Origin of the sequence: Hansschlegelia plantiphila (assembly GCF_027922265.1) — a bacterium.
Classification (GTDB): domain Bacteria; phylum Pseudomonadota; class Alphaproteobacteria; order Rhizobiales; family Methylopilaceae; genus Methylopila; species Methylopila plantiphila.
The window spans coordinates 474670-587367 of sequence record NZ_BSFI01000008.1 but is presented as its reverse complement, the minus strand read 5'-3'; the positions used below and the strand labels follow the sequence as shown (position 1 = coordinate 587367).

107 protein-coding genes, 1 tRNA gene, 1 other RNA gene and 1 riboswitch (2 of these 110 cut by a window edge) are annotated in these 112698 nt (G+C 69.0%); of the genes, 45 read left to right on the top strand and 64 right to left on the bottom strand.

The window, feature by feature from the left end:
* The 4 genes from yihA to rpmH form a co-directional block, all read right to left on the bottom strand.
* Positions 1 to 603: the 5' portion of a ribosome biogenesis GTP-binding protein YihA/YsxC gene (yihA, locus tag PKE75_RS12570; protein ID WP_271169066.1), read on the bottom strand. It extends 42 nt beyond the left edge of the window; 603 of the gene's 645 nt are visible here — the first part of the coding sequence; the start codon lies at positions 601 to 603; its stop codon lies beyond the left edge, outside the window.
* A gap of 156 nt (positions 604 to 759) precedes the next feature.
* Entirely contained in the window at positions 760 to 2568 is a 1809-nt protein-coding gene (yidC, locus tag PKE75_RS12565) for a membrane protein insertase YidC (protein WP_271169065.1), read from the bottom strand.
* Positions 2565 to 2987, bottom strand: coding sequence for a ribonuclease P protein component (rnpA, locus tag PKE75_RS12560; RefSeq protein ID WP_271169064.1), 423 nt, complete (start codon positions 2985 to 2987; stop codon positions 2565 to 2567). The genes yidC and rnpA overlap by 4 nt, the downstream gene beginning before the upstream one ends.
* Positions 2988 to 3014: 27 nt before the next feature.
* A complete protein-coding gene (gene rpmH, locus PKE75_RS12555; RefSeq protein WP_271169063.1) occupies positions 3015 to 3149 on the bottom strand; it encodes a 50S ribosomal protein L34 in 135 nt (44 codons plus the stop codon).
* A gap of 244 nt (positions 3150 to 3393) precedes the next feature.
* Between rpmH and PKE75_RS12550 the strand changes: the two genes are divergently transcribed.
* Positions 3394 to 4854, top strand: a complete 1461-nt coding sequence (locus tag PKE75_RS12550) for a sensor histidine kinase (protein WP_271169062.1) — start codon at positions 3394 to 3396, stop codon at positions 4852 to 4854.
* Between the two features lie 90 nt (positions 4855 to 4944).
* Positions 4945 to 5021 (top strand) — tRNA-Arg (locus PKE75_RS12545).
* Positions 5022 to 5273: 252 nt separating this feature from the next.
* Here PKE75_RS12545 and PKE75_RS12540 read toward each other — a convergent pair.
* Positions 5274 to 6662 (bottom strand): NAD-dependent succinate-semialdehyde dehydrogenase, encoded by a 1389-nt coding sequence (locus PKE75_RS12540; RefSeq protein ID WP_428979137.1) that lies wholly within the window; start codon positions 6660 to 6662, stop codon positions 5274 to 5276.
* A gap of 192 nt (positions 6663 to 6854) precedes the next feature.
* On the opposite strand from PKE75_RS12540, the gene PKE75_RS12535 reads away from it, so the two are divergent.
* Both PKE75_RS12535 and PKE75_RS12530 read left to right on the top strand, forming a co-directional pair.
* Entirely contained in the window at positions 6855 to 7742 is an 888-nt protein-coding gene (locus PKE75_RS12535) for a LysR family transcriptional regulator (RefSeq protein ID WP_271169060.1), read from the top strand.
* A 104-nt stretch (positions 7743 to 7846) separates the two neighbouring features.
* A complete protein-coding gene (locus PKE75_RS12530) occupies positions 7847 to 9106 on the top strand; it encodes an MFS transporter (RefSeq protein WP_271169059.1) in 1260 nt (419 codons plus the stop codon).
* Here PKE75_RS12530 and PKE75_RS12525 read toward each other — a convergent pair.
* Entirely contained in the window at positions 9103 to 10062 is a 960-nt protein-coding gene (locus PKE75_RS12525; RefSeq protein WP_271169058.1) for a DMT family transporter, read from the bottom strand. The two genes, PKE75_RS12530 and PKE75_RS12525, sit on opposite strands and share 4 nt — an antisense overlap.
* Before the next feature lie 112 nt (positions 10063 to 10174).
* Positions 10175 to 11350 carry a DNA recombination protein RmuC gene (locus PKE75_RS12520; protein ID WP_271169057.1) on the bottom strand — a complete coding sequence of 392 codons (1176 nt, stop codon included), beginning with the start codon at positions 11348 to 11350 and terminating at the stop codon, positions 10175 to 10177.
* Between the two features lie 104 nt (positions 11351 to 11454).
* Between PKE75_RS12520 and def the strand changes: the two genes are divergently transcribed.
* From def to truA, 3 genes are read left to right on the top strand one after another with little or no spacing between them, the layout of a single operon-like run.
* Positions 11455 to 12027 carry a peptide deformylase gene (gene def / locus PKE75_RS12515; protein WP_271169056.1) on the top strand — a complete coding sequence of 191 codons (573 nt, stop codon included), beginning with the start codon at positions 11455 to 11457 and terminating at the stop codon, positions 12025 to 12027.
* Positions 12028 to 12063: 36 nt separating this feature from the next.
* Positions 12064 to 12999 (top strand): methionyl-tRNA formyltransferase, encoded by a 936-nt coding sequence (fmt, locus tag PKE75_RS12510; RefSeq protein WP_271169055.1) that lies wholly within the window; start codon positions 12064 to 12066, stop codon positions 12997 to 12999.
* A gap of 1 nt (position 13000) precedes the next feature.
* Complete coding sequence (gene truA, locus PKE75_RS12505; protein ID WP_271169054.1) at positions 13001 to 13741, top strand: tRNA pseudouridine(38-40) synthase TruA; 741 nt, start codon at positions 13001 to 13003, stop codon at positions 13739 to 13741.
* Between the two features lie 10 nt (positions 13742 to 13751).
* On the opposite strand, the gene PKE75_RS12500 is transcribed toward truA, so the two are convergent.
* Genes PKE75_RS12500 through PKE75_RS12490 form a run of 3 tightly spaced genes read right to left on the bottom strand, consistent with a single transcriptional unit; the run spans position 13752 to position 16955 of the window.
* On the bottom strand, positions 13752 to 14717 hold the full coding sequence (locus PKE75_RS12500) for a glycosyltransferase family 2 protein (RefSeq protein ID WP_271169053.1): 966 nt from the start codon (positions 14715 to 14717) through the stop codon (positions 13752 to 13754).
* Positions 14718 to 14727: 10 nt separating this feature from the next.
* On the bottom strand, positions 14728 to 15570 hold the full coding sequence (locus tag PKE75_RS12495) for a WecB/TagA/CpsF family glycosyltransferase (RefSeq protein ID WP_271169052.1): 843 nt from the start codon (positions 15568 to 15570) through the stop codon (positions 14728 to 14730).
* The gene (locus PKE75_RS12490; RefSeq protein ID WP_271169051.1) at positions 15567 to 16955 is read right to left on the bottom strand and encodes an O-antigen ligase family protein; all 1389 of its coding nucleotides are present in this window, start codon (positions 16953 to 16955) and stop codon (positions 15567 to 15569) included. The genes PKE75_RS12495 and PKE75_RS12490 overlap by 4 nt, the downstream gene beginning before the upstream one ends.
* A 193-nt stretch (positions 16956 to 17148) precedes the next feature.
* Here PKE75_RS12490 and PKE75_RS12485 point away from each other — a divergent pair, with 193 nt between their 5' ends.
* On the top strand, positions 17149 to 18081 hold the full coding sequence (locus tag PKE75_RS12485; RefSeq protein ID WP_271169050.1) for a glycosyltransferase family 2 protein: 933 nt from the start codon (positions 17149 to 17151) through the stop codon (positions 18079 to 18081).
* 7 nt (positions 18082 to 18088) lie between these two features.
* On the opposite strand, the gene PKE75_RS12480 is transcribed toward PKE75_RS12485, so the two are convergent.
* The 4 genes from PKE75_RS12480 to PKE75_RS12465 all read right to left on the bottom strand — a co-directional run bounded on the left by PKE75_RS12480 (position 18089) and on the right by PKE75_RS12465 (position 22689).
* Positions 18089 to 19069 carry an NAD-dependent epimerase/dehydratase family protein gene (locus PKE75_RS12480; protein WP_271169049.1) on the bottom strand — a complete coding sequence of 327 codons (981 nt, stop codon included), beginning with the start codon at positions 19067 to 19069 and terminating at the stop codon, positions 18089 to 18091.
* Positions 19066 to 20529, bottom strand: a complete 1464-nt coding sequence (locus PKE75_RS12475; RefSeq protein WP_271169048.1) for an oligosaccharide flippase family protein — start codon at positions 20527 to 20529, stop codon at positions 19066 to 19068. Before PKE75_RS12475 ends, PKE75_RS12480 begins: the two co-directional genes overlap by 4 nt.
* Before the next feature lie 9 nt (positions 20530 to 20538).
* On the bottom strand, positions 20539 to 21999 hold the full coding sequence (locus PKE75_RS12470) for a GumC family protein (protein WP_271169047.1): 1461 nt from the start codon (positions 21997 to 21999) through the stop codon (positions 20539 to 20541).
* Positions 22000 to 22224: 225 nt separating this feature from the next.
* Positions 22225 to 22689, bottom strand: a complete 465-nt coding sequence (locus tag PKE75_RS12465; RefSeq protein ID WP_271169046.1) for a nuclear transport factor 2 family protein — start codon at positions 22687 to 22689, stop codon at positions 22225 to 22227.
* 160 nt (positions 22690 to 22849) lie between these two features.
* Here PKE75_RS12465 and PKE75_RS12460 point away from each other — a divergent pair, with 160 nt between their 5' ends.
* A complete protein-coding gene (locus PKE75_RS12460) occupies positions 22850 to 22981 on the top strand; it encodes a hypothetical protein (protein ID WP_271169045.1) in 132 nt (43 codons plus the stop codon).
* 244 nt (positions 22982 to 23225) lie between these two features.
* A complete protein-coding gene (locus PKE75_RS12455; protein WP_271169044.1) occupies positions 23226 to 23621 on the top strand; it encodes a DUF983 domain-containing protein in 396 nt (131 codons plus the stop codon).
* A 43-nt stretch (positions 23622 to 23664) separates the two neighbouring features.
* On the opposite strand, the gene PKE75_RS12450 is transcribed toward PKE75_RS12455, so the two are convergent.
* Complete coding sequence (locus tag PKE75_RS12450) at positions 23665 to 24999, bottom strand: MFS transporter (RefSeq protein WP_271169191.1); 1335 nt, start codon at positions 24997 to 24999, stop codon at positions 23665 to 23667.
* Positions 25000 to 25225: 226 nt separating this feature from the next.
* Between PKE75_RS12450 and PKE75_RS12445 the strand changes: the two genes are divergently transcribed.
* A complete protein-coding gene (locus PKE75_RS12445) occupies positions 25226 to 25951 on the top strand; it encodes a GntR family transcriptional regulator (protein WP_271169043.1) in 726 nt (241 codons plus the stop codon).
* 7 nt (positions 25952 to 25958) lie between these two features.
* On the opposite strand, the gene panB is transcribed toward PKE75_RS12445, so the two are convergent.
* The 6 genes from panB to PKE75_RS12415 all read right to left on the bottom strand — a co-directional run bounded on the left by panB (position 25959) and on the right by PKE75_RS12415 (position 30052).
* Positions 25959 to 26843: a 3-methyl-2-oxobutanoate hydroxymethyltransferase gene (panB, locus tag PKE75_RS12440; RefSeq protein WP_271169042.1), complete on the bottom strand. Its 885-nt coding sequence runs from the start codon at positions 26841 to 26843 to the stop codon at positions 25959 to 25961.
* A 110-nt stretch (positions 26844 to 26953) separates the two neighbouring features.
* Positions 26954 to 27256: a DUF6166 domain-containing protein gene (locus tag PKE75_RS12435; protein WP_271169041.1), complete on the bottom strand. Its 303-nt coding sequence runs from the start codon at positions 27254 to 27256 to the stop codon at positions 26954 to 26956.
* Complete coding sequence (locus PKE75_RS12430; RefSeq protein WP_271169040.1) at positions 27253 to 27456, bottom strand: hypothetical protein; 204 nt, start codon at positions 27454 to 27456, stop codon at positions 27253 to 27255. The genes PKE75_RS12435 and PKE75_RS12430 overlap by 4 nt, the downstream gene beginning before the upstream one ends.
* A gap of 35 nt (positions 27457 to 27491) precedes the next feature.
* A complete protein-coding gene (locus PKE75_RS12425) occupies positions 27492 to 27881 on the bottom strand; it encodes a hypothetical protein (protein ID WP_271169039.1) in 390 nt (129 codons plus the stop codon).
* 7 nt (positions 27882 to 27888) lie between these two features.
* On the bottom strand, positions 27889 to 28683 hold the full coding sequence (locus PKE75_RS12420; RefSeq protein WP_271169038.1) for a sterol desaturase family protein: 795 nt from the start codon (positions 28681 to 28683) through the stop codon (positions 27889 to 27891).
* 265 nt (positions 28684 to 28948) lie between these two features.
* Positions 28949 to 30052 carry a 2'-deoxycytidine 5'-triphosphate deaminase gene (locus PKE75_RS12415; RefSeq protein WP_271169037.1) on the bottom strand — a complete coding sequence of 368 codons (1104 nt, stop codon included), beginning with the start codon at positions 30050 to 30052 and terminating at the stop codon, positions 28949 to 28951.
* Between the two features lie 79 nt (positions 30053 to 30131).
* Positions 30132 to 30211: riboswitch (SAM riboswitch) on the top strand.
* A gap of 55 nt (positions 30212 to 30266) precedes the next feature.
* Here PKE75_RS12415 and PKE75_RS12410 point away from each other — a divergent pair.
* Positions 30267 to 31466 carry an O-succinylhomoserine sulfhydrylase gene (locus tag PKE75_RS12410; protein ID WP_271169036.1) on the top strand — a complete coding sequence of 400 codons (1200 nt, stop codon included), beginning with the start codon at positions 30267 to 30269 and terminating at the stop codon, positions 31464 to 31466.
* 33 nt (positions 31467 to 31499) lie between these two features.
* Here PKE75_RS12410 and PKE75_RS12405 read toward each other — a convergent pair whose 3' ends face one another.
* From PKE75_RS12405 to PKE75_RS12395, 3 genes are all read right to left on the bottom strand, one after another.
* Positions 31500 to 32420, bottom strand: a complete 921-nt coding sequence (locus PKE75_RS12405; RefSeq protein ID WP_271169035.1) for a DUF6492 family protein — start codon at positions 32418 to 32420, stop codon at positions 31500 to 31502.
* Entirely contained in the window at positions 32417 to 33568 is a 1152-nt protein-coding gene (locus PKE75_RS12400) for a Gfo/Idh/MocA family oxidoreductase (RefSeq protein ID WP_271169034.1), read from the bottom strand. The genes PKE75_RS12405 and PKE75_RS12400 overlap by 4 nt, the downstream gene beginning before the upstream one ends.
* Positions 33569 to 33749: 181 nt before the next feature.
* Positions 33750 to 34814 carry a zinc-binding metallopeptidase family protein gene (locus tag PKE75_RS12395; protein ID WP_271169033.1) on the bottom strand — a complete coding sequence of 355 codons (1065 nt, stop codon included), beginning with the start codon at positions 34812 to 34814 and terminating at the stop codon, positions 33750 to 33752.
* Positions 34815 to 34994: 180 nt separating this feature from the next.
* On the opposite strand from PKE75_RS12395, the gene PKE75_RS12390 reads away from it, so the two are divergent.
* The 3 genes from PKE75_RS12390 to PKE75_RS12380 all read left to right on the top strand — a co-directional run bounded on the left by PKE75_RS12390 (position 34995) and on the right by PKE75_RS12380 (position 41775).
* On the top strand, positions 34995 to 38318 hold the full coding sequence (locus tag PKE75_RS12390) for a transglutaminase family protein (RefSeq protein WP_271169032.1): 3324 nt from the start codon (positions 34995 to 34997) through the stop codon (positions 38316 to 38318).
* 125 nt (positions 38319 to 38443) lie between these two features.
* Complete coding sequence (locus PKE75_RS12385; RefSeq protein ID WP_428979136.1) at positions 38444 to 40900, top strand: circularly permuted type 2 ATP-grasp protein; 2457 nt, start codon at positions 38444 to 38446, stop codon at positions 40898 to 40900.
* Positions 40897 to 41775 carry a transglutaminase family protein gene (locus tag PKE75_RS12380; protein ID WP_271169031.1) on the top strand — a complete coding sequence of 293 codons (879 nt, stop codon included), beginning with the start codon at positions 40897 to 40899 and terminating at the stop codon, positions 41773 to 41775. Before PKE75_RS12385 ends, PKE75_RS12380 begins: the two co-directional genes overlap by 4 nt.
* Before the next feature lie 30 nt (positions 41776 to 41805).
* Here PKE75_RS12380 and PKE75_RS12375 read toward each other — a convergent pair whose 3' ends face one another.
* On the bottom strand, positions 41806 to 42591 hold the full coding sequence (locus PKE75_RS12375; protein ID WP_271169030.1) for a DeoR/GlpR family DNA-binding transcription regulator: 786 nt from the start codon (positions 42589 to 42591) through the stop codon (positions 41806 to 41808).
* A gap of 145 nt (positions 42592 to 42736) precedes the next feature.
* Between PKE75_RS12375 and PKE75_RS12370 the strand changes: the two genes are divergently transcribed.
* The 5 genes from PKE75_RS12370 (at position 42737) to PKE75_RS12350 (ending at position 50239) form a co-directional block, all read left to right on the top strand.
* Positions 42737 to 43690, top strand: coding sequence for an ABC transporter substrate-binding protein (locus PKE75_RS12370; RefSeq protein ID WP_271169029.1), 954 nt, complete (start codon positions 42737 to 42739; stop codon positions 43688 to 43690).
* Between the two features lie 186 nt (positions 43691 to 43876).
* Entirely contained in the window at positions 43877 to 44911 is a 1035-nt protein-coding gene (locus PKE75_RS12365) for a quaternary amine ABC transporter ATP-binding protein (protein ID WP_271169028.1), read from the top strand.
* Positions 44908 to 46923 carry an ABC transporter permease gene (locus PKE75_RS12360; protein ID WP_271169027.1) on the top strand — a complete coding sequence of 672 codons (2016 nt, stop codon included), beginning with the start codon at positions 44908 to 44910 and terminating at the stop codon, positions 46921 to 46923. Before PKE75_RS12365 ends, PKE75_RS12360 begins: the two co-directional genes overlap by 4 nt.
* A complete protein-coding gene (locus PKE75_RS12355; RefSeq protein WP_271169026.1) occupies positions 46920 to 47798 on the top strand; it encodes a phosphotransferase in 879 nt (292 codons plus the stop codon). Before PKE75_RS12360 ends, PKE75_RS12355 begins: the two co-directional genes overlap by 4 nt.
* A complete protein-coding gene (locus PKE75_RS12350) occupies positions 47795 to 50239 on the top strand; it encodes a GcvT family protein (protein WP_271169025.1) in 2445 nt (814 codons plus the stop codon). Before PKE75_RS12355 ends, PKE75_RS12350 begins: the two co-directional genes overlap by 4 nt.
* A 3-nt stretch (positions 50240 to 50242) precedes the next feature.
* On the opposite strand, the gene PKE75_RS12345 is transcribed toward PKE75_RS12350, so the two are convergent.
* The 13 genes from PKE75_RS12345 to PKE75_RS12285 form a co-directional block, all read right to left on the bottom strand.
* Positions 50243 to 51010 (bottom strand): SDR family NAD(P)-dependent oxidoreductase, encoded by a 768-nt coding sequence (locus tag PKE75_RS12345; RefSeq protein ID WP_271169024.1) that lies wholly within the window; start codon positions 51008 to 51010, stop codon positions 50243 to 50245.
* A gap of 103 nt (positions 51011 to 51113) precedes the next feature.
* Positions 51114 to 52943: a translational GTPase TypA gene (typA, locus tag PKE75_RS12340; RefSeq protein ID WP_271169023.1), complete on the bottom strand. Its 1830-nt coding sequence runs from the start codon at positions 52941 to 52943 to the stop codon at positions 51114 to 51116.
* A 158-nt stretch (positions 52944 to 53101) separates the two neighbouring features.
* Positions 53102 to 54163 carry a hypothetical protein gene (locus PKE75_RS12335; RefSeq protein ID WP_271169022.1) on the bottom strand — a complete coding sequence of 354 codons (1062 nt, stop codon included), beginning with the start codon at positions 54161 to 54163 and terminating at the stop codon, positions 53102 to 53104.
* Positions 54164 to 54276: 113 nt separating this feature from the next.
* Positions 54277 to 55509: an argininosuccinate synthase gene (locus tag PKE75_RS12330; protein ID WP_271169021.1), complete on the bottom strand. Its 1233-nt coding sequence runs from the start codon at positions 55507 to 55509 to the stop codon at positions 54277 to 54279.
* A 153-nt stretch (positions 55510 to 55662) separates the two neighbouring features.
* Positions 55663 to 57948 carry a transglycosylase domain-containing protein gene (locus tag PKE75_RS12325; RefSeq protein ID WP_271169020.1) on the bottom strand — a complete coding sequence of 762 codons (2286 nt, stop codon included), beginning with the start codon at positions 57946 to 57948 and terminating at the stop codon, positions 55663 to 55665.
* A 103-nt stretch (positions 57949 to 58051) separates the two neighbouring features.
* Positions 58052 to 58759, bottom strand: a complete 708-nt coding sequence (locus PKE75_RS12320; RefSeq protein WP_271169019.1) for a sulfate transporter family protein — start codon at positions 58757 to 58759, stop codon at positions 58052 to 58054.
* A 4-nt stretch (positions 58760 to 58763) separates the two neighbouring features.
* Positions 58764 to 59636, bottom strand: a complete 873-nt coding sequence (gene olsA / locus PKE75_RS12315; protein WP_271169018.1) for a lyso-ornithine lipid O-acyltransferase — start codon at positions 59634 to 59636, stop codon at positions 58764 to 58766.
* 5 nt (positions 59637 to 59641) lie between these two features.
* On the bottom strand, positions 59642 to 60022 hold the full coding sequence (locus tag PKE75_RS12310) for a Fur family transcriptional regulator (RefSeq protein WP_271169189.1): 381 nt from the start codon (positions 60020 to 60022) through the stop codon (positions 59642 to 59644).
* Positions 60023 to 60165: 143 nt separating this feature from the next.
* On the bottom strand, positions 60166 to 60663 hold the full coding sequence (locus PKE75_RS12305; RefSeq protein ID WP_271169017.1) for a GNAT family N-acetyltransferase: 498 nt from the start codon (positions 60661 to 60663) through the stop codon (positions 60166 to 60168).
* Positions 60664 to 60676: 13 nt separating this feature from the next.
* Positions 60677 to 61360, bottom strand: a complete 684-nt coding sequence (tsaB, locus tag PKE75_RS12300; RefSeq protein ID WP_271169016.1) for a tRNA (adenosine(37)-N6)-threonylcarbamoyltransferase complex dimerization subunit type 1 TsaB — start codon at positions 61358 to 61360, stop codon at positions 60677 to 60679.
* 147 nt (positions 61361 to 61507) lie between these two features.
* A complete protein-coding gene (locus PKE75_RS12295) occupies positions 61508 to 62113 on the bottom strand; it encodes a malonic semialdehyde reductase (protein ID WP_271169015.1) in 606 nt (201 codons plus the stop codon).
* Between the two features lie 83 nt (positions 62114 to 62196).
* Positions 62197 to 62991 (bottom strand): SDR family NAD(P)-dependent oxidoreductase, encoded by a 795-nt coding sequence (locus PKE75_RS12290; RefSeq protein ID WP_271169014.1) that lies wholly within the window; start codon positions 62989 to 62991, stop codon positions 62197 to 62199.
* Between the two features lie 114 nt (positions 62992 to 63105).
* Positions 63106 to 63483, bottom strand: a complete 378-nt coding sequence (locus PKE75_RS12285) for a DUF779 domain-containing protein (RefSeq protein ID WP_271169013.1) — start codon at positions 63481 to 63483, stop codon at positions 63106 to 63108.
* Between the two features lie 250 nt (positions 63484 to 63733).
* Here PKE75_RS12285 and PKE75_RS12280 point away from each other — a divergent pair, with 250 nt between their 5' ends.
* The 3 genes from PKE75_RS12280 (at position 63734) to PKE75_RS12270 (ending at position 67845) form a co-directional block, all read left to right on the top strand.
* Entirely contained in the window at positions 63734 to 65239 is a 1506-nt protein-coding gene (locus tag PKE75_RS12280) for an amino acid permease (RefSeq protein ID WP_271169012.1), read from the top strand.
* 203 nt (positions 65240 to 65442) lie between these two features.
* Entirely contained in the window at positions 65443 to 66828 is a 1386-nt protein-coding gene (locus PKE75_RS12275) for an aldehyde dehydrogenase family protein (RefSeq protein ID WP_271169011.1), read from the top strand.
* A 135-nt stretch (positions 66829 to 66963) separates the two neighbouring features.
* Entirely contained in the window at positions 66964 to 67845 is an 882-nt protein-coding gene (locus tag PKE75_RS12270) for a type 1 glutamine amidotransferase (protein ID WP_271169010.1), read from the top strand.
* Here the strand turns inward: PKE75_RS12270 and recR are convergent.
* The 4 genes from recR to ffs all read right to left on the bottom strand — a co-directional run bounded on the left by recR (position 67842) and on the right by ffs (position 70961).
* Entirely contained in the window at positions 67842 to 68447 is a 606-nt protein-coding gene (gene recR, locus PKE75_RS12265; RefSeq protein WP_271169009.1) for a recombination mediator RecR, read from the bottom strand. The genes PKE75_RS12270 and recR overlap by 4 nt on opposite strands.
* Before the next feature lie 157 nt (positions 68448 to 68604).
* On the bottom strand, positions 68605 to 68925 hold the full coding sequence (locus PKE75_RS12260) for a YbaB/EbfC family nucleoid-associated protein (RefSeq protein WP_271169008.1): 321 nt from the start codon (positions 68923 to 68925) through the stop codon (positions 68605 to 68607).
* Positions 68926 to 68941: 16 nt separating this feature from the next.
* Complete coding sequence (locus tag PKE75_RS12255; protein WP_271169007.1) at positions 68942 to 70699, bottom strand: DNA polymerase III subunit gamma/tau; 1758 nt, start codon at positions 70697 to 70699, stop codon at positions 68942 to 68944.
* A 164-nt stretch (positions 70700 to 70863) separates the two neighbouring features.
* Positions 70864 to 70961, bottom strand: an RNA gene (ffs, locus tag PKE75_RS12250) — signal recognition particle sRNA small type.
* Positions 70962 to 71028: 67 nt separating this feature from the next.
* Here ffs and nudC point away from each other — a divergent pair.
* The 3 genes from nudC (at position 71029) to PKE75_RS12235 (ending at position 75074) form a co-directional block, all read left to right on the top strand.
* Entirely contained in the window at positions 71029 to 71952 is a 924-nt protein-coding gene (nudC, locus tag PKE75_RS12245) for an NAD(+) diphosphatase (RefSeq protein ID WP_271169006.1), read from the top strand.
* A 194-nt stretch (positions 71953 to 72146) separates the two neighbouring features.
* Positions 72147 to 73388: an HlyD family secretion protein gene (locus PKE75_RS12240; protein WP_271169005.1), complete on the top strand. Its 1242-nt coding sequence runs from the start codon at positions 72147 to 72149 to the stop codon at positions 73386 to 73388.
* A gap of 27 nt (positions 73389 to 73415) precedes the next feature.
* Positions 73416 to 75074 carry a DHA2 family efflux MFS transporter permease subunit gene (locus PKE75_RS12235; protein WP_271169004.1) on the top strand — a complete coding sequence of 553 codons (1659 nt, stop codon included), beginning with the start codon at positions 73416 to 73418 and terminating at the stop codon, positions 75072 to 75074.
* A gap of 49 nt (positions 75075 to 75123) precedes the next feature.
* On the opposite strand, the gene PKE75_RS12230 is transcribed toward PKE75_RS12235, so the two are convergent.
* The 6 genes from PKE75_RS12230 to PKE75_RS12205 form a co-directional block, all read right to left on the bottom strand.
* Positions 75124 to 76398, bottom strand: a complete 1275-nt coding sequence (locus tag PKE75_RS12230; protein ID WP_271169003.1) for an NAD(P)/FAD-dependent oxidoreductase — start codon at positions 76396 to 76398, stop codon at positions 75124 to 75126.
* Positions 76399 to 76453: 55 nt separating this feature from the next.
* Positions 76454 to 77161 carry a DNA polymerase III subunit epsilon gene (gene dnaQ, locus PKE75_RS12225; protein WP_271169002.1) on the bottom strand — a complete coding sequence of 236 codons (708 nt, stop codon included), beginning with the start codon at positions 77159 to 77161 and terminating at the stop codon, positions 76454 to 76456.
* Positions 77162 to 77746, bottom strand: a complete 585-nt coding sequence (gene coaE, locus PKE75_RS12220) for a dephospho-CoA kinase (RefSeq protein WP_271169001.1) — start codon at positions 77744 to 77746, stop codon at positions 77162 to 77164.
* Between the two features lie 124 nt (positions 77747 to 77870).
* Positions 77871 to 78707 (bottom strand): shikimate dehydrogenase, encoded by an 837-nt coding sequence (locus PKE75_RS12215; protein WP_271169000.1) that lies wholly within the window; start codon positions 78705 to 78707, stop codon positions 77871 to 77873.
* Positions 78704 to 79321, bottom strand: coding sequence for a Maf family protein (locus PKE75_RS12210; RefSeq protein ID WP_271168999.1), 618 nt, complete (start codon positions 79319 to 79321; stop codon positions 78704 to 78706). Before PKE75_RS12210 ends, PKE75_RS12215 begins: the two co-directional genes overlap by 4 nt.
* Positions 79318 to 80172 carry a pyruvate, water dikinase regulatory protein gene (locus tag PKE75_RS12205; protein WP_271168998.1) on the bottom strand — a complete coding sequence of 285 codons (855 nt, stop codon included), beginning with the start codon at positions 80170 to 80172 and terminating at the stop codon, positions 79318 to 79320. The genes PKE75_RS12210 and PKE75_RS12205 overlap by 4 nt, the downstream gene beginning before the upstream one ends.
* A gap of 335 nt (positions 80173 to 80507) precedes the next feature.
* Between PKE75_RS12205 and hemE the strand changes: the two genes are divergently transcribed.
* The 3 genes from hemE to PKE75_RS12190 are packed head-to-tail and all read left to right on the top strand — an operon-like array spanning position 80508 to position 83239.
* Positions 80508 to 81560, top strand: coding sequence for a uroporphyrinogen decarboxylase (gene hemE / locus PKE75_RS12200; protein WP_271168997.1), 1053 nt, complete (start codon positions 80508 to 80510; stop codon positions 81558 to 81560).
* A gap of 13 nt (positions 81561 to 81573) precedes the next feature.
* Entirely contained in the window at positions 81574 to 82437 is an 864-nt protein-coding gene (gene mutM, locus PKE75_RS12195) for a bifunctional DNA-formamidopyrimidine glycosylase/DNA-(apurinic or apyrimidinic site) lyase (protein ID WP_271168996.1), read from the top strand.
* 22 nt (positions 82438 to 82459) lie between these two features.
* A complete protein-coding gene (locus PKE75_RS12190) occupies positions 82460 to 83239 on the top strand; it encodes an enoyl-CoA hydratase (RefSeq protein ID WP_271168995.1) in 780 nt (259 codons plus the stop codon).
* 70 nt (positions 83240 to 83309) lie between these two features.
* On the opposite strand, the gene PKE75_RS12185 is transcribed toward PKE75_RS12190, so the two are convergent.
* The 4 genes from PKE75_RS12185 to hemJ form a co-directional block, all read right to left on the bottom strand.
* Entirely contained in the window at positions 83310 to 83948 is a 639-nt protein-coding gene (locus PKE75_RS12185) for a TPM domain-containing protein (protein ID WP_271168994.1), read from the bottom strand.
* Positions 83945 to 84736 carry a TPM domain-containing protein gene (locus tag PKE75_RS12180; RefSeq protein ID WP_271168993.1) on the bottom strand — a complete coding sequence of 264 codons (792 nt, stop codon included), beginning with the start codon at positions 84734 to 84736 and terminating at the stop codon, positions 83945 to 83947. Before PKE75_RS12180 ends, PKE75_RS12185 begins: the two co-directional genes overlap by 4 nt.
* A gap of 112 nt (positions 84737 to 84848) precedes the next feature.
* Positions 84849 to 86114 carry a transcription termination factor Rho gene (gene rho / locus PKE75_RS12175; RefSeq protein ID WP_271168992.1) on the bottom strand — a complete coding sequence of 422 codons (1266 nt, stop codon included), beginning with the start codon at positions 86112 to 86114 and terminating at the stop codon, positions 84849 to 84851.
* 273 nt (positions 86115 to 86387) lie between these two features.
* Positions 86388 to 86816, bottom strand: a complete 429-nt coding sequence (hemJ, locus tag PKE75_RS12170) for a protoporphyrinogen oxidase HemJ (RefSeq protein ID WP_271168991.1) — start codon at positions 86814 to 86816, stop codon at positions 86388 to 86390.
* A gap of 107 nt (positions 86817 to 86923) precedes the next feature.
* Here hemJ and ubiE point away from each other — a divergent pair, with 107 nt between their 5' ends.
* The 7 genes from ubiE to cysK all read left to right on the top strand — a co-directional run bounded on the left by ubiE (position 86924) and on the right by cysK (position 92810).
* Positions 86924 to 87691 (top strand): bifunctional demethylmenaquinone methyltransferase/2-methoxy-6-polyprenyl-1,4-benzoquinol methylase UbiE, encoded by a 768-nt coding sequence (ubiE, locus tag PKE75_RS12165; RefSeq protein ID WP_271168990.1) that lies wholly within the window; start codon positions 86924 to 86926, stop codon positions 87689 to 87691.
* A gap of 160 nt (positions 87692 to 87851) precedes the next feature.
* Complete coding sequence (ubiB, locus tag PKE75_RS12160) at positions 87852 to 89423, top strand: 2-polyprenylphenol 6-hydroxylase (protein WP_271168989.1); 1572 nt, start codon at positions 87852 to 87854, stop codon at positions 89421 to 89423.
* Positions 89378 to 89575, top strand: a complete 198-nt coding sequence (locus tag PKE75_RS12155; protein WP_271169196.1) for a hypothetical protein — start codon at positions 89378 to 89380, stop codon at positions 89573 to 89575. Before ubiB ends, PKE75_RS12155 begins: the two co-directional genes overlap by 46 nt.
* Positions 89572 to 90777: a bifunctional phosphopantothenoylcysteine decarboxylase/phosphopantothenate--cysteine ligase CoaBC gene (gene coaBC / locus PKE75_RS12150; protein WP_271168988.1), complete on the top strand. Its 1206-nt coding sequence runs from the start codon at positions 89572 to 89574 to the stop codon at positions 90775 to 90777. The genes PKE75_RS12155 and coaBC overlap by 4 nt, the downstream gene beginning before the upstream one ends.
* Positions 90774 to 91223 (top strand): dUTP diphosphatase, encoded by a 450-nt coding sequence (gene dut, locus PKE75_RS12145; protein WP_271168987.1) that lies wholly within the window; start codon positions 90774 to 90776, stop codon positions 91221 to 91223. The genes coaBC and dut overlap by 4 nt, the downstream gene beginning before the upstream one ends.
* Before the next feature lie 17 nt (positions 91224 to 91240).
* Positions 91241 to 91714: an RrF2 family transcriptional regulator gene (locus tag PKE75_RS12140; RefSeq protein ID WP_271168986.1), complete on the top strand. Its 474-nt coding sequence runs from the start codon at positions 91241 to 91243 to the stop codon at positions 91712 to 91714.
* Positions 91715 to 91823: 109 nt separating this feature from the next.
* A complete protein-coding gene (gene cysK, locus PKE75_RS12135) occupies positions 91824 to 92810 on the top strand; it encodes a cysteine synthase A (RefSeq protein WP_271168985.1) in 987 nt (328 codons plus the stop codon).
* A 110-nt stretch (positions 92811 to 92920) separates the two neighbouring features.
* Here cysK and PKE75_RS12130 read toward each other — a convergent pair whose 3' ends face one another.
* Both PKE75_RS12130 and PKE75_RS12125 read right to left on the bottom strand, forming a co-directional pair.
* Complete coding sequence (locus PKE75_RS12130; protein ID WP_271168984.1) at positions 92921 to 93988, bottom strand: MBL fold metallo-hydrolase; 1068 nt, start codon at positions 93986 to 93988, stop codon at positions 92921 to 92923.
* Complete coding sequence (locus PKE75_RS12125; RefSeq protein ID WP_271168983.1) at positions 93985 to 94479, bottom strand: YaiI/YqxD family protein; 495 nt, start codon at positions 94477 to 94479, stop codon at positions 93985 to 93987. Before PKE75_RS12125 ends, PKE75_RS12130 begins: the two co-directional genes overlap by 4 nt.
* Before the next feature lie 250 nt (positions 94480 to 94729).
* Here PKE75_RS12125 and infC point away from each other — a divergent pair, with 250 nt between their 5' ends.
* Positions 94730 to 95269, top strand: a complete 540-nt coding sequence (infC, locus tag PKE75_RS12120; RefSeq protein WP_271169188.1) for a translation initiation factor IF-3 — start codon at positions 94730 to 94732, stop codon at positions 95267 to 95269.
* 167 nt (positions 95270 to 95436) lie between these two features.
* Positions 95437 to 96009, top strand: a complete 573-nt coding sequence (locus PKE75_RS12115) for an ActR/PrrA/RegA family redox response regulator transcription factor (protein ID WP_271168982.1) — start codon at positions 95437 to 95439, stop codon at positions 96007 to 96009.
* A 269-nt stretch (positions 96010 to 96278) separates the two neighbouring features.
* On the opposite strand, the gene PKE75_RS12110 is transcribed toward PKE75_RS12115, so the two are convergent.
* From PKE75_RS12110 to PKE75_RS12070, 9 genes are all read right to left on the bottom strand, one after another.
* Positions 96279 to 96545 carry a hypothetical protein gene (locus PKE75_RS12110; protein WP_271168981.1) on the bottom strand — a complete coding sequence of 89 codons (267 nt, stop codon included), beginning with the start codon at positions 96543 to 96545 and terminating at the stop codon, positions 96279 to 96281.
* 168 nt (positions 96546 to 96713) lie between these two features.
* Entirely contained in the window at positions 96714 to 97214 is a 501-nt protein-coding gene (locus tag PKE75_RS12105; RefSeq protein ID WP_271168980.1) for an MmcB family DNA repair protein, read from the bottom strand.
* 54 nt (positions 97215 to 97268) lie between these two features.
* The gene (locus PKE75_RS12100; protein WP_271168979.1) at positions 97269 to 97898 is read right to left on the bottom strand and encodes an NUDIX domain-containing protein; all 630 of its coding nucleotides are present in this window, start codon (positions 97896 to 97898) and stop codon (positions 97269 to 97271) included.
* On the bottom strand, positions 97895 to 99523 hold the full coding sequence (locus PKE75_RS12095; RefSeq protein WP_271168978.1) for an ABC transporter ATP-binding protein: 1629 nt from the start codon (positions 99521 to 99523) through the stop codon (positions 97895 to 97897). The genes PKE75_RS12100 and PKE75_RS12095 overlap by 4 nt, the downstream gene beginning before the upstream one ends.
* Entirely contained in the window at positions 99520 to 100749 is a 1230-nt protein-coding gene (locus tag PKE75_RS12090; RefSeq protein ID WP_271168977.1) for an ABC transporter permease, read from the bottom strand. The genes PKE75_RS12095 and PKE75_RS12090 overlap by 4 nt, the downstream gene beginning before the upstream one ends.
* 4 nt (positions 100750 to 100753) lie before the next feature.
* A complete protein-coding gene (locus tag PKE75_RS12085; RefSeq protein ID WP_271168976.1) occupies positions 100754 to 101869 on the bottom strand; it encodes a microcin C ABC transporter permease YejB in 1116 nt (371 codons plus the stop codon).
* Between the two features lie 40 nt (positions 101870 to 101909).
* Positions 101910 to 103844, bottom strand: a complete 1935-nt coding sequence (locus PKE75_RS12080) for an extracellular solute-binding protein (RefSeq protein ID WP_271168975.1) — start codon at positions 103842 to 103844, stop codon at positions 101910 to 101912.
* Positions 103841 to 105691: an extracellular solute-binding protein gene (locus PKE75_RS12075; RefSeq protein WP_271168974.1), complete on the bottom strand. Its 1851-nt coding sequence runs from the start codon at positions 105689 to 105691 to the stop codon at positions 103841 to 103843. The genes PKE75_RS12080 and PKE75_RS12075 overlap by 4 nt, the downstream gene beginning before the upstream one ends.
* A 172-nt stretch (positions 105692 to 105863) precedes the next feature.
* A complete protein-coding gene (locus PKE75_RS12070; RefSeq protein ID WP_271168973.1) occupies positions 105864 to 107096 on the bottom strand; it encodes a c-type cytochrome in 1233 nt (410 codons plus the stop codon).
* Between the two features lie 238 nt (positions 107097 to 107334).
* Here PKE75_RS12070 and PKE75_RS12065 point away from each other — a divergent pair, with 238 nt between their 5' ends.
* From PKE75_RS12065 to PKE75_RS12040, 6 genes are all read left to right on the top strand, one after another.
* Positions 107335 to 108105, top strand: a complete 771-nt coding sequence (locus PKE75_RS12065) for a 3-deoxy-manno-octulosonate cytidylyltransferase (protein WP_271168972.1) — start codon at positions 107335 to 107337, stop codon at positions 108103 to 108105.
* On the top strand, positions 108102 to 108989 hold the full coding sequence (locus PKE75_RS12060; RefSeq protein ID WP_271168971.1) for a prephenate dehydratase: 888 nt from the start codon (positions 108102 to 108104) through the stop codon (positions 108987 to 108989). The genes PKE75_RS12065 and PKE75_RS12060 overlap by 4 nt, the downstream gene beginning before the upstream one ends.
* Before the next feature lie 285 nt (positions 108990 to 109274).
* A complete protein-coding gene (locus tag PKE75_RS12055) occupies positions 109275 to 109709 on the top strand; it encodes a hypothetical protein (protein ID WP_271168970.1) in 435 nt (144 codons plus the stop codon).
* A gap of 2 nt (positions 109710 to 109711) precedes the next feature.
* Positions 109712 to 110599, top strand: coding sequence for a tonB-system energizer ExbB (gene exbB / locus PKE75_RS12050; RefSeq protein WP_271169187.1), 888 nt, complete (start codon positions 109712 to 109714; stop codon positions 110597 to 110599).
* Between the two features lie 4 nt (positions 110600 to 110603).
* Positions 110604 to 111041, top strand: a complete 438-nt coding sequence (exbD, locus tag PKE75_RS12045; RefSeq protein WP_271168969.1) for a TonB system transport protein ExbD — start codon at positions 110604 to 110606, stop codon at positions 111039 to 111041.
* The gene (locus PKE75_RS12040; RefSeq protein ID WP_271168968.1) at positions 111028 to 111954 is read left to right on the top strand and encodes a TonB family protein; all 927 of its coding nucleotides are present in this window, start codon (positions 111028 to 111030) and stop codon (positions 111952 to 111954) included. The genes exbD and PKE75_RS12040 overlap by 14 nt, the downstream gene beginning before the upstream one ends.
* 19 nt (positions 111955 to 111973) lie before the next feature.
* Here the strand turns inward: PKE75_RS12040 and hisE are convergent, their stop codons facing one another.
* Complete coding sequence (gene hisE / locus PKE75_RS12035) at positions 111974 to 112342, bottom strand: phosphoribosyl-ATP diphosphatase (protein ID WP_271168967.1); 369 nt, start codon at positions 112340 to 112342, stop codon at positions 111974 to 111976.
* A 219-nt stretch (positions 112343 to 112561) separates the two neighbouring features.
* On the opposite strand from hisE, the gene PKE75_RS12030 reads away from it, so the two are divergent.
* Positions 112562 to 112698, top strand: the start of a protein-coding gene (locus PKE75_RS12030) for a hemolysin family protein (RefSeq protein ID WP_271168966.1). 1195 nt of this gene lie beyond the right edge of the window; 137 of the gene's 1332 nt are visible here — the first part of the coding sequence; the start codon lies at positions 112562 to 112564; its stop codon lies beyond the right edge, outside the window.

Genomic DNA, 112698 nt, shown 5'->3' with positions numbered 1-112698 from the left:
CTCAGCCAGACCGAGGCCCTCACGGCTCGACGTCTGGAGAATGACCGGGAACGCCGCGGGCCTGCGCGACAGGGCCGCGGCCGTTTCGGCGAGCCGCGCAGGCTGATCGGCCAGCTTCACCTGGTCGATCTTGGTCAGCACGACCTGATAGGACGTCGCCGCGCTGTCCAGCAGGTCCAAGGCGTCGTTGTCGACGGCTTTGATCCCGTGGCGCGCATCGATGAGCAGAAAGACGCGGGCGAGGCTCGCGCGGCCGCGCAGGTAGGCCCGCACAAGCGAGGTCCAGGTCCGCACGGATTCGACCGGCGCCTGCGCGTAGCCATAGCCCGGCATGTCGACCATGTAGGCCTCCGACCCCAGCGTGAAATAATTGAGCTGCTGGGTGCGGCCGGGCGTGTTCGAGGTCTTGGCGAGCGTCTTGCGGCCGGTGAGCGCGTTGACGAGGCTCGACTTGCCGACGTTGGAGCGGCCCGCGAAGGCGATCTCCAGCCGGTCCATCGCCGGGAGCTGCTCCAGCCTCGCCGCGCCCATCACGAAGTCGCACGGCCCCGCAAACAGCTTGCGGCCGATCTCGGGGAAGGGATCGTCTTCAGGGGCGTCCATCACGCTGCTCTCCATGGCTCAGTGCAGCGTCGTCCCGGACGAAGCGGCGCGCCGCTTGGATCCGGGATCGTCGTCAGGATAGGGCGCCGCTCGCGGCGCGCGATCCCGGCCGTCCGCGTCGCAGCCGCCGGGCTGACGGGCGTTAAGCCCGCCCCGTCAGGTCTTCGCGGGGTCGCTCGGCTTTCGCCGGAACGTCTCGCGGATGTTGCCGAGCAGATCCACCTTCACGCCTTGGCGCTTCATGATGATGGATTGCTGGATGATCGACAGCGTGTTGTTCCACGACCAGTAAATCACGAGACCGGCCGGGAACGAGGCCAGCAGGAAGGTGAAGAACAGCGGCATCCAGGTGAACACCACCTGCTGGGCGGGATCGGCGGGCGCCGGGTTCAGGCGCATCTGCAGGAACATCGTCACGCCCATGATCAGCGGCCAGACGCCGATCAGCAGGAAATGGCCGATCACCGGCACGGCGCCCGGATCATAGGGCAGCAGGCCGAACAGGTTGAACAGGGTCGTCGGATCGGGCGCGGCAAGGTCATGGATCCAGCCGAAGAACGGCGCGTGCCGCATTTCGATGGTGATGAACAGCACCTTGTAGAGCGAGAAGAACACCGGGATCTGCACCACCACCGGCAGGCAGCCGGCCAGCGGGTTGATCTTCTCCCGCTTGTAGAGCTCCATGAGCTCCTGCTGCTGCTTGGCCTTGTCGTCCTTGTAGCGCTCGCGCAGGCGCGCCATCTCGGGCTGCACCAGCTTCATCTTCGACATCGAGACGTAGGATTTGTTGGCGAGCGGGAAGAACAGCAGCTTCACCAGCACCGTCACGATCAGGATCGAGACGCCGAAATTGCCCACGAGCTTGTAGAAGAAGTCGAGCGCGTAGAACATCGGCCGCGTGATGAAGTGGAACCAGCCCCAGTCGATCAGCAGCTCGAACTTCTTCACGCCGCCCTGGGTCTCGTAGCGGTCGACCACCGCGACCTGCTTGGCGCCGGCGAACAGGCGGCCCGACGTCTCAACGGTCGCGCCGGGCGCGACGGTGAGCGGATCGAGCAGGTAGTCGGTCTGGTAGGCCTTGCCGCCGTCAGTGGTCGAGGCGAAGCGCGCCGCGTAGGGCTTGTCCTGCGGGGGCACGAGCGCCGCCGCCCAATACTTGTCGGTGATCCCGAGCCAGCCGCCGGTCGCCTTGAAGGTGCGCGGACCCTCGGTGATCTTCTTGTAGGTGAGCTCCTCCAGGCCCTCGTCGCCGATGACCCCGATCAGGCCCTCATGCAGGATGTAGTAGCCGGAGACGTGCGGCTCGCCGTGCCGCGAGATCAGCGCATAGGGGAAGAGCGTGGCCGCCGCCGCGCCGCCGTTCGCGACGCTGTCCTTGATCGTGAACATGTAGTCGCCGTCGATCGCGATCGTGCGGCGGAAGGTCAGGCCCTGGCCGTTGTCCCAGGTCAGCGTGACCGGACTGGCGCTGGTCAGGGCGCCCTGGCTCTCGGCCTTCCACTCGGTCGTGGCGTCCGGAAGCTTCACCGCGCCGCCCGGCGCGTTCACGAAGCCGAACTCGGCGTAATAGGGCTGCGGGCTGTCGAGCGGCGCGAACAGCACGATCTCGGGGCTCTTCGGGTCGACGGTCTCGCGATAATCCTTCAGCGACACGTCGTCGATGCGGCCGCCGACAAGCGCGATGGAGCCGTGCAGCCGCTCGCTGTCGATCACGAGGCGGGGGGTCGCCTTCAGCGCGTCGTCGCGCGACTTGGCGGCGTCCGAGGGAGCGCCGACGGGGGCGCCGGGCTGCGGGGCGGCGGCGCCCGATGCGGGAGCGCCGGCCTTGTTTTCAGTGAGAGCCTGCTGGGTCGCCTGGCTCTGGCGCTGCGCCTCGATCTGCGGGCGGGCGAAGAAATATTGCCAGCCGAAGAGGATGACGACGGACAGAACGACAGCGAGAATGGTGTTGCGGTTGTCCATCATCGTCCGCTTTCGCGCCCGTCGATCGGCGCCGAGGGGGAACCGGCGGGAGCCGGGCTTGTGCGTTTCTCGCGGCCGTGGGCGCGCTTCGCAGCCTCCCTCAGATCACGCAGGATACGGTCGAAAGCGGCGTCGAGCACCGCGCGGCGCGCGATCACGACATAGTCGCAGCCTGGCCTCGCAACCTCGGCGAGCGCGGACCGGGCGGCCGCGCGCAGCCTCCGCTTCATGCGGTTCCGCTCGACTGCGCCGCCGACCCGCTTGGTGGCGGTGAACCCGACCCGGGCCGGCGTCTCCGGCGCGCCGCGGTCGCGCATCTGCAGTCCGATGATCGGCCCGCCGATCTTCACCCCGTCGCGCGAGGCGGCGAGAAAGTCGCGTCTCAGGCGAAGCGTGTCGAGCCGGAAAGGTTCAGCCGGCATCGGCCCGAAGCCTTGAAGACCGCTGCGTCAGGCGCTCAGCTTCTTGCGGCCCTTGGCGCGGCGGTTCGCGATGACCTTGCGGCCGCCGACGGTCGCCATGCGGGCGCGGAAGCCGTGGCGGCGCTTGCGGACAAGCTTGCTGGGCTGGTAGGTCCGTTTCACGGGAGCAGTCTCCGGTCACCGAACCGCCAAGCGCGCGCCTCTCGGGCGAGCGGCCTGTGGCGCGGCCAAAACGAAAAAGCCCGCGTTGGACGCGGGCGCGATCACGCCGCGGCTTATACGGGAGGCCGCCGCTTCAAGTCAACGACGCGTTCCCGTGAGCGCGAGTCACTGCGTTTGACGAAGCGGCCCCGCCGCCGCATCATCACCGTCCGCGCGAACGCGTCGATCGCGCGCCGACCAGACCATGACAGACCCGACAACCCCCGCCGCCCCTCCCGGACGCCTTGGGCTTTCCGGCAAGCTGCTCGCGCTGACCGTGCTGTTCGTCATGGTCTCGGAAATCATGATCTTCGTGCCGTCGGTCGCGAACTTCCGGCTGAATTTCATCGACGACCAGATGAACCGCGCGCGCACGGCCGCGCTCGCGCTCGACGCGGCCCCCGACGGCACGGTCGCCGAGCCGCTCGCCCGCAAGCTGCTGCGCAGCATCGGCGCCCGGGCGCTCGTCATCAAGTCCGGCGAGGCGCGCCGCCTGCTCGCTGTCAGCGACATGCCGCCTGAGGTCGCCGTCACCATCGACAGGCGCGAGCCGGCCGGCGCGATGGCGGCGCTCGACGCCTTCGACACGCTGCTGCGCGGCGACAAGCGGCTGGCGCGCGTCATCGCCGAGGCCGACGACCCTGGAGACTCGATCGAGATCGTGGTCGAGGAGACCGCCCTGAGGAAGGCGATGCTCGCCTTCTCCGTCAACGTGCTGCTGGTCGCGCTCGCGATCTCGCTCGCCACCGCCACGCTGGTCTATCTCGCGCTCGACCTCATCATCGTGCGCCCCGTCCGCCGGCTGACGGCGACCATGGTGGGCTTCGCGGAGGCGCCGGAGGATTCGAGCCGCATCGTCGTCGCCTCCGGCCGCACCGATGAGATCGGCGTCGCCGAGGCGGAGCTCGAGCGCCTGCAGAGCGAGCTCCACGGCCAGTTGCAGCAGAAGTCGCGACTCGCGGCGCTCGGGCTCGCGGTCAGCAAGATCAACCACGATCTCCGCAACCTGCTCGCCGCCGCCCAGCTGATGTCCGACCGGCTCGGGACCGTCGCCGACCCGACCGTGCAGAAGCTCGCGCCGAAGCTGATCGCGACGCTCGACCGGGCGATAAGCTTCTGCCAGTCGACGCTGTCCTACGGCGCGGCGCAGGAGACGCCGCCGACGCGGCGCATGGCGCCGCTCGCCGACATCGTCGAGGACGTCCGCACCGCGCTGGGTCTCGCCGACGGAGCGGGGGAGATCGGCTTCCAGCCGGCGGTCGAGCGTGGACTGGTCGTCGACGCTGACCCCGACCAGCTGTTCCGCGTGCTGCTCAACCTCGGCCGCAACGCAGCCCAGGCCTTCGAGACCCGCGGGCGTCCGGACCCGACGCGCGACCAGATCCGGATCTCCGGTCGGCGGGAGGGCGCGGTCGTCGTGATCGAGGTCTCCGACACCGGCCCAGGTCTGCCGGCGAAGGCCCGCGAGCACATGTTCGAGCCGTTCCAGGGCTCGACCAGGGCCGGCGGCTCCGGCCTCGGCCTCGCCATCGCCGCCGAACTGGTGCGCGCCCACGGCGGCTCGATCGGCCTGGTCGAGGGCACGATGGGCGCGACCTTCCGGATCACCATCCCCGACCGCCCGATTGACCTGCGCGCCCGCGCCCGGGAGCGCGCCCGCGCCTGACCGGGGCCGCGCCGGCGAGACTTGCAAAGCGTTCCCCGAGCGGCTAACACGTCGCCTCCGCCGCGGGCCCCAAGCTCGCGGACGCTCTGCGCGCCCGTAGCTCAGCTGGATAGAGCACCAGACTACGAATCTGGGGGTCAGAGGTTCGAATCCTTTCGGGCGCGCCAGTTTTCCAACAATTCCGTCGACGCCGCAGAGATCGTCATGCGCATCGCAGCCGTCGGCTGCGCGGCCGGCGGCGGACCCGCGAGTTTTGCGGGCGCCGAGACCGGCGCACCCCAGGGGACTCCACGGCTATCTTCGCGGGCTCGCGGGCTCGATGCGGCCGGTGGCGAAACCGCCGACGGCGCGGCGCCGTCGGGTCGCGGGCTCGCCCAATGGCGTGAACCGGGGGGCCGGGCGCGAGCCCGGCCGAGCGCTCAGAACGGCGCGTCGATGTCGACGACGTCGATGAGCTTGTGGTTGACGAACTCCTTGATCCCGAGGCCCAGCAGCTCCCGGCCGTAGCCTGACCGCTTCACGCCGCCAAACGGCAGGTCCGCCTTCACCATCGTGGGATGGTTCACGAACACCATACCGGTCGTGATGCGCCGCGCGACCTCGGCGCCGTGCTTCGGATCGCTCGTGAACACCGAGCCGCCGAGGCCGAAGGGCGAATCGTTGGCGAGCCTCACCGCGTCGTCCTCGTCCTTGGCGCGGAACAGCATTGAGACCGGGCCGAAGAACTCCCAGTGCCGCGCGGGATTGTTCTCATCGACGTCGGTGAGGATGGTGGGCTGCACGAAGGCCCCGCGGTTGGGCGCCGCGGGCCCGACGGGCGTCGCGGTCGCGCCATGCTCCACCGCCTTGGCGATCATGTTCTTGATGTCGTCGGCGGCCTTCTGCGAGGCGAGCGGCGCGAGCGTGGTCGCGGAATCGAGCGGATCGCCCATCCGCAGGGCGGCTACGCCCTCGCCGTATTTCTCCGCGAAGGCGTCGTAGATCTCATCCGCCACGATCATCCGCTTGGACGACACGCAGACCTGACCGCCGTTCCAGTGCCGGCCGAACACCGCCCATTTGACGGTCTTCTCGAGGTCGGCGTCCTTGAGGACGACGAAGGCGTCGGCGCCGCCCAGCTCCATCGTGGACTTCTTGAGCGCCTTGCCCGCCGCGGACGCGACCGCGGCGCCCGCCGCCTCGGATCCGGTCAGCGCGACGCCGTGGACCTTGGGATCGCTCAGGATCAGATCGACGTGCTCATGCTTGGCGTAGAGGCTGATGAAGGCGTGTCGCGGAAGCCCCGCCTCCAGCATCAGCGCCTCGAACGCTGCCGCGCACTGCGGGACATTGGCGGCGTGCTTCAGCAGCACCGTATTTCCGGCCGACAGCTGCGGCGCGATGATCCGCGCGATCTGGTAGTAGGGAAAGTTCCAAGGCTCGATGGCGAGCAGAACGCCGAGCGGCTCGTGGACCAGAATCGCCCGACCCTCGACGGGATCGGCGACCGGCAGGTTCTCGCTCTCGAGCAGCTTCTCGGCGTTCGCGGCGTAATAGTCGAATATCGCCGCCGAAAGCTCCACCTCGGCGCGGGCCTCTCCGATCAGCTTGCCCATCTCCAAGGTGAGGATCGGCGCGTATTTGTCGGCGTCCCTCCGGAGGATGTCGGCCGCCTTCCGCATCACCGCGGCCCGTTCCGCGAAGGATGTCCTCCGCCAGCCCTGGAAGGCCCTGTCGGCGTCATCGATCGCCTGCTTGATCTCTTCCACCGTCGAGAACTCGAACGTCTTCAGAACTTCGCCCGTATAGGGATTCGTCGTCGCGAACATCGTCATGCCTTCCGTGCGCGCCTTCGGCGCCGTGACCGAGGCCGATCCCGTTCGATCGACCTGAACCCGAGGCGGACGGACATCATCTCTCTGCAGAATGCGAGCCGCCCAGAGCATCGAGGCTATCTGCGAGCCGGCAGCCGCGCGCGCAATACGGTGGCGCAGCACATCAGATGTGCGTACCCTGCACAAATGAGCGAGCTCAGAGTTTCGCTGCGGACCTTCATCCGCGTAGCCGAATGTCGTAGCTTTTCAAGCGTGGCGACAGAATTCGGCGCGACCCACACCACTATCGCGCGCCGGATCGACGCTCTTGAGAAGTATTTCGGGTCCCGCTTGCTACAAAGATCGACCCGGATGATCACGCTTACAGAAGAGGGCGAGCGACTTCTCGGCCACGCCAGGCTGATCCTGGAGGATATCGCGCTGGCGGAAGCCGACCTCGCGAAACGCAGGGACGCGCCGGAGGGCCTCGTGCGCGTCGGCGTGACCACTGCGCTCGGCCTGTTCATCTCGCGCACCTTGCTGGGGGAGCTCTACGAGAGATATCCCCTGCTTCAGGTCGAACTCCTGATGTCCGACTGGCATGGGAGCATGATCGAGGAAGGGCTCGACGCCGCCTTCCGGATCGGTCATGTCGCGGAGGATCATCTCATCCAGCGCCGGATCTGCGACATCACCCGCGTGCTGGTCGCCGCGCCTTCATATCTAGCCGAGCGCGGGCCGGCGGCACGGGCGGAGGATCTCTCCGGCCATGAGCTGATCGGATACGGCTACGACAGGGATCCGGTGACCTGGAGCGTCGACGGGCTGACGGTCCGCGTCGAAGGGCGTTTCAAAAGCAACAGCAGCGCTCTGGCGCATCAGGCTGCGCTGGCTGGACTTGGGATCGGCCTCCTTCCGGCGTTCCAGGTCCATGACGACCTCTCGCACGGCCGACTGTCGCCCGTCCTGCCGGCATCGACCATCGCGCCGCTGCATCTGTCGATCGTCTATCGGCCCGGCCGTCGATTGCCGCCCCGAACGCGCATGTTCATCGAATTCTCCAAGGAAAAGCTCGAGCTTCTCGTCGGCGCGTGAGCGCGCGTTGTTAGGGCTCCCGCCCGCATTCCGCAGCCTAACGCTCGACAGTGCGCGGCGGAAACGGCTAAGCGGGCCGCTCAGAGGTTAAGGCTCAGCAGTTCATGACCATCATCGGGCCGGACGCGCCGGCGCAGGCGAGCGGGGTTCCCGTCTCGCCGATCGCGTTCCGCCACCGCAACTTCGTGCTGTTCTGGGCGGCGCGGCTCTCATCGACCTTCGCGGTGCAGATCGTCTCCGTCGCCGTGGGATGGCAGGTCTACGACCTCACGCGCGACCCGTTCGACCTCGGGCTGGTCGGCCTCGTGCAGTTCCTGCCGGCCTTCGCGCTGGTGCTCGTGACCGGCCCCGCCGCAGACCGCTTTCCGCGCCGGGCGATCATGGCCGCGTGCTGCGCCGTCGAGGGGGTCGGCGCGCTGATTCTGGTGGCGCTGGCCTGGACGGGGCCGCTCTCGACGCTGCCGATCTTCTGCGTGCTGTTCGTCTTCGGCGTGGCGCGGGCGTTCTTCGGGCCGGCGAGTTCGGCGATCGTGCCGAGCCTGGTCCCGCCGCAGGCCCTCGCGAACGCCGTGACGTGGGCCTCGTCCGCCTGGCAGTTCGCGTCGATCGTCGGCCCGGTGGCGGGCGGCCTGCTCTACGGCCTCGGCGCGCCCGTCGCCTATGCCGCGGCCGCGGCGCTGCTCGCCCTCGCCACCACGCTCTCGCTGCTGATCCGCGTGACGCAGGTCAGGCGCGCGCTCGATTCAAGCTGGCGCACGCTCGCGGCCGGCTTCGCCTACGTGTTACGCGAAAAGGTGGTGATGGGCGCGATCACGCTCGACCTGTTCGCGGTGCTGCTCGGCGGCGCGATGGGGCTGATGCCAGCGGTCGCCCGCGACGTGCTCGACGTCGGCCCCTGGGGCCTCGGCCTGTTGCGGGCGGCGCCGGGAATCGGCGCGATCGCGATGGCGCTCGCGCTGTCCGTCGTTCCGATCCGCGACCATGCCGGGCGCATCATGTTCGCCTGCGTCGGGCTGTTCGGGCTCGCGACCGCCGTCTTCGGCCTGTCGACAACGTTGTGGCTGTCGATCGGGGCGCTCGCGGTCATGGGCGCCGCAGACATGGTCAGCGTCACGATCCGGGAGACCTTGCTGCAGCTCTGGACGCCGGACGAGGTGCGCGGCCGGGTGAACGCGGTGAACATGATGTTCGTCGGCGCGTCCAACGAGCTCGGCGAGTTCCGGGCGGGATCGATGGCCGCCGTCATCGGCGTGATGCCGGCGATCGTCGCCGGCGGCGTCGGCGCGATGGCGGTGTCGGGTCTCTGGGCCTGGTGGTTCCCGCAGCTCCGCACAGCCCGTTCGCTGGAGCGGCGCGAGGGCTAGCGCCGCTGCTCGCTCAGCGTGAACCAGCCGACTCCGGCCAGCACCAGAGCCGTGCCAGCCATGTCGACCGGCGTCACGCGTTCGCCGAGGAAGGTCGCGGCCAGGATCAGCGTCGCGACCGGGCTCACGGTGCCGATCGCGGCGTTCGCCTGCGCCGAGATGCGGTGGAGCGCCGCGCTCAGGAGGAAGCTCGGCAGGATGGTGCCGACCACAGCGATCATCGCGGCGAACATCCACACCTTGCCCGACAGGCCGAACAGCACGTCGACGTCCCGCACCAGCGCGAACTGCACGAGCGCGCCGACGGCGGCCGCCGACATCGCGATGCAGGTGAAGAGCTTTGGCCCGAGCCGGGCGATATGGCTCTTGGCGAGCAGCTGATAGAGCGCGAAGGCGACGGCCGAGGCCAACACCAGGGCCGCGCCCATGCGCGTCGCGTCGAGGCCCGCCGCCTCCATGTCCTTGGAGAACACCAGCGCGAGGCCCGCATAGCTCAGCCCGAAGGCGGCGAGCGCCCTCAGTCGGAACGGCTGCCCGAAGAACGCCGCGCCAAGCAACACCGTGAACAGGGGGTAGGTGAACAGGATCAGGCGCTCGAACGGCGCGGAGATGTAGGCGAGGCCGAGGAAGTCGGCGTAGCTTGCGAACCAGTATCCGAGCAGGCCGATCGCGAACACCGCCGCGAAACTCCTGAGGTCGAGGTTCGCCGGCCGGCCGGTCCGCGCGACGGCCGCGAGCCCGATCGCGACATAGACCGGGACCGAAAGACCCATTCTGAGCGCCAGCAGCGTCTCGGCGTCGACATGCTCGGCATAGGCGAACTTGATCAGGATTCCCTTGCTCGAAAAGAAGATCGCGCCGAGCGCCGCAAGCGCATAGCCCGCCCAGGGCGCCGCGGCGGGCGCAGGGCGGACTTCCTCGACGATGACTTCGGGATCTGCGGCGGGCGTGGACATGGGCGGCGGGGTATCACGCGGCGCGCCGCGCCGCCATTTCGCACGGCCCGTGGCCGATGCGCGCGGGGAGCAGAGCTCGCGGTCGCCGTAACGGCCGTCGAGCGCCCCGACCCTACTCCGCCGCCTCGCGTCCGAGCGGATTGGGGAGGGTCTCGACCGCCGGTCCCGCGCCGAGCTCAAGCTGCTCGAGCCTCAGTCCCCGGCGGGCGAGCTTCTCGGCCGAGACGCCGATCTGATCGAGGTCGCCGACCGCCTGGCCGAAATGGGTCTTGAGCTTGTCGACGCGCTCGCCGATGCGGCGGACATCATCCAGCAGGCGGCCGACCTCGGCCTGCAGCAGATGCGCCTGGTCGCGCATCGCGGCGTCGCGGGTGAGCCCTTGCACCACCTGGACCGCGAGCATCAGCAGGGAGGGCGAGACGATCAGCACGCGCAGCCGATGCGCGCGCGCAACCACGTCGTCGAAGCGCTCCGCGAGTTCGGCGTGGATCTGCTCGGAGGGCACGAACAGCAGCGCGACGTCCTGCGTCTCGCCGGCGATCAGGTACTTCGCGGCGACGTCCGAGACGTGCTTGCCGACGTCGGCGCGCACCCGCGTTTCGGCGGCCTTCAGGGCGTCCGGCGTCTCCGCGACCCGAAGGCGCTCGAAGCCTTCGAGCGGAAACTTGGCGTCGACCGCGAGCGCTCTGGAATCGCTGGGCAGGCGGATCAGCGCGTCCGGCCTCACCCCTGTCGAGAGCTGCCCCTGGAACGTGTAGCCCGTGGGCGGCAACGCGTCCCTGAGGATCGCCTCCATCCGCCCCTGGCCGAAGGCGCCGCGCGCGGGCTTGTTGCCGAGGATCGCCTTGAGATCGGTGACGTGGCCTGCGAGCGCGCCGATCTGCGCGCCGGCGGCGTCTATCACCGCAAGCCGCGCCTCAAGCCTCGAGAGCTGCTCGGCGGTCGCCTGACCGCTGGCGGCGAGCCCGTCGCCGACCCGCGCCCCGACGGCGTCGAGACGCTCGGCGACGCCGCGCGCGAGATCCGACTGCCGGGCCCCGAGCGCCGAGGAAAAGGCCTGAAGCCGCCCCATAGCCTCCGACTGCAGCCGTTCGAGCCCCGCAAGCCGCCGCTCCGCCTCCTCCGCGCGCAGCGCGGCGTCGTAGGCCTCGGCGCGACGCGCGCCGCCGGAGCGCATGAGAACGAGGAGCACGAGGAGAAGCGTGGCGAGCGCAGCCGCCCCGATCGCAGCCAGCGCTTCGCCGGCCGTCACGACATGGCCCGAGAAGATGAAAAGCGTCTGGTCCATCACGCCGCCGAGCTTACAAGGAACAAATAAAGAACATGTTGACGCGGGCGGCGCAAGGTCCTATCCGCGGGTTTCCAGCCCTTTCAGCGCTTTTCCAAGACGCCATGGCCGCCTCACCGCTCGTCTATCTGCCCGACCCGAAGCTTCGGCTCGTCAGCGCTCCCGTCGAGCGCGTCGACCCGGAGACGGAGGCTCTCGTCCAGACGATGTTCGACACGATGTACGATTCGTCGGGCATCGGCCTCGCCGCGATCCAGATCGGCGTCGCCAAGCGCGTCGTCACGATCGACCTCGCAGGCGACGAGGAGAAGCCGCAGCCGCTGGTCTTCATCAATCCGGAGATCGTGAAGGCCTCGGAAGAGCTTCAGGTTTACGACGAGGGCTGCCTGTCGATCCCGGAATATTTCGAGGAGGTCGAGCGTCCCGCCCGCGTCACCGTGCGGTCCCTCGACCGCGAGGGCAAGCCGCAGGAGATCGAGGCCGAGGGGCTGCTCGCGGTCTGCATCCAGCACGAGATCGACCATCTGAACGGCGTGCTGTTCATCGACCACATCTCGCGGCTGAAGCGCGACCGGGTGACGAAGAAGTTTGAGAAGGCGCGCGCGATCGGCGAACTGCCGAGCTTCCCGAAGCGCGACAAGCGGGACCGGCGGGCGCCCGAGCCGGTCGCCTCCTGACGCGTCCCGCGACGGCGTCAGCGCGAGGGCGATGACATGAGCTTGCGTCTCGTCTTCATGGGCACGCCGGATTTCGCCGTCCCGACGCTCTCCGAGCTCGTCGGCCAGGGCCACGAGATCGCGGCCGTCTACACCCGCGCGCCGAAGCCCGCCGGCAGGCGGGGCATGGAGCTGACCAAGACGCCGGTGCACCGCCTCGCGGAAGGCCTCAACCTGCCGGTCTATACGCCGAGGACCTTTCGCGACGAGGAGACGCTTGAAGCCTTCGCGGCGCATGAGGCGGACGCGGCGGTCGTCGTCGCCTATGGGCTGATCCTGCCGAAAGCCGCGCTCGACGCGCCGGAGCTCGGCTGCCTCAACCTCCACGCTTCGCTGCTGCCGCGCTGGCGGGGCGCAGCCCCGATCCAGCGCGCGATCATGGCGGGCGACCCCGAGACCGGCGTGATGGCGATGAAGATGGAGGAGGGCCTCGACACCGGGCCGATCGGCATGGCCGAGCGCGTGACGATCGGGCCGGACGAGACCGCGGGCGAGTTGCAGGACCGGCTGAGCCTGCTCGGCGCCGATCTGATGGCGCGGGCCGTGTCCGCGCTCGGGCGCGGCGGCCTGACGTTCCGCCCGCAGGCCGCGGACGGCGTCGCCTACGCCGCGAAGATCGCCAAGAGCGAGGCGCGCATCGACTGGAGCGCGCCCGGCGCGGAGGTCCACGACCGCATCCGCGGCCTGTCGCCGTTCCCGGGCGCATGGTTCGAGCTCGAGGGCTCCCGCGGGCCGGAGCGCGTCAAGGTTCTGCGTTCGACCCGCGCGGACGGGGCCGGAACGCCCGGCGAGCTTCTTGATAGCCGGCTTACTATCGCCTGTGGCGACGGCGCGGTGCGGCTTCTCCAACTGCAGCGCGCCGGCAAGGAGCCGGTCGAGGCGACCGCTTTCCTCCATGGCGCGCGGCTCGCGCCCGGCGCGCGGCTCGGCTGAGATGCCGCGCTATCGCCTCACGATCGAATACGACGGCGCGCCCTATTGCGGCTGGCAGCGGCAGGCGAACGGCCAGTCCGTCCAGCAGGCAATCGAGACCGCGATCGAGGCGTTCGTCGGCGAGCCGGCGGTGGTCAGAGGCGCTGGCCGCACCGACGCAGGCGTCCACGCTTCGGGTCAGGTCGCGCATGTCGATCTCGCGCGTCGCTGGAGGGTCGACCAGGTGCGTGACGCGACCAACGCGCATCTCGTGCCCCAGCCGGTGGCGGTGATCGACGTCGCTGAGGTCGCCGACGATTTCGACGCGCGGTTCTCCGCCACCCGACGGCATTACGTCTATCGCATCGTCGACCGCAGGCCGCCTCTGGCGCTCGACCGTGGGCGGGCGTGGCGCGTCGTGAAGCGGCTCGACGTCGCCGCGATGGATCTCGCCGCCAAGCGGCTGGTCGGCCGCCACGACTTCACGACCTTCCGGTCGGCGGCCTGCCAAGCCGCGAGCCCGCTCAAGACGCTCGATCGGCTCGACGTGTGCCGCGACGGCGACGCCGTGCTGATCGCGACAAACGCGCGCTCCTTCCTGCACAATCAGGTGCGCTCGATGGCGGGCTCGCTGGTCGAGGTGGGCCTCGGCCGCTGGAGCGCGGACGATCTGGCGGCGGCGCTCGCCCGCGCCGATCGCGCGGCCTGTGGCCCCGTCGCGCCGCCCCAGGGGCTCACGCTGATCCAGGTGGACTACGACTGAGCGCGATCGCCTACGCCGCTTTCGCGCGCGCCGCGTCGTCCTCGCGGTAGATCGGATAGAGCGCGCCGAAGGACAGTTTGCCGAGCACGCCCGCCCAGCGGAACGCGTAGTCGGCCCGCGCGGCGCGCCCGCGCAGGATATAGGCGGGCGCGGCGCAGGCGAGCAGCACGGCCTGGGCCGCCGCCTTGATCCGCAGCGTCCAGCGCGCCAGCGCCGGGTTGCGGCTCGAGCGGGCGACAGCCGCGGCGTAGGCCTGCCCCCCGGCGTAGAACCGACGATTTAGATAGCCGGCTTCACATCTTCGCGCCGGGACGTATTCGAGCACGCGCGCCTCGGGCAGCCAGCCGAACCGCACCCCCCTCGCCTGCAGCCTGCAGAACAGGTCGAGGTCTTCGCCGCCGGCCTGGCCGAACGCTGGATCGAACGGCTTCGCGCCGGTGATCGTCGCGGCCCGCCGGAACACCGAATTGTTCGTCGCGAGCGTGATCCCGGGCGTCTTCTGCGGACCCATCGCGAACAGGTCGAGGCCGGCAGGTCCGTCGAGCTCGCGCGAGAACAGGTTGCGCATGGCGTCGGTCGCCTTCGACGGATCCTCGAAGACCGCCCCCACACGTCCCAGAAAGATGTCGTGAGGATGCGCGGCGAGCCCCTCCGCCACCGCTTCGAGCCACCCGTCGCGCGCCTCCTGATCGTCGTCGATGAAAGCGAAAGCCGGCGACGCGCTCGCCGCGATCCCGGCGTTGCGGGCCACCGATATGTTCGCCGGATGCGCCTGGACGTAAATGATCTCGAACGGGCTCTCGGCCCTCAACCGCTGGACGACCGCCTCCGCCGAGCCGCCGTCGCTGTTGTCGGCCACGACGATCGTGGGCCTCAGCCCGGGCGGCACGCGCTGTACGAACAGGCTTCCGAGCGCCCGCGCGAGCGGCTCCGGCCGCTCATAGGTGCAGATGACGACCGCGAGTTCGAGCGCCATGGCGGACGGCCTATCGCCGCTTCTCGCGCAGGAACAGGCGCAGGATCTTAGGACTCTCGACCAGGTAGCGCCGCCAGAGACGCCGCGGTTCGCACGCCAGGCGGAACAGCCATTCGATGCGCCATCGCGAGACCCAGGCTGGCGCCCGCCGCCTGCGGCCGGTGAGAAACTCGACGCTGGCGCCGATGCAGAGCCCGACGCCGGTCGCGATCCTGCGGCGGCGCAGCCGCTCCGCCAGCATCTCCTGCTGCGGCGAGCCGATGGCGAGGAAGACGAACTGCGCCGGATGCGCCTCGATGAAGGCGACGGTCTCCTCGAAGGCCTCCCGGTTCGAAAGCAAGCCCATAGGGGCGTCGTAGTGGACCGCGTTCAGGAGCCCCACGGTCGAGATGAAATTCTTGAACAGCTCCGTGTCGCCCCCGACGAGCAGCACCGGCGCCGAGCGCGCGAACTGGGGGTCCGCGAGCAGTTCCACGACCAGATCGGCGCCGGGGACCGCCGGGAGATCGAGCCCTTTCCAACGGGCGAGCAGCTCGATCGCGCGGCTGTCGTTGAGGCAGAGCCATGCGCGCGAATAGGCGAAGGCGAGCTCCTCCGACCGCTCGATGCGCACGACATGCGAGGCGTTCGGCGTCACGACCGGCGCGAACGGCGAGCCCTCCGGCCGGGACAGGATGAGCGACGCCGCTTCCTTCAGCGTCAACTGGTCGAACCGCACCCCGAGGAACGAAACGCGGGCGTCGGCCGGAGGCTCGGTCTGGGGCGTCTGGGACCGGTTGGTCCGCGCTGCGTCCGCCGGAAAGGAGGCGGGCGGAGGTCCGGGCCGATCTCTGCCGGTCGCTGCGGTGTTCATCGCGCGCTCCCCAGGGTCCGATCCGGAACGGGATTCCTGACCCGGACGAGGTCGTCAGCCGATGCGATATCCCTGCAACGGGATAGCACGAGAAGGGCGAGCAGCGCGACGTTGCAGAAGGCGATGCCGCGCATGAACAGGGTGGCCTCGGTCAAATTGTGCAGGAGATGCAACACGAGCAGCAGAGCGAGAGCGCCGATCGCCGCGCGCTCGGGCCGGCCGATCGACCGCCGGGCCGCGAGCGCGACGCCGCGCGCCGCCCCCCAGGCGACGACGAGCGCCGCGACGATCATCGCCGGCAGGCCGATATGAAGCCACAGTTCGAGATAGCCGTTATGCGCCTGGTTGATCTCGCCGCTCGCGATGTCGCCGAGCCAGCTTCCGGGATCCATCCGCAACAGGGGGTCGTTGCCCGGGCCGACGTCCCAGAACGCGCCGTAGCCATGGCCGAGCCAGGTTCGCTCGTGCGCCGCGTTGAGCGCGAACGCCCACAGTTCGTCGCGGCCGGTGAAGGTGGCGTCGCCGAACAGCGCTATCGCGAGCTGCGTCTTGTCGAAATCGAACGCGGCCAGCGTCAGCAAAGCGGCTGCGAGCGCGAGCGACAGGAGCAGCACGACCGCGAGCACGAAACGCGCGCCGATCTTCTCGGCGAGCGCGAACACCGCCAGCAGCGCGAGCGCGAGCACGGTGAGGCCGATCGACGTCTTGCTGCGGGAGATCGCGAGAAACGCCGCCGCCGGGACGATGGCGCACAGCCCGAGGACGACCGAGCGGCGCCGCCGGGCGCCGAGCGCCCAGGTCGCGGCGACCACAACGGCGATCATCGAGACGATCCCGGCGACGTTCTTCTGGGTATAGATGCCGCGCACTCCGAGATCTGTGATCGCGCGGGAGGGCGCGGCGGCCGTCACCAGCAGGTTGAGGATGACGACCGTCGTCAGCGCGACTACCAGCGTGGTGTGGAAGCGTCGGAGATCGGTCACGCCGACCGCTATTCCCGCAGCCGCGATCGTGAGGAACACGAGCAGCATCGCGCGGCGGATCGTCAGGTCCGGATAGTCGGACCAGACCACGCTGAGCAGGCAGAACCCGACGACGGCGATCAGGCCGGGATTCCGCAAGGCCATCCGGCCGGCCTCGCGGAGGTTCGCCGCGAGCGCCGCGAGCGCCAGGAAGACCATGCCGAGCACGACGAAACGGTCGAGCGGACTGCCGTCGACGCGGTCGGCGGCGGCGGAGGGGTCGGCGAGCGGCTGGGTGCCGATGAAGACATAGGCGAGGAAGGCGACGAACAGGCCGAGATGCAGCGCGCCGCGCCACCCGACGGCCGCAGCGGGACGGCGCCCGGCGGACGCAAGCCCTGCAGTGATGGCGGCGTCGCTCATGCCGTCCTGCTTCCCGCCCGTTCAGAATGTCTTCCGGGCTCAAGTGTAGAAGAGCGCAAGCTCCCTTAACGAAGGCTTCAGCGCGCGGCCCGACGCCAAGAAAACACTCGACGCCGGCGAAATCGCGGCGTCGCTTAATCGAACTTTCAACCGTCACGACAGTATGTGGCTCATCATGGAGCCTTGGGTCCCGATGGACGCCGTCACGATCGTCATACCGACGCTCGACCGCCCCGCCCCGCTGCGGCGGGCGCTGCTCAGCGCGCTCACCCAGCAGGGCCTTGACGACCGCCAGCTCGAGATCGTCGTGGTCGACAACTCGCGCGACGGGTCGGCGCGACGGACGATCGACGACCTCCCCGAGGCGCCCGGCCGTCTCATCCGCTATCTGTCGCTTCCCGTTCCGGGCGTCGCAAGCGCCCGCAACGCCGGGGTCGCCGCGGCCGGCGGGCGCTGGATCGCCTTTCTCGACGACGACCAGGAGGCGTCGCCGCTCTGGATCGCAAGCCACCTCGCGGTGTTGCGCGCGACCGGCGCCGACGCCGTGTTCGGGCCCGTCGAGGCGCTGCCGGACGGCCCGGGCGAGATCGGCGGCTTCGCGCCCTACTTTTCGCGGACGATCGATCGACCGGACGCCGCCGACGTCACCGACCTCGGCGCCTATCTCGGCACCAACAACTCGATGTTCGAGCGCGCGCGCTGCCTCGACGAGGCGGCTCCGTTCGACCCGACGCTCGACCAGACCGGGGGCGAAGACAGCCTGCTGATCAGGCGGCTCGTCCTGTCCGGCCGCCGCTTCGCCTTCGCCGCCTCCGCCCACGTCATCGAATGGGTGCCGCCGCGGCGACTGAACTGGGCCTATGTGCGGAAGCGCAAGTTCCTGAGCGGCCAGATCCGCAGCTTCGTCAACCTGAAGGTCAGCCCGGCGCGATGGGGAGACACCCTGATCTGGATGGCGGTCGGCGCGGCCCAGTTCGCTCTGGCGGGGGTGGCCGCAGCCGCATTCGCTCCTTTCGACCGCGAGCGCTCGTCGCGGGCGCTCGCCAGCGCCTATGGCGGGCTTGGCAAGCTGCTGTGGATGCCGCGCTTCCGTCCGGCGCTCTACGGCTCAGGCCACGTTTCCTGAGCGCGTCTCAGCGCAGGCTGCGGCGCAGCCCCTCGTCCAGGCCGATAGCAGGCGTGAAGCCCAGCAGCCCCGCCGCCGCATCTGTCGGGTAGCTCGCGCGTAGCGCGAACAGCGTGATCTCTCCGGACGCAGGCGCGAGCGCTGTGGACCGGAGACCAGGCAGGCCAAGGCGCCGCCACAGCTTGGCAGGAACGGCGAAAGCGCGTCGCGCGGCGATCGTCGCGGGGGACAACTCCCGAAGGGGCGGCGCGCCGAGCGCGTCGGCCAGTCTGGCGAAATACGCGTTCCAGCTCGGCGTCTCCGGCCCGATCACGTTCAGGGCCGGCGCGCCCCTGAATGCGTCGTCCGACAGACGCCGGCTCGCCTGCGCGATGAGGGCGACGACATCGTCGACATGGACGAGCGGCGCAACACCCTCGCCCGCCGGCCCGAACGACCCCCAGGCGCCGAGCCGGATGCGTTCGGCCATCTTGTCGATCCAGAACCGGCTGCCCGCGCCGTAGACCACGCCCGGCCGCAGGATCAGCGCCCGTCGGCCGGGCGCGGCGTCGGCCCAATCGCGCACCAACGCCTCGCAGGCGCGCTTGGCTTGCGCATAGGCGCCGAGAGCGCCTAGCGGCGCGGCCGTCTCGTCGACGACGCCCGACCGCTCGCCATAGACCGCGATGGAGGACAGATAGATGAGCGCGCTCACGCCTTCCGCGCTCATGGCGTCGAGCAGCCGGACGCATTGCGGCGCCATCGCGGCGTCGGGCCCATAGGCTGCATGCACCACGAGCGACGCGCCCGCGACCGCCGCGCGGACCTCCGCCGGATCGTCGAGATCGCACCGGACCGGCTCGATCCGGCGATCGTCCAGAAGCGCCGCCGGCAGCGGCGTGTTGCGGTAGGCGGCGCGAACCGGCACGCGCGCGGCGAGGGCGGCCGCCACGCCGGAGCCGATGAAGCCGGCCGCGCCCGTCACCAGCGCCGGACCGGGCTCCGTCACAGGCGCACCGCCTCCGCCTCGCGCAGCGAGCCCAGCAGGGCGGCGAGCGCGTTTCGGGCGAACAGGCGGAGCAGCAGCGCGTAGACCGCGACGCCGAGCGGCACCGCGATCGCAAGCGCGACGGCGTCGCCGTGAGGCTGAAGCACCGCGATCGCGCCCCAGACGACGACGCCCATGGCTCCGGCGAGCGCCCAGGGCGGCAGAAACGCCCGCAGCCGGTCGATGCGCGACCAGCCGAGCAGGGCGGCCGGCAGCGCGATCGCGAGACCCGCCTGCGCGGAGTCGCCGACGATGCGCGCGATTCCGACGGAAATCGGTCCGAGCGAGCTGTCGACGATCAGCGCGATGACGGTCGCGACGAAGCCAAGCACGCTCGCGAGCAGTCCAAACTCCGGCCGGGCCTTCGCGGAAAGGGCGGTGTAGAACAGCCGCGCCGGGAGGGAGATCGCGCCGCCGATCGCAAGGCACACCGCGATGTGCGATGCGGGCTCCCAGCCGGGACCGGCGACCACCGGAAGAAGCACCGGCGCCACCGCCGCGAGCCCGACGAAGATCGGCGCGATCAGGAAGGCGGTCTGCGAGGCGATGGTCTCGGCGCTTTCCTTGAGGCGCACATGGTCGTGGGCGGCGGCGGCGAAGAACGAGAAGGAGACGTTGTGCGCGGTCGAGGTGACGGCGCCCCGGATCGGCTCGATCAGCCGCATCGCCATGTTGACGTAGCCGAGCGTCGTCACGCCGTAGACCGCCCCGACCATGTTGTTGAAGGCGAGATAGATCAGGTTGTCGGCCAGCCGGTCGAGGAAGGAGAAGCCTGCGAAACGGCTGAGATCGCGAAGATGCGGCGTCGACCAGCGCGGCAGGATGACGACGCCGAGCCGCCACTGCAGCAGAAAGGCGCGCGCGATCATGACTGCGAGCCGCACCGAGATCAGCGCCCAGAGCCCGGCGCCGGCGAAGGCGATGGCGAGCGCGATCGAGATGCCGATGGCGTGGCCCGCGAGGTTTGCGAAGGCGACGTCGTTGAACCGCCGCCGCCGCCGCGCCAGCGCCGTCGCGATGTCACTGTGCCCGCTGAAGAACATGGCGATCGCGGCGACAGGCAGCAGCCAGCCGATCTCGGGCTCGTCGTAGAACGCGCCGAGCGCCATGCCGCCGGGGATCGAGAGCGCGAGCAGCGCCAGGCCGGTCGCCCAGGACGCCGCCAGAGCCGCCTCGAGATGCTTGCGCCGCAGCGCCTTGCGCTGGGCGAGCGCCTCCTCGAACGGAGCGCCGACGAACACCGACATGACGGCGACGACGGTGAGCACCAGCGCGGTGACGCCGAAGTCGCGCGGCGACAGCATGCGCGACAGAACCGCGGTGCTCAGCGTCAGCAGCAGGATGCGGCCGCCGGCGTCCGCGCCGGCCCAGCCGACCCAGCCGAGCACCCGGAGGCCGCCGGATCGCGCTTTACGGGCCATGGATCGGTATCAGCTCGCCCGCGCCGCCCGGCGGACATGGTCCCCGGCGCCGGCCCCGCTGGCGGGCGGGGTGCGGACGGCGACGCGCTCGCGCGCCACGAAAGCCGGGACCCGGCTTTCGCCGATCGAAAGCAGCGCGAGCAGGGTGACGAGGCCGATCGCGAGGATCACCCCGACGAGGGCCCCGACGATCGCGAAGACGATCGCGCCGAACAGCGCCGAGCGACCCTCGGTCGGCAAGGCGACCGAGACGACCCGCAGGTTTACGGTCGCGATCCGGCCGAATTCGTTGGCCTCGCGGGCGCGCGTTTCGAAGGTCGCGAGCAGCGCCTTGTTCGCCTCGACGTCCTGGCTGAGCGAGCGCAGCTCGATCTGCGCCTGGCGCGCCTTCGAGACGTCGGCGGAGAGCGCGGCGACAGTCTGGGTGAGGCCCTGTTGCTCGGCGCGGGCGCGGTTGAGATCGGCCTTCGCAGCTTCGCGGATGCGGTTCAGCTCGCCGACGATCCGGCTGTCGATCTCCGAGACGCGGCTGCGGGCGCTGGCCAGCGCCGGATGGCGAGCGCCGAGGTTCAGGCTGAGTTCGGCCAGGTTCTCCCGAGCCGCGCTCAGGCGCTCGATCAGATAGGAGATCGTCCGCATGTCTTCGGTCGGCGTCAGCGCGCCGAGCGAACCGAGGTCGCGCTGGGCGCGGTCGAGCTGGTCGACGCGGCCCTCGGCGCGGGACAGCCGCGCCTGGCTGGCGCTGAGCTCGGTCACCGCCTCGCCGAGCTTCTGCTCGACGATCAGCTTGTCGCCCGACGCCACGAGGCCGTTCTGCCGGCGGAATTCCTCGGCCTTCGACTCCGAGTCCTGCAACCGCTTGCGCAGTTCGTCGAGACGGCCGGTGAGTTCGCCGGTCAGCCGCCGACCGGCTTCGGCGCGGCTCGCGGCGTCTTCGTCGATGAACGCCTTCACCACGCCATTCGCGAGCCGCGCGGCGAGCTCGGGGGTCCGCGCGCTCGCGGTGACGTCGACGATGTAGCTGCGTTCGTTGCGCTTGATCGTGATGGCGCGCGACAGTGCGTTGAGCGCGGCCGGATCCACCGGTTTGCCGTCCACGCCGAGGCTCGGGCGCAGCCGCATGTCGCCGGCGGGATCGCCCTGCTGCGTCTCGGCCGGCGAGATCGCGTCGTCGTCGCCGGACTTGAGGTCCTCGCTCAGGCTCTCGTCGCGGATCACGCGCGCCAGCACCCGCTCGGAGCCGATGACCTGCATCTGGCTTTCGACGAAATTGACGGCGGCGTTGGCGTCGAGCTGGCTGTTGACCGGCTCGTTGGAGAACACGTTCATGCCGCGGGGATCGATCAGGATCTGCGCAGTCGCGCTGAATTTCTGAGGCAGCGCGGCCCGCGCCGCCAGTCCAAGCGCGGCGCCCGCGATCGCGAACACCAGGACGAGCCAGATCGAGCGCCGCAGTCGGGCGGCGAGCATGGCGAAAGCCTCCGGCCACGCTCCGTCGGACGAAGACCCCCGATATCCGCCGTTCGGCACGTCCGCCATGGGTCCGTCGGTTCCGCTCATCGCATGGGCGCGGCCCTGCGCCAATCGCCGGCAATCGCCCGCCTCAAGATGAGGGCTTGCACGCTCCGCTCATGATTCTGGCGCGACATCGTTAATTTTTTGGCGCCGCGCGCCAGCCGGGTCTCCTCGCTCGGCTCAGAAACCGAGATCGCTGAGGCTCGGATGATCGTCCGGCCGGCGCCCGAGGGGCCAGCGATATTTGCGATCGGCTTCCTCGATCGGATGCTCGTTGATGCTGGCGTGCCGGATTTTCATCAGGCCGTCGGCGTCGAACTCCCAGTTCTCGTTGCCGTAGGCGCGGAACCAGTTGCCGCTGTCGTCGTGATATTCATAGGCGAAACGCACTGCGATGCGGTCGTCGGCGAAGGTCCAGAGCTCCTTGATCAGGCGGTAGTCGAGCTCCTTGGCCCATTTGCGGGTCAGGAACGCCTCGATCTCGGCCCGGCCGTTGATGAACTCCGCCCGGTTCCGCCAGCGGCTGTCGGGCGTGTAGGCGAGCGCGACCTTGGCCGGGTCGCGGCCGTTCCAGCCGTCTTCGGCGGCGCGCACCTTCTGGATCGCGGTCTCGCGCGTGAACGGCGGCAGAGGCGGACGGGACACTGGACTCTCCTGCGCAAGCAAAGCCGGCCGTCGAGCGGACTGGCGACCCTCGATCAGTCAGCCTCTCAATCTCGCCCATCGGCGCAATCCTCACAACCGGACGTGCCGCCTTAAGGGGGTCGACGCGGGAACAAACCTCGTCGCCGCGACCTTCAGTGTGATGCGATTCAAGCAGTGGTGGACGAAACACGAGGCCGACGTTCGCTTCGGCGACTTTCTAGGAGCGCTGTTCTTCGCGATCCTCGCCGTATTCCTCGCAGTCCACCTGCCCGGGAGCGGCCCTCGACAGTGACGCCCGCGGAACGGCCGAAGGCGCTTGGCCTGGCGGAAGGGGGGCGATGCCGCCTCGAGGCCAAGCCGCGCGCCGTTCCGGCCTACGTCGACGACATGGAGGCGCAGAGTCAATAGCGGGGCCGGCATGGGCGGCCATCGGCTGCGCCTCTGCTCCGGACTGATATTTCAGGCGGCGCGGGCTTACATTGTCCAGGCAGGGAAATGCCCGCATCCGCGACGTCGTTCCCCGAGAAGGAGACGCCATGCCAGGCGACGCGCCCACCCGTCCTCAGGTCGCCAATCCGATTCTCGCGGGAATCAAGGGGCGCTGTCCCCACTGCGGCGATGGCCGTCTGTTCGACGGCTTCCTGAAGCTCGCGCCGAAATGCGACGTCTGCGGCCTCGATTATTCCTTCGCCGACCCCGCTGACGGGCCCGCCTTCTTCGCCATCACCTTCGCATGCCTGCCGTCGGCGTTCTTCGCGGTCTGGCTCGAGGTCGCCCACCAGGCGCCCTACTGGCTGCATCTCTTCACGACGCTGCCGCTGATGCTCGCGACGATGATCCCGCCGCTGCGGCCCCTGAAAGGCTGGCTGGTGGCGAGCCAATACATCAACGACGCCCATGAGGGGCGGCAGTACGCGAAGGTGGAAAAGTGACCGGCCGCGGACGCAGATGCGCCCGCGACCGTTCGGCTGCAGCCTATCCGGAAATCGCCTCGAGCGATTTGCCCTTGGTCTCGACGCCCAGGATGAGGACGGTGAGGGCCGCGATCACGAACGAGCCCGCGCCCAGCGCGAAGACTCCGCCGTGGCCGAGCGTCGGCAGCACCACCCCGATCGCATAAGGCCCGATCAGCGAGCCGATGCGGCCGACGGCCGAGGCGCAGCCCGCCCCCGTGGCGCGAGCGCGCGTCGGGTAGAGCTCCGGCGTGTAGGCGTAGAGGACCGACCACATGCCGAACAGGAAGAACTGCATCAGCAGCCCGAATACGATCAGCAGCTCGAACGACGGCGCGTGGCCATAGGCGTAGGCCGCGGCCGCCGAGCCGAGCAGCATCAGGGCGCACGTGCCCTTGCGCCCCCACGCCTCGACGAGCCAGGCCGCGGTGATGAAGCCCGGCACGCCCGCGAGCGAGATCAGGATCGTGTAGCTCACCGACTTGGTGACGGAATAGCCCGCCTCCTGGAGCAGCGCGCCGAGCCAGGTGGTCAGGCCATAGAAGCCGAGCAGGGCGAAGAACCAGGTCGTCCAGATCATCACCGTGCGGCTGGCGTAGCCCTTCGACCAGAGCTCGAGGAAGGAGAAGCGCCGCTCCCCCCTCGCCTGCGCCGCGAGCGGCCGCGGATCGTCCAGCGTCCGGCCCGCGGCGAGCCGCGCGGTCACCTTGGACTCGATGTGGCTCATGACGCGCTCCGCCTCGTCCGAGCGCCCCTGGTCGGCGAGCCAGCGCGGGGATTCCGGCACGAGCACGCGGACGACGAACAGGAAGAGCGCGGGGATCGCCTGCGCCAGGAACATCGTGCGCCAGCTGAAATAGGACAGGAAGAACAGGCTGAGCAGGCCCGCGCAGATGAAGCCGAGGGGCCAGAATCCCTCGAGGATCGCGAGATAGCGGCCGCGTTTCGTGGTCGGCACGAACTCGGAGACGATCGCCAGAGCCACGGGAAACTCCATGCCCATGCCGAAGCCGAGCATCAGCCTCGCATAGCCGAGAGCCGCGGCGTCCGGCGCGTAGGCGCACCAGAGGCTGCCCGCGCCCCAGAATATCATGCTGATCTGAAACACCGTCCGGCGGCCGATCTTGTCGGCCAGCATGCCGGCGAGGGCTGCGCCCGCGAACATGCCGAGGAAGCTCATGCTCGACAGTAGCCCGGTCTGGGCGGTCGTGAGGTTGAACTCGGCCTTGATCGAGCCCAGCAGGAAGGTGAGCGAGCCGAGATCGATCGAGTCGAAGAACCATGCGGTCGCGACGATCGAGAAGATCATGCGCTGGTAGCCTGTCATCGGCAGCCGGTCGAGCCGCGCCGCGATCATGACGTCAGACGCTGTCGCGGCGGTCGGGCGTACGCCCGAGACGCCGGCCGCAGCCCCAGATCCGAACGTAATGTCCGCCATCCTCAGTCCTCCCCTGTATCTGTTTTTTCTTATTGAAAAGTATCAGTCATATATCAGAGCCACACAAGCCACACTTCGTCGAACTCTTGGCGGGGCCGACGACGGGCTCTAGGATCGGGGCCTCCTTCGACGCGTCGTGGATCCGATGACAGACTTCGCAGAGCAGCCGGCCGCAGAGATCAAGGACGGCCCGTCGCCGGCCGTGGTCGAGCGGGCGACGGGCGACGACCGCTCGGCGGCGACGCTCACCGATCAGGCCTATCTTCAGCTCGAGGAGCTGATCACCACGCTGCAGCTGCCCCCCGGGGCCTTCCTGAGCGAACTCGCCTTGTCGGAGCGCCTTTCGATCGGCCGCACCCCGATCCGCGAGGCGCTGCAGCGCCTCGCCCGCGACGGGCTGGTCGTCGTCATTCCGCGGCGCGGGATCCTGGTCTCCGAAATAAACCTGAAGAGCCAGCTGCGGCTGCTCGAGACGCGACGGGTCCTTGAGGCGCTGCTCGCGCGTCTCGCCGCGGAACGCGCGGATCCCGCCGAGCGGCGCCGGTTCGCGGAGATCGCAATCGCGATGCGCGCGTCGGCTGCGGCCGCCGACGATCTCGCCTTCATGCGGCTCGACCGCGAATTCAACCAGCTGACGGCGGCCGCAGCCCGCAACGAGTTCGCGGTCCGCTCGATCAGCACGATGACCGCGCTGTCGCGGCGGTTCTGGTATCAGCACTACCGCGAGGTCGGAGACCTGCCGTTGTCAGCTCGGCTCCACGCCGAGGTCGCCGAGGCGATCGCAAGCCGCAACCGGGAGGCGGCGTCGGCCGCCTCCGACCGGCTGATGGACTATATCGAGAGCTTCGCGCGCAGGACGCTCGAAATCTGAGCCGCGCTCAGATCTGCCGCCGCTTCTCGACCATCGCGGCGAACTTCTCGAATTCCTCGTCCTTCACCGAATAGGAATGGTCGTCGTCGGGGAACGCGCCCTCCTTCACCTCGCGGACATAGTCGCGGATGCCGGCGACCGCGACCTCGGTCAGCTTGGCGTAGCGCTTGGTGAACTTCGGCTTGAAGTCGGTGAAGACCCCGAGCAGGTCGTGGCAGAGCAGGATCTGGCCGTCGGTCCCGACGCCCGCGCCGATGCCGATGGTCGGTATGGTGAGCTGGCTGGAGATCAGCGTCGCGATCCGCGCCGGCACAGCCTCGAACTCGAGCATGAAGCAGCCGGCGTCCTCGATCGCGAGCGCGTCCTCCAGGATCTTCATCGCGGCGTCCGCCGTCTTGCCCTGGATCTTGAAGCCGCCGAAATTCGCGATCGTGTGCGGCGTCAGGCCGATATGCGAGGCGGTCGGTATCCCGGCGTCGACCAGCGCCTTGAGGATGTGGGCCTGCGACCGTCCGCCCTGCGGCTTCACCGCGTCAGTCAGCGCGTCCTGCATGAATCGCGTGGCGTTCGCCAGCGCCCGGTCGACCGTGTGGTAGCTCTGGTAGGGCATGCAGCCGAGCACGAAGGTGTTCGGCGCGCCCCGGCGGATCGCCTGGGCGTGCATGACCATCATGTCCATCGTCGCGGGGATCGTGTTGGCGTGGCCATGGGCGATCATGGCGAGACTGTCGCCGACGACCGCGACGTCGACGCCCGCCATCTCCGCCCATTTGGCGGACGTGTAGTCGGGGACCGACATGTAGACCATCTTCTCGCCCGAGCGCTTCGACTCCCGGATCTCGCTGATGGTCCGTTTCTCGCGCGGCTTGGTTTCGACGGTTGCGCTCGGCATGGGCGATCTCTCGGAGGCGGCGCGCAGCTCTCGCGGCGGCCGCTCGTGACGGAATCTCCGGCTGGAGCCGGAAGACGACGGGAGGGGAGGGCTGGAGGGTCGACGGCGGCTCAGGCCGCCGCTGCTCCGGGGCCGGCCAGCGCGCGGTCGACGTCAGCGGACGTCATCTCCCACTCGTTCTGGAAGTTCGCCACGACGTCGCGCATGAAGCGCTCGGCTAGCCGCTCGGCCCGGCTTGCGTCCCCGAAATGGTCGAGGAGGATCGCGAAGGCGAGCTGACGCGGGGCGGGCCCCTCGTAGCTCCATTCGAAATCTTCGCAGTAGCGCTTGAGGTCGTCGCGCGGGTCGAGAACGGCGCCGTCGACGGTGACGACGACGCCGTCGATGGTGCGGTCGCCCTGATAGGTCTTCATCGCGCGGCGACCTTCGGCTTGTTGTCCGCCTTGCCGCGCATCACCTCGGGGAAGATCCAGAGGCTGCCGGCCGTGAACGGCCCGAGAAACAGCACCGCCATCTGCGGCCCCGTCTTGCCGAGCCAGCCCATGTAGAACCAGCCGGCGACCGCCGCGAGCAGCACCACGACCGTCAGGCCCATCTTGACCGGGAATGGCATCGTTTCCTCCGTTCGGGTTCGTCTTGTCCCGTGTTTCAGGCGGCGTAGACGCCGCCGACGAGCTGAAGCGCCGCGATCGCAGCCGCGGTGAGGCCGAGCATGATGGCGAGGCCCGACAACCCGTCCCGCCAGCGCTGCGGCCAGATGTGGAAGACGCCGGGCGCGAACAGGAGGGCGAGGCCGGCGACGATCACCACGCTCGTCCAGCGCAGGTGCTCGACGCCGTAGAGCGTCGCGCCGACCGCGAGCGCGGCGAAGGCGAGCGCGTTGACGACCGCGAGCGGCGCGCCCGCGGGATGGCCGGTCAGATCGTCCCGCGTCGACAGCGGGAAGGCCCCGGCGACCACATAGAAGCCGAGACCCGCCACGCCCGCGAACAGCGCGAACCAGAGGAGCGCCGCGACGTTCGGCTCGACCATCGCCATGTCGCCGTCACTCCGCCGGCTGGGCGAAGCCCGCCTGCGTCCGGGCGCCAGGGGTGCGCGAGGTCTTGCGCATGTCCTTTCGGACGTGACGGGTGCTGTAACCGTTGAACAGCGTCCCCAGCAGGCCCCGGTCGAGATCGGACGTGCCGAACAGCCAGTCCATGATCGGGAAGGTGAGGTTCATGTTGCGCTCCATCATGATCGACTGGTCGTGATGGGCGGTGTGGTGGCGCCTGTTGGTGTTGATGAACGGCATGTTCGCCACGAACCAGTTCTCGTCGACATGGCAGCAGAAATGCATGAACTCGTAGATCATGTAGATCGACGTGGTGGTCGTGATGAACAGCCAGCCGACATTGGGCGAGAACAGCAGCCCGAGCGCGATCGCGCCGGGGATCGACATCAGCGTGAAGGTGGCGAGCGCGTAGGGCGGGAAGAACGTCACGCGGTAGTCGCGGTGATCCGCGAAGCGCATCTCGTGTTCGGTGAAGAACTGGTGATGCTGCAGCGTGTGGCGGTTGTAGACGGCGCGCGCGATCGGATTCCGCGAGGGCCGGTGCATCACGTATCGATGCAGCCACCATTCGAAGAAATTGCAGAACAGGAAGGTCACGGGAACCGTCAGGAGCTCAAGCCATGACGGGGCCGAGACGTTCGACAGGTAGATGTACAGCGCCGTGAAGCCGATCACGTAGATGATCGTGATGTGCAGGAAGCCGTTGTACCAGCCGGCGACGCGCTGGCGGTAGTTCGCGCGATAGAAGCGTTGCCGTTCGGACATGGCGCTCTGGCTGAGTTCCATCAGGTCCTCCTCATCAAGGCTCAGGTCTCTGCTGCGTCCGAAATGTAATATATCAGTGACGTATCACCTTGGCTAGACGTCTGGCGCGCGCCCCGACGCAAACGTCCGCGCGCTGACGCGGCCGCTGGGACTCTCCGGAACAGGAGGGATGTGAGGCGCAGCCGGCCGATCCGCGGCGGCGCGGCGCTCAGGGCGCAACGGCGCGCTCGCGTTTCAGCGTGAGCGTCCGGAGATAGAGCGTGGCGGGCGGAATAACTTTCGCGGTCTAGGCCGCGCGGAAATGCTTGGAGAGCTTGAGCTTCTGGCCTTGGTAGTTCGAGGCGCCGAGCTCGCCGTAGAGCGCGCGGGGGCGCTCGAGCATGCGCTCGTAGACGAGGCGGCCGACCGTCTGGCCGTGTTCGAGGATGAACGGCACCTCGTGGCTGCGCACCTCCAGCACCGCGCGGGCGCCGGCGCCGCTCGCCTGGGCGTGGCCGAAGCCGGGATCGAAGAAGCCGGCGTAATGCACGCGGAACTCGCCGACCATCGGGTCGAACGGCACCATCTCGGCGGCGTGGTCCGGCGGCACCAGCACCGCCTCGCGAGAGGCCAGGATGTAGAACTGGCCGGGATCGAGCACGAGGCCGGAACGGCCGGCGCGGATCGGCTCCCAGAAATCGTCGACGTCCTGAGCGCCGGGGACGTCGACGTCGATCACGCCGGTGTGGCGCTTTGCGCGCCAGCCGACGAGACCCTCGCCGTCGCCGAGCAGGTCGACCGTCACCGCGACGCCGCCGGCGACGTCGGCATGGTCGTCGTCGACCAGCCGCTCGCGCGTCTGGAGCGCCGAAAGCGCGGCGTCGGACAGCCGCGCCTCCCCGCTGCGCAGCCGAAGCTGGCTCAGCCGCGAGCCGGTGCGCGCCAGCACCGGGAAGGTCCGGGGGCTGATTTCTGCGAACAGCGGCCCCCGATAGCCCTGCGGCACCACGTCGAAGGCGCGCGCGCCGTCGGCGATCACGCGGGTGAAGACGTCGAGCCGTCCGGTCGAGCTCTTCGGGTTGGTCGCGGCGGCGACGTCCGCCGGCAAGGCGAGGCTCTCCATCAGCGGCGCGATGTAGACGCAGCCGGTCTCGAGCACCGCGCCCTGGGTCAGGTCCATGGTGTGGAGGCGGTTCTCCTCCAGCCGCTCCGCGACCGTGCGGCCCGCGCCCGGCAGGAAGCTTGCGCGCATCCGGTGCACGACGGAGCCCAGCCTGAGATCGAGGCTCGCGGGCTGGATCTGGTCGGCCGCGGCCGGCCGTTCGAGCGCGATTGCGCCGTCGGCGATCAGCCGCTCGATCGCCTGGCTCGGCAGGATGCCTCCCGCCGGCGCGCCGTCTCCGTTCAGCAAGCCGCGATCCCCCGAGCGTCGTTCGCGTTCGTTTACGCGAACGGGCCGTTGACGCCAAGCGGGCGCGGGACTACCAAAAGCGTTCTCCCGTGGTCCCTTGAGCCGGCCGGCTTGCAGCCACGTTAAAACAACCCGCTAAAAGGCCGGACGCGCGGACGCCGCCTCCCTTATAGGCGTGAACGCGGCCCGGCCGTCGTCCGAGGTCGCAGATATCATGAGCCGCGATAGCCTCCCCGCAGGCCGCTCCTTCAACGCCGCCACCCGTCTGATCCACGAAGGCGAAAGCCGTTCCGGCTTCGGCGAGATGTCGGAGGCGCTGTTCCTCACCTCGGGCTTCGCCTACGACACGATGGAAGCCGCCGAGGCGCGCTTCGACGGCCGCGACCCCGGCTTCATCTATTCGCGTTTCTCGAACCCCACCGTCTCGACCTTCGAGCGCCGGATGATCGCGCTCGAGGGCGCCGAGGCCGGCCGCGCCACCGCGAGCGGCATGGCGGCCGTGACCGCGGCCATGCTCTGCCAGCTCAAGGCGGGCGACCATGTCGTCGCGGCGAAGGCGCTGTTCGGCTCGTGTCGCTACGTGGTGGAGGATCTGCTGCCGCGTTTCGGCGTGCCCTCGACGCTGGTCGACGGCGCCGATCTCGACCAGTGGCGCGCCGCGGTGACGCCGCAGACCAAGGTCTTCTTCATCGAGACGCCGACCAATCCGACGCTGGAGGTTTACGACATCTCCGCGATCGCGGAGATCGCGCATCAGGCCGGCGCGCTGCTCGTCGTCGACAACGTGTTCGCGACCCCGGTGCTGCAGAAGCCGCTCGCGCTCGGCGCCGACGTCGTCGTCTATTCCGCCACCAAGCACATCGACGGGCAGGGCCGCACGCTCGGCGGCGTCGTGCTGGGCTCGGAAAAATTCGTGATGGACCACCTCCACACCTTCCTGCGCCAGACCGGCCCGGCGATGTCGCCGTTCAACGCCTGGACGCTCGCCAAGGGGCTGGAGACGCTCCCGCTCCGCGTCGAGAAGATGCAGTCGAACGCGGCCGCGCTGGCGGACTTCCTGGCGGACCACCCGAAGGTGAAGACGCTGACCTATTGCGGCCGCTCCGACCATCCGCAGGCGGCGCTGGTGAAGAAACAGATGGCGGGCGGCGGCACGCTGATCGCGTTCAAGATCGACGGCTCGAAGGCCGAGGCCTTCCGCTTCGGCAACGCGCTCGAGGTCGTCAAGATCTCGAACAATCTCGGCGACGCCAAGTCGATCCTGACGCATCCGGCGACGACCACGCATCAGCGGCTTCCGCCGGACGCGCGCGCGGAGCTCGGCATCACCGACGCGATGCTGCGGCTCTCGGTCGGGCTCGAACACGTCGACGACCTTCTGCAGGACGTCGAGACCGCGCTGAAGGCGGTGTAAGGCGCGGCGATCCGGAGGGGTCGCCGCAGTCCCTCACCCCGCGTCCTGGCGGGCGGCGAAGTCCTGGGCGCGGGCGTAGAGCGCGAGGCGCGCCTCCAGCGACATCTCGATCGTGGACTGGATCAGGCAGGAGACGTGGTCCGGCCTGATACCCGCGATGAAGGCGTCCTCGTCCGCCCTGCCGCCGAACGCGCCCGACCAGCGCGAATGACAGAGCGAGTCCGGCGCCGCATAGAGCCCGGCGGCGTCGAGCCCCATCACCTTGTCGGCGTGAACGCCGTAAAGCACGTATTCCGCGAAATGCGGCGTGCGGGCGAGCGCCACCTGCCAGGACGAGCCGGTCACACGCTCGATCCGGCCGGTCATCGCCACCAGCGCCGAGCGCCGCCACACCACCAGGGCGTCGATATATTCGGCGTCGTAGAAGTCGCTCGGCGGCAGGCCCAGCAGCCGGCCGGCGGCCGCGTGCCACAGCCGATGGCCGGGCTGCTCGACCTTGACCGGGCTGCGGTAGAGCCGCACCCGGCCGTCCTTCGCGAGATGGTCGAGGGTGAGCTTGCGGACGAAGACGTTGTCGCTGTCGACATGCACGACGATGTCGGTGGTCGCCGAGGCGGTCGCCGAGATCTTCATCATCTGCTGGGCGATCCAGCCGCGCACCGGCTTGCTGAACGGCGTGAAATAGATGTTCCGGCGCGGCAGCCTGAGCAGACGGCGCAGCTTCGGCGCCGGCATCGGGGCTTTCCAGAAGCCGCGCGGCAGGAAGTCCTCCTCGGCGAGGATCCGCCGCCGGCCGCCTCCGAGCGGGGCGAACAGCGCGATGTCCTTGCCGGGCACGATCAGCCAGTGCTCGATCTCCTCGGCCACGAAGCGGTCGACGCTGTCGCAGAGCGCGCGGCAGGCCTCGAAGTCGCCGCGGAACGAGCAGGTGCTGAGCCTCGCGGTCAGGGTCATCGCGCCCAGTCCATCGGTTCGATCGGCGCGAAGGTCGAGCGCACCGTCGCCGGTCGTCCGAAGCGGTCGGGATGCTGGATCATCTCGGTGACCTCCGTCACGTGGACGGCGAAATCCTCGTCGAGCCGGCAGCGCCGGCCGGTCCGGATCGCGTCGGCGAGTTCGGCGACGCCACGCATGAAGTCGAGCGTCGGCCCGCTGCGGCCCGGCCGGTAGGGCGATCTGCGCGCCATCGGAACCCGCTTGCCGCCGAGCGCGGGCAGGCGGCGTTCGAGCGCGCGGGCGAGGCGGCTCGTCGAGGGTCCGCGACGCATGACAGGCGAAGAGAAGTCCCACGGCTCGCGGATCTCGAGCGAGCCCTCCTCGCCGATGATGCGCATGCGGTGGTCGTAGGGCGCGACGATCGAATTGGTGATGCGCGCGACGACCCCGCCGTCGAACTCCAGGCAGCCGACGGAGAAATCCGGCGCCGGATGCGGCAGGGGAGGGTCGGTGCGCTTGTCGGGAACGAGCAGCGCGGAAAAGCCGGTGACCCGCCGCACCGGCCCGAACATCGCGGCGAACACCGTGATGGCGTAGCCGGCGTGCTCGAAGGTGCAGCCGGTCTCGAATTCGGCGCGCGCCGGCCACGGCCGGCCGGAGCGGCTCAGCCACGACCGGTAGTTGGCGCGGTGGACCATGCCGTCGTCGAGCTCGGCGTAGGCGAGGGCGACGCGACCGACCGCGCCGCGGCGGATCTCCGCCCATGCGGTCTGCATGCTCTCGCCGAGCAGGTTGCTCGGAGCCGCCGAAAGCCGGACGCCGGCCGAGCGCGCGAGATCGCGCATCCGCTCCGCTTCCGCCGTCGTCATGCCGAGCGGCTTTTCGGAATAGACGTGGCGGCCCGCCGCGATCGCGGCCTCGGTGATCGCGGCGTGGCTTTCCGGCGTCGTCAGGTTGAGGACGATCGCGCCCGCTTTATCGGCGAGCAGCTCGTCGAGCGAGCGATAGGCGCGGTCGCCCCAGCAGGCGACGTAGGCTGCGAGCCGCTCGGGATCGCGATCCCAGACGCCCTGCAGCTTCAGCGTCGGGTGGAAGGCGAGGCAATGGCGGTAGTAATCCGCCACGAAGCCGCAGCCGACGATGGCGATCCCGGTCTGCTCCGGCATGCGGCGGCCTTGAACTGCGCCTGCGTCCAGGGACGGACGGGCTTCGGGGACGCATCATCCGGCGTCCGGGTTTCGGAAGCGCTAAGCCTCTCTTGGAATTCGGCCCGTCATGGCCTGCGCGACCGGGTATCCGCGACTTCGATCGTCAATCACGGAAGTCATCGACGGCTGCGAGGCCGCCTCAGTTCACCCGGCCATGGACGAGGTCGTGGATAAAGCCGAGCTTGCGCAGCACGGTTTCCGACAGCACGAACGGGTAGGGGTCGGCGGCGCCCATCGAGCGGTTGAGCGCGTTCAGCGCCGCGGCGAGCGCGAGCCACGCGTCGGAGATGTTCGCGATCGTGGTCGTCGGCGCGAAGACGTTGAAGTTGATCATCGCGGTCAGCACGTCCTCGCGGTCGACGCGCGGGTTGACGACGAAGCCCCACGCCCGGCCGGTGTCGAGGGTGTCGGTGATGTGGAAATAGTGCGCCCAGGTCTCCGCGAAGTCCTCCCACGGATGGGCGCCGGCGTAAGTCGAGACGTATTCGCCCTGCCATCCCGGCCTCGGGCCGTTGGCGTAATGGGCCTGGAGCGCGGCGTTGTAGTCGAGGGTGTCGTCGCCGAACACCGCGCGGCAGGCGTCGAGATGACCGCCGTCGCGCACCAGCCGGTCCCAGTACCAGTGGCCGATCTCGTGGCGGAAGTGGCCGAGCAGGGTCCTGTAGGGCTCGCCCATCGCCGTCCGGCGCTTCTCGCGCTCGGCGTCGTCGGCCTCGGCCAGCGCGATCACGATCAGGCCGTCGTCATGGCCGGTCATCACGTGCTGACCCGATGTCGGATCGTTCGACAGAAACTCGAAGCCGAGGCCTTCGGCGTCCTCGGCGCGCGTGACGAGCGGCAGATTGAGCTGCAGCAGCGTGTAGAACAGCCTGCGCTTGGCGATCTCCATCTTCTGCCAGAGCGCGACGTTCGCGGCGTCGGCGAGGTTAGGCACCACGAGGTTGTGCCGGCACGCCACGCAGAACGGCTCCGCGCCGTCGCCCGGCACGACCCAGTTGCAGACGCCGTGGTCGTAGTTCGTGCAGTAGCGCCACTGCCGGCCGTCGCCGCCGCGCCCGACAGAAGTGAAGGCGGTCCCGGTCGGCTCGAGCGCGAGCATGGCGTTGCTCGCCGGCTCGTAGCCAAGGGCGTGGTTGCAGCGCTCGCAGACGACGTTTTCGAAGAATACGACCTGGTCGCAGGATGGGCATGAGAACAGCTTCATCGAACGGTCCCCTGGAGGCGATAGGGCGTGCGCGGCACGTCGCTCAATTCACGGCGCCCGCGAAGGTTCCCAGGGTTCGCCTCGGTCATCGTCGCTCCTACCGGCAGGGCGCGCCGCTTGCTGCGATGCCAAACCGGTCTAAGGTGAACGCCTATTTAGAATGGAGCTTGCCCGCCTCGCATGTCGATCCTCGCCGCTCTCCATCATCTCACGCATTACAAATACGATCGGCCGGTCCAACTCGGCCCCCAGGTCATCCGGCTCCGCCCCGCGCCGCATTCGCGCACCCGCGCGCCGTCCTATTCGCTCAAGGTCACGCCTGAAAACCATTTCATCAACTGGCAGCAGGATCCTTTCGGCAACTACCTCGCCCGCTTCGTGTTTCCGGAGAAGACGACCGAGTTCAAGATCGAGGTCGACCTGCTCGCCGACATGACGGTCTACAACCCGTTCGACTTCTTCGTGGAGGAGAGCGCGGCCAAGTGGCCGTTCGAATACGAAGAGACGCTCAAGACCGACCTCAAGCCCTATCTCGAGACGGAGCCGGGCGGCCCGTTGCTCGACGAATTCCTCGCAGGGCTCGACCGCAGCGAAGAGGGCACCGTCGACTTTCTCGTCGGACTGAACAGGGTGGTCGCGGGCAAGGTCAATTACCTCATCCGGATGGAGCCCGGCGTCCAGACGCCGGAGGAGACGCTGTCGAAGGCGTCGGGCTCGTGCCGCGACTCGACCTGGCTGCTCGTCAACGCGATGCGCCGCCTCGGCTTCGCCGCCCGCTTTGTGTCGGGCTACCTGATCCAGCTCAAGCCGGATCTTGTCGCGATCGACGGCCCCGCCGGCACCGACCACGACTTCACCGACCTGCACGCCTGGGCCGAGGTCTATCTTCCGGGCGCGGGCTGGATCGGGCTCGACCCGACCTCGGGCCTGCTGACGGGCGAGAGCCACGTGCCGCTGGCGGCGACGCCGCATTATCGCTCGGCCGCGCCGATCGCGGGCGTCGCGGACTACGCCGAAGTCACCTTCGACTTCGCGATGACCGTCGACCGCATCTCGGAGCGGCCGCGCGTCTCCTATCCGTTCTCGGCCGAGAGCTGGGCCGCGCTCGACGCGCTCGGCGAGACTGTCGACGCCGATCTCAAAGCCGGCGACGTGCGCCTCACCATGGGCGGCGAGCCGACCTTCGTGTCGATCGACGATTTCCAGGCGGCGGAGTGGAACGCCGACGCCACCGGCCCGGCCAAGCGCGCGCTGGCTGACACGCTGATCCGGCGGCTGCGCGACCGCTTCGCGCCGGGGGGCTTCCTGCATTACGGGCAGGGCAAGTGGTATCCCGGCGAGACGCTGCCGCGCTGGACCTTCTCGCTCTACTGGCGGAAGGACGGCAAGCCGATCTGGCGCAACCCCGACCTGATCGCCCGCGAGAAGGCGACCGGCGAAGTCGACGCGCCGGCGGCCGACGCGCTGACGCGCGGCGTCGCCAGGCGGCTTGGCCTGCCGGAGGGCAACGTCACGCCGGCCTATGAGGACCCGGCCTACTGGCTGCAGCGCGAGGCCGACCTTCCGGAGAACGTCGATCCGACCAATCCGAAGCTCGCCGACCCCGAAGAGCGCGCGCGCATCGCCCGCGTGTTCGACCGCGGGCTCAACGCCCCGACCGGCTTCGTGCTTCCGGTCCAGGCCTGGCAGGCGCAGGCCGGCGTCAAATGGATCTCCGAGCGCTGGTCGACGCGCCGCGGCAAGATCTTCCTCACGCCCGGCGACAGCCCAGTCGGCTATCGCCTGCCGCTCGGCGCATTGCCCCACCTGGAAAAATCCGAATTTCCCTATTTCTTCGCCGCCGATCCGGTCGGCGACCTGCCGCCGCTGCCCGACGCCGAGGAGATCGGCCGCAAGCACGAGCAGCTCAAGCTGCTGTCGCCGGAACCCGAAGGCCCGGCCCCGCTCGCGCCGATCCAGAACTCCGACATTTTCGGCCATGTCCGCACCGCGCTGACCATCGAGCCGCGCGACGGCAGGCTTTCCGTGTTCATCCCGCCAATGGAGTCGGCGGAGGCTTATTTCGACCTGCTGACGGCGATCGAGACCACCGCCGAGGAGCTTCAGACCCCGATCCACATCGAGGGTTACGCCCCGCCGCACGATCCGCGCGTCAACGTCATCCGCGTCGCGCCGGACCCCGGCGTGATCGAGGTCAACGTGCATCCCGCGGCCTCGTGGCGCGAAGCCGTCGACATCACCACTGGCGTCTACGAGGACGCGCGCCAGTGCCGGCTTGGCGCCGACAAGTTCATGGTCGACGGCAAGCACGCCGGCACCGGCGGCGGCAACCATGTGGTGGTCGGCGGCGCGACGCCGCTCGACTCGCCCTTCCTGCGCCGTCCGGATCTGCTGAAGTCGCTGGTGCTGCACTGGCAGCGCCACCCGTCGCTGTCCTATCTGTTTTCCGGCATGTTCGTCGGCCCGACGAGCCAGGCGCCGCGCGTTGACGAGGCGCGCCACGACGCGCTCTACGAGCTCGAGATCGCGATGGCGAACGTGCCGTCGCCGGGCGAGGACGCGACGCCGCCGGCCTGGCTGGTCGACCGGCTGTTCCGCAACCTGCTGATCGACGTCACCGGCAACACCCACCGCTCGGAAATCTGCATCGACAAGCTTTATTCGCCGGACGGCCCGACCGGCCGGCTCGGGCTCGTCGAATTCCGCGGCTTCGAGATGCCGCCGGACCCGCGCATGAGCCTCGCGCAGCAGTTGCTGATCCGCGCGTTGATCGCCCGGTTCTGGACGGCGCCGGCGACGGGGAGCTTCGCGCGCTGGGGGACGCGGCTGCACGACCGTTTCATGCTGCCGGCCTTCATCTGGGCCGACTTCCTCGACGTGCTCGCCGATCTCGACCGCGCGGGCTATCCCGTGCGCGCCGAATGGTTCGAGGCTCAGGCGGAGTTCCGCTTCCCGTTCTGCGGCCGGATCGAGCGCGAGGGCGTGTCGCTCGAGCTCCGGCAGGCCCTGGAGCCGTGGCACGTGATGGGCGAGACCGGCGCGATCGGCGGCACGGTGCGCTTCGTCGACAGCTCGGTCGAGCGTCTGCAGGTGAAGCTCTCCAACGCCGATCCCGCGCGCTACGCCGTCACCTGCAACGGCCGCATGGTTCCGCTGACGCCCGCGGGGCCGAACGGCGAGCTGGTGGCGGGCGTTCGCTACAAGGCGTGGCAGCCGGCGTCGGGTCTGCACCCGACCATTCCGGTGCATGCGCCGCTGACCTTCGACCTCTACGACCGGTGGTCCGCCCGCTCGATCGGCGGCTGCGTCTACCACGTCGCCCATCCCGGCGGCCGCAACTACGAGACCTTTCCGGTCAACGCCAACGAGGCGGAGGCCCGGCGCCTCGCGCGCTTCGAGGACATCGGCCATACGCCCGGCGTCTACGAACCGGTCTACGAGACCCCGAATCCCAACTTCCCGCATACGCTGGACCTGAGGCGTCCGGCGGGGCTCGGCGTCTGAACGCTCACGCCCCTTTCGCCGCCGCGGGAAGGGATAAGGCGGCGGCGCGGCTTATCGCCTGTCGCTAAGTTCGCGCATCGGCGCCATGATCCGCGCCGCATCCGCCTGGAGCCTTCAGAAAGCCCGTGCCCTCTTCGACAATCGACGTCGCCCGCGCGACGCGGACGAGACGGGCCGGCCTGCTCGACGGCTACGCCCCGCCCAAGGGCGTGTTCGACGAGATGATCGGCGCCGACGGCAAGGTGCGTCCGCACTACAGCCAGTTGGTGGCGAGCCTCGCCGCCATGAGCGACGCCGAGCGCGGCCGGCGCTTCTCCAGCGCCGCCCAGTATCTGCGCGAGGCCGGGGTCTACTACCGCGTCTATGGCGGCTCGGAGCGCGGCGAGCAGACCCGCTCATGGCCGCTCGCGCACCCGCCGCTGATCATAGAGCGCAGCGAATGGGCGGCGCTCGCGGCCGGCCTGATCCAGCGCGCCGGCTTCCTCGAGAAGCTCGTCGCCGACCTCTATGGCGAGCGTCGGCTGATCCGCGACGGCGTGTTGCCGCCGGCGATCCTCGGCCGCAACCCGGAGTTCCTCCGCCCGCTCGCAGGCCAGGCCTCGGACGGACGGCCGCTGATCCGCTTCATCGCGGTCGATCTCGGCCGAGGGCCGGACGGACGCTGGTGGGTGCTCGGCGACCGGACGCAGGCGCCTTCCGGCGCAGGTTTCGCGCTCGAAAACCGCGTCGCCACCTCGCGGGCGTTCCCGGAGCTGATCCGCGACCTCAAGGTCCAGAGGCTCGCCGGCTTCTTCAAGCAGTTCCGCGAGACGCTGCTGTCGCTCGACGACGGCAAGGGCCTGCGCGTCGGTCTGCTGACGCCGGGGCCGGCCAACGAGACCTATTTCGAGCACGCCTATCTTGCCCGCTATCTCGGCCTTCTGTTGCTCGAAGGCGGCGACCTCGCGGTCCACGGCTCGTCGGTGGTGGTGCGCACCGTCGACGGCGCGAAGCCGATCCGCGTGCTGTGGCGGCGGCTCGACGCCGACTTCGCCGATCCGCTGGAGCTGCATCCCCGCTCGCGCATCGGCACGCCGGGCCTCGTGCGCGCCATCCGCGAGGGCGGCGTCGATATGGTCAACGCGCTCGGATCCGGCATCCTGGAGACGCGCGCTCTGCTCGCCTTCCAGCCGGCGCTCGCCAAGGCGCTGCTCGGCGAGGACCTCACTCTGCCGACGGTCGCGACCTGGTGGTGCGGGCAGGAGGCCGAGCGCGCCTACGTCTCGGCGAACCGCCATCGCCTGTCGCTCGCCCGCGCCTTCCCGCAGACCGTCGCCGGCGAGGAGCGCCGCCGGCCGCTCGACCTCGGCATCCGCCGCGCCGAGCCCGGCGGCCTGCTCGACGACCTCGACCGCGACGCCTGGGACGTGGTGGGGCAGGAGATCGTCGGGCTCTCCACCGCGCCGGTGTACGTCGACGGCAAGTTCGAGCCCCGCCCGGTGACGATGCGGGTCTATCTCGCGCGCCACGCCGACGGCTGGAGCGTGATGCCGGGCGGATTCGCCCGGGTGTCGAGCTCGACCGATCCGCTCGCGGTCGCGATGCAGTCCGGCGGTCACTCGGTCGACGTCTGGGTGACGTCCGACCGCCAGGAGCGGCAGGTCTCGCTGCTGACGAGGAGCGGCGACGCGTCGTTCTCGCGCCGGCTGCCGAGCGCGCCGCCCGCGCGCGCCGCCGACAACCTCTATTGGCTCGGCCGCTACGTCGAGCGCGCCGAGGCGGCGACCCGTCTGGTGCGCCTCCACGCCGCGCGCCTCGCCGAGGGCGAGCGCAAGGGCGCGCTCGAGGGCCACGTCGTCGACCTGCTCGACGATCTCGGCGTCGACGCCAAGAAGGGCGGTCTGGCGGCCGGCCTGCTCGGCCGCGCGCGCACCGCCTTCAACACCGCCTCGCGCATTCGCGACCGCTTCTCGCCGGACGGCTGGCGGTCGCTCGGCGAGGTCGTCGACCTGATCGAGCGACACCTCGCCGAACCCGAACCCGGCGACCTCGTGGCGCTGGCGAGCGAGGTGCTGACGCGGCTGTCCGGCTTCACCGGCCTGGTGCACGAGAACATGTACCAGTTCACCGGATGGCGCTTCCTGCAGGCCGGCCGGCTGATCGAGCGCGGGCAGGTGACGGCGGGCGTCGCCGCCGCGCTCAGCGGCAAGGAGACGCCCGAGGGCGGGCTGGAGGCGCTGCTCGAGTTCTGCGACAGCCGCGTCACCTATCGCCGGCGCTACTCGGTCGACCTGTCGCGCGAGACGGTGATCGACCTGATCGCCCTCGACCCGCTCAACCCGCGCTCCATCGCCTTCCAGGTGAACAGCTTCCGCGAGCTGCTCGACGAACTCCCCGGCATGCGCCGCGGCGAGACGCTCGCCGACGTCTCGCGCCGCGCGGCCCGGCTCGCCGTGCGGCTCGCCACCGGCGACGCCAGAGAGGCGAACGAGACTTTCCTCAACCGGATCGCCGCCGACCTCGGCGCGGTGTCCGACCTGCTCAGCCAGCGCTACTTCACCTCGGGGCCGACGCCCGGGGCCGACAGACTCAACGTCGAATGATCTACGACCTCGCGCTCAACATCAGCTACCACTATCCTCAGGACGTGAAGGACGCCCGGCACATCCTGCGCGTGCGGCCGCGCGCCGAGCGCGGGCAGCGGTTGATGTCCGCCCGGGTGACGATCAATCCCGACCCGACGGAGACCGGCCGCGAACACGACTTCTTCGGCAACGCGATCGACCACGTCCTCATCCTGCCGAGCCACGACGCGCTCAAGGTCACTATGCGCGCCCGCGTCGAGGTGACCCGGCCGCGGCCGGACCTGGGCCTGACCCCGACGGTCGCCGAGGTGAGGGCGGCGGCCAAGGCCGATCGCGAATCCGGCGGCGGCGGGCCGATGCATTTCCTCGGCGACAGCCGCGTCGTGCGCATATCCGAGCCGCTCTCGTCCTACGCCGCCGAGACTGCGCTCGACGACATGCCCGCGGGCGAGGCGATGCTCGCGCTCAGCCGCCGCATCAAGGCCGACTTCGACTACGCGCCGGGCAAGACGACGGTCGACACCCCGCTCGAGGACGCCTTCGCGCGGCGCGAGGGCGTCTGCCAGGATTTCGCGCACATCATGATCGCGGCGTTGCGCGGGATCGGGCTGCCCGCGGCCTATGTCAGCGGTTTCCTGCGCACCATTCCGCCCCCGGGCAAGCCGCGGCTCGCGGGCGCTGACGCGATGCACGCATGGGTCGACGTCTGGCTCGGGCCCGACATGGGCTGGATGGGCTTCGACCCCACCAACGCGATGCTGGCGCTCGACGACCATGTGGTCGTCGCCGTCGGCCGCGACTACGGCGACGTCGCGCCGATCGACGGCGTGATGATCACCGCCGGCCCGCAGAAAACCAAGCACACCGTCGATATGACGCCGGTGCTGGTCTAGCGCCGGGCCGTCGCGCGCGGCGCCGCCGCGTCACTCCGCGGCGGCTTGGCGACGCTCATCCGCAACGATCACCTCGATCCCGCAATCGGCCAGCCATCGCGCGACGTCCGGCGGCGGCGGCTCGTCGGTCGCCAGCGTCGCGATCTCGCTCGGCTCGCAGATCGTCACCGGCGCGCGGCGTCCGAACTTGGCGTGGTCGGCGACGATCAGGCGCGCCGTGGAGCCGTCGATCATCGCGCGCGCGATGCGGGCCTCGTCGAGGTCGAAATCGGTGAACTGTCCTTGCGGGTCGACGCCGGAGATCGAGAGGATCGCGAGATCCGCCTTGAACTGGCGGATGAAGGCCGCGGCCTCAGCGCCCACAGCCGCCGCGAGGTCGGCGCGCAGTTCGCCGCCCGCCATATAGACGCGGTTGTCGTTGCGGCCGACGAGGTGGCGGGCGATCTCGACCGAGTTGGTCACGACGGTGAGCCCGCGCCGGGCCGCAAGCGCCTGAGCGACGTAGGCTGTGGTCGAGCCGGTGTCGATCATCAGCACCTGGCCGTCCTTCACGCGGTCGGCGACGAGCGCCGCCAGCGCCTTCTTCGCGCCGGCGTTGACGCGCATGCGCCGGCGGAACGGCGCGTCGACGGCGGGCTCGGCGAGACCCACCTCGCCGTGGCGGCGGATCAGCAACCCATCCTCGACGAGCGCCTTCAGGTTGCGCCGGATTGTTTCATCCGAAACGCCGAGCCGGTCGGCGAGGGCCGTGACCCGCGTGACGTCCTCGTCGCGCACGAGATCGAAGATCGCGCGTTGCCGCTGATTCTGGTCCATGAAGAGGCTTGTCCCGCTGCTTCCGTGGGCATTGTGTGGGAATTCGACTCCGCTCACAACGCCAATCCCACATCTCATGTGGACTTGTCCCGGACTGGCGCCCAAACTGCATGAATAGTCCGGGCAGAGAGCCGGGAGACGAACCATGCTTCGTAAATTGACTGAGGCGCTTGCGATTGGGGCGATCGCGCTTGGGCTGAGCGGGGGCGTCGCCTTGGCGGACCCCGAATCGAAGGACCCCATCAAGATCACGCTGAACGACTGGACGGGCGAGCTCATCAGCGCCCACATCATCGGCGGCATCCTGCAGAAGGGCGGCTACAACGTCGAATACGCCCCCGCCGACATGCTGGCGCAGTTCACCGGCGTCGCCTCCGGCGATCTTCACGTCGTGATCGAGGTCTGGGCGACGACCGCGGGCGAGGCGCTCGATGCGGCGGTCGCGACCGGCAAGGTCGAGAACCTGGGCGAGAGCGGGCTGCAGGCCCGGGAAGACTGGTGGTATCCGGAATACATGAAGGAGAAGTGCCCCGGCCTGCCCGACTGGAAGGCGCTGAAGGACTGCGCCGAGGCGTTCTCGACGCCCGAAACCGCGCCCAAGGGCCGCTATCTCTCCGGCCCCGTGACCTGGGGCGGCTGGGACGAGGAGCGCGTTCAGGCGCTCGATCTGCCGTTCGAGGTGGTGCGCGCCGGCACCGACGCCGCGATGTTCGCCGAGCTGAAGAGCGCCTACGAGCGCAAGGCGCCGATCCTGCTCTGGATCTACGTGCCGCACTGGGCGCCCATCAAGTACAAGGGCGAATTCGTCGAGTTCCCGAAGTATACGAAGGAATGCTACGAAGACCCGGCGTGGGGCATCAATAAAGAGATGAAGTACGACTGCGCCAAGCCGACAGGGCCGATCTACAAGGCGGCCTGGGCGGGCATGAAGGACAAGTGGCCGAAAGCCTACGCCGCGCTGAAGGCCTACCAGATGGACAACGCCACGATCGGCGCGCTCGCCGCCCGCGTCGACATCGACGGCGAGAAGGTCGAGGACGTCGCCGCCGACTGGATCGCCAAGAACGAGGCGAAGTGGAAGCCCTGGATGGGGATGTGAGGGGCTGGTCTCAGCGTCGCACACGAGCCTAGAGCTCCCTCACCCGGAGGGCTGACCGCCCTCCGGCGTCTCCGCCGGGACGGTCCAGGACGAGGCGCTGGCCTTCGCTCTCCCCCGTTGGGGCAGAGGCTGGACCGAAGGGTCGGGTGAGGGGGCCTTCATACGACAATTTGTGAAGGCAACCCGATGAGCCATCCCATCCTCGCCTGCAGGGGCGTCGCAAAGCTGTTCGGGGCGAACGCCGGGCGCTTCGTGAAGGACGGCCGCTTCTCCGGCTCGCCCGAGGAGCTCGCGGCGGCCGGGGTCACGGCCGCGGTGCGCGACGTCGACCTTGATATCGCCCGCGGCGAGACATTCGTCATCATGGGGCTCTCGGGCTCCGGCAAGTCGACGCTGGTGCGCTGCCTCTCGGCGCTGACGCCGCCCTCCGCCGGCGAGGTCCTGTTCGAGGACCACGACCTGATGAAGATGCCGGAAGGCGATCTCATCCGGATCCGCCGCCACCAGATGGGCATGGTGTTCCAGCACTTCGCGCTGCTGCCGCATCTCACCGTGCTCGGCAACGTCGCCTTCCCGCTCGACGTGCAGGGCATGCCCCGCGCGAAACGCGAGGAGCGCGCGCACGAGATGATCAAGCTCGTCGGCCTTCAGGGGCGAGAGGGACGTTTCCCGCGCGAGCTTTCCGGCGGACAGCAGCAGCGCGTCGGCATCGCCCGCTCGCTCGCGGTCGGACCCGATCTCTGGTTCCTCGACGAGCCGTTCTCGGCGCTCGACCCGCTGATCCGCCGCGAGATGCAGGACGAGGTGCTGCGGCTTCAGGGCATGCTGAAGAAGACCATCATCTTCATCACCCACGATTTCGACGAGGCGGTGCGCGTCGCCGACCGCATCGCCATCATGAAGGACGGCCGGATCGAGCAGATCGGCACCGCCGAGGAGCTCGTGCTGAACCCCGCGACCGACTATGTCCGCGCCTTCACCCGCGAGGCGCCGCGCGCCAAGATCCTGACCGCGCGCTCGATCATGGCGACGCCTGTCGACGGCGCGGACTTCGCCGGCGAGATCCAGGCGGGGGCGCGGATCGCCGCCTTCGCCCACGACGTCGAGGCGTCGCCCAAGCCCTACGCCGTCGTCGAGGACGGCAAGGTCATCGGCGTCGTCGACCGGCTCGCGATGATCGACGTGCTGGTCGGCCGCGAGCGCAAAAGCGTCGCGGCATGAGCTTCGCCGAGTCTCCGTCGCGCAGCCTCGAACTGCCGCGCCTCCCGTTCCGCCGTCTGCTCTGGCCGGCCGTGCTGGTCGCGACCGCGATCCTCGTCATGCTGCCCGCGAGCGCGCTGCCGGCCTGGGCGTGGAAATATCCGTCCGCCTGGCAGATCCCGCTGTCGCCGTGGATCTCCGCCTTCATGAAATGGCTGATGGAGAGGGCGAGCTTCGGCCTCTTCACGGTGCACGACGCCACCCGCGCCTTCGCCTGGACGCTCGACCTGCCGCTGTCCTTCGCGAAGTCGCTGCTCGCCACCGGCTTCGTGCAGGGGCTCGGCTCCGACGCGGTGACGATCGTGCCGGCGATTCCGTGGTTCTCGATGATCATGGTCAGCGTCGTCGCGGCCTTTGCGGTCGGCGGCCGTCAGCTCGCGATCCCGATGGCGCTCGGGCTCGTCTATCTCGTCGTGTTCGGCCAGTGGTCGAGCGCGATGGTCACGCTCGCCTCCGTTCTCGTCTCGAGCATCCTGGGGTCGATCGGCGGCCTGCTGCTCGGCCTCGCCTGCGTGCGCTGGCGGGCGCTCGACCGCATGGTGTCGCCGGTTCTCGACGTCGCGCAGACCATGCCGGTCTTCGCCTATCTGCTGCCGATGCTGATCCTGTTCGGCTTCGGCCCGGTGTCGGCGATGGTCGCGACCGTGATCTACGCCATGCCGCCGATGGTGCGGGTCTCCGTCATCGCGATCCGAGCGGTGCCGGAGGAGGTGCTCGCGCTTGGCCGGATGACCGGCTGCACGCGCCGGCAGCTCACCTGGAAGATGCTGGTGCCGACCGCGCTGCCGGCGCTGATGGTCGGCGTCAACCAGGTCATCATGCTCTCGCTCAATGTCGTCATCATCGCTTCGATGATCGGCGCCGGCGGCCTCGGCTGGGACGTGCTCTCGGCGCTGCGCTCGCTCAACATCGGCGCGGGGCTCGAAGCCGGCGTCGCGATCACCGTGCTCGCCGTGCTGCTCGACCGCTTCGCCCAGGCGCTCGCGGTGCGCTCGGCCCGGCCCCCGATGCGCGACGAGGCCGCCCGCCTGTTCCGACGCCGCGCGATCATCGTCGCGCTCGCGCTCGCGGTCGTTCTGTGGCTCGCGACCGCCTTCCAGCCCGAGATCGCGCCCTATCCGGACGCGTGGCGGCTTTCGACCGGGCCGTTCTGGAACCAGCTCGTGAGCTGGATCAACATCACTTTCTTCTCCACGCTCGAAGCCATCAAGACCGCGATCCTGCTCAACGTGCTCATTCCCGTGAAGCGCTTCATGCTGGCGCTGCCGTGGCCGTGGGTGGTCGCGATCGTCGCGATCGCCGGCTGGCGGCTCGGCGGCTGGCGGCTCGCGCTCACCGTCGGGCTGATGGCGCTGTTCATGGCCGTGGTCGGGCTGTGGCAGGCCTCGATGATCACGGTCTATCTCTGCGGCGTCTCGGTGATCATCTCGGCGCTGATCGGCGTGCCGGTCGGCGTCGCGGCCGCCCAGCGCCCGAAGCTCTGGCGCGTGGTCGAGGCCGTCATCGACACGCTGCAGACGCTGCCGACCTTCGTTTATCTCATCCCGATCGTCATGCTGTTCCGGGTTGGCGACTTCACCGCGCTGATCGCGATCGTGCTCTACGCCGTAGCCCCGGCGATCCGCTACACCGCCCACGGCGTCGCGCGCATCTCCCCGCATCTGATCGAGGCCGGCGCGATGAACGGCTGCACCCGGCGGCAGATCCTCACCCGCATCCGGCTGCCGCTCGCGATCCCCGAGATCATGCTCGGGATCAACCAGACCATTATGCTGGCGCTCTCGATGCTCGTGATCACGGCGCTGGTCGGCACCCGCGATCTCGGCCAGGTGACCTTCGCCGCGCTCGCCAAGGCCGACGTCGGCGCAGGGCTTGTCGCCGGTTTCTGCGTCGCGTTCATCGGCATGATCGCCGACCGCCTGATCTCGGCGGGCGCGGCGCGGATGAAGGCGAGGCGGGGACTGGAGGCGTGACGGACGAAGGCGTCGTCCGCATCCGGGCGCTCGACTTCTGGCGCGGGCCGGTCGAGCCCGAGCCGCTGCAGGGCGGGATCACCAACCGCAACTATCTCGTCGAGGACGCCGGCCGGAAATATGTCGTCCGGCTCGGCGAGGACATCCCGCTTCATGGCGTGATGCGCTTCAACGAACGCGCGGCGGGCGTCGCCGCCCATGCGGCCGGCGTTTCGCCCGCCATACGGCATGTCGCGCCGGGGCTGATGGTGATCGATCATATCGCCGGCCGAACCTTCTCCTCCGCCGACGTGCGCGCCGAGCTGCCGCGGGTGGTGGCGCTTGTGAAGGCCGCGCATCAAGGCGTCGCGAAGCACCTGCGCGGCCCAGGCATGGCGTTCTGGACGTTCCACATCCTGCGCGACTACGCCCACACGCTGCGGGAGGGCGGCCACCGGCTGGCGGGCGACCTGCCCCGGCTCGCAACTGTCGCCGAGCTGCTCGAGGCGGCGGCGGGGCCGGTCGAGCTGGTCTTCGCGCACAACGACCTGCTGCCGGGCAACTTCATCGACGACGGCTCCCGGCTCTGGCTGATCGACTGGGATTACGCCGGCTTCAACACGCCGCTGTTCGACCTCGGCAACCTCGCCTCCAACAACGAGTTCGGCGACGTCGAGCGCGACGAGATGCTCGCGCTCTATTTCGGCCGCCCGCCGGACGACGCGCTCCGCCTGCGCGTGCAGGCGATGGCGGTCGCCTCGCTGCTGCGCGAGGCGCTGTGGAGCATGGTCTCCGAGCTGCACTCCACGATCGATTTCGACTACCAGGCCTACACCGCCGAAAACCTCGCGCGGTTCGAGCGTGCGCTTACCCAATTCGAAGAGATGTCGCGATGACCGAACTTCCCGCCTCCGCCAAGGTCGTGATCATTGGCGGCGGCATCGTCGGCTGCTCCACCGCCTATCACCTCGGCAAGATGGGCTGGAGCGACGTGCTGCTGCTTGAGCGCGATCGGCTGACCTCCGGGTCGACCTGGCACGCGGCCGGCCTCGTGGGGCAGCTCCGGACCAGCGCGAACATCACCCAGCTCCTGGGCGAGAGCGTGAAGCTCTACAAGTCGCTGGAGGAGGAGACGGGTCTCGCCACCGGCTGGAGGATGAACGGCGGCCTGCGCCTGGCCTGCACGCCGGACCGGTGGATCGAGGTGAAGCGGCAGGCGACGACCGCGCGCTCCTTCGGGCTCGAGATGCAGTTGCTGACCCCGAAGGAGGCGCAGGACCTCTGGCCGCTGATGAACGTCGACGACGTGATCGGCGCCGCCTTCCTGCCGACCGACGGGCAGGCCAGCCCCTCCGACATCACCCAGGCGCTCGCCCGCGGCGCGCGGCGGAACGGCGTGACGATCCGCGAGGAGATTTCGGTCGAGTCGATCGAGGTCGAGAACGGCAAGGTGAAGGCGGTCGTCACCAGTCACGGTCGGGTGGAATGCGAGCGGCTGGTGATCTGCGCCGGCCTGTGGTCGCGCGAGCTCGGAAAGCTCGCCGGCGTCAACATCCCGCTTAGCGCCGTGCAGCATCAGTACATCATCACCGAGCCGATCGACGGGGTGTCCCGCGGCCTGCCGACGGTGCGCGATCCCGACCGGCTCACCTACTACAAGGAGGAGGTCGGCGGCCTCGTGGTCGGCGGCTACGAGCCGAACCCGATCCCCTGGGGCGTCGGCGGCCCGCCGAAGGACTTCTCCTTCCAGCTGCTGGAGGAGAACTGGGACCATTTCACCCCGACGCTGGAGCTGACCCTCGGCCGGGTGCCGGCGCTGGAGACCGCCGGGATCAAGCAGCTGATCAACGGTCCCGAGAGCTTCACGCCGGATGGCAACTTCATCCTCGGCGAGGCACCGGAGGTGAAGAACCTGTTCGTCGGCTGCGGCTTCAACGCCTTCGGCATCGCGGCCGGCGGCGGGGCCGGCATGGCGCTCGCCGAATGGGTCGCGAAGGGCTGGCCGCCCTACGATCTCTGGCCGGTCGACATCCGCCGTTTCGGCGCGAACCACCACGACACGGCCTGGGTGCGCACCCGCACGCTCGAGGCTTACGCCAAGCACTACACCATGGCGTGGCCGTCCGAAGAGCACGACAGCGGGCGCCCCTTGCGCCGTTCGCCGCTTTACGACCGGCTGAAGGAGCGCGGCGCCGTGTTCGGCGAGAAGCTCGGCTGGGAGCGCCCGAACTGGTTCGCGGGCGATGGCGACGAAGCCCGCGACATCTACTCTTTCACCAGGCCGAACTGGACGGCCGCGGTGGGGCGCGAGCACGCAGCCTGCCGCGAGCGGGTGGCGCTGTTCGACCAGACGTCGTTCGCGAAGTTCATGATGGTCGGGCGCGACGCCGAGCGCGCGCTGTCCTGGATCTGCGCCAACGACGTCGCGAAACCCGTGGGCTCGCTCGTCTACACGCAGATGCTGAACGCCCGCGGCGGGATCGAATGCGACCTCACCGTCATGCGCCTCGCCGAGGACCGCTATTACATCATCACCGGCACCGGCTTCGCGACGCATGATTTTGACTGGATCTCCAAGGCGATCCCGGCGGATTGCGACGCCCATCTCCTCGACGTCACCTCGTCGCGGGCGGTGCTCAGCCTGTTCGGCCCCCGCGCCCGCGACGTGCTGCAGGCGGTGACGGACGCCGACGTCTCGAACGCCGGCTTCCCGTTCGGGACCGCGCGGACGATCTCCGTCGCGGGCAGCCCGACGCTTGCGCTCCGCGTCACGTACGTCGGCGAGCTCGGCTGGGAGCTGCACGTGCCGACCGAATTCGCGCTCACCGTCTACGAGGCGCTGATGGCGGCGGGCGAGCCGCACGGGATCGCGCTCGCCGGCTACCGCGCGATCGAGACGCTGCGGCTGGAAAAGGGCTACCGCGCCTGGGGCGCGGAGATCGGCCCCGACCACACGCCGCAGATGGCGGGCCTCGGCTGGGCGGTGAAGCTCAAGTCGAACACGCCGTTCCTCGGCCGTGACGCGCTGGTGGAGGCGGCGGCCAAGCCGCTGCCGCGCCTGCTCGCGGGCTTCACGGTGGAGGATCCCGAGGTCACGCTGCTCGGCCGCGAGACCATCCTGCGCGACGGCAAGCGCGTGGGCTGGCTCGCGAGCGGCGGCTTCGGCTTCACGGTCGGCAAGCCGATCGGCTACGGCTACGTCCGCGACCCCGCCGGCGTCGACGCGGCCTACGTGATGGCGGGCGACTACGAGCTCGACGTCGCGGGCGAGATCGTGCCGGTGACGCCGTTCCTGAAGCCGCCGTACGATCCGGGAATGGCGCGGATCAAGGGATGAGGTTCAGGCCGCGGTAAAGCCGTTGTCGGCGAACAGACGGGCGCCGTTGACGAAGCTCGCCTCGTCGCTCGCCAGGAACAGCGCGACCTTCGCCACCTCCTCCGGTTCGCCGATGCGGCCCTGTTGTGCGACGAGCGCCGCGTCGGAAACGTCGACGCCAAGCCGGTTGAGGTCGTCCACCTCGCGCAGGCCGTGCGGCGTTCGGATGAAGCCCGGGCAGAGCGCGTTGCAGCGGATGTTCCGATCCCGAAATTCGACCGCGATCGCGCGCGCGAACATGTGGCAGGCGCCTTTGGTGGTGTCGTAGAGCACCTCCATCGGCGTGCCTGCGACCGCCGAGATCGACGACGTGCAGACGATCGAGCCGCCGCCGGCCGCGATCATCTGCGGCAGCACGGCCTTGGTCATCAGGAACATCGAGCGCACGTTGACGGCGTGCAGCCAATCCCACTCCTCGACGGTGGTTTCGAGGAACGGCTTCACCACCAGTGTGCCGGCGTGGTTGAACAGCACCGTCACCGGGCCAAAGGCGGCGTTCGCGCCCTCGACAGCCTTTGCAACAGCGGCTTCATCGGAGACGTCCGCGACGAAAGCCTGGGCGATTCCGCCCTCGCTGCGAATGAGGGCCGCGGTCTCTTCGGCTGCATCGCCGTTGATATCGATGATGGCGACTTTGGCGCCCTCAGCCGCGAACAGCCGGCTCGACGCACCGCCCATTCCTGTCGCGCCGCCGGAGACGATCGCGACTTTGCCTGCAAGTCTTCCGGCCATCGGAGCCCCCAAAACCAAGAAGGGACGCGCCATGGTGGCGCGTCCCTTCCGGTTTAGATAAAGCGGCGGACGAGAGGAACGGAGCCTCTCGTCACAGCCTCAATCAAGCAACTTCGGCTTCGGCCTTGCGGCTGTCGCGCTTGCGGGCGTTCGGGTCGAGCAGGCGCTTGCGCAGGCGGATCGACTTCGGGGTCACCTCGACCAGCTCGTCGTCCTGGATCCAGGCGAGCGAACGCTCCAGCGTCATGCGGATCGGCGGCGTCAGGCGCACCGCCTCGTCCTTCGACTGGGTGCGGATGTTGGTGAGCTTCTTGCCCTTGAGGACGTTGACCTCGAGGTCGTTGTCGCGGCTGTGGATGCCGATCAGCATGCCTTGATAGACCTTCCAGCCCGGCTCGATGATCATCGGACCGCGGTCCTCGAGGTTCCAGAGCGCGTAGGCCACCGCCTCGCCGGCCTCGTTCGCGATCAGCACGCCGTTGTTGCGGCCGGCGATCTCGCCCTTGAACGGGCCGTAGGAATGGAACAGGCGGTTCATGATCGCCGTGCCCTTGGTGTCCGTCAGCAGCTCGCCCTGATAGCCGATGAGGCCGCGGGTGGGCGCGTGGAACATTAGGCGCAGGCGGTTGCCGCCCGAGGGGCGCATCTCGATCATGTCGGCCTTGCGCTCCGACATCTTCTGCACGACGACGCCGGAATGCTCCTCGTCGACGTCGATGACGACCTCCTCGATCGGCTCGACGATCTCGCCGCTGTCGGGATCACGCTGCAGCACGACACGCGGGCGCGACACGCCGATCTCGAAGCCCTCGCGGCGCATCTGCTCGATCAGGATCGCGAGCTGGAGCTCGCCGCGGCCTGAGACGATGAAGCTGTCCTTGTCGGCGGCTTCCTCGACCTTGAGCGCGACATTGCCCTCGGCTTCCTTGAGCAGGCGGTCGCGGATGACGCGGCTCGTGACCTTGTCGCCCTCAGTGCCGGCGAGCGGGCTGTCGTTGACCAGAAAGCTCATCGACACGGTGGGCGGATCGATCGGCTGAGCCTGGATCGGGGTGTCGATCGAGGGATCGCAGAACGTGTCGGCGACGGACGCCTTCACGAGTCCCGCGATCGAGACGATGTCGCCGGCCTCGCCGACGTCGATCGCGGTGCGCTCGATGCCGCGGAACGCGAGGATCTTGGAGACGCGGCCGTTCTCGACCAACTGGCCGTCGCGCGACAGCACCTTGACGGTCTGGTTCGGCCGAACCTGGCCGGAGATGATGCGGCCGGTGATGATGCGGCCAAGGAACTGGTTGGCCTCGAGCAGGGTGCCGAGCATGCGGAAGGCGCCGGGCTCGGTCTTGGCTTCCGGCACGTGCTTCAGGATCAGGTCGAACAACGGAGCGAGGCCCTGGTCCTTCGGACCTTCCGGCGTCGCCGCCAGCCAGCCGTCGCGGCCGGAGCCGTAGAGGATCGGGAAGTCGAGCTGCTCGTCATTGGCGTCGAGCGCCGCGAACAGGTCAAACACCTCGTTGATGACCTCCGAGGCGCGGGCGTCCGGCCGGTCCACCTTGTTGACGGCGACGATCGGCTTGAGACCGATCTTCAGCGCCTTCGACACCACGAACTTGGTCTGCGGCATCGGGCCTTCGGCAGCGTCCACCAGGACGATCACGCCGTCCACCATCGACAGGATGCGCTCGACCTCGCCGCCGAAATCGGCGTGGCCCGGCGTGTCGACGATGTTGATGCGGGTGTCCTTCCAGACGATCGACGTGGCTTTCGCCAGGATCGTAATGCCGCGCTCCTTTTCCAGGTCGTTGGAATCCATCACGCGTTCGGCGACGCGCTGGTTCTCGCGGAACGAGCCGGATTGCTGGAGCATCTTGTCGACCAGCGTGGTCTTGCCGTGGTCGACGTGCGCGATGATCGCGATGTTGTGGAGCTTCATGGGTAACGACGAGCCTCAGGCCCGCCGTGTGCGGGCGCCTTCGATCTGAATTGTCTAGGTTTGTGCGGCGCCACAGATGCGGGAGAAGGCTCGAAAACGCAAGAGCCGCGCTTGTTTTCTTCGGATCCGCGTGGTTTGCGGACGTGCGTCCGCGCCCTTCAGGAGTCGTCAGGGGCGTCCGTTTCGCCCGCAAGGGAGCCGGATTTCACCGCACAGACCATGGCGTCGACCACCTCCATGACGTCGGCCCGATCCTCTTCCGACGCCGCCTCGAAGTCGAACACGCAGCGCTCGTAGCTCCTGACCGGCGCCAGTTCTTCCCAGGAGACGCCGAAATAGTCGCGCGCGAACGCCTCGTTCGCGGCGCCGAAGCGCTCGCGGATCGCGCTGAAGTCGTCCTGCGACAGTCCGATATAGGGCGTCGCCTCCCAGTTGCGGCCGACCATCAGCTTCAGGAAATGGCGGTAAAGCGCGGTGTAATCCGGCCGTCCGCGGATCGGGGCCTCGACCCGGCGCATGATCTCCTGCGCGGCGAACACGCCCTTCGCGCCGAAATTGGCGTTGATGCGCGGCGGCTCGTCGAGCCGGAAGCGCGCGGGCGCGTCGACGGCGTCGAGAAAGCTGCGCACCAGCCCCGCCTTCGTCGCCCGCTCGAAGGACAGCGGGCGGACCTCGACGCGCGGATGGTCCACCGCTCTCTTCAGAAAGACCGAGGGGTCCATGTAGCCGCGCCGGTAGATCAGCTTGCGGAACCCGGCGAAGCTGCGCCGGGAGGCGAAGTTCTTCTGATCCTGCGTGTACCAGGAGTTCAGCCAGATCGGCTGGTCTCGCATGAAGGCGATGATCACGACCCGGAAGCCGTGATCCTCGAAGAAACCGATGATGCGGTCGAACCAGCCCGCGTCCCGCAGCATGATCGCGAAATGCTCGCTTGAGACGATGATCGAGCCCCGTGTCCTGGCCAGCGTCGCGTCGAGCTCGGACCAGACCGGGGCGTCCTTAAGCGCGCCCGGCAGCCTGAGCAGGGTCCGGCGCGCGAGCGACGAATGGTTGCGCCGCAGCCGGCCCTCGGCCGCCCAGCCCGTGGGGTAGGTCAGTCCGATCTTTGCGAGCCGCCCGGCGTTTTCAAACAGGGCGTGCTGGATCGAGGTCGACCCGGTCTTGTGGGGGCCGATGTGCAGGTAACAGACCCGCTCGGACGTCGGCGGTCGCCGTCGCATCAGATTGAACATCAGCGAACGCGGCCGGTGGAGACGGCGGATCGCTCAGGCGTCGCCGTCACATCCGCCTTCGCGGGCGTGACCGTCGAGGGTCGGGCGCCCAAACCGGACGCTCAGCCGTTCCGCCGCTTGCGGGCGGCGAGGGTGCGCAGCCTGAGAGCGTTCAGCTTGATGAAGCCCGCGGCGTCGTGGTGGTCGTAGGCGACCGCGCCGTCCTCGAAGGTGACGAGCTCCTGGTCGTAGAGCGAGTTGGGGCTCTCGCGGCCGATGACGATGACGTTGCCCTTGTAGAGCTTGAGCCGCACGCGGCCGGAAACGTCGTTCTGCGACAGGTCGATCGCCGCCTGCAGCATCTCCCGCTCCGGGGAGAACCAGAAGCCGTTGTAGATGAGCTCCGCATAGCGCGGCATCAGCTCGTCCTTGAGGTGCGCGGCGCCGCGGTCGAGCGTGATCGACTCGATCGCGCGGTGCGCGACGAGGAGGATGGTCCCGCCCGGCGTCTCGTAGACGCCGCGCGACTTCATGCCGACGAAGCGGTTCTCCACCAGATCGAGCCGGCCGATTCCGTTCGCCTTGCCGAGCGCGTTCAGCCGCGTGAGGATTTCAGCCGGCGACAGCGCCTCGCCGTCGATCCCGACGGCGTCGCCCTTCTCGAAGTCGATCGACATCAGCGTCGGCTCGTCAGGCGCGTCCTCGGGCGCGATGGTGCGCATGTGGACGTCTTCCGGCGCCGCGAGGCTCGGATCCTCAAGCACTTTGCCTTCCGAGGAGGAGTGCAGCAGATTGGCGTCGACCGAGAATGGCGCTTCGCCGCGCTTGTCCTTCGAGATCGGGATCTGGTGCATCTCGGCGAACTCGATCAGCTTCGTGCGCGAGGTCAGGTCCCATTCGCGCCACGGCGCGATCACGGTGACGTCCGGCTCCAGCGCGTAGTAGGAGAGCTCGAAGCGGACCTGGTCGTTGCCCTTGCCGGTCGCGCCGTGACAGACGGCGTCGGCGCCGGTCGCGCGCAGGATCTCGATCTGGCGCTTGGCGATCAGCGGACGGGCGATCGAGGTGCCGAGCAGGTATTGGCCCTCATAGACCGTATTGGCGCGAAACATCGGGAAGACGTAGTCGCGGACGAACTCCTCGCGCAGATCGTCGACATAGATGTTGTCGGGCTTGACGCCGAGCAGCTCCGCCTTCTTGCGCGCCGGCTCCAGCTCCTCGCCCTGGCCGAGGTCGGCGGTGAAGGTGACGATCTCGCAGTTGTAGGTCGTCTGCAGCCACTTCAGGATCACCGAGGTGTCGAGGCCGCCGGAATAGGCGAGCACGACCTTCTTCACAGTCTTGGGTTCGGTCATCAGGAAGGCATCCGGGGTCGGGTCTGGAGGGGCGGGCGCACTCTAGTCACGGGCGCGCGCGGCGCAAGCGCGGGCCGCGTTGACCGCGCCGACGACCGCCGTCGATGAAGACGGCGCGCACGAAGCGGCCGGCCTCTCTAACGAACTGCAGCCTCACCCGCCCCCGAACAGCTTCTTCAGGAAGCCGAGCGGTTCGCGCAGCGGGTTGACGTCGCGGCGCTCGCGGACGACGCGCTCGTCGGGCGCCGCCGTATAGCCGCCGTCATACGGCTCCTCCGGAGGCGCCTGACCCGGCCCGGTCTGGTAGACGTCGCCGCCCGGCTGCTGGTCCGGATAGGCCGCGACATGCGGGCTCCAGTCGCCGGGCAGCAGGGCGACCTGCATCCCGTCATGGGCGCGCTTCATGAAGCGGCTCCAGATCTCGACCGGGAGGCCGCCGCCCGAGGCGTGGTTGGTCGGGCTGTTGTCGTCGTTGCCGAGCCAGACGGCGGTGACGAACTGCGCGGTGTAGCCGACGAACCAGGCGTCCCGGAAATCCTGGCTCGTGCCGGTCTTGCCCGCGGCCTGCCACCCCGGCAACGACGCGCCGCGCGCGGTGCCCGCGCTCAGCGTCTCGCTCAGCATCGAGTTCATCATGCCGACGCGCTCGTCGTCGACGACCATCTTCGGCTCGGTCGTCGGGCGCTTGTAGAGCGGCTCGCCCTGCGCGGTCTTCACCGAGCGCACGATGTAGGGCTTGGCCTCGAAGCCGCCGTTCGCGAACGGCGCATAGGCCGAGGCGAGCTCCAGCGGCGACACCTCCGAGGTGCCGAGCGCGATCGACGGGTTCGGCGACAGCGGCGAGGTGATGCCCATGTCGTGCGCGGTCTGAACCACCTTGTCCGGCCCGACCTCGACGCCGAGCCGCACCGCCACGGTGTTGATCGAGCGCGACAGCGCATAGGTCAGCGTCATCGGACCGCCGTAGCGGCGCGAGTAGTTCTCCGGGTTCCAGCCCTTGAGCTGCACCGGCGCGTCGACCCTCACCGTTTCCGGGTTGAGGCCGAGCTGAAGGGCGGTGAGATAGACGAACGGCTTGAACGCCGAGCCCGGCTGGCGCTTGGCTTCGACCGCGCGGTTGAACTGGCTCTCAGCGTAGGACTTGCCGCCGACGAGCGCGCGCACCGCGCCGTCCGGCCCGAGCGACACCAGCACGCCCTGGCTGATCTTGAGCTTCGGACCGCGCCTGGCGATGGCGTCAGCGAGATCACGCTCGGCCTCGGTCTCCAGCTGCGGGTCGATCGTGGTCTCCACCACGAGGTCCTCGTCGTAGAGGCCGACCAGCGCATCGAGCTGGTCCATCACCCAGTCCGCAGCGTAGCCGACGGCGCCTTCCGGCTTCGGCGCCGGCGAGGGCGGCGAAACACGAAACGCCGTCTGCGCCTGATCGCGGCTGATGTAGCCCTCGTCCGCCATCGCGGCGAGCACGACGTCGGCGCGGGCGCGGGCGGCTTCCGGGTCGTGGCTCGGCGACAGCCGGGACGGCGCCTTGACGAGGCCCGCCAGCATCGCGGCTTCCGAGACGTTCACCTTGCGGATCGACTTGCCGAAATAGCGCTGCGAGGCCGCCTCCACGCCATAGGCGCCCGCGCCGAAATAGACGCGGTTGAGATACATCTCGAGGATCTTCTGCTTGCCGAACTTGCGCTCGAGCCAGAAGGCCAGCACCGCCTCCTGGACCTTGCGCTCGAGCGAGCGCTCGGGGGTCAGGAACAAGTTCTTCGCGAGCTGCTGGGTCAGCGTCGAGCCGCCCTGGCTGACGCCGCCGCGCATGATGTTGGTCTTCAGCGCGCGCAGCAGGCCGAAGACGTCGACGCCCCAGTGATCGTAGAACCGCCGGTCCTCGATCGCGATGAAGGCCTGCGGCACGAATTTCGGCATCTCGGACAACGGCACGGAGGCGCCGCCGGTCTCGCCGCGATTGGCGAGCGGCTTGCCGTCATAGCCGACGAGCAGAACGTTCGGCGGGCGCTTGGGAACCTCGAGGTTCTGGATCGGCGGCAGGCGCGAGGCGTAATAGGTCACCACGCCGCCGACGCCGACCGCGCCGAACAGCGCCAGCACGACGACGACCGAGATCATGCGACCGATTAGGCCGCGCCGCGGAGGGCGGCGATCGCCGCCGCGCTTGCGCGCAGGCCGGCTGCGGCCCATCACCCACGCCCAGTACGACGCCTTGGGGCGCTCAGGCCGACGGGCCATGTCGTCGTCCGCCTGTCCGAAATTCGGTTCGCGCCGGCCGTCCGGCCGCGGCTCGAAGGACGGTTCGACCGCCGAGATGCGGGGTCCGCCGCCGGCCGGCCGGTCGGCCGGCGTGACGCGGAGATCCGGCGACCGGTCCGACGCATCGAAGCGCGGCTCGCGTCGTTCCTCTCGCCCGGACCCGCGCCCGATCGCCATCGCCTGTGAGCCTCGTCAAATCGCACTGCTGCGGCCCGCCGCCTCCGGCCGACCGTCCCTGTCCCATCCCGGTGGACTTTGAATGCGGCAGGTTTAAGGGCCGTTACGGCGCCAATCGGGCGCCGCCGCCCTGATTTTCCAGTCGTTTCGCCTCGCGGGCCGCGATCTTCTTGTGCAGGTGGACGAAGAAAGCCGTGGCGAACAACGGGGTGAGCAGATTGGCGAGCGGAATCACCGCGATTCCCGCCACCAGAACGCCCCCGATAAACACCGGAAGCCTGTAGCGCCGGCGCAACGCCGTCGCCTCCGCCTCGCCGCGGAATCGCAGCGCGGCGAGCGAGAAATACTCGCGGCCGAGCAGGTAGCCGTTGACGCCGAGCCAGGCGACCAGGTTGACGCCCGGCAGGAACAGCAGGACCAGCAGCAGCAGATTGAGGCCGAGCACCACGAGCGCGAAGCGGACCGAGAGGAAAACGCTGCGCATCAGCGGCAGCTCCGTCCCGGGGGCTTCGGACGGATAGTGCGTCCGCTCCACGATCTCCGCGACGTCGTCGAGGAACAGCCCGGCGACGGCCGCCGTCACTGGCGTCACCAGGAACAGCAGCCCGAAGGCGGCGCCGAGGCCGGCGACGATGTGGGCGATGCTGTTCGCCGTCGCGTTCGGCAGGGTGAGCAGGCTGTCGGCGAGCGCCTGCAGGGCGAACCAGCCGACGACGAGCAGGAGCACGGTCAGACCGAGCGACTTCAGCAGCACCGCCCGGAACGGCGGCGACAGCGTCTGCCGCGCCGCAAGGATCGCCGCGTCCAGCATGACGTCAGGCCACGCCGGGCGCTTCGACGGCGACAGGCGGAGCGGCCGCGCCGGACCGTTCGGCCTCCGCCGCCGCAGCGGCCGGCGCCCCGCGGCCGAGCAGGGCGGCGTTGGTCATGCGCCGCACCTCGCGCTCGACGAGAACGGCGAGGCGCTTTCGGTCGGTGGCGGCGTCGGCCCTCATCGGTTCGCCGAAGGCGACCGTGACGTCGACGGCGCCGTTGGCGAGAAGCGCCATGAGGTGGCCCGCGAACGACATGTCGCCGTACCAAGCGACGAAGGGGCGTCCGAGCCGCCCGAGCGGCAATCCGTTGCGATGCGTGTAGGCGATCGAGACCGGCTGCACCGCGACGCACGCGCCGCCGGCGGCGAGGATCGCGCCCTGCGCGGCGCCAAGCAGCGCCGTGCGGAACGGAAGCACGCGGTTGCCGTCGCTCGACGTGCCTTCGGCGAACAGCACGACCGGTTCGCCTGCCGCCATGCGCTCGGCCATGGCGCGGTTGACGGCGCCGGTCGCGCTCCGGCGCGAGCGGTCGACGAAGATCGTCCGCTGCAGCTTCGCCATGACGCCGAACACCGGCCAGCCGGCGATTTCGGACTTGGCGACGAACGACAGCGGCCCGGTCGAGCCGAGCACCGGAATGTCGAGCCAGGAGGCGTGATTGGCCGCCATCAGCAGGGGACGGCCCTCGGCCGGCCGCCCGATGACGCGCACGCGCACGCCGATGGCCCTCAGCGCGAAACGGTGGAAGGCGAGAGGGATCGCCTGCGTCGGCCGGCCGAGCTTGAGCAGGACGAGCTGCACCGCTCCCCCGATCGCGACGAACGGAATCAGCGCAAGCGCGGCGGCGGCCGCGCGCAGAGGCCGGCGCGCCAAGCTCGTCAGCCCTCGCCGTCTTCGAGCGGCACCGCGTAGAGCTCGAGCCGGTGGTCGACGAGGCGGTAGCCGAGCTTGCGGGCGATCGCCGCCTGCAGCGCCTCGATCTCCTCGTCGCGGAACTCGATGATCTTGCCGCTGCGCAGATCGAGCAGGTGGTCGTGGTGCTCGTCGGGCTGCGGCTCATAGCGCGAGCGGCCGTCGCGGAAGTCGACGCGCGCGATGATGCCGGCGTCCTCGAACAGCTTCACGGTCCGGTAGACCGTCGAGATCGAGATGCGCGGATCGATGGCGGAAGCGCGCCGGTAGAGCTCCTCGACGTCCGGATGGTCGTCGGCGCTCTCGACCACACGCGCGATGACGCGGCGCTGATCGGTCATCCGCATGCCTTTCGCGGCGCAGAGATGCTCGATCGAATCGGCTCTTTGCGTGGTCACGTTGGCCGCCGTCCCGCTCCTGGACATCATGGGAGACCGAACGCCTCGCCGCCCGCTTATAGGAGCGGCGGGCGATATCGTAAACCGAGACCTCAGGGCAATTCGAGCGCGAGGACGTGAGCGGCGGCGCGCGTGCCGTCGGCCTTGGCGTAGTAGGCCGGGCGGCGGCCGACCTGCGTGAAGCCGAAACGTCCATAAAGCGCAAGCGCGGGCGCGTTGTCCTCGTCGACCTCGAGCACCACGCGGCGCACGCCCCGGTTCGAAAGCCGCCCGAGATGCTGGCTGAGCAGCAGCGCGCCGCCGCCCAGGCCGCGCCGCGCCTCGGCGACCGCGACCGAGAGCACCTCCGCCTCGTCCTCCGCGACGCGCGAGAGCGCGAAGCCGTGCGGACGCTCGCTGCCCTCGCGCCTCAGCACGCAGCCGACCACCGATCGGTCGTTCAGCAGCGCGTCCATCTCGTCGATGCTCCAGCCGCGCGCGAAGGCGGAGGCGTGGATCGCCGCGAGCTCGTCAGCGTCGCCGGCGTCCGCGGGCTCGACGGCCCAGACGGTCGATCGAGAAAGGTAGGCGCCCCAGAACCACCAGAACATTCGTCAGTCCGAATCAGCGTCGCGCGATCCGCCCGCCGGCCTGCGGGTGGGCGTCAGCCGCCTTGAGGTAAAGAGGCCGGGGCGGCGAGTCGGCAGGATCGCACGCAGCCCCGAGACGCGCGAGCCAGATCGGGTCCGGAGCGAGGCGCCACACGTCAGCCTTTCGGATCGCTCCGTTCTCCGCCGCCGCGATCACGATGTCCGAGCCGGAGCCGACGATCAGCGCGGGACCGTCGCCGGCCGCGCGCGCGGCGTCGCGAACATCGACCAGCCGCGCCGAGACCAGCGGCCGCCCGTCGCCCGAAAACGCCTGGAAGAACACGCGCCCGTGCCGCGCGTCGATGGCGGCGGCGACCGGCGTCAGGCCGTCGGCCGCATCGAGGACGGGCGCGGCGAGCGCCGACAGCGTGCTGACGCCGACGACGGGCAGCCCGGCGCCGAGGCCGATCGCCCGCGCGCAGGCCAGCCCGACGCGAAGGCCGGTGAAGCTTCCGGGGCCGACCGTGACGGCGACGCGCTCGATCCCGGCGAGGCCGCCGGCGAGTCCGAGGATCCGCGCGACCTCCGGCATCAGCGCCTCGGCGTGGCCGCGCTCCATCGCAATCGAGCAGACATGCGCCGCCGCGCCGTCGTCGTCCGTCTCGACGACGGCGACCGAGCAGGCGCCGAGGGCTGTATCGATCGCGAGCACACGCATGGCCCGCTCAGTAGCAGCTTCGCCGTCGAAGACGCCACCAGCGAAGTCCCTCTCCCGTTGCGGAAGAGGGTCGCGTCAGGATCACGCGTTACCCCCCGGCGCGGAGCTTCGCCCCGGGCGGCCGTCTTCCCCAGGCGAAGGGAAGGCTCAGGCGATCCGGCAGAACTCGTCGAAGTCCGGGCGCGGCAGGCGCTCGAACATGTTCTGGCCGTCGCCATAGCCGAGATTGACCAGGAAGTTGGTGCGGAAGGTCGTGCCCTCGAAGAACGCCTCGTCGATCTTGGCCTTGTCGAAGCCGGACATCGGCCCGCAGTCGAGCCCGAGCGAGCGGGCGGCGAGGATGAGATAGCCGCCCATCAGCGTGCCGTTGCGGAACGCGGTCTCCTCGATCGCGGCGTCGTTGCCTTCGAACCAGCTCTTCGCGGTCGGCGCGTGCGGGAAGAAGCGCGGCAGGTTGTCGAGCCAGCGCAGGTCGTGGCCGACGATGACCGTCACGGGGGCCTTCAGCGTCTTGTCGCGGTTGGCCGAGGACAGCGCCGGGGCGAGCTTCGCCTTGCCTTCCTCCGAGGTGACGAACACGAACCGCCCGGGCAGGCCGTTCGCGCTGGTCGGACCCATCTTCACCAGCTCGAACAGCGCGCGCAGCGTGGTCTCGGAGACCGGCTCCGCGCTGAACGAATTGTGGGTGCGGGCGGTGCGGAACAGCGTGTCGAGGCTGGCGTCGTCGAGCGGCGCGCGGTGAGGTCCGGTCAAGGCTTCGTCCTTCGGCAGAGAGATTTCAGGGTGGCTCAAGGCTCTAGCAGGGACGGCGCGAGGCGCCGCCCCTGTCCGGCGGTTCAGATGATCGTGCTGACGACCCCGCCGTCGACCCGCAGCGCGGCGCCGGTCGTGGCCGAGGCTTCCTTGGAGCAGACATAGACCACCATGTTGGCGACTTCCTCGACGGTCGCCGCGCGCTGGATGATCGAGCTCGGCCGGTGCGCCTTCACGAAGGCGGCCCCGGCCTCCTCCAACGTCTGGCCGGTCTTCGCCACCTCCTCCTTCAGCATCTCGGCGACGCCTTCCGACAGCGTCGGCCCCGGCAGCACCGCGTTGACCGTCACCCCGGTGCCGGACATCCGCTTGGCGAGCCCGCTCGAGACCGCGAGCTGGGCGGTCTTGGTGAAGCCGTAATGCACCATCTCGACGGGCGTATTGATCCCGGACTCCGACGAGATGAACACGATCCGGCCCCAGCCGCGCGCCGCCATGCCCTGCGCATAGGCTCGCGACAGCCGGACGCCCGACATCACGTTAACCTCGAAGAACCGGGTCCACTCCTCGTCCGGGACGTCGAAGAAGTCCTGCGGATTGAAGATGCCGACATTGTTGACGAGGATGTCCGGCGCCGGGATCGCGGCGACCATCGCGTCGGCGCCCTCGGGAGTCCCAAGATCGGCCGCGACGCCTTTGAGGTCGGCGCCGGGAACAGCCTGCGCGATGGCGGCGATCGCCTTGTCGACCGCTTCCTGCTTGCGGCCGTTGACGACGACGGTGGCGCCGCACCCGGCGAGGCCGAGCGCGATCGCGTGGCCGATGCCGATCGTCGAGCCGGTGACGACGGCGATCTTGCCGGTGAGGTCGATCTTCATGGGAGGCTCCTTAATCGAAGGCGAGCGCACGATCCTCCGAGCGCCCGCCGCTGACCAGCGGCAGCGCATTGCGTGGGCGCAAAGGTCGCGGGGCGCGCGCCGGCGACCTCCGGTTCAGGCGGCGTCGAGCGCCCGGGCCTCCTCCTCGGTGAAGATCCGCGAGCGGATGTGGAAGCGCACCTCGCGGCCGTTCTCCAGGCTGAACATGCCGCCACGGCCAGGCACGACGTCGAGCGTCAGATGGGTGTGCTTCCAGTATTCGAACTGCGAGGGGCTCATATAGAACGGTACGCCGCCGACCTCGCCGAGCTTCACGTCGTCGTCGCCGACCATGTAGTCGCCGCGGCCGAAGCACATCGGCGACGAGCCGTCGCAGCAGCCGCCCGACTGGTGGAACAGAATCTCGCCGTGCTCCGCCTGCAGGGTCCTGATCAGATCGAGCGCCTTGTCGGTCGCGACGACACGCTCGGGCGCCTTCGGTGTTGCGGTCATGGGCCCTCTCCTCGCCGGACAATATAAGCCCATGGCTCCGAAAGCGAAGGCCGGATGAGCTTTCGCGCGGCAGAAGCTGCCTGAGAAAGCAGCGTTTCCAGCCGTCCTTTCGCGTTGCGAAATTGCGGCGGTTCTGTGACGATCGTCGCTCGAAGGGGGCGGTGGTCGATCCCGCTTCGGCGCGACGGAGACGTCGCAGCGCGCGGGGTTCCGGCCTTCGCGTCCGATCGGCGGAGACGGGGAGCTCGGCATGGCGCAGGACGGCAAGAGGGGCGTGACCTATCAGACGGTCGACGCCGGGTATTTCGAGAAACGCGGACTGACCCGCTACGCCGGCGTGGCGAGCCTCTGGGCGCTCGGCGTCGGCGCGGTCATCTCCGGCCACTTCTCCGGCTGGAACTTCGGCTTCTCGACCGGCGGCTGGGGCGGCATGCTGGTCGCGGGCATGATCATCGCCGTCATGTATCTCGGCCTGACCTTCTCCATCGCCGAGATGTCGGCCGCGCTGCCCCACACCGGCGCGGCCTATTCCTTCGCCCGCACCGCGATGGGCCCCTGGGGCGGCTTCTTCACCGGCCTTTGCGAAAACGTCGAATACGTCATCACGCCAGCCGTCGTGGTCACCTTCATCACGGCTTACATCAACTCGATCTTCGGGTTCGATCCAGCCTATTCGCCGCTGGTCTGGATCGTGTTCTTCGCGATCTTCGTCGGCCTCAACGTCTTCGGCCTCGAGCTGTCGTTCAAGGTGACGATGGTCGTCACGCTGATCTCGCTCGCCGTGCTGATCTTCTTCTGGGTCTCGGCGATCCCGCACATGGACTTCAACCGCTGGGCGCTGAACATCGGCGTCGGTCCCGACGGCGCGGCCGTCGAACTGCCCGAGGGCGGCGGCTCGTGGTTCCCGTTCGGGTTTTCCGGCGTGCTCGCCACGCTGCCCTTCGCGGTCTGGCTGTTCCTTGCGATCGAGCAGTTGCCGCTCGCCGCGGAGGAGTCGGTCGATCCCGCGCGCGACATGCCCAAGGGCATCATCCTCGGCATGATCACGCTGATGGTCTCGGCCTTCATGATCGTGCTGCTGAACCCCTCGGTGGTGGGCGTCGGCTCGTTCAAGCTGTCATCCTCGCTCGAGCCGCTGCTCGATGGCCTCAAGGCGGTCTACGGCGACACCGGCGTCGTGCTGCTCGGCTGCGTCGCCCTCACCGGCCTGATCGCGAGCTTCCACACGATCCTCTACGCCCAGGGCCGGCAGATCTACTCGCTGTCGCGCGCCGGCTACTTCCCGCGCGGGCTTTCGATCACCCATCCGACGTTCCGCACCCCCTACGTCGCGATGATCGTCGGCTCGATCGTGGGCCTCGGCGTGATGCTGATCATCTGGTTCGCGCTCGGCGCGGAGGAGGCCGGCGCCTCGATCGGCAGCGTGCTGCTGAACATGGCGGTGTCCGGCGCGATGTTCTCCTACATCGCCCAGGCCGCGTCGTTCATCCTGCTGCGCAGGAACGCGCCGCACATCAAGCGGCCCTATCGGAGCCCTTTCGGCGTGGTCGGGGCCGCGCTGACGATCGTCATCGCGATCGTCACTCTCGGCTATCAGGTGCAGGATCCGAACTTCACCAAGGGCGTGCTCTGGGTGCTGGTGTGGTTCGCGATCGCGACCGTCTACTTCGCGCTCGTCGGCCGCCACAAGCTGGTGCTGTCGCCGGAGGAGGAGTTCGCCCAGTCGAAGGGCGAGGTCGTCTACCGCACCCACTGACCCCCGCAGCCGTTTCCGGCGAGACAGGACGACACGCGCGCCCCGGCCAATCGGGGCGCGCTCTTTTTATTCCAGCCGACAGGCGCATTTCGGAACAGGGGGCTTCCTACCGCCGGCGTCCCCGCCGATATTGCGGCGGCGGCTCGGCGACGGCCCCGAACGGGAGGCCGCAACGCGCCGCGACGGAACGCGAGCAAGGTTCGATGACCGACCAAGTCTGCATCTCCCCCATCGACGGCCGTGAATTCGCGCGCCGCGCGACCGCCTCCGACGCGGAGATCGCGTCGGCGCTCGCCGACGCCAGGCGCGCGCAGAAGGAATGGGCGGCGGTCCCGATCGCCGAGCGCGGCGAGAAAATGCTGGTCTTCCTCGACGCGCTGCTCGGACTCAACCAGCAGATCGTCCCCGAGCTCGCCCAGCAGATGGGCCGCCCGGTGCGCTCCGGCGGCGAGATGCGCGGCGTCGAGGAGCGGGTGAAGCATTGCGTCACGACGGCGGAAGCCTCGCTCGCTGACGTCGTTCCGGCGCCGCGGCCTGGCTTCAAGCGCATGATCAAGCGCACGCCGCTCGGCCTCGTCTTCGTCATCGCGCCGTGGAACTACCCTTACCTCACCGCGGTCAACACCATCGTTCCGGCGCTGATCGCAGGGAACGCCGTGCTGCTGAAGCACGCCGCGCAGACGATTCTGGCCGGCGAGCGCTTCCAGGAGGCGATGGACAAGGTCGACCTGCCGAAGGGCCTGTTCCGCAACATCGCGCTCGACCACGACCAGTCCGGCACGCTGATCCGAAGCGGCGCCTTCGACCACATCAACTTCACGGGTTCGGTGGCCGGAGGACGGGCGGTCGAGACGGCGGCCGGCGGGACCTTCACCAGCGTCGGGCTGGAGCTCGGCGGCAAGGACCCCGCTTACGTCCGCGAGGACGCCGACCTCGATTTCGCGATCGAGAACATCGCCGACGGCGCGTTCTACAATTCGGGCCAGTGCTGCTGCGGCATCGAGCGCGTCTACGTCCACGAGAGCCTCTACGACCGTTTCGTCGAAGGCGCGGTGGAGGCGGCGTCGAAATACGTGCTCGGAAACCCGCTCGACGACGCGACCACGCTCGGGCCGATGGCCGCGACCCGCTTCGCCGACACCGTCCGCGCCCAGACCCGCGAGGCGCTGGCGCAAGGCGCGAAGGCGCATCTCGACCCCGCCGCATTCCCGGCGGACCGGGAGGGCACCGCTTATCTTGCGCCACAGGTTCTGACCAATGTCGATCACTCGATGCGCGTGATGGTCGAGGAAAGCTTCGGGCCGGTCGTCGGGATCATGAAGGTCGGCGGCGACGAGGAGGCGCTGAAGCTGATGAACGACAGCCCCTACGGCCTCACCGCCTCGATCTGGACCCGCGATCTGGCGAAGGCCGAGGCTCTCGGCGACCGCATCGAGACCGGCACCGTGTTCATGAACCGCTGCGACTATCTCGATCCGGCGCTGGCCTGGACCGGCGTCAAGGACACCGGCCGCGGCGCCTCGCTGTCGGAGATCGGCTTCCACCAGCTGACCCGCCCGAAGAGCTATCACCTCAGGGAAGCGGTTTAAGGCCCTTCAGAACAAACCCGTCGTCCTCCGGCTTGACCGGAGGACCCGCGCACGAGCGTAGCTCCGCACCCCATACGGATGGATCGGTCAAGCCGGACCAATCCGTCGGACCGGAGCGCCACAGGACTTGCTTTCATGACCCGCCCGCTCCGCATCCTCGTCGCCGAAGGCGGCACGCCCGCACTCCGCGAGCGGCACGCCGCCGTGTCGGGCCAGACGCCGAGCGCGTTCTACGCCGACGTCCTGACGAGGCTCGCGCGCGACCTCGGCGCGTCCCTCCTGACCGATATCTGCTACCCCGCAGACGCCGGCGCGGCCCTGCCGGCGGGCGAGGACCTTGCAGGCTATGACGGCGTCGCTATCACCGGCTCCGGCCTGAACCTCTGGAAGGCGGAGCCGGAGTCGCTCGCCCAGGTCGCGTTCGCGCGCGCCGTGTTCGACGCCGGCGTCCCGTTCTTCGGCTCGTGCTGGGGCCTGCAGGTGGCGGCGGCCGCCGCCGGCGGCGAGGTGAAGCGCAACCCTCAGGGCCGCGAGGTCGGCGTCGCGCGCTCGATCCGCCTGACGGAGGCCGGCCGCGCCTCGGGACTCCACGCCGGCAGGCTGGAGGCCTTCGACGCGCCCGCGATTCACTCGGACGAGGTCGCCGTGCTGCCCGAGGGCGCGACCGTCACCGCGACCAATGAGCTCTGCGCGGTGCAGGCCGCCGAGATCCGGCACGGCAATGGCGTGTTCTGGGGCGTCCAGTTCCACCCGGAATACACGTTCACCGAGCTCGGCGGCATCCTGAGCCGCATCACGCCTATCATGGTCGAGGAGGGCTTCTTCCGCTCGCCCGAGGAGGCCGGACTCTACGTCTCCGATCTCGTCGCGCTCGACGCCGACCCCGCCCGCAAGGACGTCGCGTGGCGGCTCGGGATCGCCCCGTCGGTGACAGACCCCCGGATCCGCCGCACCGAACTGATCAACTGGCTGAGCGCCCAGGTGCTGCCCACGGCGAGCGCGCGCGGGCGGGCCTAGAACGCCGTCCGGCTCCGGATCGCGGCGGCCAGCGTGCCGTCGTCGAGGTAGTCGAGCTCGCCGCCGACGGGCACGCCGTGGGCGAGGCGCGTCACCTTCACGTCCGATCCGGCGAGAAGGTCCGTCACGTAATGCGCGGTGGTCTGGCCCTCGACGGTGGCGTTGACCGCGATGATGACCTCGCGCACCTCCGGGTCCGCCGCGCGGTCGGCGAGGGTCGCGAGGTTCAGATCCTCCGGCCCGCGCCCGTCGAGCGGAGACAGCGTGCCGCCGAGGACGTGGTAGCGGGCGGAGACCGCGCCGGAGCGCTCCAGCGCCCAGAGGTCGGAGACGTCCTCGACGACGACGAGCGTCGCGCCGTCCCGGCGGGGGTCGCGGCAGATCGAGCAGGGGTTTTGGGTGTCGACGTTGGCGCAGGTCTCGCACACCACCACCCGCTCGCAGGCGATCCGCATCGCCTCCGACAGCGGCTCCAGCAGCTTGTCCTTGCGCATCAGCAGGTGCAGCGCGGCGCGGCGCGCCGAACGCGGCCCGAGCCCCGGCAGTTTCGCCAGAAGCTGGATCAGTCGCTCAATCTCGGGGCCGGCTGGGGTGCGGGACATGGGGTTTTCGGTTTAGCGGGCGCGCGCAGCATGAAACTCGTCATGGTCCGGCTCGACCGGACCATCCATGCCGGGCGTAGAGCGCTACGCTCGAACATGGGTCCTCCGGTCAAGCCGGAGGACGACGGCGCGTTTTATGATCGCGCGAGCAGCGCTCTCAGAACAGCTTCATGCCGGGAGGGATCGGCAGGCCGGCGGTCACGCCCGCCATCTTCTCCTGCATCGCGGCGTCGGCCTTGGCGCGGGCGTCGGCGTGGGCTGCGATGATCAGGTCCTCGAGGATCTCGGCCTCGTCCGGCTTCATGAGGCCGGGATCGATCGCGATGGCGCGGAGCTCGCCCTTGGCGGAGAGCGTGACCTTGACCGCGCCGCCGCCGGAGGCGCCTTCCACGATCACCTGCTCAAGCTCGGCCTGGGCGTCCTGCATCTTCTGCTGGAGCTCTTTCGCCTTCGCCATCATGCCCATGATGTCGCGCATTCCGCTTCCGCTCCCGTCAGAGGTCTTCGTCGTCGTCGACCGGAGGTAGGGCGTCGCTCGCCGCGGCGTCAAGCTCGGGCTGGGCCGCATCCGCCGTGCGGTGGCGGACGTCGACGATCACGGCGCCCGGCGCCCGGTCGAGGATCGCGCGGACCGACGGATGGGCGGAGATTCCCGCAAGGCGAGCCGCGGCCTGCGCCTCCTGCATCTCGTGCAGCGTCGGGGCGCCTTCTCCGGCGGCGACCGAGACCATCCAGCGCTGGTTGGTCCAGTCCTTCAGCTTGCGGGCGACGGCGTTGGCGAGATCGGTCGGCGCGTCGGCGGTCGGCTCGAACTCCAGCCTGCCGTCCTCGAAGCGCACGACCCGCATCTGGCGCTCCAGCGCATAGCGCATCTGGATGTCGCGGTTGCGGTTCGCGAGAGCGACCAGATCCTCGAAACGCTGCAGGCGGATGGTCGGCTCCGCCTGAGCATGCGGCGGCGCCTGGGCGGCCTCGGGCGCGTAGTCGCGGGCCGCGGCGAGCGCCGGGCTCGAGCGCGCCGGGCCCATCGGCTCCGCCGGACGCGGGCCGCCGGACGGGCCGCTCGGCGCCGGACCACGCGGCGGCGGGGAGGCTTCGGCGCCGTCGAGCTTGCGCAGCATCTCGTCGGGCGTCGGCAGGTCGGAGGCGTAAGCCAGCCGCACCAGAACCATGTCCGCGGCCTGGGCGGGCTTCGGCGCGACCTGGACCTCGGAGACGCCCTTCAGCAGCATCTGCCAGGCGCGCGACAGCGCCCGCATCGACAGCTTTTCCGCGAACTCCCGGCCGCGGACCCGCTCGCCCTCGGTGAGCGCGGGATCGTCGGCCGCCTTCGGCGCAAGCTTGATGCGGGTGACGAGATGCACGGCCTCGGCCAGGTCCGCGAGCACCGAGGCCGGGTCGGCGCCGGCCTCGTGGGCGGATCGGAAGCCCGCCAGAGCGCCGCCGGCGTCGCCGCGCATCACCGCGTCGAATAGGTCAAGAATTCCGGAGCGGTCGGCGAGGCCGAGCATGCCGCGCACGGCCTGAGCCTCGACCCGGCCCTCCCCATGGGCGATCGCCTGATCGAGCAGCGACAGCGCGTCGCGCACCGAGCCTTCGGAGGCGCGGGCGATGACGGCGAGCGCCTCGTCCTCGACGCTGACCTCCTCGGCCGCGGCGATGCGCGAGAGGTGGGCGGTCATCTCGTCGGCCGCGACCCGGCGCAGCGAAAAGCTCTGGCAGCGCGACAGCACCGTCACCGGCACCTTGCGCAGCTCGGTCGTCGCGAACACGAACTTCACGTGCGGCGGCGGCTCCTCCAGCGTCTTCAGAAACGCGTTGAAGGCGCTCGTCGAGAGCATGTGGACTTCGTCGATGATGAACACCTTGTAGCGGGCCATCACCGGCGCGTAGTGCACCGTCTCGAGGATCGAGCGCACGTCCGCGACGCCGGTGTGCGAGGCCGCGTCCATCTCGATCACGTCGACATGCCGCGATTCCATGATCGCTTCGCAGTGCACGCCGAGTTCGGAAAGGTCGGTGGTCGGCGCCCCCGAGCCGTCGGCGCGCTCGTAATTCAGCGCGCGGGCGAGGATGCGGGCCGTTGTCGTCTTGCCGACGCCGCGCACGCCAGTGAGGATCCACGCCTGGGCGATGCGGCCGGAGGTGAAGCTGTTGCGAAGCGTGCGGACCATCGGCTCCTGGCCGATGAGGTCCTCGAAGCGCTGCGGCCGGTATTTTCGGGCGAGGACGCGGTAGGGAGTCGCGGTCATCGGGAGCCTTCTTCACCTCTCGCCAATGGGGAGAGGTCGGCCCGCAGGGCCGGGTGAGGGGACTGAGCCCTATCCTGCAAACCCGATTTCCCCTCATCGGCTCGGCTTCGCCTCGCGACCTCTCCCCGCCGGGGAGAGGTGAGAATGCGGCGCCCTAAGATGAAGGTGGGAGGTCGGACGACGACCCGTATCGGTCTCGTTGGGGCTGCTTCCTTTCGGACCTGACCCGGTTGGCGAGGAACACGCCCATCGCCAACCTCCCGGACGCTATATGGCCTCTCAGGGGGCGCCCATGCAAGCGTCCGCCGCCGCGTTTTGAGCCCGTGACCATGACCGACCAGCCCTTTTCCCCGTCTGCCGCCGACCTCGGCTATGCCGGCCTCGCGCTCGAACGCGCGGGCGACAACCGGCACGACCCCGCCTTCATCGCCGTCCAGCAGGGCGACGGCGCCCGTCGTATGGTGGTCTTCGCGGGCGAACGGCCCATGCTGAAGGCCGCGTGCGGCGCGCTCGAACTGCTGTTCGACGCCGCCGAGGCCGCAGCGCTCGGCGCGGCCGAGCCGTGGATGTTCCTCGGCCGCTCCGACGGCGGGCCGGTGTTCGCAGTCCAGCTTCCCGCCGAGACCGAGCCTGCGCCGGGGACATTCGTCGAGGACCTCCGCGCGCTCGCGACCGACGGCCGCCTGGCCGGCGAGCCGCTCGCCCTGGCCGGGCTCGCGAAGAGCATGCTGTCCTGGCACGCCCGGCACGGCTTCTGCGCGAATTGCGGGGCGGCGACCGACGTTGCCGGCGGCGGATGGCGGCGCGAATGCCCGTCCTGCGGGACGCAGCATTTCCCGCGCGTCGACCCGGTCGTCATCATGCTCGTCACGATCGGCGACCGATGCCTTCTCGGCCGCCAGCCGCGCTTCCCCGAGGGCATGTGGTCGTGCCTCGCAGGCTTCGTGGAGCCGGGCGAGACCATCGAGGCCGCCGCCCGCCGCGAGATCATGGAGGAGGCCGGAGTGGCGATCGGATCCGTCGGCTACGCCTTCTCGCAACCCTGGCCGTTTCCGTCGCAGCTGATGCTGGGCGTCGTGGCCAAGGCGCTCGGAGACGAACTGACCGTCGACCGCTCCGAGCTCGACGACGCGCGCTGGTTCACGCGCGACGAGGTCGCCAGGCTGCTGACCGGGGAGCACGAGCTGGGGCTTTCGGCCCCGCCGCCCGCCGCGATCGCGCATCATTTGCTTCAACTGTTCGCGAGAGGATAGCGCGGCCGGCGGTCCGGCTCGTTCCGATGCCGGGGGTTGTGGTCATTAAAAATTGACCGAACCGTTCGGTCATACTTGCAACGCCGCAAAACGCGCGCTAACGTCCATTGACCGAACGGTTCGGTCAATCTTTCGCCGGTGGTTTCGCCGCTGATTTTCGGCCGCTCCCGGCATCTCAGGTCCGACGCACGCTAATGGCGACATCGCAGGCTCAGATCGACGATTCGCCGCGTCCCCGCCTGGTGGCGGCCCCGGCGACGGTGACCGACGAAGCGCCGAAGGACCGGCGCGCCGACGGCGCTCCCGTCATCGAGCGGACGGCGCCGGATGGCGTCGTTGGCGCGCCAGCGAAGACTGACGCCCGCCGTCCTCCGACCAAGCGCTTGCTGCTCGGCGCGGTCGTCCTGGCCGCGCTCGGCTTCGGCGGCTGGTACGGCTACGACTGGCTGGTGGACGGCCGTTTCCTGGTGCAGACCGACGACGCCTATGTCGGCGCCGATATGGCGGTGATGTCGCCCAAGGTCTCGGGCTATGTCGCGCAGGTCGCCGTCGAGCAGAACGCGCTGGTCAAGACCGGCGAGCCGCTCGTCACGCTCGAGGACGGCGACTACCGCCTCGCGGTCGCCGCCGCGGACGGCAAGATCGCGACCCAGACCGCGACCGTCGCGCGCTTCGACAAGCAGATCGCGGCCTCCGCAGCGCAGATCGCGCAGGCGAAGGCCCAGGTCGATTCCGCCAACGCCGACAGCGCCCGCGCCGCCGCCGATTTCGACCGTGCGCAGCAGCTTGCGAAGTCGACTTTCGGCAGCCGCCAGAACCTCGACCTCGCCAAGGCCGACCGGGACCGCAGCGCGGCGGCGGTGGAGGCCGCCAAGGCCGGCGTGACCGCGGCGGAGGCCAACCGCGACGTGCTGGTCGCTCAGAAGGGCGAGGCGGAGCGCACGCTGGCCGAGCTTGCGACAGCGCGCGCCCAGCGCCAGCGCGACCTCGACGCAACCGTGATCCGCGCGCCCTTCGACGGCGTCGTGGGCAACAAGTCGGTGCAGGTCGGCGACTATGTGACGGTCGCCAAGCGCCTGATGGCGGTCGTGCCGCTCGACCGCGTCTATGTCGACGCCAACTTCAAGGAAACCCAGCTCGCCGACGTCCAGCCGGGCTCGACGGTCCGGCTCTCCGTCGACGCCTATCCCGAGCACGACGTGACGGGCGTGGTCGACAGCCTCGCGCCGGCCTCGGGCGCCCAGTTCAGCCTGCTGCCGCCGGAGAACGCGACAGGAAACTTCACCAAGATCGTGCAGCGCGTGCCCGTGCGCATCCGCGTCGATCCGGCGGACGTCGCCAGGGGCCGCCTGCGCCCCGGCATGTCCGTGATCGCCGCGGTCGACACCCGCACCGCGCCGCAAGAGACGTCCAGCGCCGCCACCCCGCGGCGTTGACGTGACCCCGCGTCCGAGACGCAACCGATGAGCGACGACGCCTTCCCTCCGGGCGACGTTAAGGCCGCCGAACCGACCCGCGTCCCCACGGGGTCGTCGGCTAATAGTTCACCGGTCGTCTCGGGCGCGGGGAACCCCCCTCCCGAACCGCAGGTCACGCCGAGGCGGCTGATCGCGTTCCTCGCGCTCGTCTTCGGCATGTTCATGGCGATCCTGGACATCCAGATCGTCTCCTCGTCGCTGGCCGAGATCCAGGCCGGGCTGTCCGCGAGCCCCGACGAGATCTCGTGGGTCCAGACGAGCTACCTGATCGCCGAAGTCATCATGATCCCGCTCTCCGGCTATCTCGGCCGGGCGCTGTCGACGCGGGTGCTGTTCTCGATCTCGGCCGCCGGCTTCACGGTCGCAAGCGTGCTCTGCGCGACGGCGACGACGCTGCCGGAAATGATCGTCTACCGGGCGATCCAGGGCTTCATCGGCGGCGGCATGATCCCGACCGCGTTCGCCGCCGCGTACACGATCTTCCCCAAGCGCCACCAGCCGTCGATCATGGCGCTGGTCGGGCTGACGGTGACGCTCGCCCCGACCGTCGGGCCGACGGTCGGCGGCTACCTCACCGAGCTGCTGTCCTGGCACTGGCTGTTTCTGATCAACGTCGTGCCGGGGACCATCGCCACGCTGCTCGCCTGGTTCCTCGTCGATTTCGACGAGCCGGAGCCCGGATTGCTCAGAAACCTCGATTATTTCGCGCTGATCGCGCTCGCCGTGTTCCTCGGCAGCATGGAGTACGTGCTGGAGGAGGGGGCGAAGGACGACTGGTTCCAGGACGAGACGATCCGCAACCTCACCGTCGCGGGCGTGATCGGCGGCGCAGTGTTCTTCTGGCGCTGCTTCGCCGCGAAGATTCCGCTGGTCGACCTCGGGGCCTATCGCGACCGCAACTTCGCCGTCGGCTCGCTGCTCACCTTCATCATGGGCATCGGCCTCTACGGCATGACCTATCTCTACCCGGTCTTCCTTGGCCGGGTGCGCGGCTACGATTCGCTGCAGATCGGCGAGACGGTGTTCGTCTCCGGCCTGTTCATGTTCCTGACCGCCCCGGTCGTCGGCATGCTGTCCCGCCGGGTCGACCCGCGCTGGCTGATCGCGTCCGGCTTCCTAGGCTTCGGGGTGTCGTGCATCGACCTCACCTACATCACGAAAGACTGGGCGTTCTGGAACCTGTTCTTTCCGCAGGTGCTGCGCGGCGTCTCGCTGATGATGTGCATGGTGCCGATCAACGTGGTCTCGCTCGCCACCCTGCCGCGGCCAAAGCTGAAGAACGCGAGCGCGCTGTTCAATCTGATGCGCAACCTCGGCGGCGCCTTCGGCCTCGCCTTCATCAACACCTTCCTCAACCACCGCCAGGATCTCCACATGCTGCGCCTGCGCGAGCACGTGATCTGGGGCCGCCAGGTCGCCGAGGAGCAGCTTTCGACCCTGACCCAGGGCTTTTCCGCCCGCATGGGCTCCGACGCCGAGCTCGCCGCCGTCAAGCAGATGGCGAACATGGTGCGCCAGGAAGGTCTGGTGCTGGCCTTCGGCGATCTGTTCTGGGCGATGACGATCCTGTTCTCCGGGATCATCCTGCTGGTCCCGCTGGTGCAGAAGCCCAGCGCGGGCGCAGCGCCGGCGCCGGCGCATTGAGCGCCCGTTCGTCATCCGGGCAGGCGCGGCCGGAATGAGGAGTTGACCGCTACAGCCTGTCCCTGAGCGCGTAATAGCTCATGGCGGCGACGAGCAGCGGCTTCTGCAGCAGGCGGCCCCCCGGAAAGCTCGGGACCGGCAGCCGCGCCAGCAGGTCGAAGCGGTCGAGCCGCCCGGCCGTCGCCTCGGCCAGGATCTTGCCGAACAGCGGCCCGAGCAGCACGCCCTGTCCGGAATAGCCGGCGGCGACCAGCACGTTCGGGCTGACCGCGCGCACGAAGGGCAGCCGCGTCGGCGTGACGCCGAGCACCCCGCCCCAGGCGTGCTCGATCGGCGTGCTCTCGAGCTGCGGAAACACCCTCAGCATGTGCCGCCGCACGATCGGGGCGACGTCGGCCGGCAGGGTGGTGGAATAGGTCTCGCCGCCGCCGAACAGCAGCCGTCCGTCGGGCGTCGGGCGGTAGTAGTAGACGACGAAGCGGCTGTCGGAGACCGCCGCCCGGCTCGTCAGGACCTCGGCCAGCCGGTCGCCGAGCGGGACGGTGGTCGCGATGTGGTTCGCGATCGGCGCGACATGCGCCTCGATCCGGCGATCCACCCCCTCGAGCAGCCCGTCGGTGCAGACCAGCACGGTGTCGGCCGAAACCGCGCCCTTGTCGGTCATCAGCGTCGGCCGGCCGCCATGACTGATGCGGCGGACCCGCGCGCCCTCGTAGATCGTCGCGCCCGCCGCCTCCGCCGCGCGCGCGAGCCCGAACGCCAGAGCCAGCGGGTCGAGATGGCCGGCGCCGTGGTCGATCGAGCCGCCATGATAGCCGTCGCTCTTCACCAGCGCCCGAAGCTGCTCGCGGTCGAGCGGCTCGACATGGCCGTAGCCGTAGTCCTCCCTGAGCTTGCGGACATAAGCGTGGGTGTGCGCGACATAGGCCGGCTTGTGGTCGGCGTGGATCAGGCCCGGCTCGTATCGGACGTCGATCCCCCGCCGCCCGGTGAGATCGCGCAGCAGGGTCTTCGCCTCCTCCGCCATGTCCCAGAGCTTCCGGGCGTCCTGCAGGCCTGCGAGCGTCTCGAGCTCGTCCTGCTCGCGGCGCTGGCCGGTATGGACCTGACCGCCGTTGCGCCCCGAGGCGCCCCAACCGACCCGCGCCTGCTCCAGCACCGCGACCGCCTTGCCCTGCTCGGCGAGATGGAGCGCGGCGGACAGTCCGGTGAAGCCGCCGCCGATGATCGCGACGTCGACCCGCCTGTCGCCGCCGAGCGGCGGGCGCGCCGCCGGCGCCTCGTTGACGGCGGCGTAGTAGGAGGCGGCGGGGGGATAGGTCATCGGCCCAGGATACACGGCGCGGCGGTTCGGTCCGCGCTCCACGGGGATAAGGCGGCTACTGGGCTGCGACGGTCGCCTCGGTCTCGGCGAAATATTCGCGCCACACCGGCTCCTTCAGCGTGGCGACGAAGGCGAGGTGGACCTCGATGTCGGCGGCTGTCAGCCGCGACGGCAGCGGGACCGGGCGCTGGGCCGCGGCCTTGCCGCTGCTGAAGCCGACCCCGTCGAGATGCGACAGGCCGAGCGAGGCCTGCCGACCGCCGAGCAGCTCGAGATAGACCTCCGCGAGGATCTCGCTGTCGAGCAGCGCGCCGTGCTTGGTGCGCCTCGAATTGTCGATGCCGTAGCGCTGGCAGAGCGAATCGAGCGAGTTCTGGCCGCCCGGATTCTTGCGCCGAGCCAGCATCAGCGTGTCGATGACGCGCTCATAGCCGAGCGGCGGCCGCTTCGCCCTAGTCAGTTCGGCGTTCAGGAAGCCCATGTCGAAGGCGGCGTTGTGGATGACCAGCGAGCCATCGTCGATGAAGGCCAGAAACTCGTCAGCAATGTCGGCGAACAGCGGCTTGTCCGCCAGGAATTCGCTCGACAGCCCGTGCACCCGGAACGCGCCCTCCGGCATGTCGCGCTCTGGGTTGAGATAGACGTGGTAGCTCGCGCCGGTCGCGATCCGGTTGAGCAGCTCGACGCAGCCGATTTCGACCACCCGGTCGCCGGTCAGTGGATCGAGGCCGGTCGTTTCGGTGTCGAGGACGATCTCGCGCATTCAGGACCCCGCGAAGTCGGCGATGGCGGCGCGCACCTGCGCGCGGGCGCGCTCGATCCCGTGGCCGGTGTCGATCACCGCGTCGGCGCGGGCGCGCTTCTCGGCGTCCGGCGTCTGGCGCGCGAGCACGCGCTTGAAGATCTCGTCGGTCATGCCCGGCCTCTCCATCACGCGGCGGCGCTGCTCTTCGGCGCCGGCGCTCGCCACCACCACCTTGTCGACGTCCCGGTCCCGCCCGGTCTCGAACAGCAGGGGAATGTCGAGCACGGCGACGGCGGCCCCGTCGTCGCGGGCCCGGCTGAGAAACGCGCGCTCCGCCTCGCGCACCAGAGGATGGACGATGCTCTCCAGTTTCGCGAGCGCCGCGGCGTCGCCGAGCACCCTCGTCCCCAGCTCCTTGCGATCGACGACGCCGTCGCGAACCGTTCCGGGAAACGCCGCCTCGATCAGCGGCGCGGCCGGTCCGCCATAGAGCGCATGCACCGTGGCGTCGGCGTCGTGAACCGCCGCGCCCTCCTCCGCGAACAGTCGCGCGGTCGTGCTCTTGCCCATGCCGATGGAGCCGGTGAGGCCGATCACGAGCATTGTGTACTGACCTCCCTTTCGATGCTCGTCGTGGTCCGCTTGACCGGACCGCCCATGTTCACCGAGCTCGACGCCCGAGATGGGTCCTCCGGTCAAGCCGGAGGACGACGGCGGAGATTCAAACTCACGCCCCCACGATATCCGCGGCGACCAGCCGGCGCAGCTCCTCCGTCACCTCGGGCTTCACGCCGAACCAGCGCTCGAAGCCCGGAACCGCCTGGTGGAGCAGCATGCCGAGGCCGTCGACCGCGACGTTGCCGCGGGCGCGGGCGGCGGCGAGGAGCTCGGTTTCGAGCGGCGCATAGACGAGGTCGGTGACGACGGCCGAGCGCGGAAGCGTCCAGAGGTCTATCGGCAGCCGGTCCTTGCCGACCATGCCAAGGGAGGTGGCGTTCACCAGCAGTCCCGCCTCCGCGAGCAGTTCCGGCAGATCGTCAGGCCCGTAGGCCTCGCCCGCGGAGCCCGCGAGCCGCGAGACCTCGAGCGCGCGCGAGACGGTGCGGTTGACCACCGCGACGCGTGAAAAGCCCCGCTCGCGCAGAGCGTGGACGACGGCGCGCGCGGCGCCGCCGGCGCCGAGCACCACCGCGAGCCAGCGCCTGCCCTCCCAGCCGGGCGCGGCCGCGTCGAGATTCGCCAGGAAGCCGAAGCCATCGGTGTTCGCGCCCTTCAGCCGGCCGTCCTCCAGCCACAGCGTGTTGGCCGCGCCGAGGGCGGCCGCGCTTGGGTCGGCCTCTTCGAGCGCGGCGTAAGCCGCTTCCTTGTGCGGCACGGTGACGTTGCCGCCGACGAAGCCGTGACCCGCGAGATCCCGCACGAAGGCCGGAAAATCCTCCGCCGTCACTTCGGCGCGCTCGTAGGAGCCCGCGACGCCATGGAGCTTCAGCCAATAGCCGTGGATCAGCGGCGAACGCGACTGGGAGACCGGCCAGCCCATCACGCAGGCCTTCGGAAAACTCATGACGCGACGGCTCCGAGATCGCGCAACGCCTTGAGCAGCGGCAGCAGCGGCAGGCCGAGGATGGTGCGCGTGTCCCCCTCGACGCGGGCGAACAGATGCGCCCCGAGACCCTCATACTGGTAGCCGCCGACGCTCGCCAGAATCCCGTCGCCGGCGGCTGCGAGATAGCGATCGATGAACTCCGCCGACAGTGGCCGCATGGTGAGCAGCGCCTCGTCGACGCCGGTCCAGAGCGCTGCCCCGTCGCGGGCCAGAGCGACGCCGGACGCCAGCATGTGGGTCCTGGCCGACAGGCGCGAAAGCTGGCTGCGGCCTGCGTTCCGGTCGACGGGCTTGGTGAAGCGCTCGCCATCGAGCGAAAGCGTCTGGTCGCAGCCCACGACGAGCCGGCCGGGCGCGCGGTTCGAGACGTCGACGGCTTTTGCGCGCGCGAGAGCTGCGGCGACGCCCGACGGGGTGGCCTCGGACGGGCTCAGCGACGCCTCGAGCACGCGCTCGTCGACGGCGGACGGCAGGATCTCCGGATCGAGGCCGGCGTCCCTCAGGATCGTCGCCCGGATCGCGCTTTTGGACGCCAGCACGAGCGGCCGCGGCTCAAGCCAGAAGAGGCTCACGCGCGCTCAGCCGCAAGATCGGCGCGGTGCTCCGTCAGCATGGCGAGGATGGCGGCGGCCGTCTCCTCGATCGAGCGCCGCGTGACGTCGATCGTCGGCCAGCCATGCCGGGCGCAGAACCGGCGCGAGGCCATGATCTCGGAAGCGACTGAGCCTGGATCGACGTAATTGCCTTCGCTCAACCGGCCGGCCATGTCGCCTTCGAGCCCGAGCAGCCGGTTGTGCCGGATCGCGACGATCCGCTCGGGCGAGGCGACGAGGCCGACGATCAGCGGGCCTTTGAGATTCTCGAGTCCGGGCGGCGGCGGCAGGTCCGGAACGAGCGGAATGTTCGCCGTCTTCACGCCGCGGTTGGCGAGATAGATCGAGGTCGGCGTCTTGGAGGTGCGGCTCACTCCGAGCAGGATGACGTCGGCTTCGGCGAGATACTGGCCGTCCTGGCCGTCGTCATGCGCCATCGTGTAGTTCAGCGCGTCGATCCGCCGGAAATAGCCGTCGTTCAGCACATGCTGGGCGCCGGGCGTGTTGGCCTGCTCGGCGCCGAGATAGGACCGCAGCAGCTGGAACACCGGCGCCAGGACCGAGAGCGAGGGGCAGTTGAGCTCGCGGCAACGCGCCTCCAGCGTCTCGATCAGGTCCTCGTCGACGAGCGTGTAGAGGACGATGCCGGGCGCCGCCGCGATCTCGTCCAGCACCCGTTCGAGCTGCCGGGCGGAGCGCACGAGCGGATGCATGTGCTCCACGCTCGTCACTCCCGCGTATTGGGACGCTGCGGCGCGCGCCACCGCGACCAGCGTCTCGCCGGTCGCGTCGGACACCAGGTGGAAATGGAACGATGGCGGCGGGTTCATCGGGGGGTCGCGAAGCTGGGGAGCGGCTGTCGACGGATCGGTGGACTTGTGTGGATGAAAACGACCTCCGGTCCCGAATGCGACCGCACTGTCGCCGAGCCCGCGATTTTCATCAACACCGCTCCGCGCCGGGAGTGCGGACCGCGGGGTCCGGTGGAGAGTGTTAACAACCCGTTAACCCGCTCTCAGCCTCAGGTCTTAACGCTTGGTTAACGGAGCGCTAGGTGTGGACGGCTTGTGGAGCGTCTGGAACGGCTATAATTCGACCCCCTAGAAAAAGAAGCAGAAGATTTAGGTCTAAGAGTCTGGGGAAGGGAGATCGAGTGAGCGGTCCTGTGAGTGAGCCGACGAAAAGAGACGGCTCGCGCTTTCTCGATACGCTTTCCGGAAAGACGCTTTCGGTCCCTCCGGTCTGGCTGATGCGACAGGCCGGACGCTATCTGCCGGAATATCGCGCGCTCCGCGCCGAGGCCGGCAGCTTCCTCGACCTCTGCTACAATCCGGCGCTCGCGACCGAAGTCACGCTCCAGCCGATCCGGCGGTTCGACCTCGACGCGGCGATCCTGTTCTCCGACATCCTGGTCGTGCCGCATGCGCTCGGGCAGGAGGTGCGGTTCGTCGAAGGCGAAGGCCCGCGGCTCGACCCCCTGACCTCCCGCGCCGACTTCAGGCGGCTGAGGGAGGCGATCGACCTCGACATGCTGTCGCCGGTCTATGAGACCGTCTCGCGCGTCCGCGCCGAGCTGGCGCCGGACAAGGCTCTTATCGGCTTCTGCGGCGCGCCCTACACCGTCGCGACCTACATGGTCGCCGGCCGCGGCGGCGACGAGCAGGCCCCGGCCCGCCTGATGGCCTATCTCGACCCCGATGGTTTCGCCGAGCTGATCGACCGGCTGGTCGAGGCGTCGGTCGCACATCTCGTCGCCCAGCTCAGGGCGGGCGCGGACGCCGTCCAGATCTTCGACAGCTGGGCCGGCGACCTGCCGCCCGCCGAATTCGCCCGCTGGTCGACGGCGCCGATCAAGGCGCTCTGCGAGAAGGTCCGGGAACAGGTTCCGGGCGCGAAGATCCTGGCTTTCGCCCGCGGCGCCGGCGCCAAGCTCGGAGGTTTTGCGAGCGCGGTCCCGGCCGATGCGTTCGGCCTCGCGACGTCCGAGAATCTCGCCGCCGCCCGATCCGTCGTGCCTTACGACATCGCGCTGCAGGGCGCCGTCGATCCGATCGCGCTGGTCGCGGGCGGCGCCGCGCTCGACCGCGCCGTCGATCTCGTGCTGGAGGCGCTTGGCGGCGCCCCGCTGATCGTGAACCTCGGCCACGGCGTCCGGCAGCAGACCCCGCCCGAGCATGTCGCCCAGCTGGTCGCGCGGGTGAGGCGGCGGGCTGGCTGACGGGATAGTTCTGATGCCCGAGCTTCCCGAAGTCGAAACCGTCCGCCGCGGGCTCGCCCCCGTGATGGAGGGCCGGCGCATCGAGCGGGTGGAGGCCAGGCGTCCGGACCTGCGTTTCCCGTTCCCTGAGAGGTTCGCAGAGCGGCTTTCCGGACGCACCGTGGTCTCCCTCGGCCGGCGGGCGAAATACCTGCTGGCGGACCTCGACGACGGCGAGACGCTGGTCATGCATCTCGGCATGTCCGGCTCGTTCCGCGTGCTGCCGCCGGAGAGCGGCGCCGCGCCCGGCGCATTCCATCACCCGCGCTCCAAGGCCGTGGCCCACGACCACGTCGCCTTCGAACTCTCGGGCGGGGCGACCGTCACCTACAACGACCCCCGCCGCTTCGGCTTCATGGCGCTGATCCCGCGCGAGACGCTGATGGCGCATCCGCTGTTCCGGCACGTCGGCGTCGAGCCTCTGGGCAACGAACTCGACGGCGCGCTGATCGCAAAGCTGTTCGCGGGCAAACAGACCAGCCTGAAGGCCGCGCTGCTCGACCAGCGGCTGATCGCCGGCCTCGGCAACATCTATGTCTGCGAGGCGCTGCACCGGGCGAGGCTGTCCCCGCTCCGGCTCGCCGGAACCCTGAAGCCGCGACAGGCTGACGAGCTCGCCCGGTCGATCCGTCAGGTGCTGGAGGACGCGATCGCCGCCGGCGGCTCGACGCTGCGGGACTTTGCGCATGCCGACGGAGAACTCGGCTATTTCCAGCACTCGTTCCGCGTCTACGATCGCGAGGACGAGCCCTGCCCGACGCCCGGATGCCGCGGCGTGGTCAAGCGGATCGTCCAGACGGGGCGCTCGACGTTCTTCTGCCCGGCATGCCAGAAGTGACGCGTGCTATGAGCGAGGCCCGATGACCGACGCTTACGAAACCATCCTCGTCGAGACCCGCGGCGCCGTCGGGCTCGTCACGCTGAACCGACCGAAGGCGCTGAACGCGCTGAACGCGCAGCTGATCAGGGAGCTTTGCTCGGCCCTCGAGGCCTTCGAAGCGGACGACGCCATCGGCGCGATGGTGGTGGCGGGCGGCGAGAAGGCGTTCGCGGCCGGCGCCGACGTCAAGGAGATGGCGGCGAAGACCTACGCCGAGGCCTATCTCCAGGACTTCGTGTCGGACTGGAAGCGGGTGTCGGCGCTCAGGAAGCCGCTGATCGCCGCGGTCGCCGGCTACGCGCTCGGCGGCGGGTGCGAGCTCGCCATGATGTGCGACATCGTCATAGCGGCCGACGACGCCAGGTTCGGCCAGCCTGAGATCACGCTCGGCATCATGCCGGGCTTCGGCGGCACCCAGCGGCTCGCGCGCGCCGTCGGCCAGGCCAAGGCAATGGACCTCATCCTCACCGGCCGGATGATGGATGCGGCGGAAGCCGAAGGGTCCGGCCTCGTCTCCCGGGTCGTCGCGCCCGAACGCGTTCTCGACGAGGCGTTGGAGGCCGCGGCGAAGATCGCGTCGTTCTCGCGCATCGCGGCGCTCGCGGCGAAGGAGGCGGTCCAGGTCGCAGCCGAATCGAGCCTGACCGAAGGCGTGCGCTTCGAGCGCCGGACCTTCCAGGCGCTCTACGCGACCGAGGATCAGAAGGAAGGCATGGCCGCCTTCGTCGAAAAGCGAAAGCCGGTTTTCAGGAACCGGTAAAGGCGAGCGCTTCAGGATGAAACGAGCCGTCATGCCCGGCGAAGCCGGGCATGACGATTTCCCGGCCGGCTCAGCGCGTCACGGGCGCGTTCGGCAGTTCGTCGCCGAGGCCGGGCTGAGGCGGCAGCGCCTCGGCCAGGCCCGCGCCGCAGCGCTCGACCGCCGCGACGATCCCGTCCACCAGCCTGCCGCTGCGCGCGGCGGTGACGATCGCGTGGACGCTCTCGCGCCATGTCTCCGGGGCGACCGCCTCATGCACGCCCTCGTCCGCGATGACCTCGACGTGACGGTCGGCGAGCGCGACGTGGATCAGCACGGCGGTCCGCCCCTTGGTGCGCTGCAGGCCGAGCTCGGCGAAGGCCCTATGGGCTGCGCGCCTCGCGGCCGAGGACGGCAGCCGGTCGATGAACAGCGCCCGCCTGATCCGGGTCGACCGCCCGAGCGCGGCCAGGGCCGCGAACGCCACGATCTGAACGATGACGATGACTTCGAGCGATGCGCCGGTGAGCGACATCGGCGCGGCGGTGGAGATCGCGAGCAGGGCGGCTGCGATCAGCGCGACCGTCGCGTCGACCTCGTCGCAGGGATCGGTCTCGATCATCACGACGATTTCCGCGGCGGTGTTCGCCTCCGCTTTGCGCACCGCCTCCGCGACGCGCGCCCGGTCGGCGTCGGTCAGCGCGACGAAGGGCTTTTGCGCCTGGCTCACCATCCGCCGGACGCTCCGCCGCCGCCGGACGAGCCGCCGCCCCCGCCGCCAAAACCGCCTCCGCCCGAAAAACCGCCGCCTCCGCCCGACCAGCCGCCGGGGCCGCCGATGATCCAGGGGCTCGCGCGCCGCCCACGGCCGCCGCCTCCGCCGCCGCGGAAGGACTGCCAGAAGATGTAGAGGAACAGCAGGACGAAGCAGACCAGGAAGACCTTGGTCTCGAGCGGCAGCTCGCCGTCGTCCTCGGTCGCGGCGGCGCGCGCCTTGTAGTCCTCGGCCTGGCCGGAGAACACCGCGATCACGTCGTCGACGCCGCGCGAGACGCCGCCCGGCATGTCTCCCGCCTTGAAGCGGGGCAGCACGGCGTTCTGGATGATGAAGTGCGAGACGAGGTCGGTCAGGTCGCCCTCAAGGCCGTAGCCGACCTCGATGCGAACCTTGCGCTCGGTCGGGGCGACCAGCATGAGAACGCCGTCGTTGCGCGTGGCGTCGCCGAGCTTCCACTCGCGGAACAGCCGGTTGGCGAAATCCTCGACGGTCGTCCCCTGCAGCGACGGCACGGTGGCGACCGCGAACTGGTGGCCGCTCTTTTCCTGAAAGCCCTTGAGCTTGTCCGAGAGCGCGCTCTCGGCGTCCGCCGGAAGGATGTTCGCCGCGTCGACGACATAGCCCGTGAAGCTCGGGAAACGCAGCTCCTCCGCGACCGCCGGCAGAGCAGCCGCGGCCCACAGCGTCGCGACTGCGATGGTCGTCGCGAACAGCCTTCGGATCATCGTGGGGTTCGCCATGGCCGCATCCGGACCACGAGATAAGGCGCGAGCGCAAGTCCGGCATCGGGCCGGGAGCGAAAACCTCGCCGGTTCCGGGCTGGAACGGCGAGGTTTCCGGCTGTTCGTCGTTTTACGTGTTCATCGACTCGAAGAAGTCGGCGTTGGTCTTGGTCGAGCGCAGCTTGTCGAGCAGGAACTCGATCGCGTCGACGGTGCCCATCGGATTGAGGATGCGGCGGAGCACATACATCTTCTTGAGCGTGTCGGGCGGGACGATGAGCTCTTCCTTGCGCGTGCCGGAGCGCGTGATGTCCATCGACGGGAAGGTGCGCTTGTCCGAGACCTTGCGGTCGAGGATGATTTCCGAGTTGCCGGTGCCCTTGAACTCTTCGAAGATCACCTCGTCCATGCGGCTGCCGGTGTCGATGAGCGCGGAGGCGATGATCGTCAGCGAGCCGCCTTCCTCGATATTGCGCGCCGCGCCGAAGAAGCGCTTCGGCCGCTGCAGGGCGTTGGCGTCCACGCCGCCCGTCAGCACCTTGCCCGACGACGGAACGACGGTGTTGTAGGCGCGGCCCAGGCGCGTGATCGAATCCAGCAGGATGACGACGTCGCGGCCATGCTCGACGAGGCGCTTGGCCTTCTCGATCACCATCTCGGCGACCTGGACATGGCGCGAGGCCGGCTCGTCGAAGGTCGAGGAGATCACCTCACCCTTCACAGAGCGCTGCATGTCGGTCACTTCCTCCGGCCGCTCGTCGATCAGCAGCACGATCAGGAAGCATTCGGGGTGGTTGGCGGCGATCGCGGTCGCGATGTTCTGCATCATGACCGTCTTGCCGGTGCGCGGCGGAGCGACGATCAGCGCGCGCTGGCCCTTGCCGAGCGGCGCGACGATGTCGATCACGCGGGTCGACATGTCTTTCTTGGTCGGGTTGTCGATCTCCATCTTCAGCCGCTCGTCCGGATAGAGCGGCGTCAGATTGTCGAAATGGACCTTGTGACGCGCCTTGTCCGGGTCCTCGAAGTTGATCGTGTTGACCTTGAGCAGCGCGAAATAGCGTTCGCCGTCCTTCGGAGACCGGATCTGGCCCTCGACCGTGTCGCCGGTGCGGAGCGAGAAGCGCCGGATCTGGGAGGGAGAGATGTAGATGTCGTCCGGGCCGGGAAGGTAGTTCGCATCGGGCGACCGGAGGAAGCCGAACCCATCCTGGAGCACCTCGACGACGCCGGTGCCGATGATGTCGACCTCGCGCGCCGCGAGCTGCTTGAGGATCGCGAAGAGCAGTTCCTGCTTGCGCAGGGTGCTCGCGTTCTCGACCTCGAGCTCGTCCGCCTGGGTGAGAAGGTCGGTCGGCGATTTCGCCTTGAGATCGAAGAGCCTGATTTCGGGCATCGAAGGCCTTTTGGAGATGGAGTCCGGCAATTTGGTGAGCCGGGCGCAACAGGAGGGAATTGAGACGGGCACAGGCGAAAGGTTCGGGAACCTTCCGCAGCCGGGGGGCGATCGCTGGGGTGGATCGCGTCGCCGAGCGGGATGCGCTTGGGCTGGGCCTGCGCTCGCGCGCTTTGCGCCGACTTGAGAGAGAACGCACACATACCGGTTGGGATCGCCGTCGACAAGAGCGATCCGCAGTCATCACGTCGAATTCAGCTTATCGCGGAGGTTCTAGAACGGCTTGATGATCACGAGAGCTACGATCGCCAGCATCAGGACGGCGGGAACTTCGTTGAGGACACGGTAGAATTTCGCCGTCTTGCGGTTGCGGTCATTGGCGAAATCACGGGTGAAACGGGCGAGCATTCCGTGGATTCCCGACAGGATCACGACGAACAGCAGCTTGCCGTGCAGCCAGCCGGCCGTCATCCAGCCGCCCTTCCAGACAAGCAGCAGCCCGGCGATCCAGCTCACGATCATGGCGGGCGTCGCGATGCCCCGGAGCAGGCGGCGCTCCATGACCTTGAACGTCTCCGAAAGCTCGGAGCCCGCGGCTGCTCCGGCGTGATAGACGAACAGCCGCGGCAGATAGAGCATCGCCGCCATCCACGAGATGACGGCCACGACGTGCAGCGTCTTGATCCAGAGATAAGGGTCCATGGGCCGCTCTAAGGTGCGCGGCCGCTCCGGCCGTCGGCGGCGCGGACCCTAGCGCGCGGTCGGGAGCGGCGCTAGGGTCCGCCGCCCGACGCTCCCCAAGGACCTCCATGGACCGCGCAGCCTCCGAGAACGAAACGCATTTCGGCTTCGCCGAGGTCCCGCTCGGCCAGAAGCAGGGCCTGGTCGACGACGTCTTCCACAAGGTCGCCTCGCGCTACGACGTGATGAACGACCTGATGTCGGGCGGCCTGCACCGGGCGTGGAAGTCGGCGATGACGACCGCGATCGGCCTGCCGAAGGGCGCGCGCCAATTCACTCTCCTCGACGTCGCGGGCGGCACCGGCGACATCGCCTTCCGCGCGATCGCGGCCGGCGGTCCGGGCGTCGCGGTGACGGTGTTCGACATCAATGACGCCATGCTCGACGTCGGCGCCGCGCGCGCCGCCAAGCGCAGGCTCTCCGACCGGGTGACGTTCATCCAGGGCAACGCCGAGGAGCTGCCCTTCCCGTCCTCGTCCTTCGACGCGGTCACCATCGCCTTCGGCATCCGCAACGTGCCGCGCATCCCCGTCGCGCTGAAGGAGATGCGCCGCGTGCTGAAGCCCGGCGGACATCTCCTTGTGCTGGAGTTCTCGAAGGTCGACGTGCCGGGGCTGGCGCGGATCTACGACGCCTTTTCGTTCGGGGTGATCCCACGGCTCGGCAAGCTGGTGGCGGGCGACGGCGAGCCCTATCGCTATCTCGTCGAGTCGATCCGCCGTTTCCCCGACGCCGAGACCTTCGCGAACATGATGCGCGACGCCGGCTTCGAGCAGGTGACGGCGACCCCGATGACGGGCGGCGTGGCGGCGCTCCATGTCGGCTTCCGGATCTGACGGTGGCCGCCGAGACGGTGTGGGCGCTTCGAGACGCAGGCCGCTGGTCGGCGTCTCGGCATGAGCAGGCTTGTGGGTCTTCGGCGTCCCTCGTGCTGAGCGGGGCCGACGGCGCAGCTCGAAGCGTGCGAATGGTCTCCGGTCGCATGTTCGTTCAGCCATGCTGAGAGCGCTTCCGAACCTCGTCCGTCTCGCCCGCGCCGGCTTCGTCATGGCGCGCGAGGGCGCGTTGAGGCTCGCCGATCCGCTCGATCTGCCGCCGGCGGTTCGCACGCTCGTCAGGCTCGGCCGCATCGTCGAGAAACGCTCGGCGCGCGACGGCGGCGTGGGTCTCGCCCGCGCCCTGCAGCGGCTCGGACCCTCCTACGTCAAGCTCGGCCAGTTCCTTGCGACCCGCGCGGACGTCGTCGGCTTCAAGGTCGCCCGCGACCTCGAACTGCTGCACGACCGCGTGGCGCCGTTCCCGCAGGAGATCGCGGAAGCGGCGATCGCCGAGGCGCTCGGGAAGCCGGTCGCGGCTGTCTATCTGACGATCGGCCCCGCGGTCGCCGCGGCCTCCATCGCCCAGGTGCACCGGGCCACGGTGCGGGACTTCGACGGCGTCGAACGGGCCGTCGCCGTCAAGATCCTGCGGCCCGGGGTGGCGCGGCGTTTCGCGCAGGATCTTTCAGCCTTCTTCGCCGTCGCCGAGCTCATCGAGCGCTGGGTTCCGAAAACGCGGCGCCTGAAGCCGGTCGTCATCGTTCAGACGCTCGCCCGCTCGGTCGCGATCGAGATGGACCTGCGGCTGGAGGCGGCGGCTCTCTCCGAGATCGCGGAGAACACCGCGTCCGACCCCGGCTTCCGCGTGCCGGCCGTCGACTGGGAGCGGACCGCGCGCGGCGTGCTGACGCTCGAATGGGTCGACGGCGTCAAGCTGTCCGACCGCGAGGCTCTCGCCGCCGCCGGCCACGATCTGCCCGCGCTCGGGCGGCACCTGATGCAGACCTTCCTGCGCCACGCGATGCGCGACGGCTTCTTCCACGCCGACATGCACCCCGGAAACCTGTTCGTCGACGCCGGCGGCGCGCTGGTCGCGGTCGACTTCGGCATCACCGGGCGGCTCGGGCCGAAGGAGCGCCGCTTCCTCGCCGAGATCCTCCACGGCTTCATCGTGCGCGACTACAAGCGCATCGCCGAGGTGCATTTCGAGGCGGGCTACGTGCCGCAAGGCGAGAGCGTCGCCGAGTTCGCGCGGGCGCTCCGCGCGATCGGCGAGCCGATCCATTCCCGCACCGCCGACCAGATCTCGATGGCGAAGCTGCTGACGCTGCTGTTCGAGGTGACGGAGCTGTTCAACATGCAGACGCGGCCCGAGCTGCTGATGCTGCAGAAGACCATGGTCGTCGTCGAGGGCGTCGCGCGCACGCTCGACCCGAAGCTCGACATGTGGCGGACCGCAGATCCCGTGGTCCGGGAATGGCTCGAGCGCAATCTCGGGCCGCTCGGGATCGCCGAGACCGCAACGTCGGAACTCCGCAAGCTCGCTTTGGGCGCCTCCCGCCTGCCGGATCTGCTGCTCGGGATCGAGCGCACGGCGGTGGAGCTGGAGGACGTCGTCCGCGGCGGCGTCACTTTCTCGCCCGACAGCGTCGAGAGGATCGCAAGGGCCGTCCGCCGCCGCGGCTTCGCCGGCGACCTGGCGTTGTGGGTGATCGCGATCTCGCTGGTGGTGTATCTGTTCGCTTTGTGAGCGACGCTGAAGGCTGCGCGATGGACGACCTTATCATCGAAATCAGGGATGAATTGTCGGCGGCGCTTGAGCGGATCGCCGCTCGGGAGGGCTGCGACGCCGGAGAAACGGCGGACGGCGCGGTCGAAGAAACGCCGGCCGAAAGACCGTGAGCTCCTCCCGCATCCTGCTCGTCATCGGCGGCGGCGTCGCGGCCTACAAGTCGCTTGACCTGATCCGGAGGCTCAAGGAGCGCGGGCATTCGGTGCGCGCGATCCTCACCCCCGCCGCAGCCGAGTTCGTCACGCCGCTCTCGGTGGCGACGCTGACCGGCGAGCGGGCGTTCCAGAACCTGTTCGACCTCACCGATGAGCACGACGTCGGCCATATCCGGCTCGCCCGCGACGCCGATCTCGTGATCGTGGCGCCCGCGACCGCGGACCTGCTCGCCAAGATGGCGAACGGGCTAGCCAACGACCTCGCATCCACCGCGCTGCTCGCGACGACCGCGCCCGTGCTCGCAGCGCCCGCGATGAACCCGACGATGTGGGCGCACGCCGCCACCCGCCGCAACGTCGCCCGGCTTAAAGCCGACGGCGTCGCCTTCGTCGGCCCGGCGACCGGCTTGATGGCCGAGCGCGGCGAGAGCGGCCTCGGCCGCATGAGCGAGCCGCTGGAGATCGTCGCCGCGGCCGAAGGGCTGCTCGGCGGCGGCTCGAAACCCCTTGCGGGCCGCCGCGTGCTGGTGACGTCCGGTCCGACGCACGAGCCGATCGACCCCGTACGGGTGCTGGCGAACCGCTCGTCCGGCCGCCAGGGCCACGCGATCGCCGCCGCGGCGGCGCGCGCGGGCGCCGACGTCACGCTGGTCTCGGGGCCGGTCGCGATCGCAGATCCTGCAGGTGTCGCGGTCGTGCGCGTCGAGACGGCGCGCCAGATGCTGGCGGCCGTCGAGGCGGCGCTGCCCGCCGACGTCGCGGTGTTCGCGGCCGCCGTCGCCGACTGGCGGGTCGCCGAAGACGCCTCGCAGAAGATCAAGAAAGGCGCCGGCGGCCCGCCCCTGCTGGCGCTGGTCGAGAACCCCGACATCCTGGCGACGGTCGCCCGAGGGGCGAACCGCCCGACCCTGGTGGTCGGCTTCGCGGCGGAGACCGAGAACGTCGTCGAGAACGCCAAGGCGAAGCTCGTCCGCAAGGCCGCCGACTTCATCGTCGCCAACGACGTTTCGCCCGCGGGCGGCGTGATGGGCGGCGATGACAATACCGTGCACGTCGTCGGTCCCGCAGGCGTCGAGTCCTGGCCCGCGATGAGCAAGGCCGCGGTCGCCGAGGCGCTGGTCGCCCGCATCGCTGAGGTTCTGGGAGGCGCGTCGTGATCGAGCTCCGGGTTCTCCTCCTGCCGCACGGCGCCGATCTTTCTCCGCCGGCCTACGAGACCGAGGGCGCGGCCGGGCTCGATCTGCGCGCAGCGGTCGACAAGGACGCTCCGATACTTATTCCGCCGGGCGGCCGCGCCCTTGTCCCGACAGGTCTGTCGCTCCAGTTGCCTAAGGGCTTCGAAGGTCAGGTCCGGCCGCGCTCAGGCCTCGCGCTCCGCCATGGGGTGACGGTGCTCAACACGCCGGGAACGGTCGACTCGGATTATCGCGGCGAGGTCAAAGTCCTACTCGTCAATTTCGGAACCGAACCATTTTCCGTCGAGCGGGGAGCGCGCATCGCGCAACTTGTGGTGGCGGCTGTCGAGCACGCGGTCGTCGTAACGCACGACGCGCTCGACGCCAGCGGACGGGGGAAGGGCGGCTTCGGCTCGACGGGGTGGTGAGTCCGGAAGGAGACGTCATGAACCTGTTGCCGCGCCGGAGCCTTCTGGCCGTCGCCGCCGTCGTGGACATCGCCTATCACGCCCGCCCCACTCCGATCGCCGCCAAGACGCTTGCGGCCCGGCACGGCCTGCCGCCGCGTCACCTCGAGACGCTGCTCCAGGTTCTGGTGCGGGCCGGCATCCTCAAGGGCGTGAGGGGTCCGAGGGGAGGCTACGAACTGGCCCGTGAGCGCCGGCGCATAACGATCGCCGACATCGTCCGCGCGGCGCTCGGCGAGCCGGACGATCCGAGCGACCCCGCATTGTCGGAGCCCAAGGCGGAGGACGACGTGTCGCCGCTGGTCGCCCATGTCGTGACCCCGATGATCCGCTCTGCGTCCGAGGCTTTTCTCGAGCGGCTCGACGAGATCAACGTCGAGGAGCTTTGCACGGAGGCTGAGCGCCGGCGGGTGTTCGGCGACAACCGTCCGGCCTATGATTTCACGATCTAGTTTATGTAGATTATAGAGTTCATCGACATTCGGCTGTAAGAAGACTATCTTCGGGGCGATAAAGCGAAGAGGCCGCCGAGGCCCTGAGGGCCGGCGCGAGGAGATCGTTATGAGCCAGCCCGCTCTGAAACCTGAAGAGACCCCCGCCCGCGTCTATGGCCGCGGCCGCGTCTACGACTCGATCACGGACACCATCGGCGACACGCCGCTGGTCCGGCTCGACCGGCTCGCCGCCCATAAGGGCGTCAAGGCGAACATCCTCGCCAAGCTCGAGTTCTTCAACCCGATCTCGAGCGTCAAGGACCGCATCGGCGTCGCGATGATCGACGCGCTCGAGCGCGACGGCATCCTGAAGCCCGACAGCGTGATCGTGGAGCCGACCTCCGGCAACACCGGCATCGCCCTCGCCTTCGTTGCGGCCGCCCGCGGTTACCGGCTGATCCTGGTGATGCCCGAGACCATGTCGATCGAGCGTCGCAAGATGCTCGCCCTTCTCGGCGCCGAGCTCGTGCTGACCGAGGGGCCGAAGGGCATGAAGGGCGCCGTCGCCCGCGCACAGGAGCTCGTCAAGGAAATCCCGAACGCGGTGATCCCGCAGCAGTTCGAGAACCCCGCAAACCCGGAGATCCATCGCCGCACGACCGCGGAGGAGATCTGGAACGACACCGACGGCGCCGTCGACTACGTCGTGGCCGGCGTCGGCACCGGCGGCACGATCACCGGCGTCGGCCAGGTGCTGAAGCCCCGCAAGGCCTCGCTGCGCATCGTCGCGGTCGAGCCTGAGGATTCCCCCGTCCTCTCGGGCGGCCAGCCCGGCCCGCACAAGATCCAGGGCATTGGGGCGGGTTTCGTGCCGGGGGTGCTCGACCGATCGGTGATCGACGAGGTCGTGACGGTCGGAAACCAGACCTCGTTCGAGACCGCGCGTCTGATCGCCCGTCTCGAGGGCGTTCCGGTCGGCATCTCGTCGGGAGCGGCCGTCGCGGCTGCGCTTGAGATCGGCGCGCGGCCGGAAGCGGCGGGCAAGACGATCGTCACGATCATCCCGAGCTTCGCCGAACGCTATCTCTCGACGGCGCTGTTCGAAGGCCTCTGAGCAAGACGGACGCCGTCCCGGACGACGCGTCGGCGTCGATCCGGGATCGGGTTCAGAACCGGGCCTTGCGTCCGAGACCGATCCCCGGTCTCGCTTGTCGGCCGGAAGGCTCACGCCGCGCCGGCGCTCTCCCACACCTCGCCCGGCCGCAGCGCGCGGAAGCGCTCCGGCGCGATCTCGGCCGTTGCGAGAGCGGTCGCGAGGTCCTGAGCGGGGGCGTCGATCGCCTCGGCCGTCAGGCGGAAGACGCCCCAGTGGCAGCCGACCGCGCTCTCGGCGCCAAGCAGCGCGAAAGCCTTCACGGCGTCGTCGGGGTTCATATGATGGTCGCCCATGAACCAGCGCGGCTCGTAGGCGCCGATCGGCAGGATTGCGAGCCTGAACGGTCCGTGCTCCTGCCCCGCGGCCCGGAAGGTCGCGCCCTCGCCGAACCCTGAATCCCCGCCGAAATAGACTTTCCCTGCCGGCCCGAGATCAAGCGCGAAGGCGCACCACAGCGCCTTGTGGCGGTCGGTGACGCCGCGCGCCGACCAGTGATAGGCGGGCGTGAGCGTCGCCGTGATCCCGTCGGCGAGCGCGACGCGGTCGGCCCAGTCATAGGCCTCGGCCCGGATCGCGCGATCATGCGCCCGCAGGATCGCGTCGTTGCCGAGCGGGACGATCACCCTCGGATCGTCGCGCTCCGCCAGCCGCGACATCGTCGCGAGGTCGAGGTGGTCGTAGTGGTTGTGCGACAGCAGGACGATGTCGATCCTCGGCAGGTCGGCGAAGGCCACGCCGGGAGCGACGACGCGCTTCGGCCCCGCGAAGCCGAAGGGCGACGCCCGGTCCGACCACACCGGATCAGTTAGGATGTTCACGCCCGCCGCCTGGATCAGATGCGTCGCATGGCCTATGGCGACGACCCTGAGGCCGGCTCCCCCGACCCTCGCCGGCGGTTTGTCGGAGAACGGGCTCGGCCAGCGGTCGGGCCAGGGCGTCCTCTTGGTGAGAGCGAGCGCCCGCATCGCATCGACGGGCGTTTGCGCCCAGGGGTGGCCTGGGTTGAAGAAGCGGACGCCGTCGAAATGGTCGGTGATCGACCCGGAGTAATAGCGGTTGCGGGCCCGGCGCCAGCCGAACCAGCCCGCCGCGAGCGCGGGCGCTCCAAGGAGCGCGAGCAAGGCGGAACTCGTCATGCGCTTGTGCGCTCCGCGTCGATCGCGCGCTTGGCGCGGACCACGGCGTGCTCGAGCTCCTGAAGAAAGCGCGAGCGGTCCTTCGGCTGGAACACGGCCGGGCCGCCGGTGATCTCGCCGATCTCGCGCAGATGGCTCATCAGCTCGCGGGAGGCGAGCGCCGCCCCGATCGACGCCTGCGTGAACGGGCGTCCGGTCGGACCGACGGCGGCTGCGCCTTTCGCGAGACATCGGGCGGCGAGCGGAATATCGGCGGTCACGACCACGTCGTGCTCGGCCGCTGCCTCCACGATCCAGTCGTCTGCGACGTCAGGCCCCTGAGGCACGACCTGGAGCCTGATGCGGTGATCGCCCCGCGGCGTCGCCATGAAGCTGTTCGCCACCAGCACGACGTCGAGCCCATGACGCTCCGCCACACGATAGACCTCAGCCTTCACGGGGCAGGCGTCGGCGTCGACGAACAGGACGGGCTGCGTACGCTCAGCGGGCAAACGGGAGTCCTTTTTCAAGCGTTGCGGCGAACGGCCGGAGCGTCCGGAAAACATCGTCGGAGAGCCGCGCCGCCGCCTCCGATGCGCTTCAGATAAGCGGTCGCGATTGACTTCCCACCGCTTTCTCACGATCTTATGGCGAGACGTCGGCCAGTTCGCCGATGCGAAGCAGCCCCGTGGGTCTGATCACGGGGTTTTTCGCGTTTCGCAACCGCCGTCGCCGTTTTGTCGTCTAGAGGAGAACGCCGCCATTCGTCGACCCATGAGGCCCGTCGCGCCAGTCCAGAAGGACGGTCCGCGCGTCAACAAGGAGATACGCGTCCTCGAAGTTCAGCTGATCGACGCCGACGGCGGCAATCTCGGCCCGACCAAGATCAACGACGCGCTGCAGGCCGCCGAGGACGCAGGGCTGGATCTCGTCGAGATCGCCCCGAACTCGGTGCCGCCCGTCTGCAAGCTGCTCGATTACGGCAAATACAAATATCAGAACCAGAAGAAGGCCGCTGAGGCGCGCAAGAATCAGAAGATCGTTGAAGTCAAAGAGATCAAGATGCGTCCGAACATCGACGATCACGACTACGACGTGAAGATGAAGGCGATGCGCCGGTTCTTCGAGGAAGGCGACAAGGTCAAGGTGACGTTGCGGTTCCGCGGTCGCGAGATGGCGCATCAGGATCTGGGTCTGAAGCTGCTCGTGAAGGTCCGCGAGGAGGTCACGACGCTCGCCAAGGTCGAAAGCGATCCGTCGCTTGAAGGGCGGCAGATGACGATGGTGCTCGCTCCACGCTGAACGCGGCCCATGCCGGAATTTACCACCTTTGCGGTCATTCGCGCCCGGTCGCGCCGATGCGGCCCGGTCGGGTTGATCAGCGTCATCCGATTGTATAGTGCTTCGAATGGTCGCGGTGGTCCGGGCGCGCCGCAAGCCGGGAGCCGTAACCCTCGGCGGAGCAAGCGATGCAGGTGACTATGACGACCGGCGCGGCGCCCGAAGCAGCTCCCCCCGTGGGAGAGATGACCCTCCTCATCGTCGATGACGATCGCGCCTTCGTGCAGCGACTCGGTCGGGCGATGGAGGCTCGCGGCTACATCGTCACCGTGGCGGAGACGATCCGCGACGGCCTCGACAGCGTCGAGCGCGCGCCGCCCGCCTTCGCGGTCGTCGATATGCGGCTTGGGGACGGGTCCGGCCTCGATGTGATCCAGGCGCTGAAGAATCGCCGGCCGGACGCGCGCGGAGTGGTGCTGACCGGCTACGGCAACATCGCCACCGCCGTCACCGCCGTGAAGCTCGGGGCGGTCGACTATCTCGCCAAGCCCGCAGACGCCGACGAGATCCACAACGCGCTTATCGCAGGCGACCAGAAGCCGGAGCCGCCGGAAAACCCGATGTCGGCCGACCGCGTCCGCTGGGAGCACATCCAGCGCGTTTATGAGCTCTGCGGCCGCAACGTCTCGGAAACCGCGCGCCGCCTCAACATGCACCGGCGCACGCTCCAGCGCATCCTCGCCAAGCGCGCGCCGCGCTGACGGGCCGTCTCGCCTCCGATCTGCAGGCGGTGAACGCAAAGCGTTCGTAACCGCGCTGAAGGTCTCGGCCGTCCGCCTGAGCGAAGCGCCCGGTGCCCGGGCTCCTTCATGACGGCCGCCTATCCTGATCGCCAACCGGCGTTCCGTCCGGGAACGCCGGGCGTCCGCCATCCATTCGAGATGCCGCAGGGCCTAGCGAGTCGTGGAAGGCGGGTTAGAGGGAGGCGCGCTCCTATCCGCGCCCCCTGCGCGCAGCTTCCGCCGATCGATTACGCCACGCGGGCCGGCCGGAACGGGATCACCGATCCGCCGGCCGTTGGCGCGCCCCCGGGAAACCCCCTGAGATCGCCGAACGAGACGACGGAATCGATCGCGCGGCGCAAATCCTCGGGCTTGTCGACGTCCACGCCGATGTCGGACGCGACGGTCGCTGCGGCGCCGATCAGGGCCGCGAACACCACGCGCGGATCCTCGCCGCAACGCTGCAGCGTGAGCGCGAGGCGCAGGACGACTGCATTCACGTCATCGTTAGACATCACGCAATCTCCACTTCGCCGGTTTTCTTGAGGCGAAGACTTGTTGAGCGAAAAAACCATCCCGAGAAGAAGCGGAGGACGTCCAGGCCCCCCGAATCACTTCTGTATCAAGGTTTTGCGGCAGATCGTTCCAAATTAAGACAACAGCATGGCGAATTGCGGCGCTCCTCACACGCAGTAGTCGCGCGGCGGGTCGATCGTCGCCTGCAGCCGGAGCGCGGCGAGCCTGGCGAAGCTGAGGCTGACCGCCTTGCGCCGTGAGCCCGCAAGCTTGTGATGCGGTCCCTCACGGACGGGCGCCGCGCCGTAGCGATCGGCGACGATCAGACCGACGTCCTTGGGAATGAGCGCCTGGGGAAAGTCCGCGCCGACCGCGAAGAAGAACCTGTCGCAGAACTCGCGGTAGTCCGGCCATTTCCTGTCGGTCCGGAAATCCTGCGGGCCCGACTTGATCTCGACGATCACAATCTCGCCCGCGGCGCCGAGCGCCATCACGTCGGCGCGGCGGCCGGATCGGAGCGGCGCCTCGAGCAGACATCCATAGCCCGCCGCCGAGAAGTGTCGGCACACGCCGCGCGCGATCCCCGCGGCGACGCCCGACAGCGATCCGCCCGCGGCGATCGCGCGCGGCGCGTCGGCGATCTCTCGGAGGGGGAGGGTGTTCTCCATACGTTCGATTATGGCACGAACCGTGAACAGAGCAAGCGGAGAATTACCCCGAAATCAACTCAGCATCATCCCGAGTTGACCGCGATTGAGCGCGAGCCACTGCAGGGCGAGCAGCAGATAAGCGTTGCGCGGACGCGGGTCGCGGAGGCTTGCGACCGCGTCGTCGATCGAGACCATGAAGGGCCGGGTCAGTTCATGCTCGTCGACCGCGCCGCAATGCTCCTGCAGATCGCCGGCGTCGACGCGGACCAGAAACAGCGCGGCGCGTTCGTCGAGAATGCCCGGCGTCGGCAGAAATTCGAACAACTGCAAGGCCTTGCCGGCCTCGAGCCCAGTCTCCTCCAGGATCTCGCGGCGGACGGCCTCCTCCAGATCCTCGCCCGGCTCGACACGACCGGCGACGATCTCGACGAGATCGCCCTTACCCGTCGCAAGCGCGGCCGGCAGCCGGAACTGGCGGATCAGCACCAGCGCGTCGCGCTCAAGATCAACCAGTATCGCCGCGATGCAGGGGCCGGCCCTAAGCACCTCCCGCTCCTGATGAATCGGGCCCCGCTCGTCGGGACCCGGCAGCGTCACCCGCCAGCTTTCCAGCCTGCGGTAGCCGTCGTGCAGCAGTTCGGGCCCTTCCAGCGCGACGCCGGCGTCGAGGTCGGCGAGGCGGTCGTCGAACCCCGCGCTCATTGCGCCACAGCGTGGCCGGCCTTGGCCTCGAGGTCGAAGGCGGCGGCGAGCAGCGCCTTGGTGTAATCCGTCCTTGGGGTCGCGAGCACTTCGCTCGACGGCCCCTGCTCGACCACCTTGCCGTTCCGCATCACAAGAACCTCGTTTGCAAGCGCGCGCACGACCTTGAGGTCGTGGCTGATGAAGAGAAAAGCGAGCTTCCGTCGGGCCTGAACCGCGCGCAGGAGATCGACGATCTGAGCCTGAACCGACATGTCGAGCGCGCTCGTCGGCTCATCCAGCACGATGAAGGAGGGCTCCAGCGCGAGCGCCCGGGCGATCGCGATCCGCTGGCGCTGGCCGCCGGAAAACTCGTGCGGGAAGCGATCCATCGCCGAGGGGTCGAGGCCGACGTCGGCGAGCGCGCGGGCGACGGCTTCGCGCTTCTCCGCCCGCTTCAGTCTCTTGCCCTGAACGCCCAGCCCCTCCGACACGATGTCCACGACAGGCATGCGCGGGCTGAGCGAACCATAGGGGTCCTGGAAGACGATCTGCATGTCTTTCCGAAATGGCCGCATCTCGGAAAATCCCAAGCCCGCGAGGGGCTTGCCCAGATAGGCGACGCCTCCCTCGCTGGAGATCAGCCGAAGGATGGCGAGGCCGAGCGTCGTCTTGCCCGAGCCGGACTCGCCGACGACGCCAACGGTTTGGCCCTCGCGCACGATCACGCTGACGCCGTCTACCGCTTTCACATGGCCGACGGTCTTGCGGAAGAATCCGCGCTTGATCGGAAACCACACCTTGAGGTCGTCGACCTCGACCAGCGGCTTCGCAGCCGCGTCGAACAGCGGCGGCGCGCCCTTGGGCTCGGCGGCCAGCAGCTTCTTCGTGTAGGCGTGCTCGGGCGCCTGAAACACACGGGCGGTCGGCCCTTGCTCGACGATCCTTCCCGCCGTCATCACGCAAACCCGGTCCGCGATTTTCCGCACGATTCCGAGATCATGGGTGATGAACAGCATCGCCATCCCGAGCCTTTGCTGCAGCTCCTTCAGGAGCGTCAGGATCTGAGCCTGGACGGTGACGTCGAGCGCCGTGGTCGGCTCGTCGGCGATCAGCAGGTCCGGTTCGTTCGCCAGCGCCATCGCGATCATCACGCGCTGGCGCTGGCCGCCGGACAGCTGGTGGGGGAAGGCGTCGAGCCGCTCCTCCGGGTCCGGGATGCCGACCTGCGTCAACAGCTCGAGCACCCGTGCGCGGCATTTCGCGGCGGACCAGCCGCGATGGACCTTCAGGATCTCGCCGACCTGCCGCTCGATCGAATGCAGCGGGTTGAGCGAGGTCATCGGCTCCTGGAACACCATGGAGATGTCGGCGCCGCGAACCTTCCGCAGCTCGCGCTCGGGCAGCTTCAGCAGATCGCGGCCTTCGAACAGGATTTCGCCCGACGGATGGCTCGCCGCAGGGTAGGGGAGCAGCCGCACAATCGAGAGCGCCGTCACCGATTTCCCCGAGCCGCTCTCGCCCACCAGCGCCAGCGTCTCGCCCTTGGCGAGATCGAACGACACGCGGTCGACCGCGAGCGACGTTCCGCCCTCGACGGCGAAGGCGACGGAGAGATCGCGGACGGAGAGGAGGGGAGCGGTCACCGGAACGTCTTCCGCGGGTCGAAGGCGTCGCGCACGGCTTCGCCGACGAAGATCAGCAGCGACAGCATGAGCGCGATGACAAGGAAGCCGGAGACGCCAAGCCACGGCGCCTGGAGGTTCGACTTGCCCTGCGCCAGCAGTTCGCCCAGCGACGGCGAGCCCGGCGGCAGGCCGAAGCCGAGGAAGTCGAGGGCGGTCAGGGTGGTGATCGAGCCTGAGAGGATGAAGGGCATGAAGGTCAGCGTCGCCACCATCGCATTCGGCAGCAGGTGGCGGAACATGATCGCCGCGTTCGAGACGCCGAGCGCGCGGGCGGCGCGAACATATTCGAAGTTGCGGCCGCGCAGGAACTCCGCGCGCACCACGCCGACCAGGGAAACCCATGAGAACAGCAGCAGGATGCCGAGCAGCACCCAGATGTTGGGCGCGAGCACCGAGGACAGGATGATGAGCAAATAGAGCGTCGGGATCGACGTCCAGATCTCGATGAAGCGCTGGAACAGCAGGTCGGTCCAGCCGCCGAAATAGCCCTGCACCGCGCCGGCCAGCACGCCGATGATCGAGGACAGGAAGGCGAGCGCGAGCCCGAACAGAACCGACAGCCGGAAGCCGTAGAGCAGCCGCGCGAACACGTCGCGGCCCTGGTCGTCGGTGCCGATCCAGTTCCATTCGATGTCTGCGCAGGATTTCGCACGCGGCGCGGCGGTTTGCGGCAGCGCATCGCCGGCGGGTGTGCGTGCGGCCGCGGCGCTGGCGCATTGCGCGTCGGTCAGCATCCAGGTCGGCGGCGAGGGCGCGGGCGTCGGCAGGTTGAGGTTGATGGTGTTGAAGCTGTAGCGCACCGGCGGCCAGACCATGTAGCCGCCAGACTTCCTGATCAGGTCCTGAAGATACGGGTCGCGATAGTCGGCTTCGGTGTCGAAATCTCCGCCGAAGGTCGTCTCCGAATAGGTCTTCACCGCCGGGAAGTAGAGCCCGCCGTCGTATTTCACCAGGAACGGCTTGTCGTTCGCGATGAACTCCGCGAACAGGCTCACCACGAACACGATCATGAAGACCACGAACGACCAGTAGCCGCGCTTGTTCGCCTTGAAGTTCGCGAGACGGCGCCGGTTGATCGGCGACAGTCTTCCGCGTGGGGCGGGCGCAGGCGGCGCGCCCGGCGTCGGCGGCGGAGAAGCGGCCGGAGACTGGCTCTCGGGCGGCACGGCGAAGGCGTCGCTCACGCCGTCAGACCTCCCGCGTCTCGAAGTCGATGCGGGGATCGACCCACATGTAGCTGACATCCGAAATCAGCGCGACGACGAGGCCCAGAAGCGAGAAGATGTAGAGGTTTGCGAACACGACCGCATAGTCGCGGTTGACGATCGACTCAAAGCCGAGCAGCCCCAGCCCGTCGAGCGAGAAGATCGTCTCGATCAGCAGCGCGCCGGAGAAGAACGCGCCGATGAAGGCTCCGGGGAAGCCCGCGATCAACAGCAGCATCGCGTTGCGGAAGACGTGGCGGTAGAGCACCTGATTTTCCGTCAGGCCCTTCATGCGCGCGGTCTGGACGTACTGCTTCCGGATTTCGTCCAGGAACGAGTTCTTGGTCAGCAGCGTGGTGGTGGCGAAGGCCGAGATCGCGAGCGCGGTCAGCGGCAGCGCCATGTGCCAGGCGTAGTCGACAACCTTCCCGAACAGCGACAGCTGGCTCCAGTTGTCGGAGGTCAGCCCGCGCAAGGGAAACCAGTCGAGGAAGGTGCCGCCGGCGAACAGCACGATCAGCAGGATCGCGAACAGGAAGCTCGGGATAGCATAGCCCACGACGATGACGCTTGAGGTCCACACGTCGAAGCGAGATCCGTCGCGCACCGCCTTGGCGATGCCGAGAGGGATCGAGATCGCATAGGAGATCAGCGTCATCCAGAGCCCCAGCGAGATCGACACCGGCATCTTCTCGAGGATCAGGTCGACGACGTTGATGTCGCGGAAGTAGCTGCGGCCGAAGTCGAAGCGGGCGTAGTCCCACATCATCTTGCCGAAGCGCTCGAGCGGCGGTTTGTCGAAGCCGAACTGCTTTTCGAGCTGCTTGATGAATTCGGGATCGAGCCCCTGCGCGCCGCGGTATTTCGAGGTGATCGGGTCGTTAGAGGCCGCGCGCTGGTTCTGCAGCGAGTTCGCGATATCCGCGCCAGAGCCGCCCGAGAACCGGTCGGTCGCGTTGGTGCCCTGCCCCGTCACCTGCGCGATGATGCGCTCGACCGGTCCGCCGGGCGCGAACTGGATGATGATGAAGGACACCAGCATGATCCCGATCAGGGTCGGGATCATCAGCAGGACTCGGCGCGCGATGTAGGTCAGCATCGGCGCGGGAATCCCGGCCGTTGGGCCGCGCGGCGTCGGCTCACGCCTTCACCCCCGCCTTTTCCGCCTTGTCCGCGTCCCACCACCACGTCTCCGGCGCGCCGCGGACGTAGCGGGGCTTTTCGGGAGGATGACCGTAGGCGTCCCAATAGGCCAGCGTGTGACTGTCCTTGTACCAGGCGGGCACCCAGTTCCTCAGCGCGCGCAGCACCCGATCGAGCGCGCGCGCCGCTACGTCGAGGTCGTCGCGCGATTGCGCGGCCACGATGGCCTCGACCAGCGCGTCGACGGCGGGGTCGGCGATTCCCGAGACGTTCTGAGAGCCGGGAAGCGTCGCGGATTCCGAGGAATAGACCTGCCGGAGGCCTTCGCCCGGGGTCGCCGACATCGACATGCGCTGGCTGACGACATCGTAGTCGAAGGCGTTCATGCGCTGCTGGTATTGCGCGGCGTCGACCTGACGGATATTCGCCTCGATTCCGAGCACCTTGAGGTTCTTGATGAAGGCGGAGACATGCGGGTCGAGGCCGGGATCGAACTCAAGGAACTCGATCGTCAGCGCCTCGCCGTCGGCGTTGGTCGCGCGACCGTCCTTGGCGACGTATCCGGCGTCGCGCAGCAGCTTCTGCGCCTGCCGGAGCAGCGTGCGGTCCTGTCCCGAGCCGTCGGAGACCGGCGGAACATGCGGCTCGCCGAACACCTCGTCCGGGACCCTGCCGCGGAACGGCTCGAGCAGCGCGAGTTCCGCGCCCTGCGCGACGCCCGACGCCATCATCTCCGGCGCGCCCTGGAACACCGAGACCGTGCGCTTGTAGGCGCCGAACATCAGGTTGCGGTTCATCCATTCGAAGTCGAAAGCGAGGTTCAGCGCCTCGCGGACGCGGGGGTCCTGGAACTTCTTGCGTCGGAGGTTGAAGAACCAGCCCTGTCCGCCTGAGGGGGTGAGGTCGGGCAGGGTCTCCCGAATGACCTTCTTGTCCCGCACGCCCGGGAAATCGTAGCCGGTCGCCCAGGTGCGCGAGGTGAACTCCTCGCGGAACAGATAGGCGCGCGCCTTGAACGCCTCGAAGCCGACGTCGCGGTCGCGGAAGAACTCGAAGCGGACCTTGTCGAAATTGGCCTGCCCGACATTCACGGCCAAGTCCTTCGCCCAGTAGTCCTCGACCCGGTCGAATTCGATGAAGCGGCCCTGCTCGAAGCGGCCGATCTTGTAGGCGGAGGAGCCGAGCGGCGGCTCGAGCGTCGAGGCGTCGAACGGCTTGGTTGAATAGTAAGCCTTGGAGAAGATCGGCAACGCCGCCAATGTCAGCGGCAGGTCGCGGGTGCGCTTCGGCGACAGGCGCAGGACGACCGTGTCGTCGCCCTCGACGTCGACCCGATCCAGGTCCCGGATCGCTTGCGCGACCAGCGGGTGTCCCTTGGTCTTCAGCGTCTCAAACGACCACTTCACGTCCTCGGGCCCGAGCCTCGAGCCGTCGTGGAACCGCGCCTCAGGCCGCAGCCGGAACCGGTAGGCGAGGCCGTCGCCCGACACGGCGACCGAGCGCGCCAGCAGACCGTAGAGCGCGTCGGGCTCATCGTTGGCGCGCGCCATCAGAGTGTCGAAGGTGAGGCCCATCCCTTGCGCGCCGTCGCCCTTCAGGATGTACGCGTTCAGGGTGTTAAAGGTGGAGAAGCTCTGGTTGAGCTCGCGATTGGGCGGAATCTGGCTGAACGTCCCGGCCTTGGGAGCGTCCGGGCGGACATAGTCGAAGCTCTTGAAATCCGGCGCATATTTGAGATCGCCGAAAGCCGACAGGCCGTGCCGCTCCGGCCCGAACGTCTTCGAGTCGCCATCGACGGCTGTGGGCGCGCCCTCCTGCGCTCTGGCGACCCGCGGCGCGAACAGGCCGGCCGCCGCCGCGGCGCCTGCATAGACCAGCGTCTGGCGGCGGGTGAGGATCCGGCTTTCACGAAGGTCCGCGGGTCGCTTCACGAACGGCCCCCGACGGCCTTGGCCTTCTCCGCGTCCCACCACCACACGGTCGGAAACAGCGAACCGCGGGGCGGCAGGTTGTCGGGCCGCGAAAAGCGGTCCCAGCGGGCGGTGCGGTCCTCGAGGCTCGCGAACTGCGGTACGACGTAGTGGTGGGCGAGCAGGACGCGGTCGAGCGCGTGGGTCGCAGCCGTCAGCTCGTCCCGGTCTTTAGCGTAGATGATCTTGTTGATCAGGGCGTCGACGCCTGGATCCTTGATGCCGACCATGTTCTGCGAGCCCGGAATGTCCGCGGACTCCGAACCCCACTGGTCGCGTTGCTCGTTCCCTGGCGAGAGCGACTGGCCCCAGCCCATTGTGACGACGTCGAAGTCGAAGGAGCGCAGCCGGTTGATGTACTGGCTGTCGTCTAGCAGGCGTTGGGTCACCTGCACGCCGAGCTTTTCGAGCGCCGGGACATAGAAGCTGAGGATGCGCTCGGCGCTCGGGTCGCCATAGATGAACTCGACCGTGAGGGGCTCGCCCTTGGCGTTTCGCAGCACCGGCTTGCCCTCGCGGCTGACCGTCCAACCGGCGTCCTTCAGCAGCTGGAGCGCCTGGCGGAGATTGCCGCGGACGGCTTCGGGAGAGCCGCCGACCGGGTTCTCGTAGGGCTTGTCGAAGACCTCCGGCGGAACCTTGTCCCGGACGCTTTCGAGAATTTCCTTCTCGCGCCCCTCCGGCAGCCCCTTGGACGCCAGCTCCGTTCCGAAGAAGTAGCTGTTGATCCGGACGTACTGCCCGAACATGATAGTCTTGTTGATCTCTTCGAAGTCGAAAGCGAGATTGAACGCCTTTCGGACGCGAGGGTCTTTGAATTTTTCGCGGCGGATGTTGAAGGCGTAGGCCTGCATCCGGCCGGACTGGCTGTCCTTGAACTTCTCCAGCACCACCCGTTTCTGTTCGACTGCGGGGAAATTATACGCGGTCGCCCAGTTCTTGGCGCTGTTCTCCTCACGATAATCGAACTGGTCGCCCTTGAACGCCTCGACGAGCACCGTCGTGTCGCGGAAGTAGTCCCATCGCATTTCGTCGAAATTGTTCGTTCCCACGCGCACCGGAAGCTTCTGCGCCCAGTAATCCGGAACGCGCTCGTAGCTGATCCAACGGCCCGGCGCGAAATCCTTGATGCGATACGGGCCGGATCCCAGCGGCTTTTCGAGCGTGCCTTCCTCGATGTTTCGCTTGCGGCCCTTGTCGTCAGCTCCCTCCCACCAATGCTTTGGCAGGATCTGCAACTGTCCGACGATGCCCGGTAACTCCCGGTTCCCCGGACCCGAGAAGGTGAAGGTGACCTCTCGTTCGCCCGTCGCCTCCACCCGGTTAACGTCGTGGTAATAGCGGGACAACAGCGGGTTAATCCGCTTCAACGTGTTGAACGACCAGATCACGTCGTCGACGCTGATCGGCGCGCCGTCGTTCCATTTCGCCTCCGGCCGCAGCCGGAAGGTGACGGACGAGAAGTCGGCGGGAAAGCGCGCGGCTTCGGCGATCAGGCCATATTCGGTCGAGGGCTCGTCGAGCGACTCGGTCATCAGCGTGTCGTAGAGCAGGCCGAGGCCGGCCGCTTCGTTGCCCTTCGGGATGAAGCCGTTGAAGCTGTCGAAGCCTCCAAAGGCGCCGAGGCGGACCGAGCCGCCCTTCGGCGCGTCGGGGTTCACATAGTCGAAATGCCTGAAATCCGGGGAATATTTGACGTCGCCCAGCAGCGAGACGCCGTGGCGCCATGCGGGCGGCGCATCCTCCGCGTGGGCGGGCGCGGCCAGGGCGAGCGCGGCGGCGAACAGGGCGGCTATGCGGATCGTCATCGGCGGGGCGGAGAACCTGTCGTGTCGGGGAGTACGGAGCGAAGAGCCCGGCGTGCCGGCATTATGTCTCAAATCAAGGCGGGTGCCAGACGAGCGCGGAACGGCGCCGATAACGTGACATGAAAAGGCCGGGCGCTGGGCCCGGCCTCTCGTCGCTTCGTTCGGCCGCCGGTCAGGGCTGCTTCGGCGCGTCCGGCTGCGGTGCCGGAGCGGGCGCCGGGGGATGGTCGCCCGGCTTGTCCGCTTCCGAACCGCCGCCGCTCTGCTCGTTCGAGGGCTTGGGCGCCTCCGGGGGAGCGGCCTCTTCGGTCGGCTTCGCCGGCGCGGCGGGCTTGGCCTCCTCCGCCGGCTTCGGAGCGTCCGCCGGCTTGGCCGCTTCGGCGGGCTTCGCGTCGCCCGCCGGGGCGGGGCCGCCGGAAAGCTGCTTCGGACTGTCGGAGTTCTTGTTGAGATAGGCGATGATGGCGGCGCGGTCGTCCTCGCTCTTGAGGCCCGGGAACATCATCGTGGTGCCGTCGATGTAGCCCTTCGGGTTCTCAAGCCACTTGTCGAGCGAGGCGATGTCCCACGTGCCGCCTGACGCCTTCATCGGCTCGGAATAGTCGAAGCCCTCCATATGGGCGTGTTTCAGCCCGACGATCCCGTAGAGGTTGGGCCCGAGCTTCGCCGGCTCGCCCTTGCCGAGGGAATGGCAGGCCGAACATCTCTTGATGAGCTGCTGGCCCTTGGCCGGATCCGCCGCCGCGACCTTGGCCTCGAAGCCGCCGGCCGCCGCAGGAGCCGCGGCTGCGGCGGGCTTGCCGGCGTCCGCCGCTTTGTCGCCGCCCTCAGCGGGCTTTGCCCCCTCGGCCGGCTTCGCCGCGGCGTCGGCTGCGGGCGGCTGCTGCGGGCTGTCGGAATTCTTGTTGAGATAGGCGATCAGATTCGCGCGGTCCTCGGGGCTCTTCACGCCCATGAAGGCCATGGTCGTCCCGGGGATGTAGGCCGCGGGATCCTCGATCCACTTGTTCAGCGAATCGAAGTCCCATGTCCCGCCCGACTTCTTCATCGGGTCGGAGTACTCGAAGCCCTCCATATGGGCGTGCTTCAGCCCGACGATCCCGTAGAGGTTGGGACCCATCTTGGCCGGCTCGCCCTTGCCGAAGGAGTGGCAGGCGGCGCACTTCTTCGACACCTGCTCGCCCTTCGCGGGGTCGGCCTTGGCGAGCAGCGCATGGAAGTCGCCGCCGCCGGCCGCCGCGCCGGCCGCGGGCGCTTTCGCGGCGTCCTTCACCTCAATCTCGTAGCCGGCCTTTTCGGGCTTCTTCTGGTGGAAGAGCCCGTCTGCGATCGCGTTTATGCCGAGAACCACGGTCAGCGTGCCGAGGATGGCGCCAGCGATCTTATTCAGTTGAAACGAATCCATAGTCGCTCCGGCTTATTGTGTTTTATCGGGGCCGTGGCGCGTCGCGCTCATTAGGCTTCCTCCAGAAGTCGGCTGAACACGCGCAAACCCGAACGCTTTCTCCAACTGCGCGCGACGCTAACCGCTTTTGCGGAAGCGCCGCAACTCGGCTATCACCGCCGCGCTTCGATACTTAGGGCGAGGCCGGCGTCTTCCAGCGAACCCGTCCGGCCACGCCTGTCCGCCGCGAGTGCAAGAGATGCCGACCGTTCGCGCCCCTTCGCGTCCCCTTGTCCTGGTGCCGGCCCGGCTTGGCGCAACGCGCCTGCCGAACAAACCGCTCGCCGACATCCATGGGGAGCCGATGATCGTGCATGTCTGGCGGCGCGCAATGGAGGCCGGCGTCGGCCCCGTCGTTGTGGCGACGGATTCGGCCGAGGTCGCCGACGTCGTGACGAAAGCCGGCGGGCAGGTGGCGATGACGCGGGCCGACCACCCAACCGGTTCGGACCGCATCTGCGAGGCGCTCGGCGCGATCGATCCGGACCGCGACTTCAACATCGTGGTCAACGTGCAGGGAGACCTGCCGACGCTGGACCCCACGGTCGTCCGCCGCAGCCTGACGCCGCTCGAAGACCCCGACGTCGACATCGCGACGCTGGTCGCCGAGATCGTACGCGAGGAGGAGAAGACCGCGCCGAGCGTGGTGAAGATGGTGGGCTCGGAAGTCTCGCCCGGTCGTTTCCGCTGCCTTTATTTCACGCGCGCCACGGCGCCGACGGGGCCGGGACCGCTCTATCACCACATCGGTCTCTATGCGTATCGCCGCGAGGCGCTCGAGCGGTTCGTAAAGCTGCCGCCTTCGCCGCTGGAGACCCGCGAGAAGCTGGAGCAGCTTCGCGCTATCGAAGCCGGCATGCGGATCGACGCCGTGAAGGTCGACGCCGTGCCGCTGGGAGTTGATACGGCCGAGGATCTGGAGCGCGCCCGCCTGATGCTGATCCATGTCGCCGAAGGCGTGCCGTCATGACGGCCAAGATCGCGTATCAGGGCGAACCGGGCGCCAACAGCCACGTCGCCTGCGCCGACGCCTATCCCGCAATGGAGGCTGCGCCTTACGCCAGCTTCGAAGACGCGCTCGAGGCGGTCGCCTCGGGCAAGGCCGACCTCGGCATGATCCCGATCGAGAATTCGGCGAACGGCCGGGTGGCGGACGTCCACCACCTCATGCCGTCCGCGAAGCTGCATATCGTCGGCGAGTATTTCATGCCGGTGCATCACCAGCTGATGGCGGTCCCGGGCGCGACGCTCAAGACGATCAAGACGGTGCAGAGCCATGTCCAGGCGCTTGGCCAGTGTCGCAGGACGATGCGGTCGCTCGGCCTCACGCCGCTGATCGGCGCCGACACCGCGGGCTCCGCGGCGGAGATCGCGCGCGCAGGCGACGTCACGCGGGCGGCGATCGCGTCCGGGCTCGCCGCCGAGGTCTACGGACTGGAGATCCTGAAACGCGACGTCGAGGATTTTCCGAACAACACGACGCGCTTCGTGGTGCTGTCGCGCGATAAGGCCTGGGCGCCGGCGGGGCGCGGGCTGACCGTCACGACCTTCGTGTTCAAGGTCCGCAACATCCCGGCGGCGCTCTACAAGGCGCTCGGGGGGTTCGCCACCAACGGGCTGAACATGACGAAGCTCGAGAGCTACCAACTCGACGGCGGCTTCGTCGCGACGCAATTCTACGCCGACGTGGAGGGCCACCCGAAGGACCCGGCGCTGAAGCGCGCCCTGGAGGAGCTCAAGTTCTTCTCGGTGGACCTGACGATCCTCGGCGTCTATCCCGCTCACGACTTCCGCGTGGCGGCCCGGGCGGTCGAAGCGCAGGCCGAGGCGATCAAGGGCAAGCGCGGCCGGTAAGGCCGCCCTTCCTGCATTGGGCGGATGACAGGCCCGCGCCGCCTGCCCGTCTATCGGCGGCGAAACCGGCACACGCTTGGCGAAGCGGGGCAGGGATCAGGAACCGATCCCGTTCGGCCCATCCGACCAAGCAATCCTGACGCGGATTTTCCGTTTTTTGGCCATGCGAACGGGATATTGTTTGGAATTGGAGGCATTATCAATTGGACCCCGCGGCCTTGAAGTGCGCGCGTCCTGGGCTTAATCGGCACTCGACGAACGACAATCTCGGTTGGGAGTAAGCCTTTGCCGGTATTCGCCATCACGCGCGCGACACGGCTGGCGCGTCTCTTCGCGGGCGCCGCGGCTCTCGGACTTGCGACGGGGCCGGCGGTCGCCGCCTCGGGCGTTTCGATCGAGCTCAACCGGCTCGAACAGCGCGATGCGGCGTGCCGCGTCTCGCTGCTCGTCAGCAACCCCGGCGACAAGGCCTATGACAGCCTGAAGCTCGACCTGGTGTTCTTCGACAAGGATGGGGTGATCTCGCGCCGCCTCGCCGTCGAGGCCGGGCCGATCCGGGCGTCCAAGACGACCGTCAAACTGTTCGACGCCGGCGACGCCCGGTGCGAGGGCGTGAGCCGCGTGCTGCTGAACGACGTCACCGCCTGCGGCGGCGATCAGGATTGCCTCGGGCTCGTCACGACGACGTCGCGGGTCAAGGGCGTGGAGTTCGGCAAGTGACCATCCGTCAATCGGCCGCGGCTCTGCTCGCGGCGGCGCTGCTCGGCGCCGCGCCCGTCTATGCGCAGGCCCCGGCGCAGGAGCCCGCCGCGCAGTCGCTTCCGCCTGCGCAGGTGGCCCCGGCCACCGAGCCCGGCCAGACGCCTCCGCCCGCGGCCGCCGCGTCCGAGACCATGCCTGCGGTGGACTCCTCGCGGCTGCCGCACGACCTCTCGCCGGTCGGCATGTTCCTGGCCGCCGACTGGATCGTGAAGGGGGTCATGATCGGACTCGCCTTCGCCTCGCTCGTGACCTGGACGGTCCTGCTCGCGAAGGCGCTGGAGCTCGCGGCGGTCAACCGGCGCGTCGCCCAGGGTATGAAGGCGCTGGTCGCGGCCCGCACTCTCGACGACGCCCGCCGCGCGCTCGACGGTCGTAAGGGCGCGGTGCCGGCCTTCGTGGCGGCCGCAGACGCCGAACTCGCTTATTCCGGCGACGCCTTGTCGCCTGAGGGCGTGAAGGAGCGCGTCGCGTCGCATCTATCGCGGCTTGAGGCGCAGGCGGGCCGCAAGCTCGCCATCGGCACCGGCCTGCTCGCGACCATCGGCTCGACCGCGCCCTTCGTCGGCCTGTTCGGCACGGTGTGGGGGATCATGAACTCATTCATCGGCATCTCGAACGCGCAGACCACCAATCTCGCGGTGGTCGCTCCCGGCATCGCCGAAGCGCTGCTCGCGACCGCGATCGGCCTCGTGGCCGCCATTCCAGCGGTGGTGATCTACAACGTGTTCGCCCGCGCGATCTCGGGGCATCGCGGCGCTCTCGCCGACGCCTCCGCCGCCGTGCTGCGCCTCGTCAGCCGCGACCTCGACCGGATGGCGACGCCCCGGCTTTCGGCCGCCGCGGAGTAGCGCCATGGCCGCCAGGCTCGATCATTCCGGGGGCGACGAGCTCACGGAGACCCATGAGATCAACGTCACGCCGTTCATCGACGTGATCCTCGTGCTGCTGATCATCTTCATGGTGGCGGCGCCGCTCGCGACCGTCGATGTCGGCGTCGACCTGCCGGCCTCGACCGCGAAGCCCCAGCCGCGTCCGGACAAGCCAGTCTATCTCACCATCAAGTCCGACCTGAAGCTCGCGATCGGCTCCCAGATCCTCGATCCCGCGACGCTGCCGGCGGCGCTCGACAAGGCGACCAACGGCGACCGCGAGCAGCGGGTGTTCCTGCGCGCCGACAAGACGGTATCCTACGGCGACCTGACCGACGTGATGAACGACCTGAGACGCGCGGGCTACCTCAAGATCGCCCTGGTCGCGCTCGAGTCCGTCGGACCTGATGGCGGCCGTTGACGCGCTGAGCCTCGGCCCCGATCCGGCCGGCGGCGACTGGAGACGCTGGGCCGCCGGCGGCGCGCTCGCGCTCGCCTTCCACATCGGCGCGCTGATCCTTCTGCGCGAGACGCCGGAGCCGACGGGGGACGTCGGCCTGCCGGCGATCGAGATGGATCTGACGCCGCCGCCGTCGGGCGCCGCACAGATGCAGGAGGCCGGGGCGAACGCGGAGCAGATCGAGACCGACCCGACGCCGACGACGGAGCCTGACCAGACGGAGGAGGTTCCGCCCGAGGCGGAGCAGCTCGAGGAGATCCAGGACGAGGCCACGCCTCCGGAGGAGCCGGCTGTGACGGCGGAGGCCGCGCCGACCGACGACGTGCAGGATCTGGAGCCGGTCGAGACGCCGGAGGTCGCGGCCGACGACGTGAAGACGCCCGACGACGTTCAGGCCGCGGTCTCGCTGCCGCCGGAGCGCACGGTCGTCGCGCAGGAGGAGGCGCCGGAGCGACCGAAGCGGCCGGCGAAGGCCGCCCCGAAGCGCGAGGCGCCGAACCGCGAACCGCGGGAGAAGCCGACCGACCGACCGACGTCGAAGCGCAAGCTGGTCAACAGTCAGGCCGGCGGAATGGGCGGCGCGTCCAACAATTCGGGAGCGAGCAGCGCGGCCGCTGCGGCGAACTACGGCTCGCGCGTCCGTTCCGCGCTCGCCGCGCAGAAACGGAGCGGCACGCGATTCGAGGGCCGCGCCACGGTGGTGTTCACGCTCAACCGCGCCGGCCGCGTTTCGGGCATATCCGCGTCGGGCCCTCCTGAGGCCGCGGCGGAGGCGGAGGCGATGGCGCGGCGCGCCTCTTTCCCCGCCATGCCGCCGGAGATGCAGCGCGCGTCGGAGACCTACAGGGTGCCGATCACCTTCTCCGTGCGGTGATGAGCGGTCGTCGCCGCCGTCAAAGGTCTGTGGTCAGCTTCGCCTGGGGAATGAAGCCCTTCGCCCTCAGCTGCTCGGATTTCGGCAGCTTCTGGGCGATGCCGTAGAGCCGTTCGCGGCGGTCCATCTCGTCAAACACGTCCTTCGGCTCAACGTCGGCCGCCGACCACAGCACGACGAGGTTGTAGATCAGGTCCGCGCTTTCGCGGATCAGCGCCTCGCGGGCGCCGCTCACCGCCTCGATCGCGACCTCGGCGGCCTCTTCGGCCACCTTCTTCGCCATCTTCGGGACCCCCTCCTGGCGGAGCTTTGCCGTGCGCGAGAGCGCGGGATCCCCGTCGCTCGCTTCACAGACGGCTTTGAACAGTCGGTCGATGGCGTGGGGCATGGGCGAAGCGGGATCTTCCATTCAGGTCAGCTGATTATCGATTGGTTAACAAACAGTTTACATAGCATGTCGGGTGGTATCGGAGGATACCCACATGCGAACGCGGCGGCGCCTCCGCAAGGGCGGCGGTCGCGCATGCCCATGACGGGCCCGCGGAAAGCCGTTATAGTGCGTCGTGATCGACGGACGCGGCGCGTCCGCCTCATCCCCGGACCCTTCATGCCGCTCCTAGACATCGCCGTTCTTCTGGGCCTCGTGCTCCTGAACGGGTTCTTCGCGCTGTCGGAGCTCGCGATCGTCTCGGCCCGAAGACCACGGCTGAAGATGATGGCCGACAATGGCGACGTGGGGGCCGA

Coding starts and splice junctions, on each gene's coding strand:
- yidC (WP_271169065.1), bottom strand. CDS start 2,568: ATGATGGACAACCGCAACACCATTCTCGCTGTCGTTCTGTCCGTCGTC.
- rnpA (WP_271169064.1), bottom strand. CDS start 2,987: ATGCCGGCTGAACCTTTCCGGCTCGACACGCTTCGCCTGAGACGCGAC.
- PKE75_RS12550 (WP_271169062.1), top strand. CDS start 3,394: ATGACAGACCCGACAACCCCCGCCGCCCCTCCCGGACGCCTTGGGCTT.
- PKE75_RS12540 (WP_428979137.1), bottom strand. CDS start 6,662: ATGTTCGCGACGACGAATCCCTATACGGGCGAAGTTCTGAAGACGTTC.
- PKE75_RS12535 (WP_271169060.1), top strand. CDS start 6,855: ATGAGCGAGCTCAGAGTTTCGCTGCGGACCTTCATCCGCGTAGCCGAA.
- PKE75_RS12530 (WP_271169059.1), top strand. CDS start 7,847: ATGACCATCATCGGGCCGGACGCGCCGGCGCAGGCGAGCGGGGTTCCC.
- PKE75_RS12525 (WP_271169058.1), bottom strand. CDS start 10,062: ATGTCCACGCCCGCCGCAGATCCCGAAGTCATCGTCGAGGAAGTCCGC.
- PKE75_RS12520 (WP_271169057.1), bottom strand. CDS start 11,350: ATGGACCAGACGCTTTTCATCTTCTCGGGCCATGTCGTGACGGCCGGC.
- def (WP_271169056.1), top strand. CDS start 11,455: ATGGCCGCCTCACCGCTCGTCTATCTGCCCGACCCGAAGCTTCGGCTC.
- fmt (WP_271169055.1), top strand. CDS start 12,064: ATGAGCTTGCGTCTCGTCTTCATGGGCACGCCGGATTTCGCCGTCCCG.
- truA (WP_271169054.1), top strand. CDS start 13,001: ATGCCGCGCTATCGCCTCACGATCGAATACGACGGCGCGCCCTATTGC.
- PKE75_RS12500 (WP_271169053.1), bottom strand. CDS start 14,717: ATGGCGCTCGAACTCGCGGTCGTCATCTGCACCTATGAGCGGCCGGAG.
- PKE75_RS12495 (WP_271169052.1), bottom strand. CDS start 15,570: ATGAACACCGCAGCGACCGGCAGAGATCGGCCCGGACCTCCGCCCGCC.
- PKE75_RS12490 (WP_271169051.1), bottom strand. CDS start 16,955: ATGAGCGACGCCGCCATCACTGCAGGGCTTGCGTCCGCCGGGCGCCGT.
- PKE75_RS12485 (WP_271169050.1), top strand. CDS start 17,149: ATGGACGCCGTCACGATCGTCATACCGACGCTCGACCGCCCCGCCCCG.
- PKE75_RS12475 (WP_271169048.1), bottom strand. CDS start 20,529: ATGGCCCGTAAAGCGCGATCCGGCGGCCTCCGGGTGCTCGGCTGGGTC.
- PKE75_RS12470 (WP_271169047.1), bottom strand. CDS start 21,999: ATGCTCGCCGCCCGACTGCGGCGCTCGATCTGGCTCGTCCTGGTGTTC.
- PKE75_RS12460 (WP_271169045.1), top strand. CDS start 22,850: ATGCGATTCAAGCAGTGGTGGACGAAACACGAGGCCGACGTTCGCTTC.
- PKE75_RS12455 (WP_271169044.1), top strand. CDS start 23,226: ATGCCAGGCGACGCGCCCACCCGTCCTCAGGTCGCCAATCCGATTCTC.
- PKE75_RS12450 (WP_271169191.1), bottom strand. CDS start 24,999: ATGATCGCGGCGCGGCTCGACCGGCTGCCGATGACAGGCTACCAGCGC.
- PKE75_RS12445 (WP_271169043.1), top strand. CDS start 25,226: ATGACAGACTTCGCAGAGCAGCCGGCCGCAGAGATCAAGGACGGCCCG.
- panB (WP_271169042.1), bottom strand. CDS start 26,843: ATGCCGAGCGCAACCGTCGAAACCAAGCCGCGCGAGAAACGGACCATC.
- PKE75_RS12435 (WP_271169041.1), bottom strand. CDS start 27,256: ATGAAGACCTATCAGGGCGACCGCACCATCGACGGCGTCGTCGTCACC.
- PKE75_RS12430 (WP_271169040.1), bottom strand. CDS start 27,456: ATGCCATTCCCGGTCAAGATGGGCCTGACGGTCGTGGTGCTGCTCGCG.
- PKE75_RS12425 (WP_271169039.1), bottom strand. CDS start 27,881: ATGGCGATGGTCGAGCCGAACGTCGCGGCGCTCCTCTGGTTCGCGCTG.
- PKE75_RS12420 (WP_271169038.1), bottom strand. CDS start 28,683: ATGGAACTCAGCCAGAGCGCCATGTCCGAACGGCAACGCTTCTATCGC.
- PKE75_RS12410 (WP_271169036.1), top strand. CDS start 30,267: ATGAGCCGCGATAGCCTCCCCGCAGGCCGCTCCTTCAACGCCGCCACC.
- PKE75_RS12405 (WP_271169035.1), bottom strand. CDS start 32,420: ATGACCCTGACCGCGAGGCTCAGCACCTGCTCGTTCCGCGGCGACTTC.
- PKE75_RS12400 (WP_271169034.1), bottom strand. CDS start 33,568: ATGCCGGAGCAGACCGGGATCGCCATCGTCGGCTGCGGCTTCGTGGCG.
- PKE75_RS12395 (WP_271169033.1), bottom strand. CDS start 34,814: ATGAAGCTGTTCTCATGCCCATCCTGCGACCAGGTCGTATTCTTCGAA.
- PKE75_RS12390 (WP_271169032.1), top strand. CDS start 34,995: ATGTCGATCCTCGCCGCTCTCCATCATCTCACGCATTACAAATACGAT.
- PKE75_RS12380 (WP_271169031.1), top strand. CDS start 40,897: ATGATCTACGACCTCGCGCTCAACATCAGCTACCACTATCCTCAGGAC.
- PKE75_RS12375 (WP_271169030.1), bottom strand. CDS start 42,591: ATGGACCAGAATCAGCGGCAACGCGCGATCTTCGATCTCGTGCGCGAC.
- PKE75_RS12370 (WP_271169029.1), top strand. CDS start 42,737: ATGCTTCGTAAATTGACTGAGGCGCTTGCGATTGGGGCGATCGCGCTT.
- PKE75_RS12365 (WP_271169028.1), top strand. CDS start 43,877: ATGAGCCATCCCATCCTCGCCTGCAGGGGCGTCGCAAAGCTGTTCGGG.
- PKE75_RS12360 (WP_271169027.1), top strand. CDS start 44,908: ATGAGCTTCGCCGAGTCTCCGTCGCGCAGCCTCGAACTGCCGCGCCTC.
- PKE75_RS12350 (WP_271169025.1), top strand. CDS start 47,795: ATGACCGAACTTCCCGCCTCCGCCAAGGTCGTGATCATTGGCGGCGGC.
- PKE75_RS12345 (WP_271169024.1), bottom strand. CDS start 51,010: ATGGCCGGAAGACTTGCAGGCAAAGTCGCGATCGTCTCCGGCGGCGCG.
- typA (WP_271169023.1), bottom strand. CDS start 52,943: ATGAAGCTCCACAACATCGCGATCATCGCGCACGTCGACCACGGCAAG.
- PKE75_RS12335 (WP_271169022.1), bottom strand. CDS start 54,163: ATGCGACGGCGACCGCCGACGTCCGAGCGGGTCTGTTACCTGCACATC.
- PKE75_RS12330 (WP_271169021.1), bottom strand. CDS start 55,509: ATGACCGAACCCAAGACTGTGAAGAAGGTCGTGCTCGCCTATTCCGGC.
- PKE75_RS12325 (WP_271169020.1), bottom strand. CDS start 57,948: ATGGCGATCGGGCGCGGGTCCGGGCGAGAGGAACGACGCGAGCCGCGC.
- PKE75_RS12320 (WP_271169019.1), bottom strand. CDS start 58,759: ATGCTGGACGCGGCGATCCTTGCGGCGCGGCAGACGCTGTCGCCGCCG.
- PKE75_RS12310 (WP_271169189.1), bottom strand. CDS start 60,022: ATGCGGATGACCGATCAGCGCCGCGTCATCGCGCGTGTGGTCGAGAGC.
- PKE75_RS12305 (WP_271169017.1), bottom strand. CDS start 60,663: ATGTTCTGGTGGTTCTGGGGCGCCTACCTTTCTCGATCGACCGTCTGG.
- tsaB (WP_271169016.1), bottom strand. CDS start 61,360: ATGCGTGTGCTCGCGATCGATACAGCCCTCGGCGCCTGCTCGGTCGCC.
- PKE75_RS12290 (WP_271169014.1), bottom strand. CDS start 62,991: ATGAAGATCGACCTCACCGGCAAGATCGCCGTCGTCACCGGCTCGACG.
- PKE75_RS12285 (WP_271169013.1), bottom strand. CDS start 63,483: ATGACCGCAACACCGAAGGCGCCCGAGCGTGTCGTCGCGACCGACAAG.
- PKE75_RS12280 (WP_271169012.1), top strand. CDS start 63,734: ATGGCGCAGGACGGCAAGAGGGGCGTGACCTATCAGACGGTCGACGCC.
- PKE75_RS12275 (WP_271169011.1), top strand. CDS start 65,443: ATGACCGACCAAGTCTGCATCTCCCCCATCGACGGCCGTGAATTCGCG.
- PKE75_RS12270 (WP_271169010.1), top strand. CDS start 66,964: ATGACCCGCCCGCTCCGCATCCTCGTCGCCGAAGGCGGCACGCCCGCA.
- recR (WP_271169009.1), bottom strand. CDS start 68,447: ATGTCCCGCACCCCAGCCGGCCCCGAGATTGAGCGACTGATCCAGCTT.
- PKE75_RS12260 (WP_271169008.1), bottom strand. CDS start 68,925: ATGCGCGACATCATGGGCATGATGGCGAAGGCGAAAGAGCTCCAGCAG.
- PKE75_RS12255 (WP_271169007.1), bottom strand. CDS start 70,699: ATGACCGCGACTCCCTACCGCGTCCTCGCCCGAAAATACCGGCCGCAG.
- nudC (WP_271169006.1), top strand. CDS start 71,029: ATGACCGACCAGCCCTTTTCCCCGTCTGCCGCCGACCTCGGCTATGCC.
- PKE75_RS12240 (WP_271169005.1), top strand. CDS start 72,147: ATGGCGACATCGCAGGCTCAGATCGACGATTCGCCGCGTCCCCGCCTG.
- PKE75_RS12235 (WP_271169004.1), top strand. CDS start 73,416: ATGAGCGACGACGCCTTCCCTCCGGGCGACGTTAAGGCCGCCGAACCG.
- PKE75_RS12230 (WP_271169003.1), bottom strand. CDS start 76,398: ATGACCTATCCCCCCGCCGCCTCCTACTACGCCGCCGTCAACGAGGCG.
- dnaQ (WP_271169002.1), bottom strand. CDS start 77,161: ATGCGCGAGATCGTCCTCGACACCGAAACGACCGGCCTCGATCCACTG.
- coaE (WP_271169001.1), bottom strand. CDS start 77,746: ATGCTCGTGATCGGCCTCACCGGCTCCATCGGCATGGGCAAGAGCACG.
- PKE75_RS12215 (WP_271169000.1), bottom strand. CDS start 78,707: ATGAGTTTTCCGAAGGCCTGCGTGATGGGCTGGCCGGTCTCCCAGTCG.
- PKE75_RS12205 (WP_271168998.1), bottom strand. CDS start 80,172: ATGAACCCGCCGCCATCGTTCCATTTCCACCTGGTGTCCGACGCGACC.
- mutM (WP_271168996.1), top strand. CDS start 81,574: ATGCCCGAGCTTCCCGAAGTCGAAACCGTCCGCCGCGGGCTCGCCCCC.
- PKE75_RS12190 (WP_271168995.1), top strand. CDS start 82,460: ATGACCGACGCTTACGAAACCATCCTCGTCGAGACCCGCGGCGCCGTC.
- PKE75_RS12180 (WP_271168993.1), bottom strand. CDS start 84,736: ATGGCGAACCCCACGATGATCCGAAGGCTGTTCGCGACGACCATCGCA.
- rho (WP_271168992.1), bottom strand. CDS start 86,114: ATGCCCGAAATCAGGCTCTTCGATCTCAAGGCGAAATCGCCGACCGAC.
- hemJ (WP_271168991.1), bottom strand. CDS start 86,816: ATGGACCCTTATCTCTGGATCAAGACGCTGCACGTCGTGGCCGTCATC.
- ubiE (WP_271168990.1), top strand. CDS start 86,924: ATGGACCGCGCAGCCTCCGAGAACGAAACGCATTTCGGCTTCGCCGAG.
- ubiB (WP_271168989.1), top strand. CDS start 87,852: ATGCTGAGAGCGCTTCCGAACCTCGTCCGTCTCGCCCGCGCCGGCTTC.
- PKE75_RS12140 (WP_271168986.1), top strand. CDS start 91,241: ATGAACCTGTTGCCGCGCCGGAGCCTTCTGGCCGTCGCCGCCGTCGTG.
- cysK (WP_271168985.1), top strand. CDS start 91,824: ATGAGCCAGCCCGCTCTGAAACCTGAAGAGACCCCCGCCCGCGTCTAT.
- PKE75_RS12130 (WP_271168984.1), bottom strand. CDS start 93,988: ATGACGAGTTCCGCCTTGCTCGCGCTCCTTGGAGCGCCCGCGCTCGCG.
- PKE75_RS12115 (WP_271168982.1), top strand. CDS start 95,437: ATGCAGGTGACTATGACGACCGGCGCGGCGCCCGAAGCAGCTCCCCCC.
- PKE75_RS12110 (WP_271168981.1), bottom strand. CDS start 96,545: ATGTCTAACGATGACGTGAATGCAGTCGTCCTGCGCCTCGCGCTCACG.
- PKE75_RS12105 (WP_271168980.1), bottom strand. CDS start 97,214: ATGGAGAACACCCTCCCCCTCCGAGAGATCGCCGACGCGCCGCGCGCG.
- PKE75_RS12100 (WP_271168979.1), bottom strand. CDS start 97,898: ATGAGCGCGGGGTTCGACGACCGCCTCGCCGACCTCGACGCCGGCGTC.
- PKE75_RS12085 (WP_271168976.1), bottom strand. CDS start 101,869: ATGCTGACCTACATCGCGCGCCGAGTCCTGCTGATGATCCCGACCCTG.
- PKE75_RS12075 (WP_271168974.1), bottom strand. CDS start 105,691: ATGACGATCCGCATAGCCGCCCTGTTCGCCGCCGCGCTCGCCCTGGCC.
- PKE75_RS12070 (WP_271168973.1), bottom strand. CDS start 107,096: ATGGATTCGTTTCAACTGAATAAGATCGCTGGCGCCATCCTCGGCACG.
- PKE75_RS12065 (WP_271168972.1), top strand. CDS start 107,335: ATGCCGACCGTTCGCGCCCCTTCGCGTCCCCTTGTCCTGGTGCCGGCC.
- PKE75_RS12060 (WP_271168971.1), top strand. CDS start 108,102: ATGACGGCCAAGATCGCGTATCAGGGCGAACCGGGCGCCAACAGCCAC.
- exbD (WP_271168969.1), top strand. CDS start 110,604: ATGGCCGCCAGGCTCGATCATTCCGGGGGCGACGAGCTCACGGAGACC.
- PKE75_RS12040 (WP_271168968.1), top strand. CDS start 111,028: ATGGCGGCCGTTGACGCGCTGAGCCTCGGCCCCGATCCGGCCGGCGGC.
- hisE (WP_271168967.1), bottom strand. CDS start 112,342: ATGCCCCACGCCATCGACCGACTGTTCAAAGCCGTCTGTGAAGCGAGC.